Source organism: Chryseobacterium sp. CH25 (assembly GCF_004119455.1).
GTDB lineage: Bacteria > Bacteroidota > Bacteroidia > Flavobacteriales > Weeksellaceae > Chryseobacterium.
In genome coordinates this window covers 115343-230685 of the sequence record NZ_NRQT01000005.1, presented here as the reverse complement: position 1 = coordinate 230685, position 115343 = coordinate 115343, and the positions used below count along the sequence as shown (strand labels likewise).

The window sequence follows — 115343 nt, the reverse complement described above, 5'->3', positions numbered from 1 at the left end:
ACCAGCTCCATTCCACACTTAGGGCACTTTCCCGGCTTATCTGAAATTACTTCAGGATGCATAGGGAAAGTATAAGTTTGGGCCGATGATACAATTTTTGTTTGGGTTACTGATTTTAAAGCTGGTTTAGCCGGTTGAATAGGTTCTGCTTTCCTTACCATATCCATTTTCTTAGCTTCTTCAGCCCTCATTACCTTTTTAATATCAGTTTTTCCTTTATTTATTTTGGTTTCTACCGGTTTCGTTTTTGTCTCTATTTTAGGTGCAGATTGTACTGCTGGTTTTACTACAACGGTTTTCTTTACCAATGTCATGTTACACTTCGGGCAGTCTCCTGGTTTTGAAGAGACCACTTCAGCATGCATAGGACAGGTATAATAGGTCTTTGTTGTTTGTGCGAAAGTAAAAACAGAGAACAAAAGCACCAGAAATATGATTAGTTTTTTCATAATATTCCGAACTTTTTAAAAGCTGCAGAGCTTAAAGTTTAAAATAAATTAAACTCCACAACTTATTGTTTTAAAGACTAATACAGTAATTATTTAATTTCTGACTTTACACTTCCACAAGAAAGCATAGATTTTCCGTAGTATGGATTCATGATTTGTTTTTCATCACTTAACCAACTTCCGTCAGCCATTGGGCAATACTGTACATAAACCGGTTTGTCGGAAAGTTTGAACTCCTTCGTCAGAGCAATCATATTGTCTGATAAATTAAGGAAGGTCTCTCTCTGAGCATCAACGGTTCTCGCTTCTGAAATAACAGAAGCATCTTTTCTAAGAATATTAAGGTTTCCTTCTGAAACTAATTTATAATCGATAGTGGAAGCCGTTTTAATAAATTCAGTAGCTGCTTTTGAAGTTTTATCAGCATCATCAGAAGCTAAAGCCGATTTGATGGCGATATAGTTCTGATATAATTTTGAAACCTGAGCGTCTTTTTTAGACTGCGCTGAAAGTGAAATAACTGAGAATAAAGATAAGGCTGCTGTAATGATATACTTTTTCATTGTTTTAAATTTTAGAATTAATTTTTTAAATAAAGAATAAGGGTAACGCACATGAAATGCGTCAAGACATGTCATTCTATAACGATATTACAATAACATCGAAAACGACTGACGGATTCTAAATTCTAAAATTACAATGATTAATGTAGATAGGTACCGGCCTGTATTCCGGTGGTGCATTGATCTGAATCTGAGTGAATTTGGTAGCAGAAAAAGATCTGTCTACAAAAGCAAACTGATGCATCACAGGAATTTCTGAAATCTGTCCTACAAAATCAATGTTAAGCAAATCAGACTTCTGGGAATCATCTACTTTTACAACTTTGATTTCTGTTTTGCAGCAACTCTTTTTATCCTTGACACCACATTTGCCACAAATATCATCAGCTTTCTGGCTTACAGAAACAAATTCTTTCATACAGTAATGAATGCTAAATGCCGCTCCGGAAGAGAATCCGAAGTAGAAAATAGAAAACAGTATGGCAAGAATCTTTTTCATTGTTGAGACAAAGTTAAAAATATTCAGGAAACCGTTGTTATAAAATTTTGTATTGTTGTTATAAAATTCCGGTAAAACAAAAATCCTCTGAGAAATAATTCAGAGGATTTTTGTTCTATATGCTCTCGCAGATGATGCGGATTGAGCTGATTTTTATAGTTTAAATTCTAACTTCACGTTAAAGAAACGCCCTGTAAGACGTACCGGAACCGGATACATATTATTGGTATTATAATCTGTGATCCATTGATTGGCTACAGTATTATTGATATTAAATGCGTTGAAAACCTGAACTCCTAAAGATAATTCCTGGAAATTACCCCAGAATCCGGATCTTTTATTCTTATCCTTTGGATCAATAAATACTTTTGTTAATCCGATATCCACCCTTTTGTAAGCAGGTAATGTTTTCTGATAGCTGTATGCTGAATTGAAATCCGGCTGTCCGTTATCATTAAACATAACAGGAGATCCCGTTGGTAATCCCATTGCATACACTAAAGTAAGGTTTACCCTCATAGATGGGAACTGCGGCATATAATCCTGGTAGAACATCGCCACTCTGAATCTCTGATCTGTAGGTCTTGGGATATCTCCTCTGCCATCAATATTTTCATAAACCCTGGCATAACTAGCAGACAACCAAGAATCTACTCCCGGAACAAATTCACCGAATAGTCTGGTATCAATTCCATAAGCATATCCTTTAGCATTATTCTGTCCTGAGTAACGGATTCTCACATTATCCATATAATACGGAATCAGGTTATCCATTTTCTTGTAATAAAGCTCCGTTGTCAATTTAAACGGTCTGTCATACATATAGAATTCATAGTCATTGGAAAGAATAGCCTGGATAGATCTTTGCGACTTGATATTTGAGTTAAAGTTTCCGTCAAGATCTTTAATTTCCTTATAAAACGGAGACTGATAATAGATACCCCCGGAAAGTTTGAATAACATATCCGTATCCCAATCCGGTTTGATAGCAAACTGAACTCTTGGAGAGAATATTGTTTCTTTATTGAAGCTCCAGTTGGAAACTCTTACTCCGGCATTTAAAAATACTTTGCTTGCTCCCCAGTAAAATTTCTGGGAATACTGAGCATAAGCAGATAATCTGGTAGGCTCAATATTATTTTTTCCTGCAATATAATAGAACATTCTCAGATCTCCTGTTGTAGTTCCTGCTCTTGGATCAATCACTTCCGGTCTTGGAAGGCTGTATCCTGCAGAATCTACCAGTTTCCATTCGTTAGTAAGATCTTTAAGGTTTTCCTTTTCGTATTTGAAACCAACCTCAATGTCTGTATTTACATTAGGGGAAAACTTAGCTCTTAACTGAGTTCCGTAAGTTCTTACGAATAAATCATTTCTGGCATGTTCCGTTTGGCCTCCAACATCATAGCTTGAAATTGGCTCCTTTGTTACAGGATCAAATGTCTGCAGATCATATTCAGATCGGATGGTGTAGTATTCTCTTTCTCTGTTCTGATAAGCAAAAGCATCTAATGTAAGTTTCCATTTGTCAGCCGGCTTATAATTCATGGAAAATGTACCCATCATATTTTTATACTGGTCATTTTCCTTACCACCATAGCCTATATTGACAGTAATTGGCTGCTGAAGGCTTCCGAAAGTTACACTTTTCGCTTTAGGAATCATCTCATAATCATTCTTGGAATAATATCCGATGAATGACATGGAAAGTTTATCGTTAACATGATAATTTAGATAAGACTGAAAATCCCAGTAAGTAGGATTAAAATCTGTGTCTTCCTTTAAAGTGTTAAGAACAAGATTGGTATTTCTGTATCTCCCTGAAAACAAAGCTGTAAACTTCTTATTCTTTGAAGCTAATCCGGTGGTTAACCTGCCTCCAATTAAACTTGCTTCACCGGAAACCTCAAATTTTTCAGGTTCACGGTAATAAATATTTAAAGCAGAAGACATTTTATCACCATATTTAGCTTCAAATCCTCCTGCTGAGAAGTTCACTGATGAAACCATATCCGGGTTAATAATACTCATACCTTCCTGCTGAGAATTTCTGATCAGGAAAGGTCTGTAAATTTCAATATCATTAATATAGATAAGGTTTTCGTCATAGTTTCCACCACGCACCATATATTGGGAAGACAGCTCAGTATTGGAGTTTACAGAAGGTAGCGTTTTAATCAACCCTTCAATTCCACCACTGATAGAAGCTACTGCTTTCGCTTCTTTTGCAGAAATTTTCACATTGGTAAGATCATTGGTTCTTCCTGTTGTTTTTTTCTGGAAGACAACTTCCTCTATATCGGTTACCTTGGTCGCTGTATCCCTTTTTCTCTGTTGGGAGAAAATCAGCATTGGGACCATAAGGCTTAGCGGTAAAACTAGTTTTTCAAAAGAAATATTTTAGAATTTCTAAAATTAATGTTTTTTTAACAATTACAAAATCGATTCTCTAATTCTTGTCAATTTTTGTAATAAATCTTCTAATAAATCCAGTCTTAACATGTTGGCTCCATCAGATAATGCTGTTTCTGGAGTTGGGTGAGTTTCAATGAAAATTCCGTCTGCTCCTACTGCAATTCCTGCTTTGGCAACAGTTTCAATAAGATCAGGTCTTCCACCTGTTACTCCAGAGCTTTGGTTAGGCTGTTGTAATGAATGGGTAACATCCAGAATCACAGGTGCATATTCTCTCATGGTAGGAATTCCTCTGTAATCTACAATCAGATCTGTATATCCGAAAGAGTTTCCTCTCTCAATAATAGCTACTTTCTGGTTATCGGAATCCGTAATTTTCTGTACAGCAAATTTCATAGATTCGGGTGAAAGGAACTGTCCTTTTTTCAGGGAAACACATTTTCCTGTTTTCGCCGCTGCAACCAATAAGTCTGTCTGACGTACCAGGAACGCAGGAATCTGAAGAACATCTACATATTGTGCTGCTAATGCAGCATGCTCATTTTCGTGAATATCTGTAGTGGTAGGAATGTTGAATGTCTCTCCTACTTTTTTAAGAATTTCAAGAGATTTTTCTTCTCCAATCGTTGTAAAAGAGTCTACACGGCTTCTGTTTGCCTTCTTGAAACTCCCTTTAAAAATATAAGGAATATTATACTTATCTGTAATATTGATTACTTTTTCAGCAATTCTAAGTGCCATATCTTCTCCTTCTATAATACAAGGCCCTGCAATAAGGAAAAAGTTCTTTGAATCTTTGTGCTGAATATTATCTAAATACTGAATCATTTTGTTGTAATTAAAAAGTTCAGTAAAAATACTGAGAAAGTTTCAGACTTGGAAATTATTTGGGGAGAGAGTTGGGTTTAAGGTTTAAGGTTTAAGGTTTAAGGTTTAAGGAAAGATAGTTACCTTATTTTATTCAGGGACTTATTATTGATTAAGTTTTGGTTACAATTCTTGATAATAGTTCCATGATAATTCTTTATACATTTTTATCCATCCATTTTGTCATTGATTCCGTCGAATTTGTGATTTCTGAAAGAATCTAAACACTACATGTTAAAATCTAAGGATTCCTGACGGAATGACAATAACTACGTTATCAATCAAATACGTGGAATTTTTATTTACCGCAGATTTTACAGATTCTTTTATTTGGGATGAGAATGAGATTGCTTCGCTGCGCTCGCAATGACAGGATTGTGATATTTGTGAAATTATTTGTGGGATTTGTGTTTTAATTTTAGGTTTTGGCTAAAGCCAATGGAATTGGGATAAAAAAAGAACGGGCTTTAGCCCGTCCCTATTGAATTTTTGTATTGTATAATTGTATATAGGAACTACTCCATCTTTTTCAAAATCTTCTCAAAGGTATTGACATTCCTGCTGGTCATCTGATCTTTTAAACTTTTCTTTCCTAAAACTTTTCCAAAAGTAGAGTCTAAAGTATTTCCTTTCGGGACCTGCCAGTAAAATATATTATTAACGATTTCAGCTTTTTCATTTTCAGTCTGGCTAGCTTTTTCAAACTCTTCCATTAAAACATTTTCAATGCCAGACACCCCAACAAAACCATAAATATGAAGATCATCATTCTTCTCAAATGGAATACTGTTCCAGAAAACAGCTGTTTCTTCGTGAGATTTTATGAATAAAAAAGCTTCGTAGGAAAAGTGCTCTGACATCTCTTTTTCAAGCATTGCTTTTAAAGCATCAGCATTTTTATCAGAAGAAAAAACAATATTTCCGGAAGCTAATATGGATACCACATCTTTCATTCCAGCATCTTTGAAAACCTGACAGACATCTGCCATTTTCATATTGGTTCCTTTTACATTGACACCACGGAGAAAAGCACAATATTTCATAACTTGGGTATTAGGTTTTAGATAATGGGTTGCAGGAGTCTACGTTTAAATATTATATTTTTAATCTACTCTTATATATAAGTTATAATCCGTACCGGAAGGTTTTAGGTTGTAGATTTTTTCCAGGATTTTATTATCACTTTTCAGGTGATCTTTTACCCTGAATTCTTTTAATAATTTATAATGGGTTTGATAATAGTCTGCATTTTTACCTTCATATAAATTCTGGTATGAAAGCAGATATTTAGGTTTTCTGTTTTTAACGGTGTTGATCCAGTAGTTTGTTTTATCTTTTTTGATTTCTTCCTGAATCTGCTTGTCAACTAATCCAACTTCATCAATCGTTTTTAGTCCTGAAAAATAAGGAACATACCCTGCAGGTTCCAATAAAATCCATTGGTTTTTATCTTTCTCATATTGATTCAAAAAAGTACCGATTGTTCTCCTATAATTCCACTCTCCATTTCCTGTTGCAATGGAATGAATCGTTTGGAAAGCCAACATCGGAACAATATAAAATATAATAAGTAATGATAACCATAGATTTCTTCTCTCCTTCTGCTCCAATACAAAAATAAGAACCGGAACAAAAAGTAACAGCTGTGGAACCCAATAGTACCAATCGAATAAGCTTTTTTGGGAGATAAAGATAATCTGCTTTGCCCATCCAAAAATAAAGATGATCCACAGGAAATAATTTCTCTTTTCTCTTTGTCTGATCAGATAAATAAAGCAAAGAAGTTCAAAAATAAGAACGATTACCGTGATTGGATTGAAAGCTCCCGGAACTTTCAGCATTCCCCAGAAATTCCCAAAACTTACCAGAAAATAATCAAAGTGTTCGCCGAAAGTCAATTGTTGTTCGTAAAGTAATTTTTTAGCGGTAATCGTGTTATTCACTACTTCTCCAAAGTAAAACCAATTGAAAGCAAGCGTTGATAAAACACCTAAAATTCCACCAAAAATATAGCTCCATCTGATTTTTCTGTTCCAGAAAAGATCCACAAGAAATACAATTCCAAGGAAAATAACAGTATCAATTCGGGTAAACATAATCAGGATTGGAAGAAGCGTCAATACCCATTTTTTCCTTTGTTGAAACCATAGTATAACAAAGACATTTCCAGAAAGAACAGGATTCCGTATTCCATTCCAAGGATTGAGATCTTGATTGCCGGTGGTAAAATTCCAATTAAAAAAATAAAAATAGCTTTATGCCAGGGATTTTTAAGAACCAGATGAGATAGAAATAATGTTCCTATGGTAAACAGGATAGAATTAAAAATTAAAAGCGGTTCAATAAAGTTTTCCTTCCCAAAAATAAGGTTGAAAATATAAGACACAAAAACGTATAAATGCGTTGTAGAAGCTGAAATCTTAGTATCACCATTGAAACCAATCACTCCATAATCCAGTAGGTTCTGGGCTACTCTCCAGGTGATGAAAGCATCTTCCTGAATGTAGTGCGTCAATAAAAAAAGTAGTTTAAAAATAACCGTAACAATTACGGCATAGATTGGGAACCTGCTATTCTGTGTTTCAGCCATTATGCTTTTTTAGTTCCACAAATATAATCTTAAAATTCAGGATTCCCAATAACAAAAAACGGAACCGAAGTTCCGTTTTTAAAAATGTTTTATTGTGTTGCTTTGATAATCGCTGAAGTGATCTGATTTTCTTTTTCTTTAGAATACGTTGAATCAAAAGGCTCCATTACATCAAATAAATATTGGTAGAATGGTGTAATCTTTTGAACATCTTCAGATTCTTTCATTGCTTTTTCTTTGCCCATCTGCTGAAGTTCCTTCACAAAAGCATTGAATTTTTTATCAATCGGTTCAATGGATTTTACCAGATAAGCATATGCTTTTTCTTTTTGTCCAATCTTGGTATAAGCATCTGTAACCGCTGCTACAACAAGAGAATATTCCATTGGTTTTGTTCTCATCTGTCTTCTTACGTAGCTTTGATCTGCCTTAGAAAGACTTAAGTAATAATCATACTCATCAAAGATTCCTTTTTTAAGCACTTCTGCCAGCTGTAATCCTTTTTGCTCCTGTCCTGCGATGATATATCCGGTAACAATTGAGCTTAATGAACGTGGATCATTGTATTTTTCTGCAGGAATTTCTTTGGCTGCAAGATCCAGGATTTCTAATGCTTTAGCTTTCTGTCCGCTTAATGCCAATGCTGAAGCTGCTCTGCTTGCTGACATTCTGTAGCTGATGATGTTAGACGTTGCTGTTTCATCAAAGTGAGCGCTTAAATCTTTAAAGTTACCCCATCTGAAGTTTTTCACTACATTATAAAGATTGTTGGCATCTACTCTTCCCATATCTCCGTCTGCTGATGGTAACGTCTGGATTGGGATTAATCTGTAACTGAATCCGTCAAACTGAAGATAATCGTTTAGATAGAAAATATTCTCGCTGTCATAAATACCTCCTGAAGAGAAGTTGATTGGACGTTTCCAATCGAAATTCGCTAACAGATCCATTAAAATCAGGTTGTTTTTGTATAATGTATTTCCTTTGTAAGTAATAATGATCTGATTGGCTACGTTCGGAAGATCTGCCTGATTGATAATTCCAGCTTTTAAAGCATTTTCTTTATTAACAGGAAGAATAAATTTGTTTACCGGAAGAATGTTATATTTCTCATATTTCTCTTCTCCGAAGTACATTTTCAATAACTGATCTTTTTCAGGAGATTTGAATTTGATAAACTTAATCGCATCTTTCAGAGTTAAAGAATCCTGTGTAAGATATTTTCTGAAGTCTTTGAATTCTGTATCGGGAACTCCCTGTTCTTTCAACATAGAGAAAACTCCTTCCCAGTCTTCCTTCTTCATCATATAGATCTGGTCGTTTACTCCGTCTCTGTAATCTTCGTGAGTCAGTTCACTTGGAATTCCCATCGCATTGTAGGTTCTTCTCTTGATCTGATCAAGGTTCCAAGGTGTTGAAGCAAGGGTAAAGTTTACCACTTTCACATCATCTCTGAATCTTTCCGTTTCCTGGATTGCCCAAACCGGATAGGTGTCATTATCACCATACACGAATAAAATATCGTTCTTTGGTAATGATTTTAATACTGAATAAGCATAGTCATAGGCAGTATATCTGTTGCTTCTATTGTGAACATTGTAGTTCTGGAAGCCCATCATGAAAGGAACACCTAACAATACAACTCCCAGTGCAATATTAGCACCGTTAGATTTGATTTTAGACTGTACAAACCATAAAATAGCTCCGGCACCCAATCCGATCCAGATTGCAAAAGCATAGAATGAACCTACCATTGCATAATCTCTTTCTCTTGGCTCAAAAGGTTTTACCCCTGTGTAGAAAATAATTCCGACACTTGTAATAATGAATAAAGATAATAAAGCGTAGAATCTTCCAAAATCTCTGTTCAGTTGGAAAAAGAACCCGATTAACCCTAAAATTAATGGTAAGAAGAAAAATGCTACTGTACTTTCATTTTTGAATTTAGCAGGCATTTTATCCTGATTTCCTACATTTACATTATCGATAAAAGGAATTCCGGAAATCCAGTTTCCTTTTGTGCTTTCCATATTTCCTTCAAGATCATTCTGTCTTCCAACATAGTTCCACAACAGGTATCTTACAAAGTAATAGCCATTCTGGAAAGAAATAAAATAATCCATATTCTGAAGCAATGAAGGCTTCTGAACATTGATAAGGTTGTAAGGTTTTACTTTTAAATAATCTGCAGCTGTAATCGATTTATCATCATATTTAGCTCTTAATTCATCAAAGATCTGCTTAGCCTGCGGGTTATCTGCCACATCTTCATTCGCATAATTGAATGTAAAATCAGGAGCACCATACATCGAAATGTAGTTTGCCATTACATCTTTATCCTCATTAAACATTCTTGGCATTAAGCTCACCTGAGACTGGCTGAAAATATAGTTGAATCGGTCTCCGGTTTTTCTGTATGTCCCGGTTTTTTCATCTTTTTCGTAGATTTCTCCGGTCTTTTTTGTTTTAAAACTGCCATCTTCGTTCTTTTGAATTCCGTTAGCATCAAGGAAAGCCGTATAGTTCTGTCCGTAAATCGTTGGCCAGTCACCATATTGCTCTCTGTTATAATAATCCAACATACCAATAGCAGTATCCGGATCATTAAGGTTCATTGGCGGATTAGCATTCGCTCTGATCGGAATTACCATCCAGCAAGAGAAACCAATCATCATAAAAACCACAGACAAAGCAGCGGTTTGATAAATATTCTTTTTTGCCTTTCTCGCATATTTAATCAGGAAATAGCAGATCGCTACCATGATAATAAATGCGGCAATAGTTCCTGAGTGGAAAGGAAGTCCTAAACCATTTACAAAGAAAATTTCCAGTCTTCCGAACATGGTCATGATCAAAGGGAAAATAATTTTGAAAACGATGATCAAAATTCCTAATGTAATAAGGTTTGCCAGGATAAAATTCTTCCAGGTAAACTTATAGTTTCTTGCATAATATACAAGACATACCATAGGAGTCGCCAGCATACACATCATGTGTACCCCAACGGAAAGTCCTAAAACGAAGAAAATCAGAATAATCCATCTCTCACTGTCTGCTGCCTGATACTCATTTTCCCATTTCGTAATCAACCAGACCAAAAGCGCGATAAACATAGAAGCCATTGAGTACACCTCTCCTTCTACCGCTGAAAACCAGAAGGTATCTGAGAAGGTGAAACAAAGTGCACCTACCGCTCCAGCAAATAAGATAGAGATTTCCTGATGTTTTGTAATTTCTTCAAAATCTTTGTTCAGCAATCTTCTCACAAAATGAGTGATGGTCCAAAACAAAAATAAAATAGTCAGTGCGCTGAACAATGCAGACATCGCGTTGATTACGATGGAGTAATTTTCGCCTTTCCCTAATGCAAAAATGGCTGCCACGGCACCCACTATCTGGAATAAAGCCGCTCCGGGAGCGTGCGTTACTTCAAGTTTTACTGCAGAAGAAATGTACTCACCACAATCCCAAAAACTGAAATTGGGTTCTATTGTGGACAAGTACGTGAAAAACGCAATGACGAAAATCACCCATCCTAAAACGGTGTTCCATTGCCTAAAAGTCCAATTTTTCATAGTATTAAATCAATTATGCGAAAATAAGGCTTTTATATTATTTTATATTGTTTTTAACAAAATTTAAAAACTTGGCGCAGAATTTGCGATTAAACTCCTGCTAATACTGTAAACAGGAAAATATATTTTTACAAAACGAAGCCCTAGAAATCAAACAAAAGTTTAGTAATTATTTATTTTTTTGTATTTTTGCAGTCAGATTTTTATTGAAAATAACAAATAATGAGTAATGTTTACGATAATATTCTTGGCCTAATAGGACATACTCCTATGGTGAAGCTAAATACTGTTACAAAAGATATTCCAGCAACCGTATACGCCAAGTTAGAATCATATAATCCTGGACATTCCACCAAAGACCGAATCGCACTTCATATTATAGAGAACGCAGAGGAGAGAGGCTTATTGAAAGAAGATTCTGTAGTTGTAGAAACTACTTCCGGAAACACTGGGTTTTCTATTGCAATGGTATGTATCATTAAGGGATATAAATGTATTCTCGCGGTAAGCGACAAAACAAAACCTGAAAAGATTGCTTATCTTAAAGCTCTAGGAGCTACTGTTTATATATGTCCTGCCAATGTACCGGCGGATGATCCTAGATCTTATTATGAAGTAGCGAAAAGAATCGCTTTGGAAACTCCCAATTCTATTTACATCAATCAGTACTTTAATGAACTGAATATTGATGCCCATTACCAGACCACAGGTCCTGAAATCTGGGAACAGACAGAAGGTAAGATCACTCACCTTTTTGCCTGTACCGGAACAGGAGGTACTTTATCTGGTTCAGCAAAGTTTTTGAAGGAGAAAAACCCGGATATTAAAATTATTGGGGTGGATGCAGATGGTTCTATATTAAAAAGCTATCACGAGACAGGTGAGATTCACAAGGAAGATGTACACCCTTATCAGATTGAAGGAATGGGAAAAAATTTAATCCCTTCTGCACTTCTTTTCGATAAGGTAGATGAGTTTGTAAGAGTAAATGATGAAATGGCCGCGTACAGAACCCGTGAAATTGCTTTAAAAGAAGCAATTATGGGAGGTTATACTACAGGAGCTGTGACTCAGGGACTCATGCAATATGCAAATTCTCACGAATTAACAGAAAATGATGTGGTTGTTTTAATCTATCCTGACCACGGTTCAAGATACATCACGAAAGTATACAGTGATAAATGGATGGCCGAACAGGGATTTGTTAACAACTGTGTCCACAATTATGACGAAGTCTTCAAGACTGAGTTCATTAAATAGAAATAAAATAAAATCACGATACAATAAAGCCTTTTGCGTGTTCTACAAAAAAGGCTTTTTTACTTAAAAATTACGATACAATGTTGGATATTTTTGAAAGAATAAAAGAAAATCCAGGACCTCTTGGACAATTTGCAGATTACGGAGAAGGATATTTTATTTTCCCAAGACTAGAGGGACCTATCGGCCCGAGGATGCAATTTCAGGGTAGAGAAGTAATTTTCTGGAGTGCCAATGATTATTTAGGGTTATGTAATCACCCTGAAGTAATAGAAGCAGATGCAAAGGCGGCTGCAGAATACGGAATGTTCTATCCAATGGGAGCAAGAGCGATGTCTGGAGAAACAGATCAGCACCTTCAGTTGGAAAGAGAATTGGCAGACTTCGTACAAAAAGAATCAGCATATTTATTGAATTTCGGTTACCAGGGAATGGTTTCTACCATTGATGCTTTGGTAAGCAGAAATGATGTAATTGTTTATGATATGGATTCTCATGCCTGCATCGTGGATGGAGTAAGACTTCATTCAGGTAAAAGATTTACCTACAAGCATAACGATATGGCGAGTCTTGAAAAAAACCTTCAGAGAGCTACTAAAGTAGCAGAAGAAACAGGAGGAGGAATTCTTGTGATTACTGAAGGAGTTTTCGGAATGAGAGGACAGCAGGGAAAAATTAAAGAGATCTGCGAACTTAAATCAAAATATCAGTTCAGACTTTTAGTAGATGATGCTCACGGTTTCGGAACATTAGGTAAAACAGGTGCCGGAGTTGGTGAAGAGCAGGATTGTACAGATCAGATTGATGTATATTTCTCTACTTTTGCAAAATCAATGGCAGGTTTCGGAGCATTCCTTGCAGGTGACAAAGAAATCATCAGATACCTGAAGTTCAACTTAAGATCACAAATCTTTGCAAAATCTCTTACAATGCCAATGGTAATTGGAGGATTAAAAAGATTGGAGCTTTTGAGATCAAGACCTGAGATCAAAGCTAAACTTTGGGAAAATGTAGCTAAACTACAGAACGGATTAAGAGATAGAGGATTCAACATTGGTGATACCAATACTTGTGTAACTCCGGTAATGATGCAGGGAACTCCTGTTGAAGCGACTCTACTGGTAAAAGACCTTAGAGAAAATTACGGAATCTTTACTTCAGTAGTGGTATATCCGGTAATTCCGAAGGGAATGATTCTTTTAAGACTGATTCCTACCGCTTCTCATACAGATGCTGAGATTAATGAAACTCTGGCAGCGTTTGAAGCAATTCACGATAAACTAGTAAGTGGTTACTATAAAGAGCAGGAACAAATATTACTGCAGGAACAGGGATTAAGTTTCAAACCGATCTAATCTTTAACAAAATAAAAAAAACCACTGATTGATTCAGTGGTTTTTTGTTTTAAAAACTATATACTATCAAAAGCAAATGAAACTTAGAGGTTATTTATTGGGCGTTTTGTCAGCGGTTTCATACGGATTGATTCCGATTTTTATCCTGCCAATTAAGCAGGCTCGTTTTTCAATGGATATTACACTGTTTTACAGGTTTTTCTTTTCAGCTCTCATGATTGGAGCTTATCTCATCTATTCTAAACAAAATTTCAGAATCAACAAAAAGGAAGCCTTAATATTAGCCATCTTGGGAATATGCTATGCCCTTTCCTCAGAATTTCTATTTATAGGATATGATTTTCTCACCCCAGGAATTGCATCCACTGTACTATTTATTTATCCGGTGATCGTAGCATTGATTATGTTTTTCTTTTATAAAGAGAAACTCTCTAAATTATCTATTGTTTCATTATTTCTGGCCTTTGCCGGAGTTATTGTTTTATGTCTGAAAGGAAATGGTTTTGAAATCAATTTTGCAGGATTGGGAATTGTAATGCTCAGTTCATTGTTTTATGCTCTTTATATGGTGATTGTAAATAAATCAAAATTGAAAGTTTCAGGGTTTAAGCTTACCTTCTACTCTATGCTTTTTACCTCTCTGTTCTTTATGAGTAAGTCAGTTATTGGGCATCAATCATTTTCGATTCCTTCGATGACTATTTTTATTAACTTCCTTATTTTTGCTTTGCTTACTACGGTTATTTCCAGTTTATGTCTGGTGTATGCTATTAAAAGTATTGGTTCTACTCCGGTTGCTATTTTAGGAGCACTGGAACCGGTAGTTGCTGTAATGGTAAGTGTATTTATGTTTAATGAAAAGTTCACCACCAACTTACTGATTGGGATTACCCTGATTTTATTAGGAGTTACCCTGAATGTTATTTCTGACCGAAAAAATGCAGTTCATGCTTAACATTTAAAATTATGAAAGAACTACAACCACTCACAAAAGGTCAGTTATATGCTTCTCTAAAAAATCAATCAGAAGATTTTTATTCTACGGTTACATCGGCTCTGGATTTTACTCTGTTTGGAGATCATTCTTTGGATGAAGAAAATCTTTCCGAATTTCTTGATATGCTGGATCAGGAAACTGCAGAAAAAATTAAAGCTGCTTCTCTACAACCGGATGAAGATGAAGATCCTACAATTATCCTTGCTGAGAATGAAGATTCAACCTCTCTCAATTTAGTAACTGAGGATGGTGAAGGTTATAAAATTATTTTATTTGATAATGATATTAATCTTTCCGGAGATCTCTTTGTGGAAGACTATATTGTGCTTATTGTTATTGGAAATATACAGGCGAAAAATGTAATCGTCAACGGTTCATTATATTGTACAGGAAATCTGTCCTGTAATATACTATTTGGAGCATCTGGTAACGATCATAAAACTTATTTTAAAGGAAATATAGCCTCAGTTCTTATTGCAGAAAACGGACATTATACTGTTGCAAATGGTAATATATATTCCCAATATTTAATCAGTCTCCATAATGAAATTGATGGAAAGTCTGGAAGAAATATTGAAAAAACAATATTGGATGGATCTAATGAAGCAGACGTTTTAAATCCTGAAATTTTAGATGAGAGTGGCTATTTTGATGAAGAGGCGTTTCTTAATTTCATCAGAAAGAATACACCCGATACTATTTTTAAATAATTTTCTAAACGCAAAGTTTTAATAATCCTGCTGCTTTATTTTAGGAAGCAAAGAAGAGCGACTTTGTCGCTGAAAAAGCTCTATGAATATACATTCGCTTAAAAAGAATCAATAAAATTGATTCCATCTTTGCCTCCTTAAAAAACATATACATAACTCTTATTAAAAACTTTGCGTCAAAAAATCTCCACTTCCATTCTCAATCTTGTACGATAGATCGGCTGTATTTTATCCGCAAAATCTGTGAGATCTGCGGGAGAAAAAACAGCAGTTACTGATAACATCATTTAGACCTGTCTATAATCAGAGCAAAAAATTTTTTCTGAAAAAACTTTAGAATAACTTTGCAAAAAATTTCTGTTGAAAGACCTACTTCTTATTACTCCGCCTTTTACCCAACTTAACACTCCTTACCCGGCAACAGCTTATATAAAAGGATTTTTAAATACTAAAAATATTTCCAGTTATCAGATGGATTTGGGAATAGATGTTATTTTGGAATTATTTTCAAAAGGTGGATTACAAAAGGTTTTCAGTAAAGAAATTGATCTTCAGAATGCTTCTGAAAATACCCAGAGAATTTATGCATTAAGAGAAGAATATTTAAAAACCATCGATCAGGTAATTCCTTTTTTACAGGGGAAAAACCCGACACTGGCAAGACAGATCTGCAGCATGAACTTTCTTCCGGAAGCTTCCCGTTTCAACCAATTGGATGATATGGAATTTGCTTTCGGAAATATGGGCTTACAGGATAAAGCCAAACATTTGGTTACCCTATACCTTGAAGATATTTCAGATTATATTGTTGAAAATATTGATGCTGACTTTGGTTTCAGCAGATATGCTGAACGTTTAGGAAAAAGCGCCAACTCTTTTGATGAACTGTATTCAAAATTATCTGGTGAAGAAACATTTATTGATGATTTCACTTTAACAATTCTTCGTGAAAAACTAGAGTCTATACAACCTAAATTGGTTTGTTTTTCTATTCCTTTTCCGGGAAATCTATATTCAGCTTTCAGATGTGCTCAGTTTATAAAGAAGAACTTTCCACACATTAAAATTGCAATGGGTGGAGGTTTTCCCAATACTGAATTAAGGGAAGTTAAAGACCAAAGAGTTTTTGAATTTTTTGATTTTATAACATTAGATGATGGTGAAATTCCTCTCGAACTTCTATGTGAAAATATTCTTCATTCTGAGCAAAATGAAGAACCTCAATATAAAAGAACTTTTTTACTTGAAAATCAAGAAGTTGTTTATAAAAATAATTCCAAAAGACACGATTATAAACAGGCAGATATTGGTACTCCGGATTATACGGATTTAAAACTGGATCAATATATTTCAGTGATTGAAATTGCCAATCCAATGCACAGCTTATGGAGCGACGGAAGATGGAATAAACTGACCATGGCCCACGGATGCTATTGGGGAAAATGTACTTTCTGTGATATTTCTTTAGACTACATTAAAATCTACGAGCCCATCTCCGCCAAAATTCTGGTGGACAGAATGGAGGAACTTATCAAAACTACAGGAGAAACCGGTTTCCATTTTGTAGATGAAGCTGCACCACCTGCTTTAATGAGAGAGGTTGCTCTTGAAATTCTTCGCAGAAACCTTGTAGTGACCTGGTGGACAAATATTCGTTTTGAAAAAAGCTTCACCCGTGATTTATGTTATTTATTAAAACTATCCGGATGTGTGGCAGTTTCCGGAGGACTTGAAGTAGCCAGCGATCGTTTGCTGAAATTAATTGATAAAGGAATTTCTGTAGAACAGGTTGCAAAAGTAACAAGAAATTTTACAGAAGCCGGAATTATGATCCATGCTTATCTGATGTATGGCTACCCTACTCAAACCGTTCAGGAAACAATCGACTCCATGGAAATGATTCGTCAGTTATTTGAAATGGGAATTTTACAGAGTGGTTTCTGGCATCAGTTTGCAATGACTGCCCACTCACCTGTTGGATTGAATCCGGAGGAATTTGGAGTTACTCCAATCAAACAGGAAATTCTATTTGCAAATAATGATATTGATTTTACAGACAAAACCGGGATCAATCATGATAAGTTTAGTTCTGGTTTAAAAAAATCCTTATTCAATTATATGCATGGAATTAATTTTGATCTTCCTCTTCAGGAATGGTTCGATTTTAAAATTCCAAGAACAACCATCCATCCCGATTATATTCACGACAGTTTATTGGAAGAAGAAGATTTTAAATTTAAAGGAAATTCAAAAGTTGTCTTTTTAACCAAAAACGTAATCGCTGAGAATCGCGTAAAAAATAAAAAGAAATATTCCGGTACATATACGCTTCTTACATTCCACCTAAAAACCAATATTATAAAGGTTGAGTTGGAACAGGATAAAGCGGAATGGCTGATGGATATTCTGGAAGAACATTCTATAGACAATCAGAAAAAGCCTACAGTTCAACAGCTTAAGAATCAGTTTGAGGAAAATTTTGAAGATTTTGAATTGTTCTGGTTCTCAAAACCGATGCAACAATTGAAGGAAAATGGAGTGATTTTGAGTTTATAAAATTAATCCGTTTTTTCTCAGGGATTTTCAAATTTGAAATATTTTAAGATAAATTAGGTGTCGGCTAAAGCCAATGGAAATTTATGTTGTATTATAAAACGGGCTAAAGCCCGTTCCTATTGAATAGCTTTTACCTTTTTACTATCTCTACTAAAAATAAAATATCCATAATCTTTGTCATTCCGTAGGAACCCAGCCTCCTATTTTAATAAGAAAATTCGTGCATTCGTGGCAAAAAATATACGCCACGAATGCACAAATAAGATAAGTGCGATTATATAAAGCTAAGTGAATAAAAGCCAAAACCTCAAAAGATATTTCTGAGGTTTTATTTTTTATATTTTTGAATAGATTTAATTAGGAGTATCTTTTGTAACAGGTCCTACAGTTACTTTTTCCTGAACTTTAATAAAATTAGGGTCCATAATGGCCATACGCTCGGCAAGAGCTTTATAGGTTGGATATTTTAAAATAGAAGCTCTCCCAGACATTTCTTTGAAAAGAGTAAAAGACTTTCCACCAGCCGTTTTCAGCTGCTTTGTTGTAGTGATATATTTACCGATATATTTACTTTTGGCATCATAGATTTCAATATCGATAAAGCTTTTCTCCATGATCTTATCATCTGAACCAAAGCTTACCGGTAAATTGGTAAAATAGCCAACAGGAATACCGTTGCTGAGGATTTCACCTACTTTATTGACTTCAAGATTCATTTTATCAATCTTCTTTCTGATCGTATAAGCATCCTTGGTTTTACTGTCCAGCTTTCTTTTGGGAACATTGGAGAACAGTTCATCCAGAGTCTTTACATTGATTCCTTTATTATCTATGATTTTAAAATCTTTTACGGAAGTATAAACTGCAGATTTCTCTTCTCCGGAGATGCTGAAGGTGAAGAATAGTCGACTTCGATGGTTTTATCCCTATTATAAACTCTATTGACCTGAATATAGCTGTCTCTTACAGAGTCTACAATGCTTTTATCAATAAATTTTATGGTATATAAGGGTGTTTCTTTTAAGTCCATGAAAGTATATTCATTGGATTTATTGGAGATTTTAGCCACCGGGATTCCGTCTAAATTGATAATTCCTCTTTTGGTTTTGATATTCTGAGCATTGAGGAAAGTTCCCAGAATTGTAAAGAATATGATTATGCTTTTCTTCATACAATCAGATTTTTACATGACTTGACATAAAATAAAAAAAGTGTAACCAAAGTTACACTTTTTTGAAAATATATTTAGCTTTTCATTTAATTATTCGCAAAGGATGATTCCTTTGTTATGATTAAATTCCACAACACCGCTCTTGATAGAATATGAAAAGATAGAATCTTTATCATTTTCTTTGGTTAGGTTTTTAGCGAAAGCATCATCTACAGAGTTTGTAAAAAGCTTTACTTTCCCACCAACTAAAGAAGAAACGATTCCTGCGTGGTTTTTCATGATGTGAAATTCACCATTTTTTCCAGGCAATAATACTGAGTTTACTTCTCCTTCAAAAACTACGTATTCTGGTGTTAAAATTTTTATATTCATTTTAATTTAGATTAAAAGATTAAAAGATTGAAAGAATAAAAGATTCTGACATATGGAATGTCTCTCATCTCACGTCTAAAAATCTTAGGTCTAATTATTAAGCGTTTTCAGCTAACATTTTTTGTCCAGCTTCGATAGCTTCCTCGATAGTTCCTTTCAAGTTGAAAGCAGCTTCTGGTAAGTGATCTAATTCACCGTCCATAATCATGTTAAATCCTTTGATAGTATCTTTGATATCTACTAATGATCCTGGAATACCTGTAAACTGTTCTGCTACGTGGAAAGGCTGAGATAAGAATCTCTGAACTTTTCTTGCACGGTAAACAACTGATTTATCTTCTTCAGAAAGTTCTTCCATACCAAGAATCGCGATGATATCCTGAAGTGACTTATATCTTTGAAGAATTTCTTTTACTCTTTGAGCACAGTTATAGTGATCGTGACCGATAACTTCTGGAGAAAGGATTCTTGAAGTAGAAGCCAATGGATCTACCGCTGGGTAAATACCTAATGAAGCAATCTTTCTATCAAGTACCGTAGTTGCATCTAAGTGAGCAAACGTTGTAGCAGGAGCCGGGTCAGTTAAGTCATCCGCAGGTACGTAAACCGCCTGTACTGAAGTAATTGAACCATTTTTAGTTGAAGTAATTCTTTCCTGCATCGCACCCATTTCAGAAGCTAGCGTTGGTTGGTAACCTACCGCTGATGGCATACGACCAAGAAGTGCAGATACCTCAGAACCAGCCTGTGTAAAACGGAAGATGTTGTCTACGAAGAAAAGTACGTCTCTACCTTGTCCGCTTTCTCCACCATCTCTATAGTACTCAGCTAAAGTAAGACCAGAAAGGGCTACTCTTGCTCTTGCACCTGGCGGCTCGTTCATCTGTCCGAATACGAATGCTGCTTTAGAATCTTTCATAGCTTCTAAGTCTACTTTAGAAAGATCCCAACCTCCATTTTCCATAGAGTGCATGAAATCATCACCATACTTGATAATTCCAGATTCTAACATCTCTCTCAAAAGGTCATTTCCTTCTCTCGTTCTTTCACCTACTCCGGCGAATACTGAAAGACCTCCGTGTCCTTTTGCAATATTGTTAATCAACTCCTGGATCAATACTGTTTTACCTACACCAGCACCACCGAACAATCCAATTTTACCTCCTTTTGCGTAAGGCTCAACTAGGTCGATTACTTTAATACCTGTAAATAAAACTTCTGCTGAAGTTGATAATTGATCAAATTTTGGAGCTGGTCTGTGAATTGGAAGACCACCTTCCTTAGAAATATCTTGAAGTCCGTCGATAGCATCACCAACAACGTTGAATAGTCTTCCGTTTACAGCCTCTCCGATTGGCATAGTAATAGGATTTCCGTATCCAATTACATCTTGACCTCTCTTAAGACCATCAGTAGCGTCCATTGCAATACATCTTACTGTATCTTCGCCAATATGTTGTTCTACCTCTAAAACTACTTTTTCACCGTTTTCTTTTGTAATTTCTAACGCGTCATAGATTGCTGGAACTGCTTCCACATCATTGAAGACAACGTCGATTACCGGACCAATAATTTGAGAAATTTTACCTTTAATTTGGTTTGCCATTGCTAAATTTTTTCTTGGTGCAAATATAGTGATTCTTCCTAAACACGCAATTGGTAAAAAAAAGATTTTTATCATGCTTTTTAGAAATTGTCCCATCCCACAGTTAGCCAATCTAGCAGCCCTATTTTCCTGAAAAAAATATTGATTCATTGTTATATTGATAGATTGTTACATTATATCTATATTTGCAAATCAAATTTTTCCGTTTTGAAAGTTTTCAAGAATTTTAAAGATTATTCCTCTCAAAAGCCTCTAGCATTGTCTTTGGGTATGTTTGACGGGGTGCATCTTGGACATAAAAGTATTATTGATGAGCTCATTAAGGTAGGAACAGAAAACAATCTGGAAACTGCTATCCTTACTTTCTGGCCACATCCCAGGTTTGTTTTTAACCCTAATGAAGATTTAAAACTTCTGAATACCATAGAGGAAAAACAGCAGCGTATTGAGACCTGCGGCATTGAAAATCTGTTTATTAAAGAGTTTGATGAAGAATTCAGAAATCTTACCGGAGAAGAATTTGTACGTCAAATCCTTATTGATAAATTGAATGTGAAATACCTTATTATAGGCTACGATCATTCTTTCGGAAAAAATAAAAGCGGAAATTTTGAACTTCTTCAAAAGCTTTCTAAAGAGCTGGATTTTGAAGTGGAACAGATGGAAGCTATTAATATTCACGAGAATAACATCAGTTCTACCAAGGTTCGTAATGCTCTTTTAACAGGAAATATTAAAGAAGCCAATGAAATGTTGGGCTACTCCTACCCTATTTCCGGAACTGTTGTTCACGGAAAGAAGATTGGAAGAACCATTGGATATCCAACGGCCAATATTGATACGGAATCTATTAAACTTTTGCCTAAAAAAGGGGCTTATATTGTTGAAGTGGAAATAAAAGGCCAGCAATACAAAGGAATGTTGAGCATCGGAACAAATCCTACGGTAAATGGAGAAAAATTAACCGTTGAAGTCTATATTCTTGATTTCAACGATGATATTTACGACGAAAAGATCACAGTAAGATTCAGAGACTTTCTTCATGATGAAATCAAGTTTGAAGGACTGGAGAAACTTATTGAGCGACTTGATGAAGATAAGAGGTTAACAGAAGAATTTAATTTCTAAGATATAAAAAAGGCTATTCAGTGTTGAATAGCCTTTCTTATTTTTTATTTTAAGAGATAAGCTCCAGTCATTGTAAGCTTTGTTAAAGAATCTCTTTTGTATTTTATTTCAAAACCTTTACATAGATTTTTTGGGTTTCACCATTTAATTTCACATTAGGAAATGCTTTATCATGATCAATAAAGATATCTCCTTTTTCATTGGCTTTTCCGTTGCCATCAGAATCCCATTCTGTAGCAATATAATATTTTACGCCATTCGTAGGTTTTGGATTAATCTTACTTTCTGCATCTCCAGGTACTGGTAATTCAATAGTATAAGGAATTGTTTTTACTTCAAACTCACTTTCTGTGATTAAGGTTGCGGGTGCATCCTGCAGCCCCTCACTCACTCCATATAAACTTACTTTAAGCTTTGCATTTTTGATGGTAAATGCATCAGTTCCTGTAAATTCAATCTTAAGGTTTTGCGATTTCACACTCTCAGTGCTTGCGGGAGTCGTTGCCTGATCTTTTTTTCCAGGTTGAGTACAGCTTGATAAAGCTAATGTACCTGCTGCCATGAATAATAAAAGGTGATTTTTCATATATTCTTATTTTAATTAATGCCTGTTTAGTATTTCACTGATATTTGATAACAAAATCTATACCCAGATTATTCTAATCTCTATTTTACATCTCCAATTTCAGAATCTTTTCTTATTTCAAATAATCAATATAAGCTAAAATAACTATTAAATGATATAAAATAAATTAAAAACAAAATATAAGGCATCTGTTATTTATAAAAAGCAACAATAAACTAATAAAAACATATTTTAAATGAATATTTTATATATATTTATCTAACTCTGGTTAAGCTTTATATTTACCCTAAATTATGAAACCGTAAATAAAAATTATAGCTGGAACTCCTGAAATGTACAGGCTTGAAAAAGAAGGTCCTTACATGTAATCATATTTTCAGATTCTTTAATGTATTGAATCTCTGAAAACTCAAAATAAATAGATATTTTATAACACATGATTTTCAAATCTATTATCTCAGCTGTTCTAGTTGCCATACTGAGTTTAATTGGAATGCTATGTACACAGAGTGACAATTCAAACCTGGTGTACGCAGCACTATTCTGTTTACCCTACTTCATCTTAGTTACTCTTTTGTATTTTTGCTTTAATGGCATTCGCAGAAAGCTAAACCTATTTGATAAACCTAATATTATCTTTGAACTTGTTTATGGTTTTGTATTTTATATTACCTCCTGTCTGCTTTTACCTGTATTGCTATTTGTGACTACACTAGGTGATGATTATGAACACAAATTGTATGCTGATTTGGGAGGTTTAATTTTAGAAATGTTTCCAGTCATTTTAACCCTGAGTATTTTTTTAACAATTTTTAGCAGCATCATAATAACCTGGCCCATTAGATCATACAAAATATTAATCCCTGTTATGATCGTATATATATTTTTCATATCTATTGTATACAGTATTTCTCAATATAGTAATGAAAAACAGGAAACTACAATTAGTGCTGATAATATAAAGGCATCTGGTGATGGATGGCGTGGCTCAATGAGTAATCCGGAAGCCTATCCCGTGCAGCTGTACAAAGGTCTTTTTCTACTTTCTAATAATGAAAAATACGAATTTACTTTCAACGAGGGAAATACTGTAAATTACAGAGCAGAATGGGGTGAAGATGGAGGCAATACCGATAAGAAAACAATGGCACTCCCTAAAGCACTGGATCTTACCTGGTATTCGTTTTCCGAAAATATGTTTTACCGGGTTAATAGTCCTATTGATTATAATAAACTGCAAATGCTCTTCAATACACCTTATGATGAAAAAAGAGGAGATAGAAAAACTCAGGAAAATTATAACAGTATTATTATGGGCTTTGCACCAGGGGGAGTATTAGTGGTTTGGGCAGGCAGCAGTGGTTATCGTCAAATAGAAATTGGACGTTACCAGGCAGAAAAGGTAACCATTAACAAACCAGTATCTTATAATGAAAAATTAAAATATGGAGATGTATTTAATCAGGAATGGCGCAAAAAAGTATTAACAGATACCACAATTATACCTTTTAAAACACAACAGCTTACAAAAAATAAGCCTATTCCTTATGGCTATTGGGACAAATTACGAGTACGTTACAACTGGCGTCCAACATTTATAGTATCTCCTGAAATAAAAATTTATAGTGCTGATTTTAGTTTTTATAATGCTGAACGTTTTGTATTTTCCGATGAAACTTTGCAAAACACCGTATACGAGGAACGTAGTATTCCTAAAAATGTATACATTAAATGGTATGACAAGAATGATAATCGATGTGCAGTAGATTTTGAGTTTAATGAAGAGAAAACCTTTAAACAATTTGATGCTTTTTTTAACCAGCAAAAAAATACCAACGTTAATATAGAGTTTAATATCAACCAAAAGAATAAAACAGCCACTGCAATGCTAAAAAATGGTAAAAATCAGCTCTTACTTTTAGAAACCAAAATTATAGAATATGGTGAAAATTATTAAAATACCTAAAGTACAAGGCTAGTTTACCCTCAATGAAAGTCTCTCGTTTTATTGTTCAGCAAAAAGCTCCAACTAATAAGGAATACAGATCCGAAATCAATATTTCTTTATGTTATTAATTTCGTTTTTTAAGAATTGTTTATTGTACTCTGAACTTTTTTAGTAAGCGATTTAAATACCAAATCGTAAGAATGATCTATTAATTTAAAAATCAAGTCCCTTTTTAAACCATCTACAGCTACTGAGTTCCAATGGGTTTTGTTCATATGATAGGCTCCTATAATCTGAGGATATTGTTCACGAAGTTCGAGGCTCCATTCAGGATCTGTTTTTACATTGATAGACAAGGGTTGTCTTTCAAGCCCCATCAATAAAAATATTTTAGTATCCACTTTTAATACAAGGGTTTCGTTATCAAAAGGAAAACTTTCCGTAACTGCTTTTTTAGCAAGGCAATAGTCTAATATTTCGTTGGCATCCATGGCTTTTTATGAGTAATAAATAATAGGCAATTAGTAATATGATTAATGATCGTTGATATCCAAATAGATGGCAGATGTTTAATAACAATATCTTTTATCTTTTATCTTTTATCTTTTATCTTTTATCTTTTATTCAAATTTAGTAAATTTAATAAAGAAAATACCATCACATCAAATCCCATTGTTATGAAAGCTTTAGTAATAGGTGCTACAGGCGCTACAGGAAAAGATTTAGTCAATCAGTTACTTAATGACAAGGCTTTTGAGGAAGTCGATATTTTTGTAAGAAAACCTGTTGATATTGAAAATGAGAGGCTTAAAGTTCATGTTGTGAATTTTGAAAAGCCTGAAGAATGGAAAGGTATGGTGAAGGGAGATGTTGCATTTTCCTGTTTGGGAACTACTTTGAAAGATGCAGGAAGCAAAGAAGCTCAGAAAAAAGTAGACTTTGATTACCAATATGAGTTTGCCAAAGCTGCTAAGGAAAATGAGGTGGAAGATTATATTCTGGTTTCGGCGTATGGAGCCAATCCAAAATCTAAGATCTTCTATTCTAAAATGAAGGGTGAGCTGGAAGAAGCTGTAAAACAGTTACACTTCAATAAAATTACCATTTTCAAACCTGGAATGCTGGAAAGAAAAAATTCTGAAAGAACAGGTGAAGTTTTGGGCAGCAGGATTATAAAATTTGCCAATAAACTTGGATTATTGGAAAGTCAAACACCCTTACCTACTTACATTTTAGCTAAAGCAATGATTAATTCTTCCAAAATTAAAAGTAACGGTTACTCCAGTATTAAGCTTGGGAATATCTTCTGTTTTGCAGAGAAAACAATTGATTAGTTATTAAAAATAAACATCTGTGGAAATCCGTGGAATCTGTGGGAATATTTATTTCAACCATAGATTTTCGCAGATTTACACAGATGTTTGAGTTTAGTTTGTATTTTAAGAAAATTCTTGTTTTATCTTTTTAGCAAGGTCTTCAGGTACCTGTACATCTTTTATTTTCTCATAAGTCTTCCAGGCTTTTTTAATCATTTTTTCATCATTCCTGCTCTTTCCAACTTTTATTAATGTAAGTGCATAAAGGGATAAATACCCTACATCTTTTTTATATTTAAAATATACTTCATCAAAATAAGGCAGTGCTTCTTCGTAATTTTCTTTAAGACAATTCAGCATTCCGTACATATATTTTACATCCTCCTTTACTTCTCCAGAACTTTCATACAGTTTTTCAGCCTTTTTCAAATTGTTTAATCCATTATCAAAATCATTCAAAACAATTGCAGTATTCGCTATACCATAATACCCTTCCGGACTGTTAGGAAAATATTTTACCATTTCCTCATACTTTTCTCTTGCCAAATCAGCCCGTTCGCCTCTCATCATTTCAGTAGCTAAATTTTGCTTAAATTCCAGAGATCTATTTTGGGCTAAGCTGTCCGCTACATAATAGTAAGCAAAAGCTTCTTCATATTTGTCCTGTAATCTGAAAAGATATCCTGCCATAAAATATGCATCACAATAAGTGGAATCCTGGGCTGCAACTTTCACCATAGTATAACTTGCTTTCTCATAAAGATTTGGAAACTGCAGTGCTTTGATTACTGCATCAAATTTCTTTTTAGATTCTTCTTTTTTAGGGGTACAATAGTTGAATTTTCCTGAAAAATAACTTTGTGAAAACCCTTTCACAGAAAGGATCAGTATAAAAATCGTTAATAGCTTTTTCATGGTGCAAAAATAAAAAAAGTGGATGTAACCATCCACTCTGTAAAAATATATTTTTAAAAATTTCTTATTTCAAATGCTTTGTAATTGATTCGCTTGTAGGTTTTGTTGTACTTACATAGCTATCAATCAGTTTTCCATTTTCATCGATCAGGAATTTGGTGAAGTTCCAAAGAATAGTTGTATTTTTTACTCCGTTTAATTCCTGTTCTGTTAAATATTTAAAGATTGGTGCGGTGTCATCTCCTTTTACAGAAACTTTTGCTGCCATTGGGAATGTTACTCCATAATTTTTCTGGCAGAATGTTCCGATTTCAGCATTACTTCCAGGTTCCTGTCCGCCGAAGTTGTTGGCAGGGAAACCTACAATCACCAATTTATCTTTATATTCTTCATATACTTTTTCCAGATCTGCATACTGAGGGGTAAATCCACACTCTGAAGCTGTATTCACGATCAGAATCTTTTTTCCTTTAAAATCGGCGAAATTAATTTCTTTACCGTCAAGGCTTTCTACTTTAAAGTCATATATTGTTTTTCCCATAAGTTCTTTGGTTTTGGCTTGAGAAATTTCACTTTTTTGATTGGTGCAGCTTTGCAGAAATGCTATAAAAGAAAGCAGCATTAAAAAAATATTTTTCATTTCTTATAAATTTTATGCAGCAGAAACTGCAGATGAATTAAAACTTAAAAATATTAGCAGGAAAAACTTTGTTAACGTCTACTCTATTAAGGAGCATCACATAATCACCGTCTTTTTTAGGGCTTGAAGATTCTATTCTGAAAGGCATTGTAAGATTTCCTACTTTTTTATAATCGGAATATACTACGGTTTCATCTTTTTTGATTTCCTTCAAAAGCATATACGTTTTTGTATCAAAATAATACATGTTCTTATTCACGTTCTTGGTAAGTTCTACTTTATGGCAATAGATCTCGCCTACTTTTTCTTTCCCAAGGTATTTGGCATCAAAACCTTTATTTTCCCAGTCAATAAAATCGTTATCAAAACTTTCCGGTACATACTCCGGATATACCTGAAGTTTATTGGCTGCATAATTCATTGCATAGCCTTTGTTTCCGTCAAAACCTTCAATGGCAGTTTCCTTACCCTCAATCACAATAATTGTTTTGGTAAGATTGGGACGCTGCTGATAAATTTTTATAGGATATTCATCTTTGATTCCTAATACAACTTTCCCTTGCAGCAATACGGAGTTTAAAAGTTTCCAGTTGGTTAAACCTCCTGATAGTTCAATATTTTTATCTATAATTTCCTTTGCAGTCTGCCCATAACACAATGAACTTGTAACAGTAAAAAGGACTAAGTATATTATTTTTTTCATTTAATTTTATTAAAACAGTTATTCAAAGAAGCTCTAAAAATCAAGTGTCACTTGTTTCTTATTTTAAGAGATCAGATTTAAAAATCAGTCTCCAGTCTTCTTTACAACTTATTTATCATTTCAAATATAAGAGGAATTGGGATAAAAAGCAATAAGGCTGAAAAGTAAAGTTTGGAATGACTTTATTCTCAAATTATCACATTTCCAAATTTTCAGATTAGATTAACTTCCTTGCTTTTTCCAGGTCTTCTGGTGTATCAATTCCTACTCCAACGAAATTGGTTTCTATCATTTTGATTTTCATTCCGTATTCCAGGTAGCGGATACATTCTATTTTCTCGGAGATCTCCAAGGGTTTCATTTCCAATGTTGAAAACTGTAATAAAGCTTCTTTTCTGAAGGCATATACCCCAATATGTTTAAAGTAGCTCACATCATAGGAAATTTCTCTATGATAAGGAATAGCAGAACGACTGAAATATAGTGCAAAACCGTTATTATCCGTAATTACTTTTACGTTATTCGGGTTTTCTATTTCTTCTTTTTCAGAGAGTTTTATTTTTAGAGAAGCTAAGGAAATTTCCTGCTGATCATCCTGTTTAAAAACTTCAATTAGCTGTTTCAAAGGTTCCAGCTTAAGGAATGGCTCATCTCCCTGAACATTGATAACAATATCACAATCGATGTTCTGTACCGCTTCCGCAATACGGTCGCTTCCTGTTTCGTGTTGTCCTGTCATTACAGCTTTTCCGCCATTTTTAGTGATTTCATCTAAAATGATTTCAGAATCTGTGGCTACAAATACTTCATCAAACAGTCCGGTTTCCACCACATTCTGGTAAGTAGTGGTAATAACGGTTTTTTCTCCCAATATCTGCATCAGTTTTCCGGGAAAACGGCTTGCTTCATAGCGTGCAGGGATAACAGCGATTATTTTCATTCAGTACAATAATTAATTAAGTCTTTTCAAGCCTTTATTTCCAGAAAAGTGGATTATATGGCTTATTTAGACCAAAAATAGTGAAAACTATTTTAGTTTGTTCTATAAAAAGTATTATTATGCTCAATTTCCCCCTTAAATCCTGTGATTTTTCACTTTCTCCAAAAACAAAATTCCCACATCTTCAATGAAAATGTGAGAATCGGGTATAGATTTTTAAATGAGTCGATAATTAAAATGCCGAATCTAGGATTATATATGAGGCAACTTCTTTGTCAGAATAGCAAAGCGTCTATATTTCCTAATTAAAATGATAGTTTTACCCCTACCATATTATATTCCCACTGGCGGGATGCCATAAGATCAAATTTATATTTTGTTTTCCCTATGGTACCTTCTGATGACGTATATCGGCTTTTTGATATAGTTTTCCCAATGAAATACCCCATTAATAAAGCTAACGGATAATCTGAAGCCCAGTGCACTTTACTCTGCATCATCTGGAAACATAAAGCTCCGGCTAATGTGTATCCTACAGGTTTTATCCATCGTGCATCGGGATAGTTGTCTGCAATTACAGTAATTCCTGCCATAAATGTGGTTAAGTGACCGGATGGCATTGCATCATAGTTTGATGTATTTTTTGCAAATGCTGAAAAACTTGGAAAAGGATTCCATGCACCGCCTTTATTACCATTTTCTTCTGCGATGAACGGGCTTTCTCTTCCGGTAATCCTTTTGATGGTTTGGGTGAAAACTCCGGAAAGAATTAAACTTTCCATTAATCCACTGGCTGTGGCCTGAGCTCTGTAATCATTTTTAATTAAACCGTACGTTCCAAAACCGATTCCCAATATTACCAACGTAGAACCATTTCCAATCAGGTATAATGCAGATCCGATATCTTTAGGAATTTTGAAGACACCTCCTACTTTGCTGTAATTGTTATCTTTATCCATTCCCCATCTTTCTCCCAGTTCTCTTGAATTATCAATTAATTTCTGGTCAAAAGGTAAAAGAATCAACGTTGAAGCAACAGCACCTCCTAAATAATAGGCATGATCTTTTGCTACAAAATCTTTATTGGTGTCAATAAAATTTCGGGGAAGTTTGGTTACAAAATCCAGCAGTTTAGGCTTTGGATATGTTCGTACAGAACCATCTTTTAGCGTGTAGGTCTGTACTTTAGGTAAGTCCGGTGCAGCAGGCGTCAGTTCTTTTACCTGCAATGTATCCACTTCCTGTGAACATACCAATATAGACATTGGCAGTAGCAAAAATCTCAATTTTTTCATCGTTGTTGTTTTCAACCCTGTTTATTCTTAGCTTATAAAAGTCCCAAAGGTAATTCCTTGTTGACTTTCGTGCAAAATGTTTGCTTAATTTTTAATATTTATTTAATTTTTTTATAAAATAGCAACCATGCCCTAGTTAATATAATTGATTAGGAAAATGATTCCGTAGATCCAGAAAATATAGAGAAATGAGTATAGAAAGCCTAATCCAAAGTTCTTTACAATGTTCCCTTTACATTTTCCTGAGTTTTTAAAGACATGGCGTAATGCTCTAAAGAAGATCCAGTATAACATGGCCGCCAGAAATAAAATGGCAGACCAAAAGAAAAGACCTAGAAAGTAAGAAAGAAATACTAGTAAAATAGAAAATAGAAGCCATACAACAACCGAAAGTACTGCCCCACCTATACCATCCCCTACAGCTGGTGGATCAAAATCAAAACTGCCAATCTCTGGTGTTTTATCAAAATATTTTTTTATTCTTTCTTTATTTAAAATGCTTCCAATATTATCTTTTAGTTTCAATCCATAATATAATCCAAGGCTGATAAACAGGAAGAATGCTCCTGCTAAAATAGATGTTGATAGGATAGAGTTTTGAAATAAAGACCGGTGGTCACCTTTCCCGGAGAGCCAGACACAGACAATGACCAAAATAATGATAGCTAAGGTGGAATAGCTCAGCATCTTTGTTTCAAGGAAGTATTTTCTGGGAAGTTTCATGGTTTATAGGGTATTGAAAACGCTTCGACTCCGCTCAGCGTGACACTGTTGATACTATTTGTAAGTTTAACAATGTCTTGCTGAACGGAGTCGAGGCATATATTTTATTTGAAAATTACTTCAGGTTATTCAAAGCAGCTTCTAATTTCGGAAGCATTACTTTGATCTCATCTACAGCTAATCCTCCAACAGAAGCACGGAACCAAGGTTCAGATTTGTCTTCTCCGAATGCTGAGAATGGTACTAAAGCAACCCCTGCTTCATTAATTAAGTAGAATACAAGATCTGAAGAGTTTTCAATAACTGCTCCATCAGGTTTTGTTTTTCCGATATAATTTAGTTTAATAGTAAGATAAAGAGCTCCCATAGGTTCAATGCTGTCTACTGCCAGTCCTTTTCCTTTAAGATCCTGAACTCCACCGTGAAGAACTTTTAAGCTTTCTTCTAATTTAGCTTTGAAGTCTTCTACGAATACGTTTACATTTTCAGGGTTTTCATAGAACTTTGCAGTAGCTTCCTGCTCCGGTTTTGGTGCCCATGCTCCTACGTGGGTAAGAAGAGCCTTCATTTTATCAATGATATGAGCTGGTCCGAATCCCCATCCTACACGTACTCCTGTAGCTGCAAGACATTTTGAAATACCATCAATGTATACTGTATATTCCTTCATTTCAGGGAAAAGAGAAACCGGATCTACGTGTTCTGCCCCGAAAGTAAGGTTAGAATAGATTTGGTCATACATTAGATATAACGGCTTTTCATCTGCTCCTCTCTTCTTGTTTTCAGCGATTACCAATTCACAGATTTCAGAAAGCTGTTCTTTAGTGAACATAGTTCCTGTTGGGTTCAGTGGTGAACAAAGTGCTAATAAAACAGCACCGTCCAAATGAGGTCTTAAATCGTCTGCAGTTGGAAGGAAGTTCGTTTCAGGCTTTGTCTTTACTTCTACAGCATTGGCTGAAGTAAGGTAAGCATAGTGGTTATTATTCCATGATGGTGTAGGATATACTACTTTGTCTCCTTCGTCTACGATGGTTTTATATACAGCATAGATTAATGGTCTTGACCCAGCTGTAATCAAAATATCGTTTGGAGAGTAATCAAGATTCCATCTGTTTTTCAAGTCTTTGGAAACTTCTTTTCTTAAAGATAAAAGTCCGTTGGCAGGTGGATAGTTTGTCAGGTTATTCTGATAGGCTTTCTGAATTTCTTCCTTCAGCAATGCTGGTATAGGATAGATGTTAGAATTCAGGTCACCAATAGTAAGATTGGCAATTTCTGCACCTTTTGCTTTTAGATCATTTACTTCGTTACCAATTTTTACAATTTCAGAACCGATCAGGTTCGCTGCTAATTTTGAAACTTTCACTTTATTCTTATTTAAAATTTACTAATATTATCTACTCAGATTAATTTTGTTTTCTATTTGATCCACAGGTATGTGGGAGTCATAGGCGGCTATTAGTTCTTTAGTTTTTTTTGCAGTAGCAGAGTTTGGATATTTTTTGATGAGTGCATTGTATGCTTCTCTTTTATCATCATAAATTTTTCCTTCTTCACTATCATAAATCCGATCGCTATCCATCCCCAGGAGATAATCCAGCAAGTAATTGTGATAATTTTCTTTTGCTTTCTTTATTAATGGGCTTTTAGGAAATTTATTTATAAAATTCTCCCACTCGATCAATCGATCTCCCAGCTCTTCCCAGGTAATTAACAGTCCTCCATTCACAGCATAATTCTCTTTATTATCTTTTGCCATCTGTGAGATGTAGGCAGTATAATCAGGAGTTATCTTATTTTTGAAAACAGATTCATAATATCCCGGCAAAGAATGAATTTCTGTAAGTCCTTCACCCATTTCGCGGAATTCAAGACCTGCTTTATTCAGTTCGGCAGCTATTTTCTTTATGTTATCCGGCAAATTATAGGTATCCGGTCCTGTATGATAATCAACATATTTGTCAAGTACCTCAGCTTGGGAAGTATTTAAACAATCAGTGTATTTCTCTCTTATTTTCAAATAATCTTCGTACACTTTATTGTTCTTCTCCGGACTGTTTCCTGCAATCTCTCTGTCTATTTTAGTACGGTACCATTGTAAAGCTGTAATATAATCTTCTGTTTTATTTTCCGAAGAACAAGCTGTATCAATGGGTTTGTACTGATCCTCTTTGGTTTCGTTTTTAGCGATTGAGTCGTTTGCAGGCTTTACATCAGAAACCGCAGTTTCCTTTTTACAGGAAACTACAGCTACAGACAGTATGTAAACTGCTATAATTCTTTTAATCATGGTTGTTTTATCAGATTATTAATCCAGATTTAAGTCTGTTTTAACTGCCTGAATTTTAGCTTCCAATGATTTCAGTTTATCTTTAAAATCGGCTTCAGAAGAGATGGCATCTTTTACTGAAACATAGAATTTAATTTTAGGCTCTGTTCCTGAAGGTCTTACACAAACTTTAGTTCCGTCCTGAGTATAGTAAATTAATACGTTAGACTGTGGAATTTCATTCATTACGGCCTTCTCTCCTGATGAAATGGTAAGACTTGTCTGTTCTTTAAAGTCTTTTACGACTTCTACTAATGAACCAGCTAATTCTTTTGGTGGGTTTTCACGGAAGTTTTTCATCATATCCTGAATTTCTTCAGCACCTTGTCTTCCTTTTCTTACAATATTGATTAATCCTTCAAAATACATTCCCAGATCTTCATAGATCTCAATCATGTACTGATACATTGTTTTGCCATTAGCTTTACACCAAGCTGCAATTTCACAAGCCAGAAGAATACTTCCACAAGAGTCTTTATCACGAACGAAATCTCCTGTCATGAAACCAAAACTTTCTTCTCCACCACATACAAACTTCTGAGTTCCTTCTGCTTCACGGATCATTTTTCCGATCCATTTGAATCCTGTAAGACCTACTTTGCATTCAACACCGAATTTCTGTGCAATATCATAGAAAATATCCGAAGTAACGATGGTAGAACCAATGAATTCTTTTCCGGTAATTCTTCCCTGTTTTCTCCATTCGTTCAGGATATAATAAGTAAGGATCGTATTGGTTTGGTTACCATTCAATAACTGAATTTCACCATCAAGATTTCTTACCGCAATTCCTAATCTGTCCCCATCCGGGTCTGTTCCGATAACGATGTCTGCATTGGTAATTTTTGCAAGATCCATCGCCATTTCCAACGCAGCTGGTTCTTCCGGGTTTGGAGATTCTACTGTAGGGAAATTTCCGCTAGGGATCATCTGCTCTTTCACAAGGTCTACTTTCTTGAACCCTGCTTTTGCTAATGCTTTAGGAATTGTAGTATAAGTTGTACCGTGGATAGAAGTGAAAACAATATTTAAGTTTTCTTTTCCTTCGTTCTGGTAAGTAGAATTTTCAATACATGCATCAATGTATACGTCATCCTGTTCTTCTCCAATCCATTCAATCAGATCATCATTTCCGTTGAACTTGATTTCTTCAAATTTCACAGAATATACTTCTTTGATGATGGCTTCATCATTTGGCGGAACAATCTGAGCTCCGTCATTCCAATATACTTTGTATCCGTTATATTCTGGTGGATTGTGAGAAGCCGTTAATACGATTCCTCCGTTACATTTTTTATCACGAACCGTGAAAGAAAGTTCAGGAGTTGGTCTGTGATCTTTGAAAAGCAATACTTTAATTCCGTTTGCTGTTAAAACATCTGCTACCAGTTTTCCAAATTCTTTTGAATTGTGACGCACATCATAGGCAATGGCCACCTTGATCTCCTCTCCTTTAAACTGCTCAAGCATATAGTTAGCTAATCCCTGAGTTGCCTGTCCTAGTGTATATTTATTTAAGCGGTTGGTTCCTACTCCCATAATTCCACGCATTCCTCCTGTTCCGAATTCCAGTTCTCTGTAGAAAGAATCTTCCAGATCCGGGGAATTGCTGTCGATTAATGCCTGTACTGCCTTTCTCGTTTCTTCATCGAAGGTCTCACTTAACCAAAGTTTCGCTTTTTCTAATGTGTTCATATTTGTACGTTGTTCTTTTATAGTTTGTAAAGTTCATAGTTTTAAAATAATACTGTTTTTAATCCAGTTTTTTGTTTTCAACTTTTGTTGTTTTTTCTACTTTAAATGCTCTGATCGGATCATTATAGTAGATAAATTTTGCAGTATTCTGAATATTCCCTTTTAAAGAGTCTTTTACATTCACCTCAGCATAGTTTCCATTTTTAGAATCGATATTCAGATTGGTAATTTTCCAGTAAGGAGCAATGAGACTTGCCGTATCAGAAATTTTTATCACGGCATCTTTGGATAATCCTAAGAAGTTTGCACGGCTTCTGTTATACATTTCCACTTCTGCTCTTCTGGTATTGACAGATCCCATGAAGCTTGCATTGTTTTTCATATTCAGTCTGAAATTATCGGTTTTAATTTCGCTTGAAATATTTACTTCTACTGAATCTGAAACGGCTACTTTTTCAAGATTATATTTTGAATAAATGGTTACATTATAGAAATCTACCCCTTTTGTTCCTCTTTTTTCTTTGATGAACAAGGTTTTATCTTTTACATCCACATCCAGGTTACTGGCTACGTTAGGATAGGTTTCTATTTCCACGAAGTTCTTTTCTCCTCTGGCATAAAATACACGGAATTTTCCGCTAAGATCCAGATTTACAAATTCCGGAACGTCCACATCTTTCTTTTCAATATTTCCTTTTGGGGAAACTTTCCCGCAGGAAACTACTGCAACCAGCATCAATGTGTAAAGTACTTTTTTCATATTTAATTTTAAATATTCTACTGATGATCATTATGATCTGCTTCCTTGAAAGTTTTCCGGGCTTTCAAGAATATCTTTTAACAAAAATAGGATTAAAATTTCTAAAAATCTTTGTCTTTTGGCAATAAAATACCTGATAATTTTCAATTTTTTGCTTTTTACTAAGAAGTTGTATTTTACTTTTGATTCTTTTATCCTGTTTCTATTTTATGTAAATATCAATAAAAAAACATCCGATGAATGGATGTTTTTATTTTATAATGATGATGTTAAGTTTAATTGAAAAATGGATTCTGATCTACTAGACTTTACTAAGCAATCTTCATATAAACCTCATCGACAATATAATTTTCCGGTCATTTTCATCTTCATCCTAACCACCCCAGATCTTAGCTACTTTTGCTTTTTCCAATTTAATTTTTTCTCCATTACATTCTGCATATAAATTAATTTCATTATACATAAATGTAGGTACCAATACAATATCTATAGGTTTATCAGGATACTTTTGTTTAAAGCTTTCAAAGATCTTCATCAGTTCTTTATCATCAAAAAAGATATCTGTATTGTATTTTGTAAAGGAAATACTTGCATTATAAGGAAGGGCTGCCGCTATATAATTAACTTTAGCCAGATCCTGGGGATAATATATTGTTGCTTCTCCATTATAGTAGCGTATAGACTCAAAAACTATCTTATCTTTTTCGTCATAAGGGTTTAAAATAAAACGATATTTGTATTTAGTGCGATACTGATCCCAAAGACCGAAAGGAATGCCATTTTTATCAATTTCAGTTCTAGCACTATCTTTAATCATGATCTTGTAAAGATCATCATAGAACTGTTGTTGGCTTTCCTTTTTATCCACAAATCCCATAAAATCATTTTTATCCACAAAAACTTCTTTAGCCTGTAACCTGCATATTTCTACTCTATGATGCCCTGCCGACAACCATACAACTATTACACCGCCTGGAGCAGCCCCTACTGTAAAGGTATCATAAGTGCCCTGCTTAACATCCGTATAAATATTCTGACTGTTGGGGACTTCCACCAATGAGAAACCTTTTCGGAATTCTCCCAAAATCTTATCTGATGGTAAATCTGCATCTACAGTATAAAACTTTTTCTCCGCATATGCTACATAGGTAAGATTAAGACGAGTAGGTATTTCATTTCCTCCCTGGCCAGCTTCAACACCATCATATTCCCAACTTCCTGTTGTGTGACCAGCTTTTGGTATTCCGCAAATTAGCTTTTTATCTTTATTAGATAACCAGCCTTCGTGTACCTCTATGGGATATCCCTTTGGAGCAGAGACCGTAACCATGTAAGAAAATGCTGTTCCCTTCATATCTTTTTTATCATTTTGTTTTTGCTCTTTTTTTACACATCCAGATATTATCATCATTGATATGAATACCCATATTAGTTTTATATTAATGTACATCTCTTTTTCTTTTTCCGTTGACCATATTAGGTTTATTCTTATCTGAGAGGAATGACCCCCAACTTTCTTCCGAAGAACCATAAGAAGAATTCCAGTGAAGATAATGATATCTTAACTTTTTAATATCATAATTATCTTTTTCTACTTCTGCATCTAATTTTATTTGTCCTTCTTTTTGTCTTTTTTCCCATTCCAATTTATATTGAGTAGCTTGTGGACTTCCAGTAGCATAAACAATAGGTGGCTCTGTATAAACCTTTGGTTCTACAAATTTCAACGGCTTTCCTCCCTCAAAACTATATTGCCAATATATTTTTTTATTTTCTTTAAAAAATTAATATTATCAGGAACCGGACTATCAGTAAATCTTTTAAATTTTTGTAAAGCAATATCATCCATAGGAACATCCTTTTTTTACAAAACTCCGCCATGATATGGAGTGGAATATAACTGTATTGGTTACTCACATATTTTTTAGAGCCCTGCAACCTATAAAAGCTTCTTGCTAAGCTCAACATTAAGCCAGAGGTATAAAAATGTATTGACATCTCATCATTTTTAAACCATCCTTTAGCCACAATTTCTTTTTGTAAATCTTCAAGAGGTCCTTTAAGTCTTCCAACATCTATTCTATATGGAGTATTACCATCTCCCTCAACATACGCTCCTCCCACATCACAATGTACCCCTGGATAAGTCAGTTCAATACCACCTTTCTTTCCACTATCTGGAGAAACTTTGGCTACAGAGGAAATATCTACAAGATCAAAGTTATAACGATGTTCATCTGCAGCCACCATATGCACTACATAGTTAGCTTTATTAACATCATTTAATCCTAAATCTTTAATATCATTCTTTTGCCTCAATCCGTGGTGAGGAACCGTATCATAAATACCAACAAAACGAACATTAATAACAGTCTGGTCATCAAGCAAACTAGCTTCTTTTAACAACTGTCCTAAATAACCATAAACAGGCATCATCTGCTTGCCATAAGATTGAGGTAATTGATATCCAAACGCATCCCATGCTCTAATATTTTTCATTTCACCAAACTCACTTGTTGTATAAGTTGTTTCAGCTTTATAAGCAGGGTATTTTACTACGTGTACAAAATGTCTTGCAGCTGCAGCCCCCCTACTAAATCCAAATACATCAAATGTAATTGTTTTTACATAAACATTCATCTGCCCAGTAGACATTTGCTTAATCTTTTTCATTACATCATCAATGCTTTTACGTACTCTATCTTTAATACCCGCACTTCCCATTCCAAAAGCTGGCCCCTCCATCGTATCATCTTTTTTATAATCTTCAACCCCTAAATGATCACCTTGCCCCTTTGGTGCAGAGTTTGTTCCTATCCCTTCTGTATATATTCTAAAAGTTTTTATATTATCTATTGTATAGTTCTTAAATAATATGGCAGGATTGGATAAATCGTTTTCATAACTGCTTTCTTTATATTTTTTATCTCCTTTTTTATCATAAATTTTTTGGGCATCTTCCTTGTTCATCAATAAACCAGTAGTATTTTTTGGTGGCTTTTTTCCAAACTTCTGCTTCAACTCTGTATTATACATATTATTCAGGGTACCATCGATAAAAACGCCGAAAGTAAATTCCAAACCTGTTTTGTTCTCCTTCTTTACAGAATCCGTTTTCCCCACTACAACAGGATTACTCCCTACCTTAGGCGGTACCAGCTTACGGAGTTCATTTTTTACCTGAAGCTGTATGGTATCTTTTATTTGGTTGATCTTGTTGCTATAAACCACTTTAGCATAAAATTCGTGAACGCTTTCGTCCACATAATCCATGCTGTTCAGTTTTTTCTGATAGACTTTTATATTATCAAAAGTTAAATAAGCATACCCTTTCTTATCTACGTAAGGCTCATAGGTTCCCATATTTCTTGAGGAATCTTCATCATGTCCGTCAATATATTCATCTTCATAAATGGTTACCTTTATTTTATCATTGACAGGAATATTTTTCGTTTTGATAACCAGTTTTACCGTATCCAGATAGCCTACGATACGTTTTCCGATTCTTTCATTATTCATATCCAGCCAATACAGTGCTTCTATAACCGGCATTGCTGCAAGGATCTGCAGGTTGATGAAATAATTCATTTCTTTACCGTGCATATCTACCACAGCGGTCAGTTTCACTGTTTTCCCGGCCATGGAAGGGTTAAAATTAAAAACGCCGTTGGTGTTGGTTGCAAGTACTTTACCTGCATATTCTACCTTCCATTGCTTTACTTTTGGCTTTCCTGTAGCTCCGCTTATTGTATATGTATAGTTCTTACTGGCAAGCGGGCGTGTATCTCCTATAATGACCATAATACATGTGTTTTTTATTGGTTTCCAATAGTTATTTCTTTTACTGACAGTTTTAAAACCTTCTTATCTTGTCCTATTCTTATTTATCACTAACAATCTGTAAAGAATCTATCATCTTTACAGAATAATTTTCCAGTTTCAAATTTTTAAATGCATACTTCTTTTTATACTGTTTCATTCCCCAGGATTCCAATTGAATATTATCAACATATAAATCACTGCCTCTATAAACAACTTTAACTTTTGCATATATTTTTGATGAGTTTCCTCTTTCTGCAGAAATCACAAAACCTTTTGATTCCGATAATATTTCCTGAAACGTATTGGGCTCATCATCATACAATGCATTTTTATACCCATTTGTTTTGTGCGAAGAATTATTATATACTAAAAGTAAACTTCCATAAGCTTCTTCAGGAAAACAGTCTCCATAAATGTCAACCTGAGTATAAAAAGGTTTGGCTATCATCACACTGTCTTTGGTATTGAAGACCAAACTTTTTTCCGGAGAATAAAAATTAGAAAGCAATACAGAATATTTCCTGGTAAATCCCTTCATCACTTTCTTACAACTTTCCTCTTTTGGATGATATCCTGCCGGCGCAGAAATAGTATCTTCTTTTTTTGAGGCTTGAAATGTTTCAGACTTATTATTTTTTTTGCAATAATAAAATAAGGTACATATCATAAAGAAGTATAACGCTTTCATAGTATTATAACTTATTGCTTTAGCTGCATTTTTTACTATTTTTCCATTATACTATAACAATCTACTTCAATTTTGAGATTACTTTAATAATTTCATTTTTATCCAATTCTACTTTTGTTGCTGGGAAGGTTACACTTTTATATATTGCTTTTTCATAATCGGTTTCTTTATTTACACCAGACTGGATATATGTTCCAATTTCTGAATATTTGTTTTGTTTTATATCAAAAGTTATTTTTTTATCATCAGAAAACCTTTCGTCTATTTCCCTATATACTTTATAGGAAACCAAATTATTTCTATTCTTTATTAATTGCTTCGTAAATCTTGTTTCGTCTTTAGATTTCTGTTCAACAGAAAATAATATTCCATTTTTATAAGTATAAGAAATTATCCAATCTGACTTAATATTTTCATTTTGAGAATTTATAGTGGTCATTTTTACATTTAAAATTCTGAATTTTTTATATTTATATTTACTTTTTGAATTTAAATATTTCAGATTTTCCAATTTAAAAATATCTTCCTCCAAAAAGTCATCAATCAGGTCAATTAATTCACTTATATTTCTATTATCCAACAATTCTTTTTTTAAATAAGAAAAGTATGCCTGGTTAAGAAAAAATGTACTTTTGTCTATATTTATCGATTGATTATTATCAATAAAACTAATATCTAGTTTCCGGGATTCATTATCTGCCCCTACAATCTCAAGCAATAATTTATCATTTGCTATTTTACTAAGCTTATAATTTGTATATGCAAAACTATCAGCTTGATCTGATGAGCTTGTGGTATATACTTTTACTTTTTCTTTTGTGTAGACATAAGTATAGATATAATAAAATGTTTTATTATATTTTTCCTTTAAAGTTTTATCTCCTGCTCTGACTTCTTTAACCTGATAATTTTCAGCTATCCCTAAATTATAATAAGATTGGCTTAATAAAAAAGGCTGGAATAGGAATATAAAAATATATTTTATAATTTTTCTTAAGTACATTATTTTTATTTAAGTAATTTATTAGGTGTTAATTTCCAAAATATACTTTCCCCTGCTGTAATAGTTCCAGAAATACCATTAGGTTCTTTAACTCCTGTTTCATAATAAAAATCACCGGTTTTCCAATTTTTAGAATCTTTAAAAACAGCTGAAGGAATGGGATATTTTGCTTTATCTACAGGCTTTCCATTTTTATCATTTTTAGTAAAATGTACATGCTCTCCATGATCCTTTTTAGAATCATGTTTATTTTTTGGTTTTATGGTATAAATAGATTGTGTACTATGTGCAGCAATAAATTTATCATAAATAGCTTTTGGAATTTCTATAAATTTATACTGTTTAAATTTAGCATGCCCTATTGTTTTATATGGTGTTTCTTCAGTAGCTCCCCATGCGAGAAAATCTGTTCCATCCCAATACTCTGCTCCATTTGTAATGTCTTTTTCATTTGTAAGTACTGCAATCATAGCCATTCTTGTATGATTTGCTTTACTTTCCTCATTGGTATCATTTAAATTTCCTTTATCAGGAACACTTGAATATGATGAAGCTAATATAGTTTTCCAAGATTTACCAGCTTTTACAGATCTATTATAGCTGGTGAAGGCTATACATTTTAACTCTATCAAATCATCCATTCCCGCTTCTTTAAATACTACATCACCAACACTTATAAAATCATCATGTGTAATTTTTAATTTTTTCGCATCAGTAAATGTGTCCTTTTCTTTTCCTTTGCAAACATATACATCATTTTCTGCCCCTTCTTTTTGTCCTTTAATATTCCCTTCATATGTTCCATCATAGTTATAATAATAACCATTCTTTTTTGTTTCTTTCAAAGGTACCAGCTGTGCCAGCACCTCAGGCCTTGCATTATTTATATTCTGCTGGGTAGGCTCGGCAGTTTGTCCGTGAAATGCAATTTTTATACTGGGAGCATTGCTTACCGCACAGGTAGCTTTAGAATCTTCAAGAAGAGCTTTCCCATTATTATCCTCTACGGTGATCTGATCGTAGAATCCGTCCCATTTTGTTACAGCAGGAGCACAGGGACCATTATTCAGCTTTTTGCAGCTTCCGAAGGAGTTTTTTTCAAAGGTGGCACCAATATCAACATGAGTTGCCATTAACTTTTTCTTGCCTTCTTTATCGTTGATGTACCGTTTACTTTGGGTTTTCACCATAAGCTTATCTGTAGTTGTTCCGAAATCGCAACGGCAGACAGCACCCTGGCATACCAGATGTTTCTCGCTCATTGTATTTTTGTGTTTTTTAGTGTATATGATTATATTACCCCTGATTTTTTTATCAATCAAGGTATTACAGACGGCCAATATTCAGTGTAAAAGGTTTAAAATTATCCTGAATAAAGTATCAGGAATTAAAAAAAAATTATACAACTGAATTTTTTCAATCTGATAGAATTGTAATTCTAAACAACAGAAAATAACAATAAGACTTAGGTATGTTTTGCTTTTTTGAAGAGAAAAAATGTTTTCATGATAACTATTTTTAATGATTTGGTATATCAAATATAGGATTTCTGCTGATAAATTTCAATATAAATCTTTATTTCTCCATTCTGATAGAAAGTTGACAATTCTCCTTCAACAGAAGAAATGTATTTTGTATTCTTGTCAAGTCTGTATTCCAGGTTCAGATATCCCCTTTTTCCTCCTACTTCTTCATCATCTTTTTCCTCTCCTTTTAGGTGAATTAAAATTTTATCATGTTCTGTAAAGACTTTCTGCAATGAAAATTGTGCATCGTAAGAAACAGATTCATCAATTGATGAAAAATAAAAGCTTAAAGATTCTGTTTTCTGATAATCAGTGTACGAAGTATATAATGGTAAAAAGAAAACAGGATAAAAAATATTGGCATAAAGTTCAGCAGGATCATCGTCCACGGATTCATAAAAACGGTCCAGTTTCCCAATAAAATCATGGGCTATAGCTCCCACATAATATTGTTTTATTCTGGGTAAACATTCTTTCTTCCAACGCTTCTGAATATCTTTTCCGTTTAAAATTTTATCAGGACTACCGTTTTTTTTCAAAGAAAAATCTAATGGATAAAGAGCTTCCGATGCCATTTCTGCCAGTTTTTCCATCATCTGTTCCAATTCCTGATCGTTTACATACATCTTTCTTTTTGTAACAGAGGTTCTGTTTTCATTCCCTCTATGAATATCAACAAGATAATACATCTGAATTTCTGATGACAGGTCTTTTATCAGTACCCCATAAGTAAGATCAGCAGGAGTATCAGGAAGTTCAATTCTGGAGTCAAGTAAATCCTTATTTTTCCATAGATTCTGTTTATCTGCAGGAATATAAAGGTATTTTAAATATTTTGGAAGATGATCTGGAAGTATTTCATGCAACGCACAATGCTGATTATGAAAATCAATCAGCTCTTTCTTGGGGATATTAAATTGCTGAGACAAAATATCTAAATCAGCCAGATTCTCTATTTTAATTCTAATACTTTCCATGGTTATTCATCTTATACTAATATCGGAAAATAAATTAATGAATCAAAAAAAAATCCCCTAAAAAGCCTGACACTTTCTAAGGGATTTTATTATTTTAATTTTAAATTGATAAAATACAGTGGTCTTAATTTACTATATCACTTCATCAATATTATAATTCTTATGCTCGCGGTTTGTTCTGATAATCATTTCTCCCAGGAATCCTGCTACAAATAACAATGTCCCCATAATCATCATGGTTAAAGCAATATAAAACCAAGGATTATTGGTGATTAAATGACCATAAATGCCTCTTGCCACATCAATCAGTTTTGAAACCCCTAACCAAAGTGCCGAAAGGAAACCGAAGATAAACATTAAAGTTCCAACTGCTCCGAAGAAATGCATTGGCCTTCCCCCAAAACGACTTACAAACCAAAGGGTTACCAGATCCAAAAATCCTCTTACAAATCTTTCAGTACCGAATTTTGAAGTTCCGTAAGGTCTTGCCTGATGCTGTACTTCTTTTTCCGTAATTCTTCTGAAACCTGCATTGGCAGCCAATACTGGAATATAACGGTGCATATCTCCGTACACATCTACAGATTTCACAACCTGTCTTTTGTAAGCTTTCAAACCGCAATTGAAGTCATGAAGATAAACTCCTGAAACCTTTCTAGCAGCTGCATTGAAGAGTTTTGACGGAATATTTTTGGTCATTACATTGTCAAAACGTTTCTTCTTCCAACCGGAAACAATATCATAATTATCCTGAACTACCATATTGTACAGCTCCGGAATTTCTTCCGGAAAGTCCTGTAAATCGGCATCCATGGTAATAACCACATCTCCGTTTGTTCTTTCAAAAGCAGCATGAAGTGCCTGAGATTTCCCATAATTTCGGGAAAATTTAATTGCATGGATCTGAGGATACTGTACTTTTAAGTTCTCAATAATACTCCACGACAAATCCGTACTTCCATCATCTACAAACCAGATCTCGTAAGATAAATTACTGGTTTGGCAGACTTTATCAATTCTTGAAAAAAGCTCTTCCAGAGAGTCTTCTTCGTTCAGTAACGGAATAACTATAGATAAGTTCATTTAATTTTAATAAAAATTAGTCTTGATTTGTTTCTTCGGGTTGATAGATACTTCTTGTTCTGAAAAATGCTCCGAAAAACACCGACAAAACTACGTAAAATATAAGAATTGCTGCAAAATATCCTGAAAAATGACTTGCGGTAAGCATATCTTTTCCTTTTACAGCCTCCGGACTGAAGCTCTGAAGCCTCTCGTTATACTTCTGATCCAGCTCGTCAATATCTTTCTGATGCTTTAAAATTTTTCTCGCCGAAGTATATTCTGTATCCAATTCCGACTTCTGTCTTTGAACATATTGGTAGTTCAAAAGTTTTTTAGCATCCGTATCTGCAAAGTTCAAAAATGCATAAATACTGAAAATCGAAAGAATTCCTCCGATGAACATCGGAATGAATGCTCTTTTGAATGCTTCTTTAAAAGTTACCACTCTATGGTTGTTCCAATACGTTTTTACGGACCAGAATGCAGCTCCGGCATATAGAATCGGCAACACGAAAGCGTTGGCTTTCAATGAGATGTCAAAATAGTTAATTCCTGAGAAAAAAGTATATACTACAAAGAAAACGATCATTGTAGCTATAAAAAGTATAATTCCTAGTGTTGATGGACTTTTCGTCATGTTAAATTTTTTAGAAAAAAGTTGAAAAATTATCCCCCTATATGTCAGCGATTTAGCTCTACGACTGCATTTTTTCAACAAATTTTCTTTAATAAAGTTTTGAAGTTTACAAATATTTCCTACCTTTGCAACGGCAAGTCCTAAACAACCAGCTCCTGAGAATCCTCCAGGGTGGGAACGCAGCAAAGGTAATCGGTCGTAGCGGTGTGATTTAGGTAGCTTGCCATTTTTTTTTGGTTTAAAGTGAGAAGAGAGGTAATTTGATAATTATCTTTTTTTGTTTTTAATACCTTACGCATCATTTCCATTTTTCTAATTTTTCAGATTACTTCTTTCCCGTTATTGATTAAAACTCGAACGTCTCTCCTAATTTTGGTAAAACAAGTTCTACATTTTTATCAGCAAAATGCTTTAATGCACTTTCATGATTGATCTTAATGGCTGGGAATGTATCAAAGTGACATCCGATTACTTTTGGAGTTTTTAATAATTCTGCTGCTGCAAAAGATGCTTTTCTCGGGCACATTGTGTAGTGGCTCCCGATAGGAAGGATAGAAAGGTCAATATTCCCGTATAATCTTGGAAACAACTCCATATCTGCCATTACTCCTGTATCTCCAGCCAAATAGATGTTCTTACCTTCAGGAAGTCTGAAAATATACCCTACTGGAACGCCACCGTAGCTTCCATCTGGAAAAGAACTTGTATGGTGAGCCGGAACCATGGAAATTTTAAGATCGTCGATTTTTGCCGATCCTCCTAAGTTCACATCGTCTGTATTTTTAGCCTGTGTAAAGTATCCGCAAACTTCTGGTACACCAATCACAGTTGCTTCCGGATAATGCTGTAATACTTCCGCTACATCCGCAATATGATCTCCATGAGCATGGGTCAACAGAATGTAATCGATTTTTTGAGCGGTAATATCAAAACTTGATTCCGCTTTTTTGTAGTTGTAGAAAGGGTCACTTAAAATTGTTTTGTCCTTGTACGTGAACAGAAAACAATTTTGCCCTAAGAATTGTATTTTCATTGTAAATTTAATTTCAATTATTATTAAACACAAATGACTCAAACAGTTTCATAAATAACACAATGAGGTTAGTGATATTCGTGAAAGCATTCGTGCCATCTGTATTTTTTAAAACGCAAAGCGCTGTTTGTTTACTTTAACTATTTCGACGGGAATTTATCTTCAATAAGTCTCAGATTGATCCCATGTTCCAAATATGCCTTACAACCGTCTAAAACAGTCGTAAAACCGCCTGTATTATCATTAACCTGTCTGAGTAGCTCTTCACCCGTTTGAGTGAATCCATAGCTCTTAATGACAACGAGAGTCCCATTTTCCATGGTTTTAAACTCATAGTCTACGTTTACTGAAGGTTCTCCCCATACTGTTTTAATCAGTTGGTTCGAAATAATCTGATGAACGTTGACCACGTTTTTCACGCCGTACATTTCCCATTCCCAGGTTACCGTTTTTCCTTCTTCTAATTTTCCGGTAGATTTTGTAAACCAGAAATTAGTGGTTACTTCAGGATTGATGAATGCTTCAAAAACATCTTCAATCGGTTTTCTGATAAGCATTTGTGCTTCAACATAGACATTGGAACTCATATATAATACTTTTAGATTTAGTTAAATAAATTAAGTCCGGCTGCCGTAAGAATAGCCATTACAAACGTCATGATTCCCACCTGCTTTAAATACTGGTCTAATTCTTTTGGTTCTTTTACCGACATGATGCTTCTTCTCAGCTTCGCTAATGGGAATAGCAGAATCATTACGATGAACACATAGTAGTTTTGCTGCTGTATAAATCCGTTTACTCCTAAAAAGATAAGGATTAATACCAATGGAAGCTGCAAAAGGATCATTTCATAGATCATTGCATTTTTGAATCCGATTCTTAATGCAAAGCTGTTCTTTCCTGATAGTTTATCACTTTCAATATCTCTCATATTGTTCAGGTTCAAAACTGCCATACTCATCATACCTACTGCAGTTCCCGGCAATAGCATATCCCAGCTGAATGTTTTTGTAAACAGGAAATAACTTCCGCATACGGAAACCAATCCGAAGAAGATAAATACAAAAATATCTCCCAATCCCATATATCCGTAAGGCTTCTTCCCTACTGTATATCCGATTGCTGCTAAAATACAAGCCACTCCCAATCCTATGAAAGTATAAAATTCATTCATATACTCTGGAATGAAAGCAACGTATAACAACGCAATGGTAGCCACAAAAGATAATGCTGAGAAAAGAATGACCGCATTTTTCATTTGCTTGGCAGTAATTTTTCCTGATGCTACAGCTCTTGCTTCGGCTTCATTAATCCTTTTTGCATCTGTTCCTTTTACCCCATCACCATAATCATTGGCATAGTTTGATAAAATCTGATACAAAAGGGTCACTAAAAGTGCCAGTGCAAAAATTTTCCAATCCCACGTTCCACCTTCTCTGTACAACCTCCATTTTGCAATGAAAGCTCCCATAATAATTCCGCTTAATGACAGCGGTAAAGTTCTGAGCCTTGCGGCTTTTATCCAATCAGTCATAAATTTATAAGTAATGGGCAATGGGTAATAAGTAATGAAAAGGATTCCTCATTATTTATTACTCATCACCAATGTTATGATATCCATTGATCGTCTCCGAAGTTTGGCTTTCTTTTTTCAAGGAATGCATTTCTTCCTTCTTTAGCTTCTTCTGTCATATAAGCTAAACGGGTTGCCTCTCCTGCAAATACTTGCTGACCAACCATTCCGTCGTCTGTAAGGTTCATGGCAAACTTCAGCATTCTGATAGACATTGGAGATTTTCCTAAGATTTCCTGTGCCCATTCATAAGCAGTATCTTCTAATTCTGCATGAGGAACAACTTTATTTACCATTCCCATTTCGAAAGCTTCCTGAGCGGAGTAGTTTCTTCCTAAAAAGAAAATTTCACGGGCTTTTTTCTGTCCTACCATTTTGGCAAGGTAAGCAGATCCGTAACCACCGTCAAAACTTGTTACATCAGCATCTGTTTGCTTGAAAATTGCGTGTTCTTCACTTGCTAAAGTAAGATCACAAACCACATGAAGTGAGTGTCCTCCTCCTACAGCCCATCCCGGAACTACCGCAATTACCACTTTCGGCATGAAACGGATCAGACGCTGAACTTCCAGAATATTTAAACGGTGTCTTCCATCTTCTCCTACATATCCCTGCTCACCTCTTGCTTTTTGGTCACCACCACTACAGAAAGCCCAGCCTCCATCTTTAGGGCTTGGTCCTTCTCCTGAAAGTAGAACTACTCCTATTGAAGGGTCTTCTGAGGCATCATAAAAAGCGTCATATAATTCTGAAGTTGTTTTTGGTCTGAAAGCATTACGTACTTCCGGTCTGTTGAAAGCGATTCTTGCTACACCATTGCATTTTTTATAGGTAATATCATCGTATTCCTTAGCGGTTTTCCACTCGATCATTTTGGTAAAATTTTTCTCAAAGATACGGAATTACAGAGAATTTTCAGGGATGAAATTTTGAATACCAATGATAAATGATGAGTAATAAGTAATCAATAATAAATGATATTTTTATTAAAAACAAAAGCCGAAACATTACTGTTTCGGCTTTTTATATTGAGTTATAAAATGATTATTTTGCTGGTGCAGCTGCGCTTAGCTCAGCTTCTTTAGCTTTCATTTCTTTCACTTTATCCAGATTTTTAGTTACTAAATAAATTTCTTTTAGTGTACTTACTGCATCAATATTTTTAGGATCTACTTTATACCAGCTTTCTGCAAAAGGCAGAGCTTTAGCAAATCTTTCTTTTCTTGCATCAATCAGTTTAGTAGCTTCATCCGGCTTATCTTTTCTTAATGCATTGATTTCTGTTACAACTTTAGAATCATCTCCAATTGTAGTATATACAAGGTTCTGATAAGCATTTGCAAAATCAGGCTTAAGTTCAATTGCTTTTTTAAATGATTCTAAAGCATCATTAACGGTAGCCGGTGTTTTTGCCTGCATTACCCCAAGATTATACCAGTTCGTTGGATCATTAGGATTTTTTGCTAGCTGCTCTTTTAGATTGGTAACGAATTTATCCATATTTCCTGACTGAAGATAAGCAGTAGTTTGGCTTTCCTTCAACTTAGCACTATTTGGATATTTAACCAGTCCTTTTTCAATAATTACAAGAGCTTCATTCGGCTTTTTAGCATTAAGAAGCAATAAAGATAAAGTTTCATAAAGATCTACTTCTACACCTGCAGACTGCTCTGTTTTAAAATCTGAATAGTCAGAATTTTTTTTCATAAGCTCCCAGGTAGTTTTATCTAATGGTACGATCTGTCCACTTTTCTTTTCTTTAGCAGTATAAGTAGTTTCTACTCCTGTAAATCCTGAGTTTACAAGATCTGTATATATTTTAATAGCCGGATCATTGTTGTTGGCTAATGCATGACTAAGTCCTGCATAATACATATATATCTTGTTATCCTGGCCATTCGCTTTCAATAAGTCGTAAATTTCTACAAACTTAGGGGCTGCAACTGCATAATTTTTTGCATTGTATGCATCCATGGCTTCTTTATTAGTAGCCTGAAGCTTAGCATTTACATCTCCCTTCTGCGCAAAAGCAAAAGCAGATGCTACGATAGCCATACCTAAAATTAGTTTCTTCATAATAACTATTTTATATTAATTGTACATTTATTCTTCAGAATCAGAATTCTCCTCAGCCTGAGGGGCTGCATTATCATCTTCAAGATTATCAAATAAAGACTCCATTCCTTCCTGAACTTCTCCTTCAGCATCTTCCATACCTTCGATCTCTTCAGAATCTTCTTCTACATCTTTATCCATTTCTACTTTTGCAATAGCTGCAATTTCGTCATTTTTCTTAAGATTGATCAGCTTCACACCTTGTGTATTTCTACCCATTACTCTCATTTCATCCATTCCCATTCTGATGGCAACACCGGACTTATTGATAATCATCAATCCATCTTCGTCTGTTACGTTTTGAATAGCAATCAGATGTCCTGTTTTTTCGGTAATATTTAGGGTGATAACTCCTTTTCCGCCTCTGTTTGTAATTCTGTAGTCTTCTACTGCAGTTCTCTTACCGTATCCTTTTTCAGATACTACAAGAACTGTTTCGTTCTCCACATCATTCACAACAATCATACCAATAGCTTCATCATCGTCCTCCATAGCAATACCACGAACCCCGATAGATCCTCTACCTACTTCTCTTACTTTTTCTTCAGGGAAACGGATACACTTACCATTTTTAGTAGCAATCATGATCTGAGAAGTACCATTTGTAAGGTAAGCTCCTAATAACTGGTCATTATCTCTAATTTCAATAGCATTTACCCCATTTACTCTTGGTCTTGAATACGCTTCCAATGACGTTTTCTTAATGGTACCATTTTTAGTTACCATCACTACACTCATTTGGTTTACATATTCAGAATCCTTAAGGTTGTTTGTTCTGATATATGCTTTGATCTTATCATCCGGTTCAATGTTGATAAGGTTCTGTACTGCTCTTCCTTTTGCGGTTCTTGAACCTTCCGGAATTTCAAATACTCTTAACCAGTAACATCTTCCTTTTTCTGTAAAGAACAACATGTATTGGTGGTTGGTTGCCGATACAATATATTCAAGGAAGTCTGAATCCCTTGTTGTAGCTGCTTTGTTACCTACACCACCTCTACTCTGAATTTTATATTCTGAAAGTGAAGTTCTCTTAACATATCCTGCGTGAGAGATAGTAAGAACTACAGATTCGTTCGGAATAATGTCTTCAATAGACATTTCTCCTCCTGAGTAATCAATTTCAGTTCTTCTTTCGTCACCGTATTTTTCTTTAACTTCGATTAATTCGTCTTTGATAATCTGGAATCTTCTTGGCTCATTAGCTAAGATATCTTCCAAATTAGCGATCTCTTTCATAATAGCATCGTACTCATCACGGATCTTATCAAGTTCCATTCCTGTAAGACGAGCTAATCTAAGATCCAGAATTGCCTGAGCCTGAATATCGGAAAGTTCAAATGCTTCAATTAAGCCTTCTTTTGCCGCCTGAGGGTTAGCACTGTGACGGATGATTGAAATTGCTCTATCTAAAGAATCCTGAGTTCCAATTACCTTCATGAAGCCTTCAAGAATGTGCGCTCTTTCTTTCGCTTTCTTAAGTTCAAACTGAGTTCTTCTCACGATTACTTCATGTCTGTGCTCTACAAAGTGGTGAATGATATCCTTAAGGTTCAACTGCTCCGGTCTTCCGTGTACTAACGCAATGTTATTAACACTGAAAGAAGTCTGAAGTGCTGTATATTTATATAATAGGTTCAGAACTACATTCGGGATCGCATCATTTTTCAATTCATAAACAACACGAAGTCCTTTTCTGTCTGATTCGTCTCTGATCTCGTGGATACCAGGAATCTTCTCGTCTTTAACAAGCTCCGCAGTTCTGGCGATCATTTCCGCCTTATTTACCTGATAAGGAACCTCTGTTACGATAATAGCATTTCTGTTTCCAATTTCTTCGAAGTTAACTTTCGCTCTCAGAACTACTCTACCTCTTCCGGTATGGAATGCATCTCTTACTCCGTCGTATCCGTAAATGATACCTCCTGTAGGAAAATCCGGAGCGATAATATGCTGCATTAGCTCATCAATAGTAATGTCTTTATTATCAATATAAGCACAAATAGCATCTACAGACTCAGAAAGGTTGTGTGGCGCCATGTTTGTTGCCATCCCTACGGCAATACCCGAAGCTCCGTTTACCAGAAGGTTAGGAATTTTAGTAGGCATTACGGTTGGTTCCTGTAAGCTGTCGTCAAAGTTATTCTGGAAGTCAACAGTTTCTTTATCAAGGTCAGAAAGAACCTCATCAGAGATTTTTTTCAGTCTTGCTTCAGTATAACGCATTGCTGCTGGCGGGTCACCGTCCATAGAACCGAAGTTACCCTGCCCGTCTACCTGAGGATAACGTAAACTCCATTCCTGGGCCATTCTTACCATCGCGTCATATACAGAGGAGTCTCCGTGCGGGTGATATTTACCCAAAACATCCCCAACAATTCTCGCAGATTTTAAATATTTTCTATTCGAAAAAACCCCTAATCCATACATACCATAAAGTACTCTTCTATGAACGGGTTTCAAGCCGTCTCTTACATCCGGTAACGCTCTTGAAACGATAACGGACATCGAATAATCGATATAAGACGACTTCATTTCATCAACAATGTTGATAGGAATCAGTCTTTCTCCTTCTTTTTGCATAAACAAATTTTATTATAATGATAGTCAGACTTTTAGCTGAAAGTCTGAAAATTATTTATTTCCAATTTTTATTAACGGGCTAATTTACGAAAAAAATGCCGATTTTTGTGCTAGAATTTATCCACAAAATCTTAAAAATTCTTAAAATATGAGCGTATTAAGTATAACTTTCCACTGCACGAAAAATAATCTGGAAGAATGGGAAAATTATATTGATGAAACCCTGATTTTAATGACTGAAAATCTGATGGATGTTAACCAGTACATCTTATCTGAAGTTCACAGCGACTATATTGATGAAGGAAAAAATTATAATCTTCTTCTGATCTTTGATAATGATGAACTGAGAAATGATTTTCTTGAAAGTGAATTGAAAAATATAGCAGAACGAATTGAAGCTCAATTCGGGCAAGAAGTACTGATCTTCGATACCCTTCTGAATCCGAAAAAATCGAGACTGTAATAGTAGACAAAGCAAAAGCACTGAAAATTTCAGTGCTTTTTTATTTTATCTGTGATGTCTGTGACCACGGCCTCTGTGATGATAACCACGATCGTCATAGATATATACTTTTTTCACCTGTCCGGGTGCATAATATCTTGCACTTCCTCCATACACTCTTTTTGCATGACCAGGCGGCATTCCCCTTCTCTCATGAACTACACAGGATGATAACACAATCGCTATTACACCTCCTGTTACAATTTTCAACATACTTTTCATTATTTCACTTTTTCAAACTTAGAAGCGAAATATATCAAGGTTAATGCCAAAAAGGATGTTGGAATTTCCGATTTTCATCTATTTTTAATACCCACCTCTCTTTTTCACCTGTCCGGGTGCATAATCTTTTGCACTTCCGCCATATATTTTTTTAGCCTGTCCTGGTGGAATTTTCTTAGGTCCATTACCGTGATCATGAACAACACATGAAGTCATCATTAACATTACGATAAGTGCTCCTGTGATTTTAATCATATTTTTCATTATTTCTGCTTTTTCTAATTCAATACATATTCTATAACAAGGTTCAGGCCAAATGGTTTAAGGTTCAAGGTTTAGGGTTTAAAGTTGATTTTCTACAATAAATTCTTTTTGCCACTTCATTACTCATTGCTAAATGGTCTCGCTTCTTTTCTCCATCAGGACAAGATCTTTCCATTCTCCATTGAGCTTTCCTAATTTTTTACGAACGCCTACCATTCTGAATCCATTTTTCTGATGAGATTTGATGGCCATTTCGTTTTCGGAAAAGAGATTGGTCTGCAATGTCCAGAATCCATGGTCCTCGCTATCCAAAATTATCTTTTTAAGCAATATGGAACCCAATCCCCTTCCCTGGTATTCGTTATCGAAATAAATGCCTACTTCTGCCACTCCTTTAAAAGCTTCTCTTTTGCTTACCGGTTTCAAGGCACACCATCCTACTACTTCATTATTTTCGTTTTCAAGTACCCAACGACAGTCATTGAAATATTCCATACTCCAGGCTTCTGCTGTAGGAACTTCGGTCTCCAAAGTAGCAATACCGCTTTCTATGCCCTGTCTGAAAATTTCCAACACTCTTGCTTCATCGCCGGGAAGCATTTCTCTTAATTCGTAATTCATAGGATTAATGATATTTTCTTTTTGATTTTCTTTTGATTCTTGCGTAATGGGTTTGTTTGCTTTTCTCATCCTGAGAGACTACACTGATATTCCCATCTACTTCTAAAACAGACAGTTTAACATCTTTTATATTTTCGATGCCATGCTCTCTGATGGCTTCTTCTAATTCATTTTCAGTAATTTTAACCCGATTTAATGCTGTCTGATCTGCAATTCCATCCCTTATCAAAATAACGGGTTCATCCTGCATAAAGGATTCAAAGGAGCGATTGGAAAACATGAGTCTTTTCAGAATGAAGTTAGCAGCAAATAAAACTAAAGCTGCCACAATACCGCCCTGCAGTGAAGTATCCGGTCCAACCATTGCATTCTGAACGGCATTCGAGATCAGCAATAACAGAACAACATCTCCTGCATTAAGCTGGGAAAGCTGATTTTTACCAAATAAACGGATAGCGATTACCATAAAAAGGTAGACGCAAAGGGAACGAACCGCAACATTGAGAATAGGATCCATCATTTTTTATCTATTCAAATGTATTGATTTTTTGGTATTGATTAATGAATGAATACAAATAACTTCTGTATTGGTACAAGATTTGAAAAAGCTTATCCAAACCCTTATTCAGCAATGCAAAAACAATTATTTTTATATCTCGGGATCTTCTTATTCTTTATCAGTTGCAAAAAGATGAAAGAAAAGGAGCTAATATGACAGACACAGACACAGCCATTACTCAAAAGATCAATGAGCTTTACTCCCAGTATGGAAAATCTAATGAAGCAGTGTACAATCAACCTATTTCTGATGATTTATTTTCCCCGGAATTGAAAAAGACATTAGAAACTGCCATAAATGCTTCAAAAGCAGATATTGAAAAAGTGAAAAAAAGTGATCATCCGGATGAGAAACCTCTGATCTTTGAGGGAGCAATATTTTCAAGTTTATATGAGGGCTATACTCATTATACCATACAATCTATTGATGTAAAAAGTAATACAGCAGATGTTATTATTACGCTTGAACATGCAGGTGCAACTGTTGATCCGGAAAAGGAAATTCCTACGGCAGTGCCCAAAGTAGTATGGAACGATAAGATCCATTTTGTAAATATTGCCAATACCGGCTGGAGAATAGATAATATCACTTTTGATAAAAAATTCTCTAATTCAGAAGATCTTAAAACAAGTCTTACTGATTTTATCCAGTATTCAAAACAATAAAAAAGCCGCTTAAAAAAGCGGCTTGATTTTTTATGGACACTGAACGATTGGAATTTCGCTGCAAAATACTTTGTTTGCCCATTCGCAATACGTACAATATTGTTTTGGCTCTCCTCCGTACACTGACTTCAAATCTCCTTTAGTCAGTTTCTTTAAATTTTTCATATAGTTTTAATTTTATGGTTTTGTAAAAATAAAATGAATTTTGTTATATATTATTACAATTTAAAGCTTAATATTTTCATTATTCACACTTTTTAGCTGAAATATTTTATCTAAAAACATTATTTCTCATAGATTATAAGTCGTATAACTATTGACAGTCAAAGCTTTACTATTTTATTTGTTTACAATATCTTCTAAAAACTCAAAAAGAGCTTAAAAGTCCCATCATTAAAGGCATGGTAAACCAAGAAGATCCATTTCGGAACTCCAGAGCAGTTTTACTATTCCTTTGGAATCTAATTCGAAAATGGCTCTTTCCGGAAACTGGCAATTAGAACCCGATTTTTTATCATACCATTTGAAATCATCATAGTAGGTGAAATACAGATTTTTATAGTTTCCGTAAACAATAGGATTGTAATTTCCGAACCCATAGTTGTTTTCTGTACTTTCTTTCGCTGCTGATTTTTTGATAGACTTATTGGTCTCTGAATAATTACTTCCATATTTCAGCGGAATTTCTTTTTCCGAAGCAATAAGCGGATTTCCCACAATATTTTTATCTACATTCAGGATGTAAGCAATATAATCGTTTCCACATTCTGTAGACTGGAAAACCACCTTTTTAATTGTACTTTGCTGGAAAGATTTGGTTCCATAGACAAAATAAGAGTTCTTCATTTCCTTTTTAAAAGCGTTTTCAAACCTTTTATTGTAGTACAATGGGCCAACAGATATTATATCGTAATATTTATAGTCCTTCATATCTCTTCCATACATCCACGGAATGGAATCTTTAACAAGGAAGTTTTCATATTTTTTTGATAGCAAATTATCAGAATCACCAAACTGAACGGGAATACAGATTGCTATATCTTTATTGGTTAGCTGATAAACTCCAAAAACAGTGCTTTCATCAAGCTTATAATTGGGCTCGGCAACAGTAACGCTATCTTTTTTTTGTGCTATTATTTCTGTAGCTGTAGTAGTTGTGGTTTTCTCCTTTTTGCAAGATAAAAGTATCGGAAATACTGCCAGAATGATATATTTTTTCATGATTGAATAGGTTGGATTTGGGGGATAAAAATAAAAAAAGAATCTGCTTTCGCAAATTCTTTTGTATACTTAGGTTGATCTATTTTATTCTAATTCTCTCTTCAAAAACTTCCCAGTCAGGCTTTTCTTAGACTTCACAATTTCTTCAGGAGTTCCCTGCGCTACAATCTGACCACCGTGTTTTCCTCCTTCTGGTCCTACATCAATGATATGGTCTGCCAGTTTAATCACATCCATATTGTGTTCAATAATAATGAATGAGTTTCCTAACTCTACCAATTGATTGATAGCATCCATCAGAATTTTCACATCCTCAAAGTGAAGCCCTGTTGTTGGTTCATCAAGGATATAAAGAGTATTTCCGGTTTGTCTTTTGGCTAGTTCTGTAGCTAACTTGATACGTTGCGCTTCTCCTCCTGAAAGGGTTGTAGACTGCTGCCCCAATGTAATATATCCCAAACCTACATCCTGCAATGTTTTTACTTTTGCAAAGATCTTTGGAATCGGCTGGAAGAAATCTACGGCTTCATCAATGGTCATATCCAATACATCAGAAATGGATTTTCCTTTGTAACGAACTTCAAGCGTTTCTCTGTTGAAGCGTTTTCCGTTGCAGGTTTCGCAGTGAACATATACATCCGGAAGGAAGTTCATTTCGATCACTTTTAATCCTCCCCCCTGACAGGTTTCGCATCTTCCACCTTTTACGTTGAAAGAGAATCTTCCGGGTTTATATCCACGGATCTTACTCTCTGGTAATTCTGCAAAAAGGTTTCTGATATCTGTAAACATTCCTGTATACGTTGCCGGATTAGAACGTGGTGTTCTTCCGATCGGAGTTTGGTCTACATCTACAATTTTATCAATATTATCAAGCCCTTCTATCTTTTTGTATGGTAAAGGTTCCTGGACCGCTCTGTAGAAGTGCTTGTTTAGAATTGGATATAACGTTCCGTTAATCAGAGAAGACTTTCCACTTCCTGAAATTCCGGTTACTACTACTAATTTTCCAAGCGGAACATCCAAGGTTACATTTTTAAGGTTGTTTCCTGTTGCTCCTTTCAGCACAATATTTTTGCCGCTTCCTGCTCTTCTTTCAGCCGGAATTTCAATTTTTCTTTTCCCGTTGATATACTGAGCAGTGATGGTATCTGCTTTTAAAAGATCTTTTGGTTTTCCCTGCCAAAGAATTTCACCTCCAAATTTTCCGGCTCTTGGACCAATATCCAATACCTCATCGGCTTCCAGTATCATATCTTTATCGTGTTCTACGACTAAAACAGAGTTCCCAATATCTCTAAGGTTCTTTAAGGAATGAATCAATCTTTCGTTATCTCTCTGGTGGAGCCCGATACTTGGTTCATCTAAAATATATAAAACGTTCACAAGTTGAGAACCAATTTGTGTTGCCAGACGAATCCTTTGTGACTCTCCTCCGGAAAGGGTTTTTGAGCTTCTGCTTAAACTTAGATAATCCAATCCGACATCAAGTAGAAACTGAAGTCTGGTTTCAATTTCTTTTAAGATCTCGTGAGCGATGATTTTATTTTTCTCAGAGAATTTATCTTTAACATCAGCAAGCCATTCTTTTAAATCTGCTAAACTTAGTCCGTTGACCTCAGCAATATTCTTTCCGTCAATTTTAAAGCTTAAGCTTGAAGGCTGAAGACGGGTTCCGCCACATTCCGGACATGTTTCTTCTGTAGTGAAGTGTCTTTCCAGTAAAATAGCTTCGTAAGATTCTCTTTCATCAATAATTTCTTCCATGAAAGCGATCAAACCATCAAAGCTAATCTTAATCTTCTTGGTAATTCCTGCATATTTCAGGTCTTTATTGAATTCCTTATGGCATCCATTATAGATATAATCCAATGCTTCTTCCGGAATATCCTGTAATGGAGTGGTCATTCCCAATCCGAAGATTTCAAGAATGTTCTTGATCTGTGCCAGAATCCATTTATTAGATTTAATATCTTCCAATGGTAATAAACCTCCCTGGTTGATAGATAGTTTCGGATTATCAATAAAATAATCGGTATTGATCTTTTTGATTGTTCCCAATCCTTTACAGTTCGGGCAGCTTCCTTTTGGAGAGTTGAATGAGAAAGTATTCGGTTCCGGTAATGCTAAAGAGTGTCCTGTTTCAGCATCCATCAAATTTTTGGAGAAATATTCAATCTCTGTACTTCCCAGTTTCTGAATTCCGATGATTCCCTCACCCATTTCCATTGCGGTACGAAGGGATTTTTCCATTCTTCCTTCTGAAGCACTTTCTCCGATAATCCAACGATCGATTACAATATCAATATCGTGGGTTTTATAACGGTCAAGTTTTAAATCGTATTCAATATCCTGTAATTCACCGTCAATTCTGGCCTGTCCGTATCCTTTTTTAGCCATCTGTACGAAAAGTTCATGATAATGTCCTTTTCTGGAACGTACCACAGGAGCCAATAACATGATCTTTTCTCCTTTGTAGTTTTCCTTAATGGTATCAAGAATCTGATCTTCGGTATAACTTACCAATTTCTGTCCTGTAGACAATGAATAAGCATCTGATACTCTTGCATACAAAAGACGAAGAAAATCATACAGTTCTGTAACGGTTCCTACAGTAGAACGAGGGTTCTTATTAGTGGTTTTCTGCTCAATGGCAATAACGGGTGAAAGTCCTTCAATTTTATCTACATCGGGACGCTCCAATCCACCCAGGAACTGACGGGCATAAGCAGAGAATGTTTCTATATAACGACGCTGGCCTTCTGCAAAAATAGTATCAAAAGCCAGTGAAGATTTTCCACTCCCGGAAAGCCCGGTAATTACTACCAGTTCGTTGCGCGGGATCTTAACATTAATATTCTTTAGATTGTGTTCACGTGCTCCGTAAACTTCTATATATTCTGTTGATTTGCTCATAATTTGGAGTGATTTTGCCTGAAAATCACGACGTGCAAAAATACGGATTTTTATGGAATTTTTTTTAATATGAAAGGGTTAAAATTTTTATAATGAAAGTTTATTTCGACTTAATGTTATCTCAATATTTGTATAAATACTGTTTAAAGGTTTTGGCTAAAGCCTATGGACGGGTTATTATTGATAAAAACGGGCTGAAGCCCGTTTTTATTGAATTTATTTTCCCACAGATTGCACTGATTTTCACAGATGATTATGGATAGTACAATGCTGAGTGTTTGAATATAGATGATGCTATTAATGTGAAGTTGGACCTATTTACTATTATTTTGTTCAGTATTTATGGCTTGCTTACATAATATTCCCAGACTGCAGTTCCAATATCGGCAATGATCTTTTCTGTGTCTTTCATTTCTTCATTAATGTTTTTAAGGTATACAGATAAGATCACGTGTTTCCCGTTGGGTAGTTTTATAATTCCCACATCATTCATCGCAGCTCTTATATTCTGTTCATTTCTTCCTGAAATTCCTGTACGGTGGGCTAATTCTGTTCCTGCCGGTAAACCTGCTTTCATCCAGGTTAATCCTCTGGACGTTTCTACCATGATCTGATATAAATATTTTGTGGTTTCCTTTTTTAAAACTTTTCCTTTATAGAATTTTTCTAAAAGATCAGTTGTTGCTAAAGGGGTTGATGTGTTGACAAAATAGGATTCAAAGGTGTTCATTTGTTGCTCATTCAATCGTATGGTGAAATCTTTTATGCCTTGCTGATTAATAAATTTCTGAACCACCGGTGCTCCGCCTACTATCCTAAGCAGGATATCACAGCCATTATTATCACTGTGAGAGACTGTATATCTTAATAATTGATCTAATGTCAAATACATATTTCCTTCCGGATATTCTTCTCTTATCGGACTCCATGTTTCGGGTAATAACTCTTCTTTTTTAATAAAGAACTTCTGATTCAACTTTAATTTCCCTTTATCTACCTGATTTAAAACGGATAACGCAATATGAAATTTAAAAACACTCAGCATGGGCATTTCTTTATTCCCGTTGATGCTTAAAGTATCTTTATCTTCAATTCCTTTTACGGAAATCCCAACAGTTGCATTTTTCGTAGATATGATGGTATTGATTTTACTTCTCAGGTCTTGCATCGTCTGGCTTTTTAACTGAATGCTGAAAAGGCAGATTGATATAAAAAGTGATGCTTTTTTCATGTAAATAGTTTAATGTTTATTCTAAATTGAATATAAAAAATGCCGTATTTGCTACGGCATTTCATATTTTAAATTTGACTATTGGTATTGCTAGATGCCAAAAAAGTTATTTCACAAAGCTATTGTATGCTCCCAGTACACTTTCATAGGAAGAATCAATCTGCTGGATATCATTATCCTGAATCTTTCCTTTTTCTTTAGCATCTCTTATCAGTTTTCTATAAAGATCTAAAAAGTTGGAAGCATTTTTATTGAGGCTTTCAAACTGAGATTTTTTATAAGAATACTGCGGATCTTTCACATCAAAATTCAGCTTAGTATTTGCTTCCAGAGCTTTGGCATATTCATCATATTTTTTCTGAGCTTCTGCCTCATTGAATTGCCCGGAATATTGTTTTCCTAAAAGATCAATTACAGAGTCTAAAGAATTCATCACATTTTTGGAAGAAATAATATATTCTTTCATTGGATGATCTTTCAAAATAACTTCTTCTGCTGCATCGGTAGCTGGTTTAATCTTGGTCATAATATTTTCCCCGGCAGCATAAAAGGCATTCACATCAGCTTCAATTTCTTTTCTGATGGCTTCTGCTTTTGCTCCTTTATCATCTTTATAGTCTTCCGAAGTCATATAAGACTTAAGTTCTTCAATCTTTTTGTCTATATTTTCTTTTTTAGCCTTATAAATATTGAATTCTTTTTCAATGTTGCTCTTTTCTTTATCAAAGCCTGATGGAATTTCTTTAATTTTTGAAAAGGAATAATCCATTGAAGTTAATACAATTGGCATAATCAGTACATTTTCACCTTTTGATTTGGCTACGGCCTCGTCTGCATATTTTAAGATCCTGTCAATATGCTTGGATGTACTTTTATAAGAGTCTATAAAATTGTTATTAAAATCAATAATAGCATTTGCATCTGCCTCGCTTCCCATACTCAAAACTGTGTTAAGTTTTTCAGCACCTTTTTTACAGCTTATCACTGTAGCTGTTAAAGACAGGGCCATTGCGAGTACAATAATCTTCTTCATATCTTTTTATTTTAATTGTCTGATTTACATATCCTGGAATTCTACGTCCTCATTGGTTACCTTTACCAGATATTCAATGCCATCTATTGCTTTGGCAATGATCTGGTTTCTGGTGATATTGGCCATATTTTCCCAATACGCTCTTCCGTAAAAAGAATAATTCTGTGGAACAATTTCTACCTCAACGGTTCTTACGAAACCTTCTTTAGGTTTGTTACTGATCATTGTTCCTCTTCTTACCCTTACTTCCCTCAACTCATCTTTCAGAACCATTCTACAGTAGTTCTTAACGTCTTCAAGAGAAATAATTTTATCTCTTGTTGTTAAAGCATATTTATAAGCCTGAATACTGTCTGTACCTTTCTGTTCTTCTGCTCCACCCAGTGTTTCTGTAAGCAATACAACCGTCTGAGACTTTAGCTGATTGGAAAGTTCAGTCCCGGGACGCATGTGATTGGCTAGTGTACAATGGGTGATCCAGAAAGAAGCGTACGTATGGTCTGTTTTTTCTACAGGTTCCATAATAACGTAATTCAGTTCCTGCCTGATGTTTCTCTTAGCATTGTTCACTTTCTGAACCATAGATTTCATCTTATCTGACATTTCACTCAGAACTCCTTTTACATTATCTCTGTTTAAAAGGGAAAATGCTGCAATTTCATCTCTGGTTAGTTCCAGTACATTTGCAATCATGTCTACAGCATTTCTGTTGGTGAAACGCTCCATTCCTCCTTTTCTTACGGTATACAATCCTTTTTTAAGGTCATCTGCAGGAGTAAATGGTATTTCGGTATATTTTCTTCCGTCCCCATCCTGTACTTCATCTACATATAAGAAATGTTCTCCCTCGTCCGTTACCAAAGGAATGTTATTCCCCATAATATCAAGGCTGTATTCTGTTTTTTCCAGCCTCTGTTATAGATTGGGAAAGCATTTAATACAAATGAGAAGTTATCAAGAATTTCTGCTGAAAACTGTGGTGGAAACTCAAAAGTAAGCCATAAATAACGCTTATTATCCAGGTATTTTACAATTTCTTCTTTTCCGGCAAGGAAATCAAGATTTTGTGGAAGTTGTCCGGGTTCTGAGAACAAACTGCTGGAAAGTCCTGTAATTTCAATGAATTTATGACGGTAGATACTTTTAATATCTTCAATCACTTTATTTCGGATGGATTGTTCTTTAAACATTTGCTCGTAACCATCCTGAGTACTTTCTGTAAGATAGCTTAAACCTTCTCTTACAAACAAAGGATTTCCATTACTTGAAACAGTAATGTACGGTAATAATTTATATACAAAATCCAAATGTTCAAAAGCAGGGTTAGAGCAGAATATGCTCATGTATTTAGGAAAGTATTCGCTGACATATTTGCTGACGTCAACTCCTACAGTTACTTTCCTGTAATCTTCAGGCCTGCCGTTAAATCTGGCAATTGGAATTTTATTAAATCGGTCATCAATACTGTAGCAGGTATTTCCTACAAACATTACGGAAGTATGAACTTTATTGATTCTTACATTCCCTACCGGAGTAAAAGGAATGTTCAATTGTTTATCCGATTCCGATTTCACAGTGGAGGTCATTTGCTTACGGAAGAAAAACTCTGTGTGTTCCAATAAAACTTCAGTAGAATCATAAGGTTGCGTGAAAGCAACCGCATGGGATGGAATAGGATGAGTATAAATAGATGGTGTTAACAGTTTTGCCAGTTTTTCAAGAATTCGGGCGTTTACTGTCTGTATTTCATTATTCGCTTTAAAAACTTCTGTACTGAATGCGTCAATCAATAGTTTTACAAATGGATCTAAAGACTGTGGACTTTTCAACCCCCATACTTTAGTGGCATTCTGAAGCATTCTTGCTTTTACAGATTCTTTGGAATAAATATTTTGATCTAGGTTCATAATTTTTTTCTCTATTAAAAATTTTAATCAATAGACATCGGGCTCAGGAACAGCTCTGTTGAAAAACTGAAACGTTCTCCTGTTTCCTCCATTTTGGCATTGATGGCAATTCTTACTTTCTTTTTAATTTCGGTGTGTTCTTTGGTATCGTAACTGTGTTCTACAAATTGGATGTTGGCATCTATCTGCGGCTGTACTATTCTCGGTTCATATTCCTGGATCTGTCTTCTGAGACTTTTAACAAAAACGTTTTCCCAGATGGCACTGGTTACTCCATTATCAAATTCCAGGTTCCAAACATCGTTTCCATAGTTTTCATCGTATCTGTTCTCCCCTTTTTTGGTGGTGATCAGCAGCATAATATTGTGGGCAATACTTTCCCCCATATCGCAGGTATCGATACTTCCCCCTTCTGTCATTAGTGTAGACGGTACAAAGGGCATTCTGTAATTTGGTGTATCCATAACTTCTTGTTTTTTACTTCATGGTTCCGTTTGCTTAAAAACGAAATACCAAAATACACATTTTCACTAAATAATTGTTATAATAAATTAAAATATTATTCAAAAGCCAGGGCCTTCAATCTGAATTGAAAGCCCTGAAACCATTATCTATATTGTATTCTTTATGTTAATCTATTGATCTGCTTTTCTCCGGTTAATGAAATAGTATACCGGAAGTCCTAAGAGTACCAGTAAAAATCCCGGCCATGTATATTGCTGTTTATATATTAATAATAGGATACAGAAAACAGTTCCTATAATAAGGTAGATGATTGGCGTTACAGGATATAACCATGTTTTATAAGGTCTCTCTAAATTAGGCTGTTTAATTCTTAAATAGATAACTCCGAAAACGGTAATCATATAGAATAGAACGATCACAAAAGAAATCATATCCAGAAGATTTCCGTATTGCCCGCTCAGACATAGTAAAGAAGCCCAGATTCCCTGCATCCATAATGCGTTTTCCGGTACTTCATTTTTATTATTCTTTTCTGCTGACTTAAAAAACATTCCATCTTTTGCCATCGTCTGGAAAACCCTTGCTCCGGCTAAGATCAATCCATTATCACATCCGAAAGTTGAAATCATTACTAGCACCGCAATAATAACAGTTCCAGCGCTTCCAAAAATATTCTGTGATGCAGCTACAGCTACTCTGTCATTCGTGGCAAAGGCAATACTGTCTCTGTCTAAAGCATTTAAATACACAAAATTAACCGCTATGTATAAAATCATCACGGCAGAAGTTCCGTAAATCATTGATTTTACTACATTTTTCTTTGGATTTTCAATTTCTCCGGAAACAAATGTTACACTTTCCCAGGCTACAGAACTGAAAACAGAACCTACCATAGCTGCTGCAATTCCACCCATTAAGGTCATTCCACCAATAGGTTCCCAGCCTTCTTTCAGGAAATTTCCGCTCAGATCTTTTTTCAGATTATTAAAAGAATCCATACCCAAACTGAAATTTTCAGATAAATGAGAAAAATCAACCAGGATAAATCCAGCTGCAATCAATCCTAATAATGCGATGATCTTTGATCCTGTAAAGATATTCTGTAAAAACTTTCCACTTTCAACACCTCTTGTATTGATATAGGTAAGCAGAAGAATAATAGCAATTGCTAAAATTTGTATCCAGGTAATTTTAAACTCACCGCTTTGGAAGATAGGTGCAGCGTCATTAAGTGATGGGATCAGATAAGCTGTAAATTTACCGAAAGCCATTGCTACTGCAGCAATTGTTCCAGTTTGTATCACGGTAAATAATCCCCAGCCGTAAAGAAACCCCATCTTTTTACCAAAGATCTCTTTCAGATAAGTGTATTGTCCTCCAGCTTTTGGAAACAGGGCAGAAAGTTCTCCATAGCTTATAGCTGCGGCTACAGTCATTATTCCGGTTATAATCCAGACAACAATCAGCCAGTAGCCGGAGCCCAGATTCCGCATCATGTCAGCGCTTACAATAAAGATTCCACTTCCAATCATAGATCCCATTACGAGCATAATGGCATCCCATAGTTTCAGTTTTTTATGCATAGTCAAGTATAGGCGTCAAATATAAACAAATCTCTCTTTCATTTTGAATTTTATTAAAAATTTACACAAGAGTCTATTTATTATTAATTTTTATCGATTTATGATTCAATATTAATTAGTATTTTTGAAAAAAATATTAAACATGAAATTTAAAGCTATTCTATTTGCAGTGGCTGTAAGTGCTTCTACACTTGCATTTGCACAGGAGACATCACAAAAGAAATTTTCACCGCCGGCTGGTAATGCCCTGTTAGGTGATACTTATGGAGCGGGAGTTGCTGCTAATACAGAATCTAAAGCAATTACAGTAGACAAACTGGGAAAGAAACTTAAAAAAGAAAATAAAAAACTGGAAAACGTAGCCATCAAAGGGAAAGTTACCGATGTTTGCGAGAAAAAAGGATGTTGGTTAACCATCCAGACTGATGATAATTCACAGTTTTTTGTAAAGATGAAAGACTATGCCTTCTTTGTTCCTACTGCTTTAAAAGGTAAAAATGTAGTTTTGGAAGGAAATGCTGAAAGAAAAGTAATTTCTGTAGATGAACAGAAACATTATGCTGAGGATGCTAAAAAACCTCAATCTGAAATTGATGCTATTACACAGCCTAAAGAAGAAATCAGATTCCTGGCTAGTGGAATTAAGGTAGTAAACTAAAGAATTTCTACAATTGAAGAAAATACTAAAATATCTTGCAGATTTTGCAGATTACGTAAATCTTAAAAATTAAGAAAAGAGAAATTTGTATTTATCTTTTTTTGAAAGAAATTTATCTATATTTTTATTCATAAATATTATATAAAAATATATTCGGCAGCCTGTTGGGCTGCCGAATTTTTAATCTTCTATTGTAAAATCTACTACTGAATCCAGCTTCGGATATTTATTGGCAGAAATAAATTTCTTTCCTGTGCAGTCAACTTCCAGCCAGCCTTTTCTTTTTTTAACATCTCCCGCTTCCATCACAAAAGGGACAAAAGAAATTTCCTCTTTTCCATCCTCTTTCATTTCTCTGTACTGAACTGCAATATCTAAAATACACTCATGTTCTGTATTCAGTTTAACATTTCTATAGATAATATCATAATGGGTTTCTCTATTCTCTGGGATATCAAGATAAGTTTCCCATCCAGTAATATCTGAGTTCAATTCACTGATTGATTTCAGTGCATAATATAAAGCAATCGTATAATATTTTCTTGTTCCCTTTCTGGTATAATCATCTACAAAATGACCGCCTTCAAATAATATAGTAGGCATACCGGCCTTTATAAAATTATCACCAGTGGAAGTCGGATAAAATTCATCTGAATATCTTCCAATTTGGTTAGGGATCATTTCTTTTAAGTGGTTATAAATATTCCCAATAACCGCCATACATTTTTTCCTGTTTTCCGTAATGGTACGCTCTACATTTTCAGAAGGTGCCAGAAAAGAAAGAGTGGCTGGGTGAATACCATCTGTAGTAAAAATGGTTCGTTGTTCATGAAGATTCAAAGCATAGTCATACCTCTTTGAAGTAGCTGCTTTTTTCAGAAACTTAATCTCTTTACTTGCCTCGTTGTGGAAGTCACGATTTAGGTCTATATCTACAGCATTTAACCTTGTCCATCTTTCAGATCCGTCAGGATTCAACATAAAGATAAAATCCAGTCTGATTTTACTGAACAACTCTTCCTTCATTTCAGGAGCTTTATCAAGGCTTGTTAATAGATCAAGCATAGCATGGGTAGCATTGGATTCATTCCCGTGCATTTGTGACCAGGCCAATACCTGAATGTTTCCGGTTCCGATGCTTAGCTGATAAATAGGCTTCTCTAAATACGATGTTCCGATCTCTTGAATGTAATCGCTGAGATTCGCCTGTAAGTAAGAAAATAATTTTTCAGGGGAAATATAGCGATTAGAAAAATCAGGGTTCTGAGAATAGATATGTTCAAAGTTCATTGCTGGAAAATAATTTACTGAAACCAAATTTAACCATTTTAAGGCATACAATAAACATTAACATTTGTAAATAGCACGAAAATGAATAAAATTCAATAAATTTTTGTAAACAAGTTTTGATTTACAAAAGTTAAAATTAGAATTTTATTTGTTGTTGGTTGATTAACATAAGTAACATTATTAAACAGCTTGTATTGACAAAATGTCTGTTGATAAAATTGTGGATTGCGAATAATTTAATTGCATATACTTAAGTGTTACAATTTCAATTAGTTATAACATTCATCTAAATACTATTTGTAAGAATACTTGAAGTGGATAAATGCCTATTTTAGGACAATTGGGCATATATTTTTTAAACATATCAATTGTGGAAAACAGGGTATTTTACCATTATATACAAATGTAAAAACGAGATAAGTTTTAAAAAATGCCAAAATTTGACCTAGAATTGATTTTTTAGAGAGCTTTAAAACTTAGCGAAAAATAATTCATCAATCAAATAGAGTATATCTGTAAATAATGCGCTAAATCTTCCCTAAAAGAATGTTTTACAAGATTAATTTACTTATGTATATTAGCTTTAAACCTAAATATATTGATACATAGCCCTTATTTTAGAGATTTATTGTTTATATTGGAGTTAACCATTGTAAATTATAAAAAAGGGAAAAACAGTTTATTAAAAGGGTCTTTTACCAGCTAAAATTTACATTAATAATCCCTTTTTAAAGGTCATTTATCAGGAATATGATCCTAAAATTGAATTCCTTCATCGGATAAATTTAGCCTCTACAATAGTAAAATACATTTGTAATTGAATTGTAAATAACTATATATTAACGAATTAAACTAATGTTACAATTGTATACTGGCAAATTCTTCTTTTATTTACATTTGTAGTTTGTTTTTGTAAATTTTATTATTTACATTTGTAATATAATTAATGGCTTATTTTTATGAGTTTAAATGAAAGAATTTCAAAAGTTATAGAGTACTCCCGACTTACTCCATCTGAATTTGCAGATGAGATTGATGTACAACGTTCATCTATTTCCCATATTACATCCGGAAGAAATAAACCGTCACTGGAATTTATCATAAAAATTAAATCCCGTTTTCCTGAACTTCTTTGGGATTGGTTAGTAACTGGTGAAGGTGAAATGTTAAAATCAGAGTTACCGGACATAAAAATCATGGAAGAACAGCCTGAAGAAGATCTGGTAAAAACAACTCCTCTACCCGACCTTTTCACCATGATCAACGAAGATGATGAATTTGGAGCTGATGAAATCGAAACTGAGCATCCTCTAACAGCTTCTGGAGAATCGGTTATATCAACCCAAGATAAAGCCTCGGAAAAAATATCGGATTCTCAGCGATTAGAAAATTCTCCTGAGGAAATACTAAGTCAAGTTATTGGAAATCAAACCAATAAAATAAAACGTATTGTTTTGTTCTATGAAAATGGAAAATTCGAGAGTTTTGAGCCTTAGGATTCAAAATTCATAGTCTAAACCTGAAAATTATTCTAAGAATATATTCAAATATCAATTGGTAGTTTCAATGTACCACCAAACTTATTAATCGTAAAATTGAATATTAAATATTTAATCGCCACGAATGCACGAATGATTTTATTTGTGCATTCGTGGCTAAAATAATCATGCAATTGAAGGTACCAAGGGTAAAATTAATTCCATTGACTCTTGATAAGCGGATGAATAATCATACAATTTCTCACATTATACAGATTCAAAATCTGCGTAAATCCCGTGGATCTGCGAGAAAATAATAAACTAATTCATTATTAAAAAGCAAAGCCGAATGATCCTTTGACGCAAAGTTTTTAATAAAAGCTATGCATATTTCAAGGGAGCTAAGAAGGAATCAATTTCATTGATTCTCGCTAAGCGAATGCATAGCCACAGCTTCTTCAGCGACAAAGTCGCAGCTCTTTGCTTACTAAAATAAAACATTTGAATCATTAATTCTTTGTGTCAAAATCATATACATTTTCGAAAATTATCCGGTTAAAAATCTGCATAAATCCCGTGGATCTGCGAGAAAATAATAAACTAATTCATTATTAAAAAGCAAGGCCGAACGCTTCTTTGACACAAAGTTTTTAATAAAAGTTATGCCTATTTTAAGGGAGCTAAGACAGAATCAATTTCATTGATTATTACTAAGCGAATGTATAACCATACAGCTTCTTCAGCGACAAAGTCGCAGCTCTTTGCTTGCTAAAATAAAACATTTGAATCATTAATTCTTTGCGACAAAATCTTATACATTTTTGAAAATTATCAGAGCTCAAAATACGTGTAAATTTCTTAGATCTGCTAGGAAATTATTCTTATGAAAAACTTAAAATCGAATTTTTTGAAGCTAAAATTTCATATAATAATTGAGGTATATTGAAAGAATAAAGGTGAAATAAATTCATTAATTATAAGTAAAAAAATTAAAAACCTGGCCAAGAAAAAGGCCAGGCAAAAAATATTTGAAGAAGAAAACTAAAGCTATTTGCTTTATTTTGTTTTTTTTAATTTGGTAAATTTCGGGGGTTGTTTAAGCTTTTTCATTACTCATTTAAATGTGTACACCCAAGAATTTTAACGAATTTATATAGACAATTAATGCATTCAGAAACCCAAAAATCCTGTCACATTATAACAGAATCGCAGCAGGTATTTTTACTCACATATCAGTTTTTTATAGTTTTATCAAATATAAAAATTAAAAACCAAATCATCAATAAAAATTGAATTATTTTAATAAATAATTACTATTAACAGTAAAAGGTTAGTTAATTACAAATACAAAGTGTAGTTTGTAAATTAAAGAATCTATAATAAATACAATAATTTTTTAGAATAGCTCAAATAAAAAAGACCTACATATTCTGTAGATCTTTTCTTTATTTTATAACAACAATTATTATTGTTTCTTTCTTCTTTCCAATTCTTTTTTGATCAGTCCAAGCTCTCTTCCGGTCTGTCCGGCTACAGAGGTATTTTCCTGGGCTCTTCTCGTAAGATATGGCACTACATCCTTTACAGGTCCATATGGAAGATATTTAGCTACATTATAGCCTTTATCAGACAGGTAGAAGGAAATATTATCACTCATCCCGTAAAGCTGTCCGAAATAAACGTGTGGATTCCCGTTTTCCAAAGATTTGGCTTTCATTTTATCCATAATCAATTCGGAAGAGATTTCGTTGTGCGTTCCAAAGAATGCAGATACTTTATCCAGGTGATTCATTACAAAGTCAATTCCTGCATTATAGTTCTTATCTGAAGCTTCTTTAGTAGGCTGAATAGGGTCTGCATATCCCTTTTCTGCTGCTCTGGCTCTTTCTTTCTCCATATAAGCTCCACGAACAATCTTATATCCAATAAAATAGTTCTTTTCTCTTGCTCTCTGAAGATTTGCTTCCATATATTCCAGCCTTCCTGTTCTGTACATCTGGATGGTATTCCAAACGATAGGTTTTTCCTGGTTATATTTCTCCATCATCTCTTCACAAAGTTGGTCTGCGGAATCCTGCATCCAGGTTTCTTCTGCATCTACCATCACTTTTTTGTCATTTTCATGGCAAAGAGCACATACTTCATCAAATCTTCTTACCACTCTCTCCCATTCTTCCTTTTGACTGGTCGTAAGCTCGGCTCCTTTTCCAACAGCTTCATAAAGATCAATTCTTCCGAATGCCGTAGGTTTAAATACGATAAAAGGAATCGCCGGATTTCCAACTGAAAATCTTACGATATCTTTAATCTCCTTACATACTGCATCAAAAGTCTCTTCATCTTCTTTCCCCTCAATGGAATAATCGAAAATACTTCCAACTCCTCTTTTGAAAAGCTGTTTTACTACCTTCATACTTTCCTCACGGGTTTCTCCACCGCAGAACTGCTCAAACAAAGTGCTTTTTACAATTCCGGTAACGAATGGAAAGTTGTTGTGTACTGTAAAATTAAGAACGGATGTTCCAAGGCTGGTAAGAGTGGGCTGTTCAATCATTTTAAACATCCAGTAAGCCTTTCTCAACTGTGCATCTGTCTTGTCTGCAAATGCAACTTTAGTATCATTAAAAATGGGCATTCCTATTTATTAAATTTAATTACGCAAAGGTAATAATAACCTGAGTTTATTTAAAGAATTTTTATCATAATTTATGCTCAATTCCGTTTAAAAGCATTGCTATAATTCCTACAAAAACCCATAAACGTAATATATTAAGTGTGAGGAAGTTGCTTTTTCGGGTGGAATTTAAAAAGAGATAGATGCAAAGAATCATCACAAACAGGCCTCCTGCAAAATAATAAGCCATAAATCCAGTAACTCCTGTTTTCATAATAATTTTCATTGAAACAGCCATTGTTATCAGGAGTAAAGATATGAGGATCGTCTTCGTATTTCTGGTTTTAAAATAATTAGGAATGGTAGTATATCCAAATGTTTTATCTACACTTCTGGTTAGGGTATCTTTTACAATATCAATGCATAAAAGAATCAGAAAAAGAAAAACAGCCATCAGGAAAACCTTTTTAGAAAAAGTTTCATAATACACCATCATTCCGAAGAATGGATATAGGGTAAGGCTTACAAAAGTGAGATTATTCAGGATTAATATTCGGCTCAATTTATGGCTGTAAAACCACATAAAGAACTGATACACTACAAAAAAGATGAAAACATTATGAGAGATCATCCAGGCTACTCCTAACGAAATGGCACTTAATCCCAGATAAGCATATAGAAAATATTTCTGCTTAATGAAGCTTTGAATTCTGGTTCTGAAAGGTTTTACAATATGATCTTTTTCCAGATCATAAAACTGATTAATGATTCCTCCTGCTAAAATGGTGAGAACAGTACAGAAAATAATCCCGTGTACTTTGAAATCAAAGACAAAATTTCTGAAAGACTCTTCCTGATTAAAAAGGAAAAACGTGGAAACATAAAGGGCAAATGTAAGGAGAGCTGCTACAAAAAAACGTGCTCCGAGTAAAAAGCCCACGAATTGTGAAAATCTGTAATATAGAGATTTTGAGATATAATTTTTGGATTGGAAAGTTTCTTTTTCAGAATTCATTTCCAACCTGTTTAAAATCTGTAAATCACTTCTTTTTGGAAGCCGTCAAGCATTTTTTCTGCTTTTTCATAGTCCTGGGTAAAGCCTAAAATATAGCCTCCACCACCGCTTCCGCAGAGTTTTAAGTAATAAGCATTAGAATCCAGACCTTTTTTCCAGATGTTAAAAATACTTTCAGGGATCATTGGACGGAAATGTTCATACGCCCAGTGAGAAAGTTTTTTAAGGTTTCTGAAGAAAGGATTCATATCTTTTTTAAGGAACGCTTCTATACAGGCGTTGTTGTAACGGATAAATTCTTCTTTCAAAGTTTTACGGAACCCTTCTGTCTTCATTTTTTCAAAGAAGATCTGAATCATAGGTCCTGTTTCTCCTGTAATTCCGGAATCAATCAGGAAAATAGCTCCTTTTCCTTCCTGTCCTTCAGGAATAGACACTCTGTCTAAATTTTCTTTATTTTCAATAAGAATTGGCAGGTTCATATAGCAGATCAATGGATCCATTCCGGAACTTTTACCATGGAAATAGCTTTCCATTTCACCGAAAACCGCCTTTAATTTCTTAAGATTTTCTTTGGAGATATTATCTGAATTCAGTTTGCTGATCGAATATTTTTCAAAAATAGCAGCCACTAAAGCTCCTGAACTTCCTACTCCATATCCTTGCGGAATATTAGAATCGAAGAAAAGTCCGTTTGAAATATCTTTTTTGAAGCTCTCAATATCCAATGTAAAGTCATCAGAAAGATCAAGCGTTGTAAGAAAGTCTGAATATTTCTGCAGATGTCTGTTTGAATTAAGCTCAAATTCTGAAGCCAGGTCTGAAAATTTTAAAGTTCCTTTATAGAAGCTGTAAGGTACTACAAGCCCCTGGGAATCTTCAATCATTCCGTATTCTCCAAACAGGATTATTTTTGCATAAAATAAAGGGTTGGTCATAATGACAATAAATCTTTTTGCAAAGTTAAAAATTATTCCGCTGAATATAAGCAAAACCCGGACCGAATTATCAGTTTTTTAGTTCTGCATTACTCAATTGTTATATAAAAATACAAAAAAAATGCCGGATTCAGAAAATTTCCGTATTAATTCTATAATCAATCCCACTGCTGATCTGGAATTAATATTAAGTTAAAAAATAAAAAAAGACGTTAAAAATAACGTCTTTTGATTTTATAGTGTTTCTCTGTCTTTTCTCATTGTAACCTTCAGGAAGCGGATCAATATCAATCCTGCACCAAAGAATAGTGTCATAGACAAAGCTGCAATTCGCATATTATTAAAATGCTCAATTAATGTGGCAAAAATAAATGTTCCAATAATAATTGCAATCTTTTCCAATACATCATAAAAACTGAAGTAGGTTGTGTTTTCCATAGAGTTTTCAGGAAGTAGTTTTGAATAAGTAGATCTGGACATTGCCTGAAGACCTCCCATTACCAATCCTACTACTGCTGCTACTCCATAGAACTGATATTCTACTGTTGGATTTTCCTTGTTCAGGAAATACGCCCAGATACAGGCAACGATCCATAGGAAAATAGCAATTGAAATTACGTTTCTGTTTCCGATTCTTTTGGATAATCTTGAGAAGATCACAGCTCCGATAATAGCCTCAATCTGGATCACCAAAAGTGTTCCGATCAGTTTATCCTGAGCTAAATTGATTTCACTTTTTCCGAACAAAGTTGCCATAAGGAAGATCGTCTGCATTCCTACGCTGTAAAAGAAGAAACTGGATAAGAAGAACTTTAGATTTCTATCTTTGAAAAGTTCACCTCCTACTTTATATAGTTCATGGAAACTTTCTTTGGCAATATCCTTGTAAAAGCTCATGTTATCTTTTAATACTTCAAAGAATCCTCCTTGCTCTTCGTGTTTTTTGAAAATATTTTTATAGCCTAATAATACAAGGTCTTTAGGAAGCTTATCTTTTACATCTCCAAACTGAGGAAGGTGCTTAAAGGTATATTGAGAGAACCCAAACCACCATGCTCCTGTCAACAGGAAGCTGATTCTTGTAAATAAAAGCTGCTGTGCTGCTCCTTTGGCAAAAACCTGAATCAGAACTAAACACAATACCACTAATACCACGGAGCCAAGATATCCATAGACATATCCTTTTGCAGAAAGAGCATCCTGCCTGTCCGGCGTTGCAATATCCGGAAGGAAGGAATTATAAAACACCAAACTCCCCCAGAAGCCGACACTTGCTGTAATACTGAATAAAAGCCCCAGAAATACATTATGCATTCCTGTAAACATGGCTAATCCCATACAGGATGTTGCTCCCAGATAGCAGAAAAACTGCAGGAATGATTTTTTATTTCCGATGGTATCTGCCAGTGAAGATAAAAAAGGAGACAATAATACTACGATAAAGAATGAGATGGTTAATGAATATCCATACACAGCATCCGGCTGATATTCGTTTCCAAAAATCTTGATGGCGTGTCTTACCGGAACATCAATCCATTTTTTGGTTTCCGTCACATATTCTTTTTTCTCGTACGCTGTGGTAAGAATAGAGTAATAAATGGGGAAAATAGTGGAAGTAATAACCAGGGAATACACGGAATTGGCCCAGTCATATACCGCCCAAGCTTTCATAATCTTCGGATTATTCTTTATGTGGTTGGGCTGTCGATTCTCAGTTTCAGACATTTCAAATAAATATTAGTAGCACAAAAATAGAAAAACCATTAAGAAATGGATAAGATTTTAAAAAAATTATCGATTCCTTAATGGTAATATACTCTGAAACAGAATATTAGATATTTTCAATCACAATAGCAGAAGCACCACCACCACCGTTACAGATAGCTGCAGCTCCATATTTAGCATTATTCTGCTTTAATACGTTGATTAATGTTACAATGATTCTTGATCCTGAACTTCCCAGTGGGTGTCCTAATGCTACCGCTCCACCGTTTACGTTTACTTTAGAAGCATCTAATCCTAAGATTTTGTTGTTAGCTAATCCTACTACTGAGAAAGCTTCATTAAATTCGAAGAAATCGATATCTGATACTTCTAATCCTGCTTTTTTAAGAGCGATAGGTAAAGCTTTAGCCGGAGCAGTTGTAAAGTTTTCAGGCTCCTGTGCTGCATCAGCGTAAGAAACAATCTTTGCTAGTGGCTTTAATCCTAGTTCTTCCATTTTTTCTTTAGAAACAAGGATTAATGCAGATGCTCCGTCATTTAATGTAGAAGCGTTAGCAGCCGTTACAGTTCCTTCTTCTTTTTTGAAAACTGTTGGAAGTGTTGTAATTCTGTCGAAGTTTACTGCTTTGTACTCTTCATCTTCAGCAAAAATTACAGGCTCTCCTTTTCTCTGAGGAATAGAAACCGGTACAATTTCTTCGTTGAATTTCCCTTCGCTCCAAGCTTTTGCAGATCTTTTATAAGATTCTATGGCAAAATTATCCTGATCTTCTCTTGTGATACTGTAATCAACAGCACATTTCTCTGCACATACTCCCATGTGTACTTTGTTGTATACGTCTGTAAGACCGTCCAACACCATACCATCAAGCATTTTGATATCTCCCAGCTTTGTAGCTACTCTTGCATTGTAATAGTGAGGAACCAAAGACATGTTTTCCATACCTCCTGCAACAATTACTTCTGCATCACCAGCTTTGATTGCCTGTGCAGCCATTGTTACAGCTTTCATTCCTGAAGCACATACTTTATTAACTGTTGTAGAAGGTGTATTGATAGAAAGACCTGCTCCTAAAGCTACCTGACGAGCCGGCGCCTGTCCTTCTCCTGCCTGTAGTACATTACCCATATAAATTTCCTGAACGTTAGCAGGATCTAAACCAATTTTATCTAATGCTCCTTTTACAGCAGTAGCTCCTAATTTAGTAGCCGGAACTGTTGACAAACTTCCCATAAAACTCCCCATAGGTGTTCTTACTGCGGAAACAATGAATACTTCTTTCATGTATATAATTTTTATTTTTAGCCAAAACGAAGCCCAAGCTTCATCTTTATAATTAAATTTATTTTACTTTTCTGTATACAACATCAAACTGTGACCCTTCAACCTTAATATTAAGTTTCAAAAGGTTATCCTGAGTAGCTACCACTTTATTATTGAAAACATCTCCAATTTGTGTAGGATCTCTCTTATCTGATTTCTCCATCACAATTGCTTTATAGTTGCAGTCATCAATAAAAACCAGTGTAGATTTTATAAAATCTTTTCCGTTGTTAAAATATTCGGTCTGAACATTATCCTTAATGGTCATATGCCAGATAGATTCCGGATAATTAGCCCGTAGAAATTTCCCTTCTTTTATATTGGTACATTTCGTTGGATTATCAGGCTTTTTCTGTTCCGTTTTCTGAGATTTAGCCTGTGTGGCCATCAACAATAATATCCCAGCTAAAGATGCTTTTAAAACGTTCATATTATATTTGAGTTCGTTGATTTACTTTTTTACTATTTCCTGCAAAAACCATTAGAAAAGCTCCTAAAAATTCTACAGCCCAGCCCCATTTTAATTTCACAACCCCTGCAAAAGCTTCTCTCCATGATTTAAAAGGTAAAAAGCTGAAGTAGTCTAAAGACTGTAATTTAACAGCTACCAAAGTGAATGCAAATAAAAGAATAAGCAGGATTCCAAAGAATCTTACGATTTTTGCACTGTTATTTACAATTCCAAAAACTGCACATGCGGCAAGAATCCAGCATGCAATAGCCAAATAATGGTCTAATTTCCAATAGTTCCAGTTTCCTATGATGGGTACATGTACCAACGGTAGAAAACTCCCTACAACCACTAATAACAATCCTAATAACTGTATATTTTTCATATTTACTAAAGTGCCAAAATACGAAAAAAAACACATTTCCAAATCATCTGTGATCAAACAAGTATTTCTCTACCCTAACAACCATTAGCCACAATAAAACACTTATAATATTGAGTATTTATCATTAATATATCAATTACATTAACAATTTACAAACACTGAATTATCATTATAATAATTTTTGAATCACATTTTATCCTTATCAACAGATTAGCTTGATTATGATATGGTTTAAAACAAAAAAATTGCACTTCCTTACCGAAAGTGCAATTTTATATTTTTATTATTTAATTGAATTAATGCTTTATTGAAGATACATCTTCAGGCTTATGCTTGTGTTTAAACAAAACAGCAAAAAATATAGCTAAAACTAATGAATAGATAGCAAATGAAAGCCATATCTGATGCCAGTCTTTCACCATAACTGCAGAAGAAAGTGTTCCGTCTGAGTTTACAGCCGCATTAAAGCTATTCTTTAGAATTTCTAAGAATGTAGGATTATCCGGTGGTGTTTCCAGATATGTTGATAATTCTGTAACAGTAGTAAACTTGTGGGTAAAGAATTTATCAATAGCCCAGCCTGCAATATAACTGCCGAAAACAGCTCCAAAACCATTGGTCATCATCATAAATAACCCCTGTGCAGATGAACGGATATTTTTATCTGTTGTAGTTTCTACGAAAAGTGAACCTGAAATGTTAAAGAAATCGAAGGCCATTCCGTATACGATACATGAAAGGATAATTAAAGATAAACCGAAACCGTCCGGTACTCCATATGCAAAGAAACCGAATCTTAATACCCATGCCAGCATAGACATTAACATTACTTTTTTAATACCGAATTTCTTAAGGAAGAAAGGAATTGCCAAGATGAAAAGGGTTTCAGAAACCTGAGAAATTGACATGATGATTGTAGATCTCTGTACTACAAATGAATCAGCATATTTTGGAAAATGAGCAAACTCACTTAAAAATACATCTCCATAAGCGTTTGTCAATTGAAGAGCTGCTCCTAAAAGCATGGAAAATAAAAAGAATAAAGCCATTTTATAGTTTCCGAAAAGCTTGAATGCATTTAAACCTAACTGCTCGGATAACGGAGAGCTTTTATCAATTAGCTTCTGTGGTGGACATTTTGGTAAAGTAAGGGCATAAATTCCTAAGAATATAGCTACTGCCCCCCCAATATAAAACTGTCCTTCTGTTGCTTTATTTCCACTAAGGTTAGTGATCCACATGGCTACAATAAAACCGATGGTTCCCCATACACGGATTGGTGGAAAGTCTTTCACCACATCCATATTATTATTTTTTAAAATAGTGTAGGAAATAGAATTGGCTAAAGCAATAGTAGGCATATAAAAACACATTGCAACAAGCATCACCGAAAAGAAAGAATTGGGATCTGCAGAGTGTGGCAAAATGAAAAGAATAGCCCCGTAAAGAATATGTAATACTGAAAAGATACGCTCGGCATTAACCCAACGGTCAGCAATAATTCCAGTAATGGTTGGCATAAAGATAGAAGCAATTCCCATGGTTCCGAAAACAGCTCCAAACTGTGTTCCTTCCCAATGTTTAGTACCAAACCAGAAGTTCGCCATCGTAATCAGCCATGCTCCCCACACAAAAAACTGGAGAAAACTGAGGATGGTCAGTCGTAATTTTAAATTCATTTTTATATAAAGTATCTCTTTTTAGTCAATTTTCTTTTTCCTCCTCTTGATTTCTTCCTGAATTTCAAGGGCGGTATCATAGTCTTCTTCTTTAACGGCATCATCCAGTAATTTCTGAAGTTCCTCCATAGAAAGGGATTTTAAGTTATCTTCAGCCTGTACTGTTTCTGAAAAGGTCTGCTCTTCTCTTGATACATCTTCCAACTCCAATAAGATTCCAGCTTCATTAAGAACCTGCTGAGTGGTAAAAATAGGAGCATCAAATCTTACAGCCATTGCAACGGCATCAGAAGTTCTTGCATCAAGGATTAATTCCTCGTCAGTGACTTTATTTTTAAAGTTGATATTTGAAAAGAATACCCCATCTACAATCTGATAAATGATTACAGAAACCAACTCATAATTGGTTGAAACGATAAATTTTGAGAATAAGTCGTGGGTAAGTGGGCGCGGTGGATGGATATCTTTTTCCAGTCCGAGAGAGATAGATTGAGCCTCGAAATTTCCTATAACAACAGGTAATTTTATGTGTGTTTCCTCATGCTCCAGTAACAATGCATACGCCCCCGATTGGGTCTGGCTGTATGATATTCCGCGAATAATTAGCTGCTTATAATCCATAGCTACAAATATAGATTAATTTTTTGTTGTGATTTCACTTTTTTACACAAAAATAAAAGCCCGGAAAGCCGAGCTTTTATTTGTATGGTGAAGAATTTTGAATGGTCAATCGTCAATTTTACTTCGTAAATGAATTTTTAATTTTTCCAAAAACTGGCAAGCAAAATACACTGACTATTCATCCTTAAATTTTATCCTTTGATTGCTTTAATTTTCTCTGTTAAAGCAGGAATAATCTGGAAAGCATCTCCTACTACTCCGTAATCAGCAGACTTGAAGAACGGTGCTTCAGCGTCGTTATTGATTACTACAATAGTTTTTGAAGAGTTCACCCCAGCTAAGTGCTGAATAGCTCCTGAAATTCCTATTGCAATATAAAGGTTTGGTGCAATTGCTTTACCTGTTTGCCCTACGTGTTCTGTGTGAGGTCTCCATCCGATGTCAGAAACCGGCTTAGAACATGCTGTAGCAGCTCCTAAAACATTAGCTAAATCTTCAACCATTCCCCAGTTTTCAGGACCTTTCATCCCTCTTCCTGCAGAAACAACTACTTCAGCTTCTTTAAGGTCTAATTTCCCTGAGCTTTGCTCGTGAGAAATCACTTTAGTATCATCATTAGCTACAGATAAGTTTTTCACTTCTTCTGAACCTGATACTGCGTTTTCTTTCACACCGAAAGCATTTTGAGAAACTGTAATGATTACTCCGTTTCCTTCAGCTTTTGCATGCATAAATCCTTTTCCTGAGAATGCTCTTCTCTTTACCTGGAAAGGTGAAAGGCTTTCAGGAGCTTCTAATGCGTTAGTAATTAAAGAATAGTTCTTCATTACTGCTAACATTGGAGCTACTGAAGAAGCATCTGTAGTGTGAGGGAAAACGATGATATTTCCGTTTGCTACTTCATTTACAGCTTGTGCAAATGCTTTAGCTGAGAAATTTTTAAGACCTTCGTCTTTGATATTGATAACGTTTGATGCTCCATATTTGTATAATAAATCTGAAGAATCTGTAGGGTTTACAGAGATCGCTGTAACGGTATCTCCTGCTTTATCTGCAATTGCTTTAGCGTAAGAAACTGCCTCAAAAGCTGCTTTTTTGTAAACTCCGTTTATATTTTCTGCGTATACGAATACTGCCATTGTTTTAAATTTAAAAATTAAAAGATTGAAAAATTTAAAGATTAGATCACTTTAGCTTCTTCGTGAAGTAATCTTACCAATTCATCCAGATTGTCCGGAGAAACCATTTTCACAGCAGCTCTTGGTGGAACACTGTCATAAGATACTCCCTGAACTTTAACTTCTGAAGAAGTAGGCTCTACTACCTGTAACGGTTTTGTTCTTGCAGACATAATTCCTCTCATGTTTGGAATGATAAGGTCTTTTTCGTCTACCAATCCTTTCTGACCTGCAATAATTGCCGGTAATTTAACAGAAATAGTTTCTTTTCCACCTTCGATTTCTCTTACTGCAGTAGCTTCACTTCCGTTTACATCTAATCCTACAGATGCATTTACGAAAGGCTGGTTTAATAACTGAGCTACCATTCCCGGTACAGAACCACCATTATAGTCAATAGATTCTTTTCCACAAAGGATCAAATCATATCCTCCGTTCTGAGCTACATCAGCAATTTCTTTTGCTGTAGAATAGCTGTCTTTTGGATCTAGGTTTACTCTTACTGCATCATTAGCACCAATGGCTAACGCTTTTCTGATTACAGGTTCTGTAGCAGCATCTCCTACGTTAATTACTGTTACAGTTGCTCCCTGAGATTCCTGAAGTTTAACCGCTTTTGTCAACGCAAATTCATCTAGCGGATTAATTACCCACTGAATTCCGTTTTTGTCGAAAGCAGATTTATCTGCTGTAAAGTTAATTTTGGAAGTAGTATCCGGAACACTACTAATACAAACTAATATTTTCATGTGTACTATTTTATTTTTTCTCTTTTAGGCATAAAATCATGACACTTTATGCAGAGATTTTGTTTGAATTAATTTTTGCTAATATAAATAAAAAATATATTATGCATGCATAATACTTATTAAATTATTATTCAATACATTAGATGTACTTATTTAGCTGGTTTTGTTGCTCTAAACTCAATTTTACTGGGCAGAACCCTCGAATTCATCTTTAAAATATCCAATATCAGATTCCCCATATCTTCAGGCTGAATCTTCCAACTGTCTTTTTCTGATGGAACATTTCCATTAAAATAGGTAGCAACTGACCCCGGCATAATGACAGTAGATTTGATATTGTATTTTCTTAAATCAATCATAGCTGCCTGTGTAAATCCTACCACTCCGAATTTTGAAGCGTTGTAGCCTGTTCCGTTTTCAAAGAAATTAGCTCCTGCCAGACTTGAAATGGTAATATAATACCCTTCTGTCTTTTTAAGTTCTTCTACGGAAGCTTTTAAGGTATAAAAAACACCGGTAAGATTGGTTTCTATCATATCATTCCATTCTTCGGCAGACAGTTCATCTACAGGCTTAAATATACCCAGTCCAGCATTAGCAATCACATAATCCAGTCTTCCGAATTTTTCAATGGTATATTTTACAGCTTCTGTTTCACTCTCCAGGCTTCTTACATCAGAAACAATTCCCAAAACATTATCAGAATATTGCTTAAGATCTTCTTCAGCTTTCATAACATCCTCTCTTTTTCTTCCTGAAAATGCTACTGAAATTCCATTTTCAAGCAAAATTTTTGCAATGCCAAACCCTATTCCTTTGGTTCCTCCTGTTATATATGCGGTTTTATTTTCTGACATATTATTTAAAAATATTTCTCTAAAATAACAAAAACGCTCCAATTGAAGCGTTTTACTGATACTAAGATTTATCAGGTATTACTTTTTGATGAACTTCTCGGTAAAGTTTCTACCCTCTGTTTCTATATTAAGCAGATAAGTTCCGGAAGATAACCCCCTTATATCTACTTGATCTCCATTCAGTGCTACATTTATTCTTTTTCCTGTATGATCATACACTTCAATATGTTTTACACGGTTAGGGGTTTTAATTTTAATACTTTCAGTAGCGGGATTTGGATATAAAATCAATGTTTCAGCATTTGATTTTATTTCTTTTACAGTCAGAATCAACTCGTCATTAATCTTAATATTATCAAAATAAGCTGTTCCCAACCCATTATTATGAACAAACCGAAACTGATCCATTGCAAGAGGGGCAGAAACAGGTTCAGTATATATTAAAATATCATTAAGATAATACCTGATCTCCATTCCTGTACCTACCACCTTCAATCTATACCATTCATTAGGAGCCCAAGTTCCGGTAGTAGAAACCATATCCTGTACATTGGGATCTTTATTTAAAATTTTCACTCCCCCTGTTGCATCAAAATCTACTCTTACAACAGTCTGTTCATTAATATTATCCACTCCCTGAAAGCCAAATACAGAACTGTTAAGTTCAGACATCCTGATATCAAATGAAACGGAAAAATAGGTACTGGCGAATGGAACTGTCAGATTATAAAATCCACCAATAACCGGTTCCGGCTGAACCCCATACATAGATTCCCTGACAATTTTCAAAGCACTGCTGCCATCAGAAGCGTTATCCACACTAATAACCTGATTAATAATATTCTCAGGATTTCCCCCTGTGGGAGTACTGATCCACGCTCCCTGACCGTGAATACTTCCTTCTATAAATCCTTCATTACCTTCAAAGGATATGGGCTGTTGAGCAAAACATGACACTGCTAATAAAGCACATGCGATTGAGTAGATTTTTTTCATTAGTTTTCAAGTTTGTAATAAAAATATAAACTTTCCTTGAATGGTGAAATAACTATCTACAAATAAAACTTAAAGCTTTTATTTTCAAGGTATTTATCTTATCAAAAGCCTTATTTTATCATTATTCTAATTAAATATTTTTCGTAAAAATATATTTTAAATAGAATATTCTTTACTCCTATCCCACTTTATAGCTCATAAAAGAAATCAGGCGCTTCTTAGAAGCGCCTGATTACATATAGTTGTATTCAATATTTATTTTGAATAGTTTTCAAAAAACAATGGGATACTTTCAATTCCCTTATAGAAATTAAATAATCCGTAGTGCTCGTTTGGAGAGTGGATAGCATCAGAATCCAATCCGAAGCCCATCAATACGGATTTAGCTCCTAAAACCTTCTCAAACATTGCTGTAATTGGAATACTTCCTCCACTTCTGTATGGTAATACTTCTTTACCAAATGCTGTTTCCATTGCTTTTTTAGCTGCTAAGAACTCTTTAGTATCGCTTTGTAATACGTAAGGCATTCCACCGTGGTGAGGAGTAACCTTCACTTTTACAGTATCCGGAGCTATTTTTTCAAAGTATTTCGTGAATTTCTCTGTAATTTCTTCCGGAGTCTGGTAAGGAACCAAACGCATTGAAATCTTAGCAAAAGCTTTGGAAGGGATTACTGTTTTAGCACCTTCTCCTGTATATCCACCCCAAATACCATTACAGTCTAAAGTAGGACGGATAGAAGCTCTTTCTAAAGTTGTATATCCTTTTTCTCCTTCAATATTGCTTAATCCAATTGACTTTTTGAATTCTTCAGGGTTATCCTTCAGTTTATTCATTTCTGTTCTGTCTGTATCGGATACAATCTCAACATTGTCGTAGAAACCATCAATCGTGATATGCCCGTCTTCATCAATAAGATTAGCAATCATTCTTGACAATACGTGGATAGGGTTTGGAACTGCTCCACCATAAAGTCCTGAATGCAGATCTCTGTTTGGTCCTTCCACTTCTACTTCTACATAGCTTAATCCTCTTAACCCTGTTGTTACAGTCGGCTGCTCATTGCTGTAGATGTGTGTATCTGAAATCAAAATACAATCGCAAGATAGTTTTTCTTTGTTTTCATTCACAAAGTCTCCTAAGCTTACAGATCCTACTTCTTCTTCACCTTCCAGAATAAATTTAACGTTGCAAGGAAGCGTATTGGTTCTCATCATCGCCTCAAATGCTTTCAGGTGCATAAAGAACTGTCCTTTATCATCTGCTGATCCTCTTGCAAAGATAGCGCCTTCCGGGTGAAGTTCCGTTTTTTCAATATAAGGTTCAAAAGGTGGTTTTCTCCATAATTCCAATGGATCTGCCGGCTGCACATCGTAATGTCCGTAAACCAATACCGTTGGAAGGTTTGTATCTATAATTTTTTCTCCGAAAACGATAGGATAACCTTTAGTTTCACATATTTCAACATTGTCAGCTCCTGCATTCCTAAGGTGTTCTGCACATACATCTGCACACTTCAATACATCATTTTTATATGCCGGATCTGCAGAAATAGAAGGGATTCTCAATAACTCAAATAATTCATCCACGAAACGCTGTTTGTTTTCGTTGATGTAATTTAATGTCTCTTGCATTGTAAAATTTTATTTTGCTAAAATTAAAAAAATGCACCGCTGGGCCAAGTAAAAACAGGATTTTCTAAAGAAAAAGATTATTTCCTGATGATTGCCCCATCCGTCATTTTTAAAAATAAAAAATGCCCTGCAAAGAAACAGGGCATTTTTATATGGTATACTAATAATTAGTGTTCAGCTTTTGGAGTCTCTTCCTTGTGTTCAGCAGGCTTTGCAGCAGCAGTACTGTCTGTTTTAGGAGCTGCAGCTTCTGGTTTTGCTGCTTCTTCCTTGTGTTCAGCAGCAGCCTCATGTGTAGCATGAGCTTCTCCACCCTGATGGTCATCAGAATATCTGTCTACTCCTTCTTCAAGTTTCAAAGTACCTTTATTCCCACCTTGTGGTACTTTTTTACAGCTTACAGCTACCGTTGCAATCGCTAAACATATAACTAATTTTTTCATATGTAAAATTTATTTTTTAAATGTCATATGGAACCGCACTATTTTAGTTTACTCTGAATCTAATACAGTGAGCGATTTCCTGCTCAAATTTTTGATTGCCCAAAATTAAGAAATCCTGTTTCTTTTGGCAACATTTTTATACTGATTTTAAAATAATTTTCCCTTTTTTGGATTGTGTAAAAATAAGGTAGTCATTTCCACCGTCTTTCAATCCATATTTCTTTTTGATTTCTTCGGGCTTTAAAGGGTAATTTTTTGAAATTATATTGTATTGTTCCTTCTTTTTAATCTTTTTAGAATCAACAACTTCCATTTCAAAAATTCTCCCCGGAAAATCAGATATCTTTTCAGACGATGTATAAATATGGGTATTAGGATGTAGTTTTTCAACCCCAAATTTTTCAGAAATCAAATTAAAAATTCCAGCCTTTAAAATGGTATTATTGGGAATATAAATGAATTTTTCAGGTTCAGAATACTCGGACAAAGCATTTTCTTCATCCCTAAATGTAAAACTAAAGTCAGATTCTCCACTTTCAAGGTTCACACAATTGCAGATAATCTCTTTGTTATTTTCTCCTGATAAGAAGACCACCACTTCTTTTACATCATTTTTAAGAGCAATAATATCAAGTCTGAAAATATTCGGTAGCACTGATACAAGGTATTTCAGATCAATTAACGGAGAAAGCTTAATGATGACCTGCTCTGATATTGACAGTAATTTTTCCTGAATTTCAAGGATATTTGGGGAAAGATCTTCTAAAAGAAAAACTTTGTTCTTATTCTGGTCTCTGCGGGCAGGATCAAGGTAAATGGTATTAAAATGTTCCTGATTTTCATTCAAGAAATCCTCTAATTTCTGATTGATAAACCTTGCTTTCCTCCCAAGAGTATTCCAATTGTGTTCTACAATCTCCAAAAGCTCTGTATTTTGCTCTATTAAGGTAATATCCTCAAAGTTTTGAGACAGATAATAAGCATCAATTCCAAAACCACTGGTTAGGTCTATAAACTTTTCTCCTTTTAAAATTTCTGACTTATAAAGTGCTGTCTTTTCGGATGATGATTGCTCCATATTGAGCTGTGGCGGAAATATAATTCCTTCTTTCAGAAGAAACGGGAATTTTTTCTCAGCGACCTGTTTCCCTTTAATCTGCTGTACAATTTCCTGCATAGAAACCTCAGGAAACGGAGATTTTTTTAATAATAATGAGTGCAAATCTGTTTTTAGATTTGCGTTGATATAGTTTTGAACTTCTTTATTTAATAGTTTAACCACAGATTTTTGCTGATTTACATTCATTTGGTGAAAATGCTTCGACTCCGCTCAGCATGACAATTCTAATACTAACTGCGTTATTTAACGGTTAATTTGTAGCGCTGTCATGCTGAACGGAGTCGAAGCATCTCAGTTTATTTTAAGATATTCTATTCAAACATTTCTGCCCAACGAACAGCTTTTATTTCTTTTTCGTTGTATAGATCGCTGATGGACTTTTTAATGTCTAATTTTGGGTATAAATTCACTCCGATCAGCTTTATTTTTCCTTCTTCAATCCATTGTTGCTCTTCAACGGCGTGGTCATAGATCTTTTTCTGAACAATTCCCTGCTTTAAAAGCTCAAGATAGCCTCCAGCATCTTCCATTTCAACAAATAATGCCCATGACTTTTCTGCAATCTGCTGTGTGATGTCTTCAACATAATAGCTTCCGTTAGCAGCATCTTCAAATACATTGATGATACTTTCATAAGCCAGTACAATCTGTTGTTTGAAAGAGATTTCTTCAGAGTTATCTGTACTTCTGTTTACAAGATAATTGTTTGTAAAAACAGCATCTGCTCCACCAATCATGGCTGAAGCCAACTCTAATGTAGAACGGATCAGGTTGTTTTCGTTGTCAGAAACAGCTTTATTTCTAAGGGAAGTTTCTGCAAAGATGTAAGGTACTTCATCCAGTCCATATTCCTTGGAGAGCTGGTTAAAAACCATTTTAAAGGCTCTTAATTTGGCCATTTCAAAGAAATAATTTCCTCCTACAGCAATTTTAAAGATCAACTTATTTATAATTTCAGCTCCGTATACTTCTACGAGTTCTTTTGTTTTTGCCAAAGCAATTCCTAACTGCTGGTAAATGGCAGCTCCGGCATTCTGATGCAAAGAAATATCTATACAGATGCTTCTTTTGAATCCTTTTGCCATTAATTCTTTTGCCAGTTGATCATCAATTGTGGCATCTTTTTCATTAAAGACATCAATTAAAGAAAAGTATTGATCTTCATCCTGAGGAGTAATATGTCCTGCAAGCTCCTTATTGTTAACAAAAATAGTTTTCTCAGTCAGATCTTCTACATTCTGATCGAGTAAAAATGCAAATACTTCATCTTCCAGGCTTTCATGATACCTGGCTACCAAATGGGTACTTTCTTCAACTCTTGGCAGGTTTACCAAAGGCTTTTTAACCTCTGTATAAAAAGGTCTCACTTCTATTCCTTCAAGGTTTTCTTTTTCCAGAATAGGGTAAATATCTTCTGTTTTAAGCTGTTTTTTTACTAAATTTTCCCAGTTTGGAAGTGTAGCTGTATTTGACATTAGTTTTGTTTAAATTGTGAATTTTGCTTCGCAAGTGAATAGTACCCCATCAAACATATCCAATTAACCATTCACTATTGGCTTTATACCATTCTCTTATTTCTTGGCAACTTTTGTACTGTCGACCACCAAAATGAAGATTTCTTCATTCGGTTTCTTCATAAAATAATTTTCTCTTGCGTATTTTTCCTTTTCTGATTTGTTGTTCATCAATTTTTTATAGAAGGCATCATTCTTTTCGTATTCTTTTTTGTAATACTCCAGTTGATCTTCGTATTTATGAATCTCACCATTCAGTTCGTTAATTACAAGAAATGAGGTTTTGTCGAAGAAAATCATCCATACCAAAAACAGACAGATCGTAATGGTATACTTATTCAACACATATTTTTGGATAAGTTTGAATGTTTCAGATTTCGGCTGAATGTCTTTGATAAGGTTATTTTCTTCCATTTTTTTAATGTTTTTTCAACGAGTTTTTAATAACAGTAGTTAAAAAATCAATCGCTACAGAATTCTGTTTCATATTTGGAATAATAAGATCGGCATCATTTTTAGATGGCTCGATGAATTCCTGGTGCATTGGTTTTAAAGTCGTCTGATAGCGGTGTAATACTTCGCTCAGATCTCTTCCTCTTTCCTGAGTATCTCTTCTGATCCTCCTGATCAATCTTTCGTCAGAATCTGCATGAACGAATACTTTCAAATCAAATTCTTTCAGTAATTCTTTGTTGGTAAGAACCAGAATTCCTTCTACTACCAATACGTTTTTAGGTTCTACAGTAACGTGATCTCCTGTTCTGGAATGCGTTACAAAGCTGTAAATCGGCTGTTCTATCGGCTCGTTATTCTTTAAAGCTTTTACGTGTTTTATCAATAAATCAAAATCTATCGACTTCGGATGGTCATAATTTAGGGCCTCTCTTTCTGTCAGTGTAAGACCTTGGTTGTCGTGATAATAATTATCCTGTGAAAGGATATTCATTCCTTCGATATCAAGCTGCTGAAGTATCTTATCAACAACTGTAGTTTTGCCGGATCCTGTTCCACCGGCAATTCCTATTACAAGCATTGTTTTTTTGTTTCTTTATAGTTGGTACAAATATACTATTTTAGATAAAATGTAGCAATGTAAGTGCATTGAGAAATTAAAAGATTTTCCCGGAGCTCCCAGGTCTTTGTGATTAATTGTTATTCCTCAATTTTCTTCTCCGGATTTAATAAAAAAACCGACAATTTAATTGTCGGTTTTTTATTTTATACGATTTCACTCGTTAATTCGCGTGAAAGTAATTTTTCGTGCATTGGCTTCAAAAGATCCAGTGAGCCTGTTTTTACAGTGCATTTGCCCTTATAATGGACTAATATTGTACATTGTTCTGCCTGTTCCAGTGTATGCTTGCATATTTCAATCAGGCTATCGATTACATAATCAAAGGTGTGAACATCATCGTTATGTAATACTAATTTGTAGACATCATCCGTATCATCCAATACAAGAACTTCTTCTTCATATTGACGTTTCGGATTTTCGTAGTCTTTTATCGTATTATAAAAATTCATTCTCAGTTGTTTTAAACTTCACCAATTTTTTCTGCTAAACTGTCAATAGCATTGGGTTCCTGGTATACCAATTCAACGAGTTCCACACTCTTGTTATTCATCTTCAGGATTTTAAAATGATAATCATCCAGATCAAACTCCTGATTTTCTTCCGGAATATCTTCCAATTCATAAAGGATAAATCCTGCTAATGAGTTGTATTCACTTTCCTCAGAGAGAGGAAGTCTTTTAGGTAAGAATTCGTTGATTTCATCCAAAGGCTGAGTAGCTTGTACCCAATAGGTATTGTCTGCAATTTTATCAACAATTTTTTCTTCTTCGTCTTCTTCATCCTGAATTTCCCCTACAAGTTCTTCAAGAATATCTTCCAGGGTAATAATTCCTTCAGTTCCACCAAATTCATCAATAACAATGGCAAGGTGTTGTTTTTTCTGTTGGAAAATCTTCAGTAAGTCTGAAACTTTCTTGCTTTCCACTACGAAAAAGGCATCACGCATCAGATCTTTAAGATCCTCATGGTCTAAAGCCCCTTTTCTTTTAACATATTCCCTGATAATTTCTTTGGTATAGAAAATACCGATTACGTTATCAATAGAATCAAGATAAACAGGAATACGGGAATATCCGCTATCCATAATCTTGTTGATAATATCATTCACATCTTCTTCAAAGTCGATAGATGTTATGTTCTGTCTTGGAACCATAATCTGCTTTGCAGAGTGATCTGTAAAATCAAATGCATTTTTAATGATTTCATAGTTCTCTTCTTCAATTTCACCACTGTCTGCACTTTGTTTTACCAAAAGCTGAAGTTCTTCTGTAGAGTGGATTTCCTGCTCTGAAGCGGGGTGAATTTTTATCAGTCTTAAGAAACCATTAGACATGGAGTTCATTAACCAGATAAATGGTTTGAATATCGTATAAAAGACTCTCAACGGAACGGCAGTAGCCATTGTTGTAGATTCTGATTTTCTGATCGCTATTGATTTTGGAATAAGCTCACCAAATACAATGTGCATAATGGTAATCAGCACAAAACTAGTTACCATTGAAACAGTAGTAATTGAAGCTTGGCTCATCGTTACATTAAAAGAGTGAAAAATGTTTTCAACAATATGGTGCAGCGCGCTCTCTCCTACCCAACCTAAGGCAAGGGATGCCAATGTAATTCCTAATTGTGTAGCGGAAAGATATTCATCAAGGTGTTTGATGATATGTTCTGCCTGTTTTGCCATAGAATCCCCTTCTGCGGCTTTTAATTGGATTTGAGAGTAACGAACTTTAACAATTGAAAATTCTGCGGCTACGAAGAAGCCATTTAGTAAAACAAGAAATAAGGCCAGCAAAAGCCTGACTATGTCCGAGTCCATTTAGAAGTTGTATAAATTTTATTAAGTACAAAGATATGCAAAATAAAAATAACCTGAATCCGGGATAGATTATTTCAATAGAGGAATTTTTGAGGGGAAATTTGCCATCTTAAAACCTATCTATTTTACAATAAAAAAAGAGTTGGACCTTTCCTTCGTTTTTTACACAATAAATGGTTTTTTGGAGCTCAATTACAGTTTTCAACCTTTTGAAATAAAAAAAGCACCGATAAGATCGATGCTTTTGGTTGTATGTTAAAATAATTCTTTACGAATTTTTTAAAGCTTCTGCTCCTGAAACAATTTCCAAGATTTCGTTGGTAATTGCAGCCTGTCTTGCTTTGTTGTAGAAGATCTTAAGATCATTTCTCAAAGCTTCTGCGTTATCTGTAGCTTTGTGCATTGCAGTCATTCTTGCTCCGTGCTCAGATGCTACTGAATCTAAGATTGCTTTGAAAACCTGAGTTTTGATAGACTTTGGAATTAAGTTGTCCAAGATCTCAGCTCTGTTAGGTTCAAAGATATAATCTGTTTCAACCTGTGGTTCTGTAGTTTCAGGCATTGAGATTGGAAGAAGCTGCTCTGTAGTTACCTCCTGAGTAGCTGCATTAACGAATTTGTTATAAATAACATAAACTTCGTCAAATTTACCTTCTTTGAAGCTTGTCATAACACCTTCAGTGATATGAGCTACTGCATCAAAGTTCAGATTATCATAAACAGAACTTCCATTAGCATATACTGAACGACTTCTTCTTACAGCATCATATACTTTTTTACCTACAGGAAGAACTTCAATCTCATACTGAGAATTGTTCTGGTACTGAAGGTTAAGCTCTTTTACGATTGAAGAGTTAAAAGCTCCCGCAAGACCTCTGTTTGAAGTAACAGCGATGAAAAGTATTCTTTTAACCTCTCTTTTCTGAGCATATACAGAAACCTGGTCAGGATCAGAGCTAGAATTTACATTCTGGATAAGCTCCTGTAATTTTTCAGAATAAGGTCTTAACATTACGATTGCGTCCTGTGCTTTTTTAAGTTTCGCAGCGGAAACCATTTTCATAGCACGTGTAATCTGCATCGTAGATGAAATTGACGTAATTCTGCCTCGTATTTCTTTTAAGTTTGCCATTAATTTGGGTTCAAAGTTTAAGGTCTAAAGTTTAAGGCTTAAAACTTACATTTTAAACCTTAAACATTGAATTTTTTTAGTTGTATTTAGAAGCTAAATCGTTAGCTGCCTGCTTAAGAACACCTGTAATATCGTTATCGATTTTTCCAGCTTTGATAGCAGCCATAGTGTCAGGGTGCTTAGATCTTAGGAACTCGATATATTCGTGTTGGAATTCTTTAATCTTGTTCAATGGAACGTTTCTCATTAAGTTTTCTGTTCCCGCGTATACGATCGCTACCTGACTGTCTACAGGAAGTGGTGCATTTACCGGCTGCTTAAGGATTTCTACGTTTCTTTCTCCTTTAGAGATTACTGCTAAAGTAGAAGCATCAAGGTCAGAACCGAATTTAGCAAACGCTTCAAGTTCTTTATATTGAGCTTGGTCTAATTTAAGAGTACCAGAAACTTTTTTCATTGATTTGATCTGAGCGTTACCTCCTACTCTCGATACAGAGATACCTACGTTGATCGCAGGACGAACCCCTGAGTTGAATAGATCAGACTCCAAGAAGATCTGTCCGTCTGTAATAGAGATTACGTTAGTTGGGATATACGCAGAAACGTCACCTGCCTGAGTTTCAATGATTGGAAGAGCAGTTAATGAACCACCACCTTTCACGATTGGCTTAAGAGACTCTGGTAAGTCATTCATTTGCTTAGCAATTTCGTCATCAGCGATTACTTTTGCAGCTCTTTCCAATAGTCTTGAGTGAAGATAGAAAACGTCTCCAGGATAAGCTTCACGGCCCGGTGGTCTTCTCAATAGTAGAGAAAGCTCACGGTAAGCAACAGCTTGTTTAGATAAATCATCATAAACGATAAGTGCTGGTCTACCAGTGTCTCTGAAGAACTCACCGATAGAAGCTCCTGCCATTGCAGAATATACCTGCATTGGAACTGGATCTGATGCGTTAGCTGCAACGATTACCGTATAAGCTAAAGCTCCTTTATCAGAAAGTGTTTTAACGATTTGTGCTACAGTAGAAGCTTTCTGACCGATAGCAACATATATACAATATACTGGTTTACCAGCATCAAAGAATTCTTTTTGGTTGATGATCGTATCGATCGCAACAGTAGTTTTACCTGTTTGTCTGTCACCGATGATAAGCTCTCTCTGACCTCTTCCTACAGGGATCATCGCATCAATTGCAACGATACCAGACTGTAAAGGCTCAGTTACAGGTTGTCTAAAGATAACCCCTGGAGCTTTTCTTTCTAATGGCATTTCGTATAAATCTCCTGTGATAGGACCTTTACCATCGATAGGGTTACCAAGAGTATCTACTACTCTTCCTAACATTCCTTCTCCTACTTTAATAGAAGAGATTCTGTTTGTTCTTCTTACTGTATCCCCTTCTTTTACTAATTTACTTTCACCAAGTAGAGCAACACCTACGTTGTCTTCTTCAAGGTTAAGTACAATACCTTCTACATCACTAGAAAATTTCACCAACTCTCCGTATTGTACGTTTTCTAACCCGTATACACGAGCAATACCATCACCGATGGTTAAAACTGTACCTACTTCCTCAACGTTTGATTGAGTATCGAAGTTGGCCAATTGCTGTTTTAAGATCGCAGATACTTCTGCCGGATTTATTTCTGCCATTGTATGGTTGTTTTTCTTAATTTAATTGGAAATCTTTTTTAACTTGGTTCAATTTGGTCTTCACAGACGCGTCTACCTGCTGGTCTCCTACTCTTAGGATGTATCCACCTAAAATATCCTGGTTGATGTTTACTTTCAAATCGAAGTTTGAGTTTGCATTTACCAAGTTGGTAGATCTTAGAATCTGATCAATATTCTCTTTAGAAAGCTGAGTAGCTGTTGTAAGCGTTACTCTCTGTACTCCGTTGATATCTTCAACCTTGTTGATGAATTCCTGAGCGATATTTTTTAATTGGCTTTCACGTCCGTGCTTAATAACCAATTTAATCAAATTCTGGGAAGATGCTGATAAACCTTTGAAAATTTCGTTTGCTACCTCTATTTTCTTTTTTGCATCAATGTAAGGTGTAAGGAAGAATTTGTTCAAATCCTTAGATTCAGCCATAATCTTCACTACATCTTTCATTTCAGAAAATACAGTAGCCGTTTGACCTGCTTCATTCGTGAAGTCAAGTAAACCTTGTGCGTATCTTTTAGCTACTTTAGATGTAAGCATTCTTAGTTAAGGTTAGATTTGTTGATATAATTTTGAACTAATTCGTTTTGAGCTTCTGTGTTATCTAACTTTTGTTTCAAGATAGATTCTGCAATGTTTACAGATAAAGCACCGATCTGAGTTTTGATGTCTGCCATTGCAGCATTTTTCTCAGCGTTGATAGTTTGCTTAGCAGCTTCGATAAGTTTGTCTCCTTCCGCTTTAGCAACATCTTTAGCTTCACCTACGATTCTGTCTTTAATTTCTCTAGCTTCTTTAAGGATAGCGTCTCTTTCGATTTTAGCTTCACGAATAATTCTTTCGTTGTCTGCTTTAAGATCTTCCATCTCTTTTTTAGCCAATTTAGCTTGGTTTAATGCATCAACGATAGAAGTTTCTCTTTCATTAACTGCACTTACAATTGGTTTCCAAGCGAATTTAGCTAGAAGAAATAATAGGATAACAAAAGTAAGGGTCATCCAAAACAAAAGTCCAATTCCAGGTTCAATAATTCCCATATCTGTAAATTCTTTTTTTAAATGTTATTTTATGGATTGTTTTTTAAAATTCTTAGCAGCAGCCAACCGCTTTACTGCTAAGAATGTTTTTTGAGGATAGATTACTTGATGAAAGCACCAAAGATGATCGCGATAAGACCAGCACCTTCAATAAGACCAGCAGCGATAAGCATTGCTCCTTGAATCTTACCAGCTTGTTCTGGTTGTCTAGCGATAGCGTCCATTGCGTGACCACCGATTTTACCGATACCTAGACCTACACCTAGTACTGCTAAACCGATACCTACGTAAATTAATCCTGCTCCTGTTGATAAATCCATAATAAATAAATTATATTAGTTAAAAAATTATTTTTAAATTCTTTCTTTTAATTAGTGAGCGTGTTCTTCGTGACCGTGCTCATGTTCGTGCTCTGCAACTGCGATTCCGATAAATAGTGCGGATAATACAGTGAAGATATATGCCTGCAATGCTGCTACCAATAATTCCAGTACTGAAACGAATAATGCTAATGGTACAGATGCAAATCCTAATAATGGTGTTTTGAAAATGAAGATCAATGAAACGATCGCCAAGATCATAATGTGTCCCGCTGTAACGTTAGCGAAAAGTCGCATCATTAAAGCGAAAGGCTTCGTGAAGATCCCGATAATCTCAATTGGAACCATAATTGGGTACAATAAGATTGGAACCGGCGGCATAAAGATGTGTTTCCAGTAATCTTTATTCGCACTGAATAATGTAATTAATAAGGTAATGATTGCTAATACTGCTGTGATCGCAATGTTACCTGTAAGGTTAGCTCCGAAAGGGAAGAAAGGAATTAATCCAAATAAGTTATTGATCCAGATAAAGAAAAATGCTGTTAATAAATAAGGCATATATCTTTTATATTTAACAGACCCGATGTTTGGAATAGCCACCTCGTCTCTGATAAACACAATCACTGGCTCCATAAATCTCCCGATACCTTTTGGAAGTTGTGATTTCTTATAGTTTCTCGCCATTCCTATGAACACTACTGCCATAAAAATTACTGACAAGAACATTGAAGCTGCGTTTTTTGTTACTGAAAGATCAAAAAACACTTCATTTGATTTTTGCTTTCCACTGATGATTGAAAATAATGTAGCTTTTTCAACACCTTTAGTAGAAACTACCTGTCCATGCTCTAAAGTATACCCATCGTGTTCGTGTCCGTGAGCAATACTGCTAGAAAGAAAAGTATGCCATCCTTCATTATCTTTAATGATAACAGGCAAAGGGATAGAAACGTGGTGCTCTTCACCACTGTCATCTTTAGTTGTCCATAAATGCCATTCATTAGAATCACCAATGTGTTCCATGATCATCGTAGTCGCATTGAAGCCGTCTTTCGCTTCTTTGTTCTCTACTTTTTCCGCTGATTTCTCTCCTTCAGATTCGTGTTGAGCACAAGCTAAACCGCTTATAAACACAAATAAAAATGCGAAAAATAATGAAGAAAATTTTCTGTTCATATCTCTTTTTTAATCGTGTGCAAATATATCGATTTTATTAAACTTTACCAATACTAAAAATTGATTTTTATCATCAAAAAATCAAGACTTATTAATGAGTTTTATTATAGGCAGATAAATAAGGAATGATGCCACTAGAAAACAGATCACTATAAAGAGAAAATTAGCTTTGGTCTTCTCTATTATTATTAAAGAAGTAATAAGCCAAACCAGGTCTTTAGAAAGATTAATGACCAGAAACTTCATTCCTGCATCCTGTTTACCGTACAAATACTTTTTAAATACTATATATACTATTATATTAAGCAGAGCTATTAATAATATAATAATAAAACTGTCAAGAAAATTCATGCTGCAAAAATAGGATTATAATTTTTGAATCAAAAGAATTGTGAGTTCTTCTATAATTATAAGGATGGAAGCTGGAAACGGGATAATGGCAGTTACTATTCTACAAAACCGCAGTTCAACTTGTTTTATTTAAAATAGTCTGGAACGCTTAATCTTAAAAATATATTATTAATAAAGAGTCTTATTTATTTTTATCAACCTCAAAAACTTCTTCTCCTCGCTTCCAACTTTAATCAAATCCTTATAATACTAAAACTATTATATTCTAGTTTTCCAACAAAACATCTGATAAAGAATCTTATTTGCTTTTATCGACCTCAAGAAACATCCTTCTTCCCGCTTCCAGCTTCCAACTTTAATCAAATCCTCATAATATTAAGTCTATCATACTCAGGTTTCTTAAAAATTCCTTATTTTTGCAAACCTATAATTTACAATAAATATGTTTAATAGTTTACAGGATAAATTAGACAAGGCATTACATAATATTTCCGGACGTGGAAAAATTACAGAAATCAATGTAGCGGAAACCGTAAAGGAAATCCGTAGAGCATTGGTAGATGCTGACGTTAACTATAAAGTTGCAAAAGATCTTACTAAAAGAGTTCAGGATAAAGCATTAGGCGAAAACGTTCTTACTTCCCTTACTCCGGGACAGTTGATGACAAAAATCGTTCATGATGAATTGGTAGACCTAATGGGAGGTTCTCAGGAAGGAATTAACCTTTCCGGAAAGCCGTCTGTAATTCTTATTGCAGGTCTTCAGGGTTCTGGTAAGACTACTTTCTCCGGAAAACTTGCTCATTATTTACAGACAAAAAGAAATAAAAAACCTTTATTGGTAGCATGTGACGTTTACCGTCCGGCTGCAATTGATCAGCTGAAAGTACTAGGAGGACAGATTAATGTTCCTGTTTATACTGAAGAAGGAGCTACAAACCCTTCTACTATTGCTGAAAACGCAATTAATTTTGCAAAGGCTAACAATCATGATGTAGTAATCGTGGATACAGCAGGTCGTTTGGCGATTGACGAGCAAATGATGAACGAGATTAAATCCGTACATTATTTCATCAAGCCTCAGGAAACTCTTTTCGTAGTAGATTCCATGACAGGTCAGGATGCTGTAAATACGGCTAAAGCCTTCAACGATGCCTTAAACTTTGACGGGGTTGTTTTAACCAAGTTAGATGGTGATACAAGAGGTGGAGCTGCTTTAACAATTCGTTCTGTGGTTGAAAAACCAATCAAATTCATCTCTACAGGTGAGAAAATGGAAGCTTTAGATCTTTTCTACCCGGAAAGGATGGCAGACAGAATCTTAGGGATGGGAGACGTTGTTTCCTTAGTAGAAAGAGCTCAGGAGCAGTTTGACGAAGAGGAAGCTAAGAAACTTCACAAAAAAATCGCTAAAAATGAGTTTGGTTTTGATGACTTCTTAAAGCAGATCAACCAGATCAAAAAGATGGGTAACATGAAAGACCTTATGGGAATGATTCCTGGGGTTGGAAAAGCCATCAAAGATGTAGAGATCAGTGATGACGCATTCAAGCATATTGAAGCTATTATTTACTCTATGACGCCGGAAGAAAGAAGAAAACCTTCTATCATCAACACTCAGAGAAAGAATAGAATTGCAAGAGGTGCAGGAAGAAAGATTGAAGATGTAAACCAATTGATGAAGCAATTTGATCAGATGGGTAAAATGATGAAGATGATGCAGGGACCTCAAGGAAAGCAGATGATGCAGATGATGAGCAAAATGCCGAATATGCCAGGAATGGGTGGAATGTTTGGAAAATAATCCAGAAACCATCTAATCAAAATATAAAATCCGACTCAAAACTGAGTCGGATTTTTTGTTCTTTTAGCTTTAAATTACCTGATTATTTATCAGACTTCTGAGCTTTTCCTTTGATGAAATAAGAGAAACCAACGTTAACTCCGAAAGTCTTAATATTTGTCTTAACATCAGTATTCATGACCGTTTCTTTATTTGAAAACTGGTCATAAGAAATCCCTAAATTAAGCCCTAAAGACGGAGTTGCCATATAAGTTACCCCTCCTTTTACTTTCCATGCTAACCCATCTGTAGTAACCTCTGTATCCTGCATTAATAAAGGATCAAGTCCTTCATTATTAACATCCTTATAAAAAGAATACTTTGTCTTATTGGATGAATATCCAATCCCCGCTCCTAAGAATGGCACAAACTTGCTGGAATTCGTAAAATAATAAGTAGCTGTAGGCATTACAGAAAACGTAGAATTTGTAGATTTAAGACCTTGATATTTAGTCGTAGTGTTCAAATATCCTAAGTCAATACCAACCGCTAACTTGTCAATTACGAAGTACCCTACAGAAGGAGTAATTGAAAATGTGTTTACTTTTGGACCGTCAGTAGACTTACCGCCTATTTTTACCGTAGTTGTAGTGTTATTAAAACCCATTCCTGTGTTTCCACTGATTACCCAGTCCCCTTTAGTCATTTGGGCATTAGAAAACCCGAAAAGTGCTACTGCACCTGCTAATAATAGTTTTTTCATGATTATTAATTTAGTTATTAAAATTTATATCCTACACCAATCTGCAAAAAATTCATTTTTACATTCTCGTTATCAATAGGGGTTTTAACCATATTGGTTAAACCAAAACTATAACGCGCATCTACGAATAGACCTTTGTAAACGTTGTAATCAGCACCTAAAAACAATCCAAAATCAGTCTGCTTCATACGGCTAGAAAATTCCTTTACTACAATGTTTTCACCCTCTTTGATTGCATTTGGATCTGCTGTAGAACCTGATACACTTATGTCAGCACTTTTATTTGTTCTGATAGTCATATAAGGACCTGCATAAACACCTAATTCAGGAGTTACATAATATTTTGCAGAAACAGGAATTATAATTCTATTAAGAGTAATATTCTCAGTTACTTTAGTCCCGTACGGTAAAGTAGCCTCTGCTTTCCCTCCTAAATTTGCATATTCTACTTCTCCCTGAATCGCAAATTTATTGTTGAATTTATGTTCAACCAAAGCACCTACATAAAATCCTGACTTTGATTTCATACTTGCCCCTACTCCATTAAACTGAACATCATTCTCACCTAAGTTAAACGTTGATAATGCATACCCAGCTTTTACACCAAATTTTGTTTGTGCATTTAGCCCTGCAAATAAAGCAATTGCAGATGCTAATAAGATTCTTTTCATGTTATTAATTTAAAAATATGTTTATTTTGATAACAAAAAGCCCCAAGATATACTTAGGGCTTTATTGCTATATGCTTTGTTTATTATTTTGCAAATACATACTTAACTCCGAAAGTTACAGCCTTCAGGTTTAAACCGAAGTTATAATCGTTAACTCTCTTAGCTCCGTCAACATTTTCTTTTGAAGTGTTGTATCCGAATTCACCGATAGTAGCTTCGATAGTCCAGTTTTTGTTTAAGAAATAATCTAAACCTGGCTTAACGTTAACACCGATTGAAGTGTAGTTATTTTTAGTAGAAGCAGAAGTAACAGTTGTAGTTCCTCCTGTTGTAGTTGTAGCAGTACCTTCTACTTTATTTTGACCAAATTCCATAGGAACTTCTAATTGACCGAAGATGTATAATTTATCAGCTAAAGTCCAGTACTTTCTTACGAAAGGAGCTACAACAAATGCTGGCTTAGATTTTTCAATTTCAGTTACAGTTGCTCCGCTTGGGCTAGTAGTAGTTGTTGTATTTTTACCGTTTTTGTACCCTAAACCTAAACCTACTGCTAAGTTAGTATTTACGAAATAACCTACAGTTGGAAGAACTTTAATACTTTCTACTTTACTGTTATCGTTGTTATCTTCTGTTTGAGAATAGCTAACTTGTCCTGATAAATATGTAGTTCCTTTAGCAATCTGAGCGTTTGATAAACCAAAAAGTGCAACAGCACCCGCTAATAATACTTTTTTCATTTTAAAAATTTTTAATACTTTCTGAGGGCAAATTTACAGTGGTCCCCACTAATATTAAAATTTGTTAATGTGATTAATATCATTGTTAAAATTTAAGACATTACAGAAATAAATCATATTAAAGAGAGTCTTTTAGTTTTTTCACAATATTATGAATAAAAAATCACAATTCCTTAACCAGAGCCCAATATGTTTACTTTTTAGAATTTGTAAGTTTTAACAAAATCATTATAATTTGGCAAAACACAGACAAAACTATCTTTTTAAAATGTTAATTTTTAAGGAATTAACACGTTAAAATTAAACAAATGTTTATAATTTAAGAGTGATTTTACCTTTATAAGGTAATGCTATAGAGCCAAATTGCTAAAAAAACATACAATCTCTTCAGTAGGATTCAATAAAAAACTCTGGTCAATGACCAGAGTTCCCTATATTATTTCAATATATTCTTACTTAATGAAGAAGTTGTACCCTAAGTTAACAGCACCTACGTTCCAGTCTTCTCTGTACCAACCGTGATCACGTCTATTGCTTATAGACTGGTATCCTATGTATAATTCTCCTTTAGACATTTGGTATCCAAATTTAGGCTGTGCATAGAAACCACCATCAACACCGTCTTTAGTAGAAATACCATATCCAAGGTCTAATCCTACAAAGATTGGAGCTCCTTTAAATTTATATTTACCGGAAACGGCTACAGGAATAAATCCGAAATCATCAAAGTGATCTTTTCCGAAGAAGTGAGAATATCCTGTTGCTACCCCAAGGTCAAAACCTTTAGCAATATTCCACATATAAGCTCCATCAACTCCCAGTGTAAATGAAGATACATTGCTTGCATCAGATACAGGAACACCAATGTGCCCACCTAATTTTAAACCTTCCTGTGCCTGAGCAGCTCCTCCTAAAAGTGCAAAAGCACCTACTAATAATAGCTTTTTCATTTTCTAATTTTAAATTTTACGCTCCAAAAATACTAATTATTTTCATCACAGGAGTATAATTTATAGGATTCCCATTCTTTAAAAACAAAAAAACAGGACAAATATGTCCTGTTTATATTTTAATTCTAGGTATTAAATCTTTAAGATTAGTTTCCTCCGAATTTGAAACCTACACCTACCTGGATGAAGCTGTTAGTTGTTTTTGCATTACCTTCAGGGTGTTTTGCCAGATTAGAAACTCCAAGGTTATATCTTGCATCAAAGAATAATCCGTTTTCTAAAGCATACTCAGCACCAAGGAAAGGAGCAATATTTAAAGTACTTGTCTGATCTTTAATATCAACTTCCTGATCAGCATTAATTTCAAGCCCCGGAAGACCAATTCCGAAATCAGCAGTATATTTTGATTTAGCAGAAAGAATTACCCCAAAACTAGCTCCTGCAGAAACAGATAATCCTTCAGTAATAAAGTATTTAGCGGAAACAGGAATTAATAGGGTATGAAAAGTTTGCTTTGATTTAAAGTTTACAAACGTAGCCGGATCGTTTGGATCTGCTTCAGCTACTTTTACTTTCCCTCCTAGTGGAGAGTATAAAAGTTCCCCCTGGATACCAAAATTATCATTCAACTTATATTCTACAATTCCTCCTACATAGAATGTATGTACAGGATCTGAAGTTTCAGAGTGACCATCAGCTTTTAATTTTAGAGTAGAATAAGAATATCCTGCTTTAGGACCAAATTTTAAAGACTGTGCGTTTGCATTAATTCCCAACACAGCTACCGCTGCAATAAGTAAAAGTTTTTTCATTGTTAATTAGTTTTCAATTAAGGTTTGCAAAACTAATTATTTTTTTCAGATTAACAAATTTTAAGAAAAAAATTAAGGTTAACAAAAGGTTAACGGAACTTTTACTTATACAGGTTTAGTCATTTCTCAGTCTTTTTTCTTCATCATTATAAGCTAAGATAATTTTTCTTACGACAGGGTGCCTTACAACATCCTCCTCTGTAAGATATACAAAACCTATCTCTTTCACTCCATTCAAAATTCTCATTGCTTCTTTCAATCCTGATTGTTGGTTTTTCGGAAGGTCAATCTGGCTTGGGTCCCCCGTAATGATGAACTTTGCATTCATCCCCATTCTCGTCAGGAACATTTTCATTTGGGCATGAGTAGTATTCTGTGCTTCATCCAGAATTACAAAAGCATCATCAAGAGTACGTCCTCTCATGAATGCTAATGGTGCCACCTCAATAACTTTCTTCTCTATAAAGCCTTCCAACTTTTCGTGAGGAATCATATCACGAAGTGCATCGTATAAAGGCTGTAAATAGGGATCCAGCTTTTCTTTAAGGTCTCCCGGAAGGAATCCAAGGCTCTCCCCTGCTTCCACAGCGGGTCTTGTCAGAATAATTCTTTTCACTTCCTTATCTTTCAAAGCTCTTGCTGCCAATGCCACACTGGTGTAAGTTTTCCCGGTACCAGCAGGACCAATAGCAAAAACCATATCTTTTTTCTCGGTTTCTTTTACCAGTTTTTTAAGATTGGTCGTCTTAGCCTTAATTACTTTTCCGTTTACCCCTTTTACGATGATATCCTGGTCAAAAATCAGTTGTTTTTCATTTTCGTCTTTAATATTTAGAATATTTTCAACGTCTTTCAGCCCAATTGAGTTGTTTTTTGAGATAAATTTTACAATATCATCCAGTTTTTGCTTCAGTATGTCTAAAGCTTCCTGATTTCCCATTGCAAAAATATAATGGTCTCTTCCGGTAATTTTAATGGTCGGAAAGCTTGATTTTATTAAGTTGAAATATTGGTTATTAACTCCATAGAAGATTTTCGCGTCGATATCTTCCAGATCATAGGTCAATTCAAACATGCAGTATTTTTATTTTTAGATTTTAAAATTAAAGCTTTTTTTCAATTTATATCAAATTCTTTTCAACAATCTTTCGGGCTTTCCTTTTATTTTAAATAACTTTGCATGACTACACAATTCTATAAATTGCTCATGTCAATTATTACCCTTACTTCGGATTTCGGAAATTTAGATTACAGAGTCGCCGCTGTGAAGGGCAAGATTCTGTCTCTAAATCCTGAGGTTAATATTATTGATATAACCCACGATATCCAGGCATTCAATCTTATACAAACGTCTTATATTGTAAGAAACGCGTATAAATATTTCCCAAAAGGAAGTATTCATATCCTTTCTGTAGACAGTTTTTACCATAAATCGAGAAAGAATATTCTTTATAAAGCAGATGGCTCTTATTTTCTGGCAGCAGATAACGGTCTTTTAAGCCTTATCTTCTTTGATATTAAACCGGAAGCTATCTATGAAATTACACTGAACAACCGTTTTGATGACATCATCAATTTTACATCTACAGATATCTTTGTTCCGGCAGCAGTGCATCTTGCCAATGGCGGTCTTCCTGAAGTGATTGGAAGAAAAATAAATACCGCAAAGCAGTTGATGTTCCCGAGAGCAGTGTATAATGAATCTGAAGGGATGATTATTGGTGAAGTTACTTATATTGATAATTTCGGAAATATAATCTCAAATATCAATCAGGATTTCTTTGAAAATATCAGCAAAGGATACAACGGATTTACCATAAAGTTCAGAAATCTGAGTCTTTCAAGGATCTTTTCCAGCCATACGGAGGTGGTTTCAGACTGGGAAAGGGAGACGGAATTTCACGGACAGTCCGCTGCAATCTTCAATGACAGTCAGTTATTGGAGCTTACCATCTATAAAGGCAGCAAGAAAAACGGAGCTAAAAGCCTGTTTGGATTGAATGTAGGAGAAAATATCTACATTGAATTCATGTAAAATTATATATTTCATAAAAAAACCGATTTTTTTATATATTTGTCAAAATCTAAAAATCAAAAATGGCAGAATACAAATTATTGCTTCCTTCCATGGGAGAAGGGGTTATGGAAGCGACAATTATCACTTGGTTATTCAATGAAGGTGATAACGTAAAAGAGGATGACTCTGTAGTAGAAATTGCAACAGATAAAGTAGATTCAGACGTTCCGACACCAGTTTCGGGGAAAATCGTAAAAATTTTAAAGCAAAAAGATGAAGTTGCAAAAGTAGGTGAGGCCATTGCTATTTTAGAAATTGAAGGAGAAGGTTCTGCTTCTGAGGAAGTAACCACAGAAACACCAGCAACGACTCCGGATACTGAAACTTTACAAACTATTGAGCAGCCTTTACAAACTGTGGCTGCATCCAATGCAGAATTCTCAGGAGATCTTTACTTATCTCCACTTGTAAAATCAATTGCACAACAGGAAAACATTTCTGAAACTGAACTTAAATCTATTAAAGGTAGCGGTTTAGAAGGAAGAATTACTAAAGAAGATATTTTAGCTTACGTTGCTAACAGAGGAAGCCAACCAGCTCAACAGGCTGCTCCGGTTCAGCAGACAGTTTCTGCTCCTGCTCCTGTTTCAGCGCCAGCTGCAACCATTACCGCTGCTGCAGGTGACGAAATCATTCCAATGGACAGAATGAGAAAGATCATCGCGGAAAACATGGTAAAAGCAAAACAAATTGCTCCACACGTAACTTCTTTCATTGAAACAGACGTTACCAACGTTGTAAAATGGAGAGCAAAAAATAAAGCAGCCTTCGAAAAACGTGAAGGTGAAAAGCTTACTTTCATGCCTATTTTTGTGAAAGCTGTAGTAAAAGCAATCCAGGATTTCCCAATGATCAATGTTTCTGTAAATGGTGAGAATATCATTAAAAAGAAAAACATCAACATCGGTATGGCTACAGCTCTACCAGACGGAAACCTTATTGTTCCTGTAATCAAAAATGCAGATCAGTTATCTCTTTCTGGTCTTGCTAAAGCGATCAATGATTTAGCTTACAGAGCAAGAAACAAGAAATTAAGACCAGAAGATACTCAAGGTGCAACATATACAATTTCTAACGTAGGAAGCTTTGGAAACCTTATGGGAACACCAATCATTCCTCAGCCACAGGTAGCCATCCTTGCTATCGGAGCTATCGTTAAGAAACCTGCAGTTCTTGAAACTGCTGATGGTGATGTAATCGCTATCAGAAACCTAATGTTCATGTCTCACTCTTATGACCACAGAGTGGTAGATGGTTCTCTAGGTGGAATGATGCTTAAGCATGTTCACGACTACCTTGAAAACTGGGATCTGAACACAGAAATATAAGTAATGAGTAATCAGCAATGAGTAATTTCCTTAACGCTGATCACACTATACATATAAAACCTTCGATTTTTATCGGAGGTTTTTTTGTGGGATTAATCTGTATATCTTTTAATCAGAAAGTAATATAACTTGGGGTTAAATTGTCTTTTATATAAACCAGAATACCTATGAAACATTTCATTTTAAACACATTAGCTTTAAGCATCTCCATCATAGCCTATACTCAGAAAACTGAACAATCAGCATTAATTGATCAGTACGTAAAAGAAGTAATGAAAATCAACCAAATTCCCGGGCTTGCTCTTGGAGTCATAAAAGATGATAAGGTTATTTTCCAGCAATATTACGGCACAGAAACCCTGGAAAATGATAAAAAGGTGGATTCAAATTCTATGTTCAGAATATACTCTACCTCAAAGCTGATGTCGAATGTTAGTGCTTTTCAGCTGATTGAAAAAGGTCAATTATCTTTGGAAGACAATATTTCAAAATATCTTGAAAACCTACCTAAAGAATGGCAGGAGGTTAAAGTAAAACACTTATTAACCCATTCTTCAGGAATTCCAAATCTCATAGTCTTTAATGATATTTCTGTAGATGATTCTAATGCTAAGGTTATTGAACGGTTGGCTAAAGAAAAAATGGATTTTAAAACGGGAAATCAATTCAGTTACAATCAAACGAATTATTTTCTTCTTACCATGATTATTGAAAAAATCACAGGACAGTCTTTTGAAAATTTCATCCTGAACAATCAGTTTGAAGACTCTAAAAATCAGGTTGTTTTTTCTTCAAATGCTCTCGAAAAAATCCCTAACCGGGTTGTAAAATACAATTACAATCCTGAAAAAAAACAGTATGACAAATCCACAGATATTAGTGGAACAAGGGCACATTCTGCCAATGGGATAGCCATAACACTTCCTGCATTTTTAAAATGGAGCAGCCATCTTAGTAAAGGTGATTTCTTAGATGAAAAAACAAAAAAAATGATGTGGCAACCCTTTGATTTCGGTAATAAAAAAGATATTTTCACCTACGGCTGGGACATTAGTAAAATAAATAATACAGCTTCTTACAATTTTTCAGGTGGAAATGTAAGTGCCTATAAGATATATCCTCAGAACAATATGGCAATAGTTATAATGTCTAACGGGTACAGCTTATTTCCTGTTCAGTATCGGATTATCAATCATATTGCTGCTATTATTGATAAAAACCTGACAGATGACCATTTACTAGCAGAAGAAACCATTATCTCTGAATTCGCTAAAAAAGACAACCCTGGTGCTGAAAAAATCTATTATTCCATCAAAGCACAAAATCCAACATGGAATTTTGAAAACACACTGAATGACATAGGCTACATCTTATTGAGAAATTCAAGAATGGAGGAAGCTATTAAGGTTTTCTCTATCAATGTTAAAGACCATCCGCAATCAGCTAATGCTTTCGACAGCCTGGGTGAAGGCTATTTTTCAGCCAGAAATTATGTTTTAGCTTTAGAGCATTATAAAAAATCGTTAGCCTTAAATCCTGAAAACACCAATGCTGAAAACATGATTCAAAAAATAGAAGCTGTAATGAAAAATAAATAGTTATCCTGTAAACATTGAGTTTAAAAATGGAAAACCTTGATTAAAAGTCAGGGTTTTCTGTTTTTTCAAACTTTTTTCAGTAATGATAAACTTTATAAAAAATCATGTATTTTTATATTCCGGAGTAGATGATAACTGAACACTCTGATGTATCTTTAAAACAAAACCCGTACACAAAATGGAATTGGATTTCAGAAAATTATATGTGACTCAATTATTTGATTTTTCCAAAGAAGATGAAAAGTTGATCTTGGAAATTTATGACCAATTATCTGTAATTTATGATGTCTCAGCAGTAGATATTGAAGATTCTCCATACAATCAGTTCAAATCGCAAAATATAGATTTTTTAGAAGAACCCAAGCTCTGTTATCACATTACCTCCAAAAGTAAAACAAACACGTTTTATCTTTTCATTGTTAATCTGATAGGAACTTCAGCCAAAGGATCTCGTACAACGGATAAATATGATACGTTAGAAGTTTGGGGACTAAAGAGATTAGAGGAAGACTTTGGTTTTATTTCTATCAACAAAAAAATCTTGCAGACAGAATTGCCGGAATATTCAGTAATTTTAATATCAATTTTAAGGAAAACAAAGATTTCAAAGATTTTTATGTTCTGGGCAGCGATCCATACAAAACAATGAAATTTTTAAATCCTAAAAGAAAGGAAACCATAAAATCTATTTCTGATGACCATTTCAAAATAGAGGTTAAAAACAGTATTGCAGGTTTGAGAATACCAAAAGCTTTAAACATTGATAATGCTTTAATGGTCTCGAAATTTTTGGAAGAAATTTAAACTTCAGATTTTTTGCCGTAATTTCATCCCTCAAAACCAACAAATGCTGAAAATCCTTATCCTTTTTCGCCAATCTCTAAAAAAATCATTTGATAACATCCGGAATGAACAGCTGAAAAACAATCTTCTGCAGGCTATCCCCTTTTGGATTGGATCTGTGATTACCGGATTTTTCGCCGTATTGTATGCCCAAGTATTTGCATGGGGCGAAAATCTCATGAATTTTATTTTTAATTGGCATGCATGGATGATTTTCATCATTGCTCCCATTGGATTTGTGCTATCATGGTGGCTGGTAAAGGAATTTGCCCCCAATGCTAAAGGAAGCGGTATTCCACAGGTGATGGCCGCCGTAGAACTAGCTAACCCGAAGGAACACACAAAGATCAGAAGCCTGCTAAGTCTTAAAATTATTATTTTTAAAATCATTTCTTCTGTAGTTCTGGTAATTGGTGGTGGTGCTGTAGGTCGTGAAGGTCCTACTATTCAGATTGCAGGCTCCGTTTTCAGGAAAGTAAATGAATATCTTCCGGACTGGTGGCCTAAGATTTCTAAAAAGAATATGATTATGACAGGAGCCGCAGCCGGGCTTGCAGCCGCTTTTAACACTCCTCTTGGCGGAATTGTATTTGCAGTGGAAGAATTATCAAAAACACACATTAACTACTTTAAAACAGCCTTATTTACAGCCGTTATCATTGCTGGTCTTACGGCACAGACTTTAGCCGGATCTTATTTGTATTTAGGATACCCGAAAACCAATGATGTTTCTCTGATGGTGATGTTCCCTATTATGCTTGTAGCCGCTACAGCCGGAATTATGGCCAGCCAGCTTTCTGTGATTATGCTTAAAATTAATAGCTGGAAAAAGAAAACCCTGAAAACAGACAGAGCTAATGTGGCATTTCTTGTTGTATGTGCTTTAATCATTGCATCAATTGCCTATTTTATCAATAGAGAAATTTTGGGATCTGGAAAAGAGATTATGGAACGGGTACTTTTTACTAAGGATAAGCATGAAGACTGGTATGTTCCTATCTTACGAATGCTTGGCCCTGCCCTATCTTTTACTTCAGGAGGTGCCGGAGGTATTTTCGCTCCAGCTTTAACTGCAGGGGCTAGTATCGGATCTGTTATTTCGGGGGTCATTCATTTAACTCCCAATGAAACCAATGTAGTGATTTTAGGCGGGATGGTAGCTTTTCTTACCGGAATTACACGTGCTCCATTTACATCAGCCATCATTGTACTGGAAATGACCGACAGACATTCTTTGATTTTTCATCTGATGCTTGCCGGCATGGTTTCTTCTATTGCCTCAATCCTGGTAAGCAGGCATTCTCTTTACGACGTATTAAAAATTAATTTTTTAACAGAACTCAGAAAAGACTAATTGAATCAATAACAAAAACGGAATTTAAATATCATAAAACACTGTAGATTTGGATCTTAGCATAAAAGTCACTATATTTGGAATACAACCAAATAAAACATTTCTGTTATGCGAAAAATTTTACTACATGCAACATTAGTTGCTCTTCCTGTATTGGGCTATAGCCAGATATTTCAGGAAAACTTTGATGGAACCGGACCTGGCATTGCTGCCTGGACAGTAATTAATGTGGACGGGCTTACTCCTGCCACTGCCGTAAGCTTTATATCCAATGGATGGAATAGAATTGACCGACAGGGTACCGATGGAAACTTCGGAGGTCCTGCAGGTAATTTTGCCGCGATGAGTACCTCATGGTACACCCCTGCCGGAACATCAAATGACTGGCTCATTTCACCACCTGTAGCAGTATCCGGTGCATCACCTACATTATACTGGGATGCAAAAGCCCAAGATCCTGACTATCCGGATGGCTATAAAGTAATGCTTGCCCCTAACGGAGGAAACACTGTTGCCGATTTTACAGTACAGCTGTACAATACAACAGGTGAAAATTCCTGGTGGACAAGCCGGGCAGTAAGCCTTACCCCTTATATCGGCCAGAATGTAAGGGTCGCTTTTGTGAATAACAGCACAGATAAATTTATGCTGGCAGTGGATAATATTAAAGTAGATTATACTTTTGTTCAACCACCACCTTCTTATTGTGGGCCATTACAATTTATTGACAGCTCTGGTGATCCTCTTGATGAACCCATCACATTAGTAAATTTTGCAGGGATTAATAATACAACAAGTAATGCAATAGGTGCTGGTGTCTCTCATGAATATTTCCTTAATCAGACTGCTACTGTTACCCAGGGACAGTCTTACAATATTACCTTAAAAGGAAATACAGGCGGAAACTGGACAGACAGCTTTGTTGTATTTATCGACTGGAATCATAATGGTATTATGGATGAAGCAGGCGAAGTTTACCCGGTAACGCAAACCATACAAAACTCTGACGGCACTGATGCTATCCAGGCTGTACATTCTATTGCTGTTCCGGCTAATGCTCTTGTAGGAAACACAAGAATGAGAGTAAAAAAAATGTTTGATACTTTTGATAATGATCCGAATATCATCCTTCCTTGTAAAGGTGGAGAATTTGGTCAGGCTGAAGATTACACCGTAAATGTAATTGCCAGCAACCTTGCGGTAAATGAAGTCAGTAAAAAAGAAACTACGTTCAAAGTTTATCCTAATCCTGTAACGGATATCTTAAATATTGATTCCAAAGTGAAAGTGAGCTCTATATACGTTACAGATGCTTCGGGCAGAACGGTTCTGAGTTCAGAAATCAATCAAAATAAATTCAATGTTAATTTGTCTAAACTTTCCTCAGGAAGCTATATTGTGACCGCACATACAGAAAACGGATTACAGTCTGTAAAAGTGATTAAGAAATAACTGAAACATATCACCCATAAAAAAAGACCTGTTTTTTACAGGTCTTTTTTCAGCATTATATTTAAATCTTTAAAGGCTTCTGATAGTTCTTCAGCAACTCCGTAATTAATAAGTCTAATCACCAGTTTATCCAGCTTTTCACTTGATCTTTTTACTTTGTAGGTTACTATATTCAAGAAGGCATCACCATTTTTCCTTTTAGAAACTTTATGAAATTCTACTACATTACTCAGATTCCACAAATCTCCTTCATAATAAAGTTTCCCATTTTTATCAACCGAGTTTATTCTGATATTATTTCCTTCAAATTCGGCAGCAAGTCTTAACGATCCATTATCCCGGTCTGCTCCAAATTCTTTGATTTTATCAGCAATAAAAGTCTTCACTTCTTCAACATTATGGTATTTCCCCAAAAGGTCTTCCTTTCCATTGGCATAAGTGATTTTATAAATTTCGGATTTGTTTAATGAATGAGTAGGTCCTTCCAGATAATCCAACTCTTTGTAAGTAATATTTGAAGCCCCAACTTCGATAATCTTAGCCTCAAAAGAGGTTCCATTTTTCTTGGCGATTTTATCCTGCGAAAAGCAAGCAATTCCCATCAGCAACAAAGGCAACGTATACATTTTAGTTTTCATGAAATAAAAAATTCTTTCGGCAAAGGTATAAAAAACACCATCAATACTCAAATTCCAACGATTAACGCTGTATTATTTCATCAATACTCTTGCATATTAAAAATATAATTTCTACTTTTGCACCTCGAAATAATTAACAAATTTTTTAACATTATGAACAATTACGAAACTGTTTTCATTTTAACTCCCGTTCTATCTGAAGCACAGGTGGAGGAAGCAGTGAACAAGTATGTAGATCTTTTAAAAGAAAAGAACTGCGAAATCGTTGCTAAAGAAAACTGGGGATTAAAAAAATTAGCTTATCCGATCCAATTAAAAAAGAACGGATTCTATACTTTAATCGAATTTAAAGGAGAAGGTACTGTAGTTGCTGATCTAGAATTAGCATTCAAACGTGACGAGAGAGTTATCCGTTACCTTACTACAAAACTTGACAAGCACGCTGTTGAGTACGCTGTAACTAGAAGAACTAAAGTAAAAGCAGCTAAAGCTTAATTAATTAACCCTATTTTTAAAAAGACAAGACATGGCAATAGATGAAATGGCTAAACAAGCCTCAGCTGGAGGAGAATCAGAAGTAAAATTCCTTACTCCGCTTGATATCAATACAAAATCTGAAAAGAAATATTGTAGATTCAAAAAATACGGAATTAAGCACGTTGATTACAAAGATGCTGATTTCTTATTACAGTTCGTGAACGAGCAAGGTAAAATTTTACCAAGAAGATACACTGGAACTTCTTTAAAATACCAAAGAAAAGTTTCTGCTGCTATCAAAAGAGCAAGACACCTTGCATTACTACCATACGTAGCTGACTTATTAAAATAAGACAAAAAATAAATAAAAGAAGAGAGCAATCTCTTCTTTTGTTGCTGAATACATCATTAATTCTAACTTGATTTTAGACTATAATCTAAAATCTTAAAAAGGACAACAACAATGGAAATTATCCTAAAAAAAGACGTAGAAAACTTAGGACTTGAGTTTGATACAGTAAACGTAAAGCCAGGTTATGCTAGAAACTTCTTAATTCCTCAAGGAATTGCTCTTTTAGCTACACCTAAAAACAAAGCTGCTTTAGAAGCTACATTAGAAGCTAGAAAAGAAGAAGAAGCTAAATTAATCGCAACTGCTAATGCTGTAGTTGAGCAATTGAAGAAAACTTCTATCACTATTCCTGCAAAAGTAGGTACTGGTGATAAATTATTCGGATCTATCAACAATGCTGATCTATCTGCTGCTTTAGAAAAAGCTGGAGTTTCTGTAGAGAAAAAATATATCAAAATTCCTGGTAACACTATCAAGAGAACTGGTAAATTTGCTGCTCTTATCAGACTTCACAGAAATGTTGAGTACAACTACGAATTCGACATCGTTTCTGATGCTCCAGTTGTAGCTGCTCCTGCCGCTAAGAAGGAAGAGGCTAAATCTGAAGAAGCTTAATAAGCGACTGAGAATTTCTCACCATACAAGACCACTTCAATTTTTTGAGGTGGTTTTTTTTTGCCTTTTTTACAATCTTCAGTGTTGATCGTATGCCTGTCAAGGTTAATTCCACTTCATCGAAATATCTACTCAATAAGGACTCAAATACAAGAATTATAATACATAAAAACTTGGTAAAAAATATTTTGTCATTACAGATATCTCCGAACCTTAAAATCAACTGCCCACCTACCGGTCTCCTCTTAATTTCTGCTGATATTCTGTTGGAGCGACTCCAATTACCTTTTTGAAGATATTACTGAAAGAAGACAGACTATTGTATCCAACCATCATGGCAATTTCATACATATTGTATTTATCCTCCAGCATCAGTTCAAGAGAACGGGTAATTCTTAAGGCTCTCAGGAAACGGACGTAATTCATACCCAAAATTTCTTTAAATTTCCTGGAAAGGGTTCTTGTACTCATTCCAAACTCTTTGGCCGTAGATTCTATCGTTAAGGGCTTCTCCAGATTGGCGTGAATATATCTGGCTATCTTCAGTAAAGTTTCATCTTTGGGAAAGGGGTGTTGTACAGGGAATGCCAGCTTTTTATCTCTTTTTTCCGGTAATATCCCTTTTAATGCTTTAAGGAAATAATATTTTGAGCCGTCATTCTTTGTGATTTTCCCATTCCATTCTTTAGTATACAAAATCATCTCCCTAAGTAAATCATTGACTGAATAAATATTAATTTCATCAAAAAAGCCATTTTCATCAGCTTCTTTTTTGAAATAAAAGTTATAAAGTTCCACCTTAGGGCTGGTAGAAAAAAGATAATGTGGTGTTCCGGCAGGAATCCACATAAAACATCTTGCCGGAAGATACCAGTGCTTTAAATCAGTAAAAACATGTACAATACCGCCTTCTGCGTATACTAACTGGGCAGAACTGTGATAATGGATATCTGTTGTAATATTTCCGGTAAGGACATGATATACATAAAATTCGGCATCTTCTTCCTCTACGGCTTTAAAATGACTGTTATTCATAAAATAAAGGTAGGTAAAATTTTCAAAATGGCGTAAATGAGCAAATCTTTTTCTTGTTTCACAAATAGTATCCGAGGGTCATAGTCGTAAATTTGCAGTATCAAAATCATTTTAGCAAAAATCCTTTAATTAATTTATGAATATGATATTTAACGCATGCCGATATCAGTGCATAGCGTTGTGCTTACTATTGAGCAACTTTTTACATTCACAGATGATAGATTACCAGCATCTTGGCCTACAGCAGGCTATAGAAATTGGTTTAAAAAACAACAAAAGTATTCAGATCAGTCATTTAAAACAGGAAATGTCCGTCACAAAGGAAAAAGACCTGAAAATGGAAAAACTTCCGGATATTGAGTTTCATACCAGCTATAATCAGGTGACCAACCTTTTTCAATATCAGGATGGGGTATTTAATAAGC

General features: G+C 34.8%; 114 protein-coding genes and 1 other RNA gene (2 of these 115 running past the window's edge). 26 read left to right on the top strand and 89 right to left on the bottom strand.

The window, feature by feature from the left end:
- The 9 genes from BOQ64_RS13960 to BOQ64_RS13925 form a co-directional block, all read right to left on the bottom strand.
- Positions 1 to 449, bottom strand: the 5' portion of a protein-coding gene (locus BOQ64_RS13960) for a multicopper oxidase domain-containing protein (protein WP_317127589.1). The gene continues 2314 nt to the left of window position 1, outside the view; the window shows 449 of its 2763 coding nt (coding positions 1–449); the start codon lies at positions 447 to 449; its stop codon lies off the left edge, out of view.
- Between the two features lie 89 nt (positions 450 to 538).
- Positions 539 to 1012 carry a DUF3347 domain-containing protein gene (locus tag BOQ64_RS13955; protein WP_129057438.1) on the bottom strand — a complete coding sequence of 158 codons (474 nt, stop codon included), beginning with the start codon at positions 1010 to 1012 and terminating at the stop codon, positions 539 to 541.
- A 118-nt stretch (positions 1013 to 1130) separates the two neighbouring features.
- Entirely contained in the window at positions 1131 to 1511 is a 381-nt protein-coding gene (locus BOQ64_RS13950; RefSeq protein ID WP_228448382.1) for an HYC_CC_PP family protein, read from the bottom strand.
- A gap of 153 nt (positions 1512 to 1664) precedes the next feature.
- Positions 1665 to 3872 carry a TonB-dependent receptor plug domain-containing protein gene (locus tag BOQ64_RS13945; protein WP_129057437.1) on the bottom strand — a complete coding sequence of 736 codons (2208 nt, stop codon included), beginning with the start codon at positions 3870 to 3872 and terminating at the stop codon, positions 1665 to 1667.
- 72 nt (positions 3873 to 3944) lie between these two features.
- Entirely contained in the window at positions 3945 to 4754 is an 810-nt protein-coding gene (kdsA, locus tag BOQ64_RS13940; protein WP_115971458.1) for a 3-deoxy-8-phosphooctulonate synthase, read from the bottom strand.
- A 554-nt stretch (positions 4755 to 5308) separates the two neighbouring features.
- On the bottom strand, positions 5309 to 5836 hold the full coding sequence (locus BOQ64_RS13935) for a DUF1697 domain-containing protein (protein ID WP_129057436.1): 528 nt from the start codon (positions 5834 to 5836) through the stop codon (positions 5309 to 5311).
- A 60-nt stretch (positions 5837 to 5896) separates the two neighbouring features.
- Positions 5897 to 6913 (bottom strand): hypothetical protein, encoded by a 1017-nt coding sequence (locus BOQ64_RS13930; RefSeq protein WP_228448381.1) that lies wholly within the window; start codon positions 6911 to 6913, stop codon positions 5897 to 5899.
- Entirely contained in the window at positions 6910 to 7383 is a 474-nt protein-coding gene (locus BOQ64_RS23980; protein ID WP_228448380.1) for a hypothetical protein, read from the bottom strand. The genes BOQ64_RS13930 and BOQ64_RS23980 overlap by 4 nt, the downstream gene beginning before the upstream one ends.
- Before the next feature lie 89 nt (positions 7384 to 7472).
- The gene (locus tag BOQ64_RS13925; RefSeq protein ID WP_129057435.1) at positions 7473 to 10958 is read right to left on the bottom strand and encodes a DUF2723 domain-containing protein; all 3486 of its coding nucleotides are present in this window, start codon (positions 10956 to 10958) and stop codon (positions 7473 to 7475) included.
- Positions 10959 to 11180: 222 nt separating this feature from the next.
- Between BOQ64_RS13925 and BOQ64_RS13920 the strand changes: the two genes are divergently transcribed.
- The 5 genes from BOQ64_RS13920 (at position 11181) to BOQ64_RS13900 (ending at position 17836) form a co-directional block, all read left to right on the top strand.
- Positions 11181 to 12218 (top strand): PLP-dependent cysteine synthase family protein, encoded by a 1038-nt coding sequence (locus tag BOQ64_RS13920; RefSeq protein ID WP_129057434.1) that lies wholly within the window; start codon positions 11181 to 11183, stop codon positions 12216 to 12218.
- 83 nt (positions 12219 to 12301) lie between these two features.
- A complete protein-coding gene (locus BOQ64_RS13915; RefSeq protein WP_185147080.1) occupies positions 12302 to 13573 on the top strand; it encodes an aminotransferase class I/II-fold pyridoxal phosphate-dependent enzyme in 1272 nt (423 codons plus the stop codon).
- A gap of 76 nt (positions 13574 to 13649) precedes the next feature.
- A complete protein-coding gene (locus BOQ64_RS13910; RefSeq protein ID WP_129057432.1) occupies positions 13650 to 14528 on the top strand; it encodes a DMT family transporter in 879 nt (292 codons plus the stop codon).
- Between the two features lie 11 nt (positions 14529 to 14539).
- Positions 14540 to 15280 carry a hypothetical protein gene (locus BOQ64_RS13905; protein WP_129057431.1) on the top strand — a complete coding sequence of 247 codons (741 nt, stop codon included), beginning with the start codon at positions 14540 to 14542 and terminating at the stop codon, positions 15278 to 15280.
- A gap of 360 nt (positions 15281 to 15640) precedes the next feature.
- Positions 15641 to 17836 (top strand): B12-binding domain-containing radical SAM protein, encoded by a 2196-nt coding sequence (locus tag BOQ64_RS13900; protein ID WP_129057430.1) that lies wholly within the window; start codon positions 15641 to 15643, stop codon positions 17834 to 17836.
- Between the two features lie 353 nt (positions 17837 to 18189).
- Here BOQ64_RS13900 and BOQ64_RS23975 read toward each other — a convergent pair whose 3' ends face one another.
- The 4 genes from BOQ64_RS23975 to atpD form a co-directional block, all read right to left on the bottom strand.
- Entirely contained in the window at positions 18190 to 18552 is a 363-nt protein-coding gene (locus BOQ64_RS23975) for a hypothetical protein (RefSeq protein ID WP_228448379.1), read from the bottom strand.
- Between the two features lie 131 nt (positions 18553 to 18683).
- Positions 18684 to 19007: a hypothetical protein gene (locus BOQ64_RS23970; RefSeq protein ID WP_228448378.1), complete on the bottom strand. Its 324-nt coding sequence runs from the start codon at positions 19005 to 19007 to the stop codon at positions 18684 to 18686.
- A gap of 90 nt (positions 19008 to 19097) precedes the next feature.
- The gene (locus BOQ64_RS13890; protein ID WP_129059733.1) at positions 19098 to 19379 is read right to left on the bottom strand and encodes a FoF1 ATP synthase subunit delta/epsilon; all 282 of its coding nucleotides are present in this window, start codon (positions 19377 to 19379) and stop codon (positions 19098 to 19100) included.
- Between the two features lie 97 nt (positions 19380 to 19476).
- Entirely contained in the window at positions 19477 to 20985 is a 1509-nt protein-coding gene (atpD, locus tag BOQ64_RS13885; protein WP_115925816.1) for a F0F1 ATP synthase subunit beta, read from the bottom strand.
- Between the two features lie 207 nt (positions 20986 to 21192).
- On the opposite strand from atpD, the gene BOQ64_RS13880 reads away from it, so the two are divergent.
- Positions 21193 to 22113, top strand: coding sequence for a bifunctional riboflavin kinase/FAD synthetase (locus tag BOQ64_RS13880; protein ID WP_129057428.1), 921 nt, complete (start codon positions 21193 to 21195; stop codon positions 22111 to 22113).
- A gap of 103 nt (positions 22114 to 22216) precedes the next feature.
- Here the strand turns inward: BOQ64_RS13880 and BOQ64_RS13875 are convergent, their stop codons facing one another.
- Positions 22217 to 22699 (bottom strand): YbaY family lipoprotein, encoded by a 483-nt coding sequence (locus BOQ64_RS13875; protein ID WP_228448377.1) that lies wholly within the window; start codon positions 22697 to 22699, stop codon positions 22217 to 22219.
- 868 nt (positions 22700 to 23567) lie between these two features.
- On the opposite strand from BOQ64_RS13875, the gene BOQ64_RS13870 reads away from it, so the two are divergent.
- A complete protein-coding gene (locus BOQ64_RS13870; RefSeq protein ID WP_164975810.1) occupies positions 23568 to 24656 on the top strand; it encodes a DUF2931 family protein in 1089 nt (362 codons plus the stop codon).
- 128 nt (positions 24657 to 24784) lie between these two features.
- Here the strand turns inward: BOQ64_RS13870 and BOQ64_RS13865 are convergent, their stop codons facing one another.
- A complete protein-coding gene (locus tag BOQ64_RS13865) occupies positions 24785 to 25138 on the bottom strand; it encodes an MmcQ/YjbR family DNA-binding protein (protein WP_129057425.1) in 354 nt (117 codons plus the stop codon).
- Between the two features lie 186 nt (positions 25139 to 25324).
- On the opposite strand from BOQ64_RS13865, the gene BOQ64_RS13860 reads away from it, so the two are divergent.
- A complete protein-coding gene (locus BOQ64_RS13860; protein WP_129057424.1) occupies positions 25325 to 25981 on the top strand; it encodes an NAD(P)H-binding protein in 657 nt (218 codons plus the stop codon).
- A 105-nt stretch (positions 25982 to 26086) separates the two neighbouring features.
- Here BOQ64_RS13860 and BOQ64_RS13855 read toward each other — a convergent pair whose 3' ends face one another.
- From BOQ64_RS13855 to BOQ64_RS13765, 19 genes are all read right to left on the bottom strand, one after another.
- A complete protein-coding gene (locus tag BOQ64_RS13855; RefSeq protein ID WP_129057423.1) occupies positions 26087 to 26878 on the bottom strand; it encodes a tetratricopeptide repeat protein in 792 nt (263 codons plus the stop codon).
- Positions 26879 to 26942: 64 nt separating this feature from the next.
- Positions 26943 to 27518: a glutathione peroxidase gene (locus BOQ64_RS13850; RefSeq protein WP_129057422.1), complete on the bottom strand. Its 576-nt coding sequence runs from the start codon at positions 27516 to 27518 to the stop codon at positions 26943 to 26945.
- 37 nt (positions 27519 to 27555) lie between these two features.
- Positions 27556 to 28221: a histidine kinase gene (locus BOQ64_RS13845; protein ID WP_129057421.1), complete on the bottom strand. Its 666-nt coding sequence runs from the start codon at positions 28219 to 28221 to the stop codon at positions 27556 to 27558.
- A 217-nt stretch (positions 28222 to 28438) separates the two neighbouring features.
- Positions 28439 to 29161 (bottom strand): 3-deoxy-manno-octulosonate cytidylyltransferase, encoded by a 723-nt coding sequence (gene kdsB, locus BOQ64_RS13840; RefSeq protein WP_129057420.1) that lies wholly within the window; start codon positions 29159 to 29161, stop codon positions 28439 to 28441.
- A gap of 305 nt (positions 29162 to 29466) precedes the next feature.
- A complete protein-coding gene (locus tag BOQ64_RS13835; RefSeq protein WP_129057419.1) occupies positions 29467 to 30456 on the bottom strand; it encodes a phosphatase PAP2 family protein in 990 nt (329 codons plus the stop codon).
- A gap of 132 nt (positions 30457 to 30588) precedes the next feature.
- Entirely contained in the window at positions 30589 to 31179 is a 591-nt protein-coding gene (locus BOQ64_RS13830) for a hypothetical protein (RefSeq protein WP_129057418.1), read from the bottom strand.
- A 115-nt stretch (positions 31180 to 31294) separates the two neighbouring features.
- Positions 31295 to 32548, bottom strand: a complete 1254-nt coding sequence (locus BOQ64_RS13825; protein ID WP_129057417.1) for a pyridoxal phosphate-dependent aminotransferase — start codon at positions 32546 to 32548, stop codon at positions 31295 to 31297.
- A gap of 27 nt (positions 32549 to 32575) precedes the next feature.
- Positions 32576 to 33472, bottom strand: coding sequence for a hypothetical protein (locus tag BOQ64_RS13820; protein ID WP_129057416.1), 897 nt, complete (start codon positions 33470 to 33472; stop codon positions 32576 to 32578).
- Positions 33473 to 33490: 18 nt separating this feature from the next.
- A complete protein-coding gene (locus BOQ64_RS13815) occupies positions 33491 to 35206 on the bottom strand; it encodes a phospho-sugar mutase (RefSeq protein ID WP_129057415.1) in 1716 nt (571 codons plus the stop codon).
- Positions 35207 to 35264: 58 nt separating this feature from the next.
- Positions 35265 to 35966, bottom strand: a complete 702-nt coding sequence (locus BOQ64_RS13810; protein ID WP_129057414.1) for a GIN domain-containing protein — start codon at positions 35964 to 35966, stop codon at positions 35265 to 35267.
- Positions 35967 to 36339: 373 nt separating this feature from the next.
- Complete coding sequence (locus BOQ64_RS13805) at positions 36340 to 37377, bottom strand: DUF2931 family protein (protein WP_228448376.1); 1038 nt, start codon at positions 37375 to 37377, stop codon at positions 36340 to 36342.
- A 28-nt stretch (positions 37378 to 37405) separates the two neighbouring features.
- Positions 37406 to 37693 carry a hypothetical protein gene (locus BOQ64_RS13800; RefSeq protein WP_129057412.1) on the bottom strand — a complete coding sequence of 96 codons (288 nt, stop codon included), beginning with the start codon at positions 37691 to 37693 and terminating at the stop codon, positions 37406 to 37408.
- Between the two features lie 49 nt (positions 37694 to 37742).
- Positions 37743 to 39767 (bottom strand): phospholipase effector Tle1 domain-containing protein, encoded by a 2025-nt coding sequence (locus BOQ64_RS13795; protein ID WP_129057411.1) that lies wholly within the window; start codon positions 39765 to 39767, stop codon positions 37743 to 37745.
- A 79-nt stretch (positions 39768 to 39846) separates the two neighbouring features.
- Positions 39847 to 40476, bottom strand: a complete 630-nt coding sequence (locus BOQ64_RS13790) for a hypothetical protein (RefSeq protein WP_129057410.1) — start codon at positions 40474 to 40476, stop codon at positions 39847 to 39849.
- Between the two features lie 61 nt (positions 40477 to 40537).
- On the bottom strand, positions 40538 to 41479 hold the full coding sequence (locus tag BOQ64_RS13785; protein ID WP_129057409.1) for a hypothetical protein: 942 nt from the start codon (positions 41477 to 41479) through the stop codon (positions 40538 to 40540).
- 5 nt (positions 41480 to 41484) lie between these two features.
- Complete coding sequence (locus tag BOQ64_RS13780) at positions 41485 to 42741, bottom strand: DUF4280 domain-containing protein (protein WP_129057408.1); 1257 nt, start codon at positions 42739 to 42741, stop codon at positions 41485 to 41487.
- Positions 42742 to 43013: 272 nt separating this feature from the next.
- Positions 43014 to 43982 carry a hypothetical protein gene (locus tag BOQ64_RS13775; protein WP_129057407.1) on the bottom strand — a complete coding sequence of 323 codons (969 nt, stop codon included), beginning with the start codon at positions 43980 to 43982 and terminating at the stop codon, positions 43014 to 43016.
- A gap of 132 nt (positions 43983 to 44114) precedes the next feature.
- A complete protein-coding gene (locus BOQ64_RS13770) occupies positions 44115 to 45065 on the bottom strand; it encodes a glycosyltransferase family 2 protein (RefSeq protein ID WP_129057406.1) in 951 nt (316 codons plus the stop codon).
- Between the two features lie 16 nt (positions 45066 to 45081).
- Positions 45082 to 45684 (bottom strand): DUF4199 domain-containing protein, encoded by a 603-nt coding sequence (locus tag BOQ64_RS13765; protein WP_129057405.1) that lies wholly within the window; start codon positions 45682 to 45684, stop codon positions 45082 to 45084.
- 131 nt (positions 45685 to 45815) lie between these two features.
- On the opposite strand from BOQ64_RS13765, the gene ffs reads away from it, so the two are divergent.
- Positions 45816 to 45913, top strand: an RNA gene (gene ffs / locus BOQ64_RS13760) — signal recognition particle sRNA small type.
- Positions 45914 to 46030: 117 nt separating this feature from the next.
- Here the strand turns inward: ffs and BOQ64_RS13755 are convergent.
- The 6 genes from BOQ64_RS13755 to gyrA form a co-directional block, all read right to left on the bottom strand.
- Complete coding sequence (locus BOQ64_RS13755; protein WP_129057404.1) at positions 46031 to 46717, bottom strand: metal-dependent hydrolase; 687 nt, start codon at positions 46715 to 46717, stop codon at positions 46031 to 46033.
- A 140-nt stretch (positions 46718 to 46857) separates the two neighbouring features.
- Positions 46858 to 47304, bottom strand: coding sequence for an SRPBCC family protein (locus BOQ64_RS13750; protein WP_129057403.1), 447 nt, complete (start codon positions 47302 to 47304; stop codon positions 46858 to 46860).
- A 17-nt stretch (positions 47305 to 47321) separates the two neighbouring features.
- Positions 47322 to 48251, bottom strand: a complete 930-nt coding sequence (menA, locus tag BOQ64_RS13745) for a 1,4-dihydroxy-2-naphthoate octaprenyltransferase (protein ID WP_129057402.1) — start codon at positions 48249 to 48251, stop codon at positions 47322 to 47324.
- Between the two features lie 74 nt (positions 48252 to 48325).
- A complete protein-coding gene (locus BOQ64_RS13740) occupies positions 48326 to 49162 on the bottom strand; it encodes a 1,4-dihydroxy-2-naphthoyl-CoA synthase (protein WP_129057401.1) in 837 nt (278 codons plus the stop codon).
- Between the two features lie 172 nt (positions 49163 to 49334).
- Complete coding sequence (locus tag BOQ64_RS13735) at positions 49335 to 50366, bottom strand: tetratricopeptide repeat protein (RefSeq protein ID WP_129059732.1); 1032 nt, start codon at positions 50364 to 50366, stop codon at positions 49335 to 49337.
- Positions 50367 to 50393: 27 nt separating this feature from the next.
- Entirely contained in the window at positions 50394 to 52988 is a 2595-nt protein-coding gene (gyrA, locus tag BOQ64_RS13730) for a DNA gyrase subunit A (protein WP_129057400.1), read from the bottom strand.
- 148 nt (positions 52989 to 53136) lie between these two features.
- Between gyrA and BOQ64_RS13725 the strand changes: the two genes are divergently transcribed.
- Positions 53137 to 53451, top strand: a complete 315-nt coding sequence (locus BOQ64_RS13725) for a DUF4286 family protein (RefSeq protein WP_129057399.1) — start codon at positions 53137 to 53139, stop codon at positions 53449 to 53451.
- A 45-nt stretch (positions 53452 to 53496) separates the two neighbouring features.
- Here the strand turns inward: BOQ64_RS13725 and BOQ64_RS13720 are convergent, their stop codons facing one another.
- The 4 genes from BOQ64_RS13720 to BOQ64_RS13705 all read right to left on the bottom strand — a co-directional run bounded on the left by BOQ64_RS13720 (position 53497) and on the right by BOQ64_RS13705 (position 55114).
- The gene (locus BOQ64_RS13720) at positions 53497 to 53703 is read right to left on the bottom strand and encodes a hypothetical protein (protein ID WP_228448375.1); all 207 of its coding nucleotides are present in this window, start codon (positions 53701 to 53703) and stop codon (positions 53497 to 53499) included.
- A gap of 93 nt (positions 53704 to 53796) precedes the next feature.
- A complete protein-coding gene (locus BOQ64_RS13715) occupies positions 53797 to 53976 on the bottom strand; it encodes a quinol oxidase subunit 4 (protein ID WP_129057397.1) in 180 nt (59 codons plus the stop codon).
- Positions 53977 to 54105: 129 nt separating this feature from the next.
- Entirely contained in the window at positions 54106 to 54597 is a 492-nt protein-coding gene (locus tag BOQ64_RS13710) for a GNAT family N-acetyltransferase (RefSeq protein WP_129057396.1), read from the bottom strand.
- Between the two features lie 4 nt (positions 54598 to 54601).
- Positions 54602 to 55114: a DUF421 domain-containing protein gene (locus BOQ64_RS13705; protein WP_129057652.1), complete on the bottom strand. Its 513-nt coding sequence runs from the start codon at positions 55112 to 55114 to the stop codon at positions 54602 to 54604.
- A gap of 194 nt (positions 55115 to 55308) precedes the next feature.
- Here BOQ64_RS13705 and BOQ64_RS13700 point away from each other — a divergent pair, with 194 nt between their 5' ends.
- Positions 55309 to 55821: a hypothetical protein gene (locus BOQ64_RS13700; RefSeq protein ID WP_129057395.1), complete on the top strand. Its 513-nt coding sequence runs from the start codon at positions 55309 to 55311 to the stop codon at positions 55819 to 55821.
- 30 nt (positions 55822 to 55851) lie between these two features.
- On the opposite strand, the gene BOQ64_RS24875 is transcribed toward BOQ64_RS13700, so the two are convergent.
- From BOQ64_RS24875 to uvrA, 3 genes are all read right to left on the bottom strand, one after another.
- Positions 55852 to 55986 (bottom strand): bacteriocin-like protein, encoded by a 135-nt coding sequence (locus BOQ64_RS24875; protein ID WP_073300311.1) that lies wholly within the window; start codon positions 55984 to 55986, stop codon positions 55852 to 55854.
- Positions 55987 to 56214: 228 nt separating this feature from the next.
- Complete coding sequence (locus BOQ64_RS13690) at positions 56215 to 57042, bottom strand: hypothetical protein (RefSeq protein ID WP_129057394.1); 828 nt, start codon at positions 57040 to 57042, stop codon at positions 56215 to 56217.
- Between the two features lie 84 nt (positions 57043 to 57126).
- Complete coding sequence (uvrA, locus tag BOQ64_RS13685) at positions 57127 to 59958, bottom strand: excinuclease ABC subunit UvrA (protein WP_129057393.1); 2832 nt, start codon at positions 59956 to 59958, stop codon at positions 57127 to 57129.
- 92 nt (positions 59959 to 60050) lie between these two features.
- On the opposite strand from uvrA, the gene BOQ64_RS23125 reads away from it, so the two are divergent.
- The gene (locus BOQ64_RS23125) at positions 60051 to 60221 is read left to right on the top strand and encodes a hypothetical protein (protein ID WP_164975809.1); all 171 of its coding nucleotides are present in this window, start codon (positions 60051 to 60053) and stop codon (positions 60219 to 60221) included.
- Positions 60222 to 60298: 77 nt separating this feature from the next.
- On the opposite strand, the gene bla is transcribed toward BOQ64_RS23125, so the two are convergent.
- The 6 genes from bla to BOQ64_RS13660 form a co-directional block, all read right to left on the bottom strand.
- A complete protein-coding gene (bla, locus tag BOQ64_RS13680; RefSeq protein WP_129057392.1) occupies positions 60299 to 61189 on the bottom strand; it encodes a class A beta-lactamase, subclass A2 in 891 nt (296 codons plus the stop codon).
- Between the two features lie 106 nt (positions 61190 to 61295).
- Positions 61296 to 62222, bottom strand: coding sequence for a DUF3829 domain-containing protein (locus BOQ64_RS13675; RefSeq protein WP_129057391.1), 927 nt, complete (start codon positions 62220 to 62222; stop codon positions 61296 to 61298).
- 24 nt (positions 62223 to 62246) lie between these two features.
- Positions 62247 to 63101: a hypothetical protein gene (locus BOQ64_RS23965; RefSeq protein ID WP_228448374.1), complete on the bottom strand. Its 855-nt coding sequence runs from the start codon at positions 63099 to 63101 to the stop codon at positions 62247 to 62249.
- Entirely contained in the window at positions 63077 to 64129 is a 1053-nt protein-coding gene (locus tag BOQ64_RS23960) for a type VI secretion system baseplate subunit TssF (RefSeq protein WP_228448373.1), read from the bottom strand. The genes BOQ64_RS23965 and BOQ64_RS23960 overlap by 25 nt, the downstream gene beginning before the upstream one ends.
- A 23-nt stretch (positions 64130 to 64152) precedes the next feature.
- A complete protein-coding gene (locus BOQ64_RS13665; protein WP_045497241.1) occupies positions 64153 to 64593 on the bottom strand; it encodes a GPW/gp25 family protein in 441 nt (146 codons plus the stop codon).
- Between the two features lie 171 nt (positions 64594 to 64764).
- Positions 64765 to 66177, bottom strand: coding sequence for an APC family permease (locus BOQ64_RS13660; RefSeq protein ID WP_129057390.1), 1413 nt, complete (start codon positions 66175 to 66177; stop codon positions 64765 to 64767).
- Between the two features lie 142 nt (positions 66178 to 66319).
- Between BOQ64_RS13660 and BOQ64_RS13655 the strand changes: the two genes are divergently transcribed.
- A complete protein-coding gene (locus BOQ64_RS13655; protein WP_129057389.1) occupies positions 66320 to 66835 on the top strand; it encodes a DUF4920 domain-containing protein in 516 nt (171 codons plus the stop codon).
- Positions 66836 to 67015: 180 nt separating this feature from the next.
- On the opposite strand, the gene BOQ64_RS13650 is transcribed toward BOQ64_RS13655, so the two are convergent.
- Positions 67016 to 68125, bottom strand: coding sequence for a M14 family zinc carboxypeptidase (locus BOQ64_RS13650; protein WP_129057388.1), 1110 nt, complete (start codon positions 68123 to 68125; stop codon positions 67016 to 67018).
- Between the two features lie 959 nt (positions 68126 to 69084).
- Here BOQ64_RS13650 and BOQ64_RS13645 point away from each other — a divergent pair.
- The gene (locus tag BOQ64_RS13645) at positions 69085 to 69621 is read left to right on the top strand and encodes a helix-turn-helix transcriptional regulator (protein WP_129057387.1); all 537 of its coding nucleotides are present in this window, start codon (positions 69085 to 69087) and stop codon (positions 69619 to 69621) included.
- A 1447-nt stretch (positions 69622 to 71068) separates the two neighbouring features.
- On the opposite strand, the gene BOQ64_RS13640 is transcribed toward BOQ64_RS13645, so the two are convergent.
- The 27 genes from BOQ64_RS13640 to atpB all read right to left on the bottom strand — a co-directional run bounded on the left by BOQ64_RS13640 (position 71069) and on the right by atpB (position 97079).
- Positions 71069 to 72238, bottom strand: coding sequence for a proline dehydrogenase family protein (locus BOQ64_RS13640; protein WP_129057386.1), 1170 nt, complete (start codon positions 72236 to 72238; stop codon positions 71069 to 71071).
- A 64-nt stretch (positions 72239 to 72302) separates the two neighbouring features.
- Complete coding sequence (locus BOQ64_RS13635) at positions 72303 to 73232, bottom strand: UbiA family prenyltransferase (protein ID WP_129057385.1); 930 nt, start codon at positions 73230 to 73232, stop codon at positions 72303 to 72305.
- A gap of 11 nt (positions 73233 to 73243) precedes the next feature.
- Complete coding sequence (locus BOQ64_RS13630) at positions 73244 to 74170, bottom strand: mevalonate kinase (protein WP_129057384.1); 927 nt, start codon at positions 74168 to 74170, stop codon at positions 73244 to 73246.
- Positions 74171 to 74404: 234 nt separating this feature from the next.
- Positions 74405 to 75895, bottom strand: a complete 1491-nt coding sequence (locus tag BOQ64_RS13625; RefSeq protein WP_129057383.1) for an MFS transporter — start codon at positions 75893 to 75895, stop codon at positions 74405 to 74407.
- 106 nt (positions 75896 to 76001) lie between these two features.
- On the bottom strand, positions 76002 to 77180 hold the full coding sequence (locus BOQ64_RS13620; RefSeq protein ID WP_129057382.1) for an acetyl-CoA C-acyltransferase: 1179 nt from the start codon (positions 77178 to 77180) through the stop codon (positions 76002 to 76004).
- 58 nt (positions 77181 to 77238) lie between these two features.
- A complete protein-coding gene (locus tag BOQ64_RS13615) occupies positions 77239 to 77649 on the bottom strand; it encodes a hypothetical protein (protein ID WP_129057381.1) in 411 nt (136 codons plus the stop codon).
- 1 nt (position 77650) lies between these two features.
- Positions 77651 to 78055: a hypothetical protein gene (locus tag BOQ64_RS13610; RefSeq protein WP_129057380.1), complete on the bottom strand. Its 405-nt coding sequence runs from the start codon at positions 78053 to 78055 to the stop codon at positions 77651 to 77653.
- Between the two features lie 296 nt (positions 78056 to 78351).
- On the bottom strand, positions 78352 to 79734 hold the full coding sequence (locus tag BOQ64_RS13605) for a nucleoside permease (protein ID WP_129057379.1): 1383 nt from the start codon (positions 79732 to 79734) through the stop codon (positions 78352 to 78354).
- Positions 79735 to 79755: 21 nt separating this feature from the next.
- Positions 79756 to 80355, bottom strand: a complete 600-nt coding sequence (locus BOQ64_RS13600; protein ID WP_129057378.1) for a bifunctional nuclease family protein — start codon at positions 80353 to 80355, stop codon at positions 79756 to 79758.
- Positions 80356 to 80546: 191 nt separating this feature from the next.
- Positions 80547 to 81494, bottom strand: coding sequence for an electron transfer flavoprotein subunit alpha/FixB family protein (locus BOQ64_RS13595; protein ID WP_129057377.1), 948 nt, complete (start codon positions 81492 to 81494; stop codon positions 80547 to 80549).
- 41 nt (positions 81495 to 81535) lie between these two features.
- Positions 81536 to 82282, bottom strand: coding sequence for an electron transfer flavoprotein subunit beta/FixA family protein (locus tag BOQ64_RS13590; RefSeq protein WP_129057376.1), 747 nt, complete (start codon positions 82280 to 82282; stop codon positions 81536 to 81538).
- Positions 82283 to 82431: 149 nt separating this feature from the next.
- Positions 82432 to 83139, bottom strand: coding sequence for an SDR family oxidoreductase (locus BOQ64_RS13585; RefSeq protein WP_129057375.1), 708 nt, complete (start codon positions 83137 to 83139; stop codon positions 82432 to 82434).
- Between the two features lie 78 nt (positions 83140 to 83217).
- A complete protein-coding gene (locus BOQ64_RS13580; protein WP_129057374.1) occupies positions 83218 to 84135 on the bottom strand; it encodes a T9SS type A sorting domain-containing protein in 918 nt (305 codons plus the stop codon).
- Between the two features lie 255 nt (positions 84136 to 84390).
- Positions 84391 to 85770 carry a dipeptidase gene (locus tag BOQ64_RS13575; protein ID WP_129057373.1) on the bottom strand — a complete coding sequence of 460 codons (1380 nt, stop codon included), beginning with the start codon at positions 85768 to 85770 and terminating at the stop codon, positions 84391 to 84393.
- Between the two features lie 167 nt (positions 85771 to 85937).
- On the bottom strand, positions 85938 to 86213 hold the full coding sequence (locus BOQ64_RS13570) for a hypothetical protein (RefSeq protein ID WP_129057372.1): 276 nt from the start codon (positions 86211 to 86213) through the stop codon (positions 85938 to 85940).
- Positions 86214 to 86349: 136 nt separating this feature from the next.
- Entirely contained in the window at positions 86350 to 87519 is a 1170-nt protein-coding gene (locus BOQ64_RS13565) for a class I SAM-dependent methyltransferase (protein ID WP_129057371.1), read from the bottom strand.
- A gap of 125 nt (positions 87520 to 87644) precedes the next feature.
- A complete protein-coding gene (locus tag BOQ64_RS13560; protein WP_129057370.1) occupies positions 87645 to 88808 on the bottom strand; it encodes a methylmalonyl-CoA mutase family protein in 1164 nt (387 codons plus the stop codon).
- 96 nt (positions 88809 to 88904) lie between these two features.
- The gene (locus tag BOQ64_RS13555) at positions 88905 to 89261 is read right to left on the bottom strand and encodes an FtsB family cell division protein (RefSeq protein WP_068943509.1); all 357 of its coding nucleotides are present in this window, start codon (positions 89259 to 89261) and stop codon (positions 88905 to 88907) included.
- 4 nt (positions 89262 to 89265) lie between these two features.
- Positions 89266 to 89880 (bottom strand): uridine kinase, encoded by a 615-nt coding sequence (gene udk / locus BOQ64_RS13550; RefSeq protein ID WP_129057369.1) that lies wholly within the window; start codon positions 89878 to 89880, stop codon positions 89266 to 89268.
- A 185-nt stretch (positions 89881 to 90065) separates the two neighbouring features.
- A complete protein-coding gene (locus tag BOQ64_RS13545) occupies positions 90066 to 90371 on the bottom strand; it encodes an ATP-dependent Clp protease adaptor ClpS (protein ID WP_129057368.1) in 306 nt (101 codons plus the stop codon).
- Positions 90372 to 90382: 11 nt separating this feature from the next.
- A complete protein-coding gene (locus BOQ64_RS13540; RefSeq protein WP_129057367.1) occupies positions 90383 to 91741 on the bottom strand; it encodes a hemolysin family protein in 1359 nt (452 codons plus the stop codon).
- A 268-nt stretch (positions 91742 to 92009) separates the two neighbouring features.
- Positions 92010 to 92873 carry an ATP synthase F1 subunit gamma gene (gene atpG, locus BOQ64_RS13535; RefSeq protein WP_129057366.1) on the bottom strand — a complete coding sequence of 288 codons (864 nt, stop codon included), beginning with the start codon at positions 92871 to 92873 and terminating at the stop codon, positions 92010 to 92012.
- 76 nt (positions 92874 to 92949) lie between these two features.
- Positions 92950 to 94527, bottom strand: a complete 1578-nt coding sequence (gene atpA / locus BOQ64_RS13530) for a F0F1 ATP synthase subunit alpha (RefSeq protein WP_129057365.1) — start codon at positions 94525 to 94527, stop codon at positions 92950 to 92952.
- A 16-nt stretch (positions 94528 to 94543) separates the two neighbouring features.
- Positions 94544 to 95083 (bottom strand): ATP synthase F1 subunit delta, encoded by a 540-nt coding sequence (gene atpH, locus BOQ64_RS13525; RefSeq protein ID WP_129057364.1) that lies wholly within the window; start codon positions 95081 to 95083, stop codon positions 94544 to 94546.
- A gap of 2 nt (positions 95084 to 95085) precedes the next feature.
- On the bottom strand, positions 95086 to 95580 hold the full coding sequence (locus tag BOQ64_RS13520; RefSeq protein ID WP_129057363.1) for a F0F1 ATP synthase subunit B: 495 nt from the start codon (positions 95578 to 95580) through the stop codon (positions 95086 to 95088).
- Between the two features lie 101 nt (positions 95581 to 95681).
- Positions 95682 to 95900, bottom strand: coding sequence for an ATP synthase F0 subunit C (locus BOQ64_RS13515; RefSeq protein WP_007844726.1), 219 nt, complete (start codon positions 95898 to 95900; stop codon positions 95682 to 95684).
- A 51-nt stretch (positions 95901 to 95951) separates the two neighbouring features.
- Positions 95952 to 97079: a F0F1 ATP synthase subunit A gene (atpB, locus tag BOQ64_RS13510; RefSeq protein WP_129057362.1), complete on the bottom strand. Its 1128-nt coding sequence runs from the start codon at positions 97077 to 97079 to the stop codon at positions 95952 to 95954.
- A 793-nt stretch (positions 97080 to 97872) separates the two neighbouring features.
- Here atpB and ffh point away from each other — a divergent pair.
- Entirely contained in the window at positions 97873 to 99234 is a 1362-nt protein-coding gene (gene ffh / locus BOQ64_RS13505; protein WP_129057361.1) for a signal recognition particle protein, read from the top strand.
- 82 nt (positions 99235 to 99316) lie between these two features.
- Here ffh and BOQ64_RS13500 read toward each other — a convergent pair whose 3' ends face one another.
- From BOQ64_RS13500 to BOQ64_RS13475, 6 genes are all read right to left on the bottom strand, one after another.
- Positions 99317 to 99976, bottom strand: a complete 660-nt coding sequence (locus BOQ64_RS13500; protein ID WP_129057360.1) for an OmpW family outer membrane protein — start codon at positions 99974 to 99976, stop codon at positions 99317 to 99319.
- A 17-nt stretch (positions 99977 to 99993) separates the two neighbouring features.
- Positions 99994 to 100647 carry a porin family protein gene (locus BOQ64_RS13495; RefSeq protein WP_129057359.1) on the bottom strand — a complete coding sequence of 218 codons (654 nt, stop codon included), beginning with the start codon at positions 100645 to 100647 and terminating at the stop codon, positions 99994 to 99996.
- 83 nt (positions 100648 to 100730) lie between these two features.
- Positions 100731 to 101387: an outer membrane beta-barrel protein gene (locus tag BOQ64_RS13490; RefSeq protein WP_129057358.1), complete on the bottom strand. Its 657-nt coding sequence runs from the start codon at positions 101385 to 101387 to the stop codon at positions 100731 to 100733.
- A gap of 452 nt (positions 101388 to 101839) precedes the next feature.
- Positions 101840 to 102337 carry a hypothetical protein gene (locus BOQ64_RS13485; protein ID WP_129057357.1) on the bottom strand — a complete coding sequence of 166 codons (498 nt, stop codon included), beginning with the start codon at positions 102335 to 102337 and terminating at the stop codon, positions 101840 to 101842.
- A 146-nt stretch (positions 102338 to 102483) separates the two neighbouring features.
- Positions 102484 to 103149: a porin family protein gene (locus tag BOQ64_RS13480; RefSeq protein ID WP_129057356.1), complete on the bottom strand. Its 666-nt coding sequence runs from the start codon at positions 103147 to 103149 to the stop codon at positions 102484 to 102486.
- 115 nt (positions 103150 to 103264) lie between these two features.
- Entirely contained in the window at positions 103265 to 104224 is a 960-nt protein-coding gene (locus tag BOQ64_RS13475; RefSeq protein ID WP_129057355.1) for a PhoH family protein, read from the bottom strand.
- A 132-nt stretch (positions 104225 to 104356) separates the two neighbouring features.
- Between BOQ64_RS13475 and BOQ64_RS13470 the strand changes: the two genes are divergently transcribed.
- From BOQ64_RS13470 to BOQ64_RS13445, 7 genes are all read left to right on the top strand, one after another.
- Positions 104357 to 105184 carry an S-adenosyl-l-methionine hydroxide adenosyltransferase family protein gene (locus BOQ64_RS13470; RefSeq protein WP_129057354.1) on the top strand — a complete coding sequence of 276 codons (828 nt, stop codon included), beginning with the start codon at positions 104357 to 104359 and terminating at the stop codon, positions 105182 to 105184.
- Positions 105185 to 105246: 62 nt separating this feature from the next.
- Positions 105247 to 106554: a dihydrolipoamide acetyltransferase family protein gene (locus tag BOQ64_RS13465; protein WP_129057353.1), complete on the top strand. Its 1308-nt coding sequence runs from the start codon at positions 105247 to 105249 to the stop codon at positions 106552 to 106554.
- A gap of 167 nt (positions 106555 to 106721) precedes the next feature.
- Positions 106722 to 108152, top strand: a complete 1431-nt coding sequence (locus BOQ64_RS13460; RefSeq protein WP_129057352.1) for a serine hydrolase — start codon at positions 106722 to 106724, stop codon at positions 108150 to 108152.
- A 178-nt stretch (positions 108153 to 108330) separates the two neighbouring features.
- Positions 108331 to 108801 carry a hypothetical protein gene (locus BOQ64_RS13455; RefSeq protein ID WP_129057351.1) on the top strand — a complete coding sequence of 157 codons (471 nt, stop codon included), beginning with the start codon at positions 108331 to 108333 and terminating at the stop codon, positions 108799 to 108801.
- The gene (locus tag BOQ64_RS23120; protein WP_164975808.1) at positions 108798 to 108956 is read left to right on the top strand and encodes a hypothetical protein; all 159 of its coding nucleotides are present in this window, start codon (positions 108798 to 108800) and stop codon (positions 108954 to 108956) included. The genes BOQ64_RS13455 and BOQ64_RS23120 overlap by 4 nt, the downstream gene beginning before the upstream one ends.
- 43 nt (positions 108957 to 108999) lie before the next feature.
- Positions 109000 to 110349, top strand: a complete 1350-nt coding sequence (locus BOQ64_RS13450) for a chloride channel protein (RefSeq protein WP_129057350.1) — start codon at positions 109000 to 109002, stop codon at positions 110347 to 110349.
- 108 nt (positions 110350 to 110457) lie between these two features.
- Entirely contained in the window at positions 110458 to 111801 is a 1344-nt protein-coding gene (locus BOQ64_RS13445) for a T9SS-dependent choice-of-anchor J family protein (protein ID WP_129057349.1), read from the top strand.
- A 35-nt stretch (positions 111802 to 111836) separates the two neighbouring features.
- Here the strand turns inward: BOQ64_RS13445 and BOQ64_RS13440 are convergent, their stop codons facing one another.
- Entirely contained in the window at positions 111837 to 112439 is a 603-nt protein-coding gene (locus BOQ64_RS13440; RefSeq protein WP_129057348.1) for a hypothetical protein, read from the bottom strand.
- Positions 112440 to 112592: 153 nt separating this feature from the next.
- Between BOQ64_RS13440 and rpsF the strand changes: the two genes are divergently transcribed.
- The 3 genes from rpsF to rplI all read left to right on the top strand — a co-directional run bounded on the left by rpsF (position 112593) and on the right by rplI (position 113883).
- A complete protein-coding gene (gene rpsF / locus BOQ64_RS13435; RefSeq protein ID WP_129057347.1) occupies positions 112593 to 112934 on the top strand; it encodes a 30S ribosomal protein S6 in 342 nt (113 codons plus the stop codon).
- A 31-nt stretch (positions 112935 to 112965) separates the two neighbouring features.
- A complete protein-coding gene (rpsR, locus tag BOQ64_RS13430) occupies positions 112966 to 113268 on the top strand; it encodes a 30S ribosomal protein S18 (RefSeq protein ID WP_002979091.1) in 303 nt (100 codons plus the stop codon).
- A gap of 111 nt (positions 113269 to 113379) precedes the next feature.
- Complete coding sequence (gene rplI / locus BOQ64_RS13425) at positions 113380 to 113883, top strand: 50S ribosomal protein L9 (RefSeq protein WP_129057346.1); 504 nt, start codon at positions 113380 to 113382, stop codon at positions 113881 to 113883.
- A 231-nt stretch (positions 113884 to 114114) separates the two neighbouring features.
- Here the strand turns inward: rplI and BOQ64_RS13420 are convergent, their stop codons facing one another.
- Positions 114115 to 114918 (bottom strand): helix-turn-helix domain-containing protein, encoded by an 804-nt coding sequence (locus tag BOQ64_RS13420; protein ID WP_129057345.1) that lies wholly within the window; start codon positions 114916 to 114918, stop codon positions 114115 to 114117.
- A gap of 214 nt (positions 114919 to 115132) precedes the next feature.
- Here BOQ64_RS13420 and BOQ64_RS13415 point away from each other — a divergent pair, with 214 nt between their 5' ends.
- Positions 115133 to 115343, top strand: partial view of a TolC family protein gene (locus tag BOQ64_RS13415; RefSeq protein WP_129057344.1) — the 5' portion only. The gene runs 1046 nt beyond the window's last position; 211 of the gene's 1257 nt are visible here — the first part of the coding sequence; its start codon is at positions 115133 to 115135; its stop codon lies off the right edge, out of view.

Bases quoted from the DNA above. Each gene is read 5' to 3' on its own strand.
- BOQ64_RS13955 (WP_129057438.1), bottom strand. From the start codon at position 1,012: ATGAAAAAGTATATCATTACAGCAGCCTTATCTTTATTCTCAGTTATT.
- BOQ64_RS13950 (WP_228448382.1), bottom strand. From the start codon at position 1,511: ATGAAAAAGATTCTTGCCATACTGTTTTCTATTTTCTACTTCGGATTC.
- BOQ64_RS13945 (WP_129057437.1), bottom strand. From the start codon at position 3,872: ATGGTCCCAATGCTGATTTTCTCCCAACAGAGAAAAAGGGATACAGCG.
- kdsA (WP_115971458.1), bottom strand. From the start codon at position 4,754: ATGATTCAGTATTTAGATAATATTCAGCACAAAGATTCAAAGAACTTT.
- BOQ64_RS13935 (WP_129057436.1), bottom strand. From the start codon at position 5,836: ATGAAATATTGTGCTTTTCTCCGTGGTGTCAATGTAAAAGGAACCAAT.
- BOQ64_RS23980 (WP_228448380.1), bottom strand. From the start codon at position 7,383: ATGGCTGAAACACAGAATAGCAGGTTCCCAATCTATGCCGTAATTGTT.
- BOQ64_RS13925 (WP_129057435.1), bottom strand. From the start codon at position 10,958: ATGAAAAATTGGACTTTTAGGCAATGGAACACCGTTTTAGGATGGGTG.
- BOQ64_RS13920 (WP_129057434.1), top strand. From the start codon at position 11,181: ATGAGTAATGTTTACGATAATATTCTTGGCCTAATAGGACATACTCCT.
- BOQ64_RS13910 (WP_129057432.1), top strand. From the start codon at position 13,650: ATGAAACTTAGAGGTTATTTATTGGGCGTTTTGTCAGCGGTTTCATAC.
- BOQ64_RS13905 (WP_129057431.1), top strand. From the start codon at position 14,540: ATGAAAGAACTACAACCACTCACAAAAGGTCAGTTATATGCTTCTCTA.
- BOQ64_RS23975 (WP_228448379.1), bottom strand. From the start codon at position 18,552: ATGAATCTTGAAGTCAATAAAGTAGGTGAAATCCTCAGCAACGGTATT.
- BOQ64_RS23970 (WP_228448378.1), bottom strand. From the start codon at position 19,007: ATGAAGAAAAGCATAATCATATTCTTTACAATTCTGGGAACTTTCCTC.
- BOQ64_RS13890 (WP_129059733.1), bottom strand. From the start codon at position 19,379: ATGAATATAAAAATTTTAACACCAGAATACGTAGTTTTTGAAGGAGAA.
- atpD (WP_115925816.1), bottom strand. From the start codon at position 20,985: ATGGCAAACCAAATTAAAGGTAAAATTTCTCAAATTATTGGTCCGGTA.
- BOQ64_RS13875 (WP_228448377.1), bottom strand. From the start codon at position 22,699: ATGAAAAATCACCTTTTATTATTCATGGCAGCAGGTACATTAGCTTTA.
- BOQ64_RS13870 (WP_164975810.1), top strand. From the start codon at position 23,568: ATGATCGTATATATATTTTTCATATCTATTGTATACAGTATTTCTCAA.
- BOQ64_RS13865 (WP_129057425.1), bottom strand. From the start codon at position 25,138: ATGGATGCCAACGAAATATTAGACTATTGCCTTGCTAAAAAAGCAGTT.
- BOQ64_RS13860 (WP_129057424.1), top strand. From the start codon at position 25,325: ATGAAAGCTTTAGTAATAGGTGCTACAGGCGCTACAGGAAAAGATTTA.
- BOQ64_RS13855 (WP_129057423.1), bottom strand. From the start codon at position 26,878: ATGAAAAAGCTATTAACGATTTTTATACTGATCCTTTCTGTGAAAGGG.
- BOQ64_RS13850 (WP_129057422.1), bottom strand. From the start codon at position 27,518: ATGAAAAATATTTTTTTAATGCTGCTTTCTTTTATAGCATTTCTGCAA.
- BOQ64_RS13845 (WP_129057421.1), bottom strand. From the start codon at position 28,221: ATGAAAAAAATAATATACTTAGTCCTTTTTACTGTTACAAGTTCATTG.
- kdsB (WP_129057420.1), bottom strand. From the start codon at position 29,161: ATGAAAATAATCGCTGTTATCCCTGCACGCTATGAAGCAAGCCGTTTT.
- BOQ64_RS13835 (WP_129057419.1), bottom strand. From the start codon at position 30,456: ATGAAAAAATTGAGATTTTTGCTACTGCCAATGTCTATATTGGTATGT.
- BOQ64_RS13830 (WP_129057418.1), bottom strand. From the start codon at position 31,179: ATGAAACTTCCCAGAAAATACTTCCTTGAAACAAAGATGCTGAGCTAT.
- BOQ64_RS13820 (WP_129057416.1), bottom strand. From the start codon at position 33,472: ATGATTAAAAGAATTATAGCAGTTTACATACTGTCTGTAGCTGTAGTT.
- BOQ64_RS13815 (WP_129057415.1), bottom strand. From the start codon at position 35,206: ATGAACACATTAGAAAAAGCGAAACTTTGGTTAAGTGAGACCTTCGAT.
- BOQ64_RS13810 (WP_129057414.1), bottom strand. From the start codon at position 35,966: ATGAAAAAAGTACTTTACACATTGATGCTGGTTGCAGTAGTTTCCTGC.
- BOQ64_RS13805 (WP_228448376.1), bottom strand. From the start codon at position 37,377: ATGATGATAATATCTGGATGTGTAAAAAAAGAGCAAAAACAAAATGAT.
- BOQ64_RS13795 (WP_129057411.1), bottom strand. From the start codon at position 39,767: ATGGTCATTATAGGAGATACACGCCCGCTTGCCAGTAAGAACTATACA.
- BOQ64_RS13790 (WP_129057410.1), bottom strand. From the start codon at position 40,476: ATGAAAGCGTTATACTTCTTTATGATATGTACCTTATTTTATTATTGC.
- BOQ64_RS13785 (WP_129057409.1), bottom strand. From the start codon at position 41,479: ATGTACTTAAGAAAAATTATAAAATATATTTTTATATTCCTATTCCAG.
- BOQ64_RS13780 (WP_129057408.1), bottom strand. From the start codon at position 42,741: ATGAGCGAGAAACATCTGGTATGCCAGGGTGCTGTCTGCCGTTGCGAT.
- BOQ64_RS13775 (WP_129057407.1), bottom strand. From the start codon at position 43,982: ATGGAAAGTATTAGAATTAAAATAGAGAATCTGGCTGATTTAGATATT.
- BOQ64_RS13770 (WP_129057406.1), bottom strand. From the start codon at position 45,065: ATGAACTTATCTATAGTTATTCCGTTACTGAACGAAGAAGACTCTCTG.
- BOQ64_RS13765 (WP_129057405.1), bottom strand. From the start codon at position 45,684: ATGACGAAAAGTCCATCAACACTAGGAATTATACTTTTTATAGCTACA.
- BOQ64_RS13755 (WP_129057404.1), bottom strand. From the start codon at position 46,717: ATGAAAATACAATTCTTAGGGCAAAATTGTTTTCTGTTCACGTACAAG.
- BOQ64_RS13750 (WP_129057403.1), bottom strand. From the start codon at position 47,304: ATGAGTTCCAATGTCTATGTTGAAGCACAAATGCTTATCAGAAAACCG.
- menA (WP_129057402.1), bottom strand. From the start codon at position 48,251: ATGACTGATTGGATAAAAGCCGCAAGGCTCAGAACTTTACCGCTGTCA.
- BOQ64_RS13740 (WP_129057401.1), bottom strand. From the start codon at position 49,162: ATGATCGAGTGGAAAACCGCTAAGGAATACGATGATATTACCTATAAA.
- BOQ64_RS13735 (WP_129059732.1), bottom strand. From the start codon at position 50,366: ATGAAGAAACTAATTTTAGGTATGGCTATCGTAGCATCTGCTTTTGCT.
- gyrA (WP_129057400.1), bottom strand. From the start codon at position 52,988: ATGCAAAAAGAAGGAGAAAGACTGATTCCTATCAACATTGTTGATGAA.
- BOQ64_RS13725 (WP_129057399.1), top strand. From the start codon at position 53,137: ATGAGCGTATTAAGTATAACTTTCCACTGCACGAAAAATAATCTGGAA.
- BOQ64_RS13720 (WP_228448375.1), bottom strand. From the start codon at position 53,703: ATGTTGAAAATTGTAACAGGAGGTGTAATAGCGATTGTGTTATCATCC.
- BOQ64_RS13715 (WP_129057397.1), bottom strand. From the start codon at position 53,976: ATGAAAAATATGATTAAAATCACAGGAGCACTTATCGTAATGTTAATG.
- BOQ64_RS13710 (WP_129057396.1), bottom strand. From the start codon at position 54,597: ATGAATTACGAATTAAGAGAAATGCTTCCCGGCGATGAAGCAAGAGTG.
- BOQ64_RS13705 (WP_129057652.1), bottom strand. From the start codon at position 55,114: ATGGATCCTATTCTCAATGTTGCGGTTCGTTCCCTTTGCGTCTACCTT.
- BOQ64_RS13700 (WP_129057395.1), top strand. From the start codon at position 55,309: ATGACAGACACAGACACAGCCATTACTCAAAAGATCAATGAGCTTTAC.
- BOQ64_RS24875 (WP_073300311.1), bottom strand. From the start codon at position 55,986: ATGAAAAATTTAAAGAAACTGACTAAAGGAGATTTGAAGTCAGTGTAC.
- BOQ64_RS13690 (WP_129057394.1), bottom strand. From the start codon at position 57,042: ATGAAAAAATATATCATTCTGGCAGTATTTCCGATACTTTTATCTTGC.
- uvrA (WP_129057393.1), bottom strand. From the start codon at position 59,958: ATGAGCAAATCAACAGAATATATAGAAGTTTACGGAGCACGTGAACAC.
- BOQ64_RS23125 (WP_164975809.1), top strand. From the start codon at position 60,051: ATGAAAGTTTATTTCGACTTAATGTTATCTCAATATTTGTATAAATAC.
- bla (WP_129057392.1), bottom strand. From the start codon at position 61,189: ATGAAAAAAGCATCACTTTTTATATCAATCTGCCTTTTCAGCATTCAG.
- BOQ64_RS13675 (WP_129057391.1), bottom strand. From the start codon at position 62,222: ATGAAGAAGATTATTGTACTCGCAATGGCCCTGTCTTTAACAGCTACA.
- BOQ64_RS23965 (WP_228448374.1), bottom strand. From the start codon at position 63,101: ATGGGGAATAACATTCCTTTGGTAACGGACGAGGGAGAACATTTCTTA.
- BOQ64_RS23960 (WP_228448373.1), bottom strand. From the start codon at position 64,129: ATGAACCTAGATCAAAATATTTATTCCAAAGAATCTGTAAAAGCAAGA.
- BOQ64_RS13665 (WP_045497241.1), bottom strand. From the start codon at position 64,593: ATGGATACACCAAATTACAGAATGCCCTTTGTACCGTCTACACTAATG.
- BOQ64_RS13660 (WP_129057390.1), bottom strand. From the start codon at position 66,177: ATGCATAAAAAACTGAAACTATGGGATGCCATTATGCTCGTAATGGGA.
- BOQ64_RS13655 (WP_129057389.1), top strand. From the start codon at position 66,320: ATGAAATTTAAAGCTATTCTATTTGCAGTGGCTGTAAGTGCTTCTACA.
- BOQ64_RS13650 (WP_129057388.1), bottom strand. From the start codon at position 68,125: ATGAACTTTGAACATATCTATTCTCAGAACCCTGATTTTTCTAATCGC.
- BOQ64_RS13645 (WP_129057387.1), top strand. From the start codon at position 69,085: ATGAGTTTAAATGAAAGAATTTCAAAAGTTATAGAGTACTCCCGACTT.
- BOQ64_RS13640 (WP_129057386.1), bottom strand. From the start codon at position 72,238: ATGCCCATTTTTAATGATACTAAAGTTGCATTTGCAGACAAGACAGAT.
- BOQ64_RS13635 (WP_129057385.1), bottom strand. From the start codon at position 73,232: ATGAATTCTGAAAAAGAAACTTTCCAATCCAAAAATTATATCTCAAAA.
- BOQ64_RS13630 (WP_129057384.1), bottom strand. From the start codon at position 74,170: ATGACCAACCCTTTATTTTATGCAAAAATAATCCTGTTTGGAGAATAC.
- BOQ64_RS13625 (WP_129057383.1), bottom strand. From the start codon at position 75,895: ATGTCTGAAACTGAGAATCGACAGCCCAACCACATAAAGAATAATCCG.
- BOQ64_RS13620 (WP_129057382.1), bottom strand. From the start codon at position 77,180: ATGAAAGAAGTATTCATTGTTTCCGCAGTAAGAACACCTATGGGGAGT.
- BOQ64_RS13615 (WP_129057381.1), bottom strand. From the start codon at position 77,649: ATGAACGTTTTAAAAGCATCTTTAGCTGGGATATTATTGTTGATGGCC.
- BOQ64_RS13610 (WP_129057380.1), bottom strand. From the start codon at position 78,055: ATGAAAAATATACAGTTATTAGGATTGTTATTAGTGGTTGTAGGGAGT.
- BOQ64_RS13605 (WP_129057379.1), bottom strand. From the start codon at position 79,734: ATGAATTTAAAATTACGACTGACCATCCTCAGTTTTCTCCAGTTTTTT.
- BOQ64_RS13600 (WP_129057378.1), bottom strand. From the start codon at position 80,355: ATGGATTATAAGCAGCTAATTATTCGCGGAATATCATACAGCCAGACC.
- BOQ64_RS13595 (WP_129057377.1), bottom strand. From the start codon at position 81,494: ATGGCAGTATTCGTATACGCAGAAAATATAAACGGAGTTTACAAAAAA.
- BOQ64_RS13590 (WP_129057376.1), bottom strand. From the start codon at position 82,282: ATGAAAATATTAGTTTGTATTAGTAGTGTTCCGGATACTACTTCCAAA.
- BOQ64_RS13585 (WP_129057375.1), bottom strand. From the start codon at position 83,139: ATGTCAGAAAATAAAACCGCATATATAACAGGAGGAACCAAAGGAATA.
- BOQ64_RS13580 (WP_129057374.1), bottom strand. From the start codon at position 84,135: ATGAAAAAAATCTACTCAATCGCATGTGCTTTATTAGCAGTGTCATGT.
- BOQ64_RS13575 (WP_129057373.1), bottom strand. From the start codon at position 85,770: ATGCAAGAGACATTAAATTACATCAACGAAAACAAACAGCGTTTCGTG.
- BOQ64_RS13570 (WP_129057372.1), bottom strand. From the start codon at position 86,213: ATGAAAAAATTAGTTATATGTTTAGCGATTGCAACGGTAGCTGTAAGC.
- BOQ64_RS13565 (WP_129057371.1), bottom strand. From the start codon at position 87,519: ATGAATGTAAATCAGCAAAAATCTGTGGTTAAACTATTAAATAAAGAA.
- BOQ64_RS13560 (WP_129057370.1), bottom strand. From the start codon at position 88,808: ATGTCAAATACAGCTACACTTCCAAACTGGGAAAATTTAGTAAAAAAA.
- BOQ64_RS13555 (WP_068943509.1), bottom strand. From the start codon at position 89,261: ATGGAAGAAAATAACCTTATCAAAGACATTCAGCCGAAATCTGAAACA.
- udk (WP_129057369.1), bottom strand. From the start codon at position 89,880: ATGCTTGTAATAGGAATTGCCGGTGGAACAGGATCCGGCAAAACTACA.
- BOQ64_RS13545 (WP_129057368.1), bottom strand. From the start codon at position 90,371: ATGAATTTTTATAATACGATAAAAGACTACGAAAATCCGAAACGTCAA.
- BOQ64_RS13540 (WP_129057367.1), bottom strand. From the start codon at position 91,741: ATGGACTCGGACATAGTCAGGCTTTTGCTGGCCTTATTTCTTGTTTTA.
- atpG (WP_129057366.1), bottom strand. From the start codon at position 92,873: ATGGCAAACTTAAAAGAAATACGAGGCAGAATTACGTCAATTTCATCT.
- atpA (WP_129057365.1), bottom strand. From the start codon at position 94,527: ATGGCAGAAATAAATCCGGCAGAAGTATCTGCGATCTTAAAACAGCAA.
- atpH (WP_129057364.1), bottom strand. From the start codon at position 95,083: ATGCTTACATCTAAAGTAGCTAAAAGATACGCACAAGGTTTACTTGAC.
- BOQ64_RS13520 (WP_129057363.1), bottom strand. From the start codon at position 95,580: ATGGGAATTATTGAACCTGGAATTGGACTTTTGTTTTGGATGACCCTT.
- BOQ64_RS13515 (WP_007844726.1), bottom strand. From the start codon at position 95,900: ATGGATTTATCAACAGGAGCAGGATTAATTTACGTAGGTATCGGTTTA.
- atpB (WP_129057362.1), bottom strand. From the start codon at position 97,079: ATGAACAGAAAATTTTCTTCATTATTTTTCGCATTTTTATTTGTGTTT.
- ffh (WP_129057361.1), top strand. From the start codon at position 97,873: ATGTTTAATAGTTTACAGGATAAATTAGACAAGGCATTACATAATATT.
- BOQ64_RS13500 (WP_129057360.1), bottom strand. From the start codon at position 99,976: ATGAAAAAACTATTATTAGCAGGTGCAGTAGCACTTTTCGGGTTTTCT.
- BOQ64_RS13495 (WP_129057359.1), bottom strand. From the start codon at position 100,647: ATGAAAAGAATCTTATTAGCATCTGCAATTGCTTTATTTGCAGGGCTA.
- BOQ64_RS13490 (WP_129057358.1), bottom strand. From the start codon at position 101,387: ATGAAAAAAGTATTATTAGCGGGTGCTGTTGCACTTTTTGGTTTATCA.
- BOQ64_RS13485 (WP_129057357.1), bottom strand. From the start codon at position 102,337: ATGAAAAAGCTATTATTAGTAGGTGCTTTTGCACTTTTAGGAGGAGCT.
- BOQ64_RS13480 (WP_129057356.1), bottom strand. From the start codon at position 103,149: ATGAAAAAACTTTTACTTATTGCAGCGGTAGCTGTGTTGGGAATTAAT.
- BOQ64_RS13475 (WP_129057355.1), bottom strand. From the start codon at position 104,224: ATGTTTGAATTGACCTATGATCTGGAAGATATCGACGCGAAAATCTTC.
- BOQ64_RS13470 (WP_129057354.1), top strand. From the start codon at position 104,357: ATGTCAATTATTACCCTTACTTCGGATTTCGGAAATTTAGATTACAGA.
- BOQ64_RS13465 (WP_129057353.1), top strand. From the start codon at position 105,247: ATGGCAGAATACAAATTATTGCTTCCTTCCATGGGAGAAGGGGTTATG.
- BOQ64_RS13460 (WP_129057352.1), top strand. From the start codon at position 106,722: ATGAAACATTTCATTTTAAACACATTAGCTTTAAGCATCTCCATCATA.
- BOQ64_RS13455 (WP_129057351.1), top strand. From the start codon at position 108,331: ATGGAATTGGATTTCAGAAAATTATATGTGACTCAATTATTTGATTTT.
- BOQ64_RS23120 (WP_164975808.1), top strand. From the start codon at position 108,798: ATGAAATTTTTAAATCCTAAAAGAAAGGAAACCATAAAATCTATTTCT.
- BOQ64_RS13450 (WP_129057350.1), top strand. From the start codon at position 109,000: ATGCTGAAAATCCTTATCCTTTTTCGCCAATCTCTAAAAAAATCATTT.
- BOQ64_RS13445 (WP_129057349.1), top strand. From the start codon at position 110,458: ATGCGAAAAATTTTACTACATGCAACATTAGTTGCTCTTCCTGTATTG.
- BOQ64_RS13440 (WP_129057348.1), bottom strand. From the start codon at position 112,439: ATGAAAACTAAAATGTATACGTTGCCTTTGTTGCTGATGGGAATTGCT.
- rpsF (WP_129057347.1), top strand. From the start codon at position 112,593: ATGAACAATTACGAAACTGTTTTCATTTTAACTCCCGTTCTATCTGAA.
- rpsR (WP_002979091.1), top strand. From the start codon at position 112,966: ATGGCAATAGATGAAATGGCTAAACAAGCCTCAGCTGGAGGAGAATCA.
- rplI (WP_129057346.1), top strand. From the start codon at position 113,380: ATGGAAATTATCCTAAAAAAAGACGTAGAAAACTTAGGACTTGAGTTT.
- BOQ64_RS13420 (WP_129057345.1), bottom strand. From the start codon at position 114,918: ATGAATAACAGTCATTTTAAAGCCGTAGAGGAAGAAGATGCCGAATTT.